This is a genomic window from Novipirellula galeiformis (genome assembly GCF_007860095.1).
GTDB classification, from domain to species: Bacteria; Planctomycetota; Planctomycetia; order Pirellulales; family Pirellulaceae; genus Novipirellula; species Novipirellula galeiformis.
Window position 1 is genome coordinate 1 of record NZ_SJPT01000003.1, and the last position, 115343, is coordinate 115343.

Sequence of the window (115343 nt, forward strand, 5' to 3'; positions counted from 1 at the left end):
GCCTGTTTTGCACGGTTGCGGGTCGACCCGAGCGTGTCGATTCGATGCGTAGTCATCGGACGCACCGCCGCTACCATCTCCGGCGGCGGGCGCGTGAGCTGTTGACGAGTGCTTCGTAGCTAGCACGCGTCCTTCTTCTTTTGGGTTCGAGAGAGCAGCTGCCCACGTCGGTGGGTTGCAGCTGTATTTTGCCATTGCCCATTGCCCATTGCCCATTGCCCATTGCCCATTGGCGCTTCGCACGAGCCGCGAGCGGTGGGGCACTCATCGCTCCATCTTGGCGTCCGCAACCGTCTGAAGATGCGGATCCTCAGCGTCCAATCGACCGAGCTAGAGCCACGCACCCCGGCCAAATGCTCTGTCCCCTCTTGGAGGTTCTCACTGAGGGACAGAGCGCTTTTGCGGGGGGATGGCTATCGAGGTTCGCTTGCCGCCAGCAAAGTGCTCTGTCCCTTTGCTTTGCTCTGTCCCTTTGCTTTGGGGGGGGGGCTGCTGGCTGGGAATCTGGCGTTCATGGCGAAGTTGCCCCTCTGTGGAGCTGTTTCGCCAGGGTAACCTGAGAGAATGGGTTGCGGGCGTTGTGTTTGCCGGTTGCACAGAACGGGGTGACTGCGCATTATTGTAGGCCTGGGGGACCGGAAGAGTCCCCTTTTATCCCCATGAGTTACCACTAGAGGAACGAAACTGATGAAACGAGTCTTGATCGCCGTTTGTGCCCTGTCCATCGCAAGCATGCTTGCACCAAGCGTTGCTGAAGCTGGCCTTCTCGGCTGCAAGAAAAAAGACAACTGCTGCGTTGTTGAAACAGCCTGTGAGCCTGCATGTGCACCAGCACCTGTTTGCGAGCCAGCGCCTGTTTGTGCCCCCGCACCTGTTTGTGCACCTGCACCCGCATGCGAGCCAGCTCCAGCGCCTGTTTGCTGTAAACCAGCTCCAGTTTGCTGCCCAGCTCCCCCAGTCAAAGTGACTTGGTGCGTGATTAACCCTCGCACTTGCTGCCCAATCGAAGTGAGCGCTTGCGTTCCCGCTGAATGTGCTGGCCAAGTTCCATGCCTCGTTGGCACTCGCAAGGGCCATTTCGGTCGCTGTGTTTTGACCTACAAGTTCGAGTGCTGCAACCACTGCGTTGACGTTGTCATCACCAAGCACGGCCGCACTATCGTCCGTAACTAATCGCGGAAACCGGCTCAACGGTCTGATGTCAATTCGATTGACATCGGGCGATGAGCCATCCCCTTTCCGTCATGATAAAGCGAAAGAGGCGAACTACGGTTCGTCTCTTTTTTTTATAGGTTCACAGCGAGGTGAGTGCCGTGCAGCGAGCATTCTTGTCTAATCGTGGCTAATTCAGCATCGCTTTGACGTCTGCCAAGATTGCATCGAGGTCGATCTCGTCTGTCGCGAAGGCTCGAGACGAAACCACTTGGCTATCGTTTGCGACCACCACGGTGACGGGGGCGTCGATCGCGAGGCGGTAATTCAACGGTCCTGTTTTTGATTCCTTGGCGACGACGAAAGGGATCTGCTTTGCCGATGTCTTCTTGGCCAGCTCAATCGCCGATGTCTTCAGTTTTCCGGTATCCTCGCCGAGTAGCGAAACAAATGCGCTCAGGCGTGCGTCCTGGTTCTCCGTCACTGCGGAATCAAGCTGCTTGACAAGTTCTGTGACTTTCCCGTCGGTTTGGCGAGCGAACACCATCACCATCGGTCGCGAGCCGTAGCGGCATCGGTAGCAGATCTCTTGCTCTGTATCGACTCCGTCGTCCTCGGCACCGGCGATTTTGGTGACATAGAACACGCCGATTGGGTCCCCTTGCTTCAGCCCCGTTTGGGTGGTGGCGTCCGCAGCGTTTGTGTCAGAGGCAGCAAGAGCGAGCAAAAGCATTGAGCAAAAAAGCAAGCGTGACATCAAGTTTTCTCCAATGAAGAAGAGTTCAGGTGGGATGAGCAAGCCAGGTGAGTTCGCACGTGGCTATGGATGAGGCGGCAGATTCTCAGCAGGCGTTAAAGTACGAGGCGCCCGCTTTGCAAATGGCCGGCGGAAGGGGGCGACCGCCAAGCTTTCCCTGTGCCCCCTCGAACGAGCAGGTCGACAGCATCTGCTGGCCCCTATTATTGCTACGTCCGATCGCTGGCACACCCCTAACTAGGCGTGAACCATGGTTTCCGCTCGACATTCCTCTCAATTCGGCAATCCCTGCCGCCAATTCGGATTGATCTCTAGTGGCCTAGCGAGTGGATTTATAGATTAAGGGGCATGGACCCAACCATGCCTGACCCAGTCGCCTCCGAATTAAGTGAAACGCCGTTGCCGCGAATCCCCAGAGTAAGCGCCGGCCCCCGGCGGTCTGCGATTCTGTGTTGCGTCGATGGCGAGAGTGGAATTGCCTGCGAAATGTATGAGGATGAGTTTTCGATCGCGCAAGCGGCGAGCTCGATCCATTTGAAGCGGCAAGTTCAGGTTCAGGTGGGTGTATTGTCGTGCCGTCGTGTCGCTTGCAAAGTCTACAGACGCTTCCTGGCTGAGCTTTTGGTTGGACGCGAGCCAAGCTTTTTCCCGCCACTCCCCAGGTAAGCTGATGAGTACGTCCACTGCGCAAGATCGCGAAGGCCCGCAGGAATCACGGCCGCACCATTCCCGCTCGCCACGCTCTCAATGTCTGATTAGCTTCGGTAGTAATCTTGGTGACCGCGACGCCGTGATCGCGGAAGCCGCTCGCAAGGTCGTCGCCTCGCCGATGGTGGAATGTTTCGCGGCGAGTCGTTTGTTTGAAACGCCATCGGTCGGGGGGCCTGCGGGTCAGGAGCCTTTCTTGAACGCGGTCGGTGCGTTTGAGACCACCTGTTCGGCGCGTGATATCCTGGGTTTTTTGCAATCGATCGAAAATGAGCTGGGGCGCCAGCGGCGGCGGCGATGGGACGCCCGGTCAATCGACCTGGATGTTGTGCTTCACGGTAATCTTGTCGGGGGAGGTGCGGCGCTGATCGTGCCTCACCCCCGCTACACCGCACGCCAGTTTGTGCTTCAGCCCGCCTGTGACGTTGCTGCGCACTACCGTGACCCTCGCTTTGGGTGGACCTTGGGCGAATTGAGCTCGCATTTATCGGCAGGCAACGCATCGTTAGCCCTGGTAGGTGGCGACGTCGCAATTCGGCAATTGTTGTGCGAGCGACTCAGCGCCGAGCATGGCATTCGCACGTTTGCGGCAGCTCAGCCAGTTCAATCGGGTGTCGCCTTGGACGCGGCGATGTCGGGGCGATGGATGCGAAGGCCGAGTGCCGCGGCCGCCTCGGGGGATCCCGTTGCCTCGTCAAAGTCGCCCGCATCGAGTCGCGGCGAACCGATCGTGGTCAAGGGCGATGAGCCCTGGGTTTCGGCTTACGTCCCCAAGTTGCCAATCGGCGTGCGAGGCCAGGCCAACGGATACAGCGAGGCATTCAGTTCGGATGTTTCGCTTCCTCGCTTGGTAGCCCGGATGCAGTGGGCGGCGACGGACACGCAATGGCCTGCGCCGCACCAAATGTGGCCTGCCGGAGGTCGTTGGCCTGAGTACCGACTTGAGATCGACAATCTCGACTGGGCTGTCACCGAGATCGCATCGGCGATCGTGTCGATGCGATGCCCGGTTCGCCCGCTCACTCCGGACGGTCAATGGTGGCGATGAGCCGCGGTTGAAGCGTTCGCCGAAGTCGCCACTCTCTGGTTGGGGGCGCTTGTGTTCATTTCAAGATCAAGTTTGCCCGTCGTTGCGGGGAAACCGCTTCGGTTGTTGCATTGGGGGCGCTCAAAGGGTTGGCGGGCCTCACTTGGGCTCGAAAAATTTACATTTTTATTCACGGGCGTTTGGCGAAAAAAGGCCTGCAACGCTTTGGCTAAATAGGAGCTTCGCGCGGATTGGATGAGCCAACCGTGCGACACAATGTCGCTTTGCTGTTGGCTGGCCTTGCCTTGTTGAGGGTTCGCACACGATACTGTTCTCTCTCGCTGCATGATTGCGGCGATTCTCTCGACCACTCGGTGTCCATTTTCTCTCTTTCCCTGCGAATCTGGTCGCGTTTTCGCACGCGGCGACCATCCATTATGCAACGGTTTCTTTTTCCCCGCTGGGTCAATCGGTTTCTTATGGTTCTGGCTGCCGCCGCTGTGGGAGGTGGCATCTACGCCGCCGCCATGGGGGGGCTGATCACCGATCCAAAGACGCTGAATATTGGCTATCAACCTGAACAACCGGTCCCCTTTAGTCACGCGATTCACGCGGGGCAGTTAAAGATGGATTGTCGCTATTGCCACAATACGGTGTTCGACTCGGCTCATGCCGCTGTTCCGCCGACCGCGACCTGTATCAATTGTCATAGCCCCGCGAATGATCAAGGGATCACTGCATTGGCGTCGGTTCGCACCGAGAGCGACAAGCTCAAGCCCATTCAGAAGAGTTGGGAGACGGGGCGCAGTATGGCATGGAAGCGGGTGCACAACCTTCCTGAGTTCGTTTATTTCAACCATGCCGCACACGTCAATGCGGGCGTAAGTTGCAAGAGTTGCCACGGTCGCGTCGACCAGATGGATGTGGTTGTTCAGCATGAAGAGCTTTCGATGGCTTGGTGTATTACCTGTCATCGAAACCCGGGTCCCCATCTTCGTCCCCAAGAGTTTGTGACCAAGCTCGACTGGGAGCCGCCCAAGGATTGGGATCAGGAGGCGTTTGCCAAGAAGGCTCGCGATCCTGATGGCGAGAACATTAACCCGCAGGTTCATTGTGCGGTTTGTCATCGTTAGTTTTGGTTGGCTTTCTCGCACCGCTGGCTGGCCGGCTAGCGTTTGCAGGTGAAGGCCGCTGAAGTTCGTTTTTTACAGCTAATTCGTATCGCCTAATCGCAAATCTTTGCAATGACCTCCATTCACTCACCACGTAAATCTAACCACGGTTCGCGAATGCTTGTTGACTTGCCGCAGGCCGGCGCCGCGGCTGAATCCACCGCGAGCGATTCGGCTAGCAAGGATGCGTTCGGCGATTCGTCTTCGTCTCCACGTACGCGTTACTGGCGAAGTTTGTCCGAGTTGGAGGATAGTCAGGACTTTCAGCAGTTCATTGATCGTGAATTTCCTGTGGCTGCGTCCGAGTACCCGGAGGGTGTTTCGCGTCGCCGGTGGATGCAGTTGATGGGTGCGTCGCTAGCGGTTGCCGGGGTCGGCGGGTGTCGGTACTCCGAAGAAGCGATTGCTCCGTTTGTGATTCGTCCCGAAGGACGTGTGCCAGGCGAGTCGTACAGCCGAGCTACTAACTTTGAGCTCGCGGGTCGCGTTTACAACTTGCTGATTAGTTGTGTCGATGGCCGGCCGTTGAAAATTGAGCCGAATGCCGAGCACCCTTCGGGTAGCGGTACTGATGTGTATTCTCAGGCTTCGATTCTCGGTCTATATGACCCTGATCGCGCTCGCGGCGACGAAGGGTTTTTGTTCCGCAAGGGTGAGAAGCGACGTGAGCAAGCGACATGGGCTGAGTTTGAGCCGTATGGTCAGGGTTTGATTCGTGCGGCCGCGGCCAATAATAAGGGTGCAGGGCTTGCGGTTTTGATGCCGCCGACTGCGTCGCCTTCGCTGGTTCGTCTGTTGTCTGAGTTGAAGAAGAAATGCCCTTCGGCAACGATCGCTCGCTATGACAGTGTGTATGGCGACGCGATGCGTGATGCAACGAAGCAAGTCTTCGGTAAGCCGGCAAAGCAGGTGCTCGATCTTAGTGACGCGAAGGTGATTGTCACGCTGCAGGCCGACATTCTTGGTGCCGACACAGGCATGATTGCCAATGCTCGCTCGTTTGCTAAGCATCGTGACCCTATCGAAGGCGAAATGAGTCGCTTGTACGTGGTCGAAGGTGGGTTTACCTCCACCGGTGTGATGGCTGACTCGCGACTTGCGTTGCGTCCAAGTGAAATGCCGGCGTTCTTGAGTGAGCTTGGTCGCCGTGTTGAAAAACTCGCTGCCGGTGAATCGCATGAGCATGGCGAAGAAACCAAGGCGTTTGATGAGTTGACGCATCCCGAGCGATTGGAGCGCTTCCTTGATGTGCTCTCGCATGACGTTGCTGAAGCGGGCGATGGCGCGGTGGTTGTTGTGGGTGATCACTTGGGTGCCGATGCGATCGCCGCAGGGATCGCGTTGAATAAGAAACTGGGCTCGCTTGGCTCGTTGCAGAAGTTTGCTCCCGAAGTCGATGGCGACCTAGGTGAGTTTGCGTCGTTGAGTGGTTTGGCTCAGTCGATCAACCGTGGCGAAGTCGAATCGCTGTTGATCTTGGGGGGCAACCCTGTATCGACCGCGCCTGGCGATGTTGATTTTTTGGCGGCAATTGCACGCGTTGAAAACACGGTTTACCTCGGTGAGTACGACGACGAGACAGGCGTTGCGTGTCGATGGTCATTGCCATTGGCTCACCCGTTGGAATCATGGGGCGATGTTGTTAACGGCGACGGGTTTTATGGCGTTTGTCAGCCCCAGATCTTGCCGCTCTTAGGTGGCCGCGCCGCTATCGAAGTGATTGCATCGATGTTGGGTGAGAAGGAGGTCGAGGGGGCTGAGATTGTGCGTCGCACCGCGGATGCCCTTTCGGGTTCTGCGTTGAGTGCCCGCCAGTGGCGTCAGTTGTTGCACGACGGTTTCTCAGATGACGTTAAGTACGGTGAATCGCTGGAGGTTTCCGGTGAGGCGAAGGCGTTGACGGCCAAGTCGCCTGTCGCGATCACTCCTGAAGAGCTCGACGCCGACAATTTTGAAGTGATTTTTGTTCCGGCGGACGGGCTGTATGACGGTCGCTTTGCGAACAACGGTTGGCTACAAGAGTTGCCTCAAGCACTTACCAAGTTGACTTGGGATAACGCGGCATTGTTAAGTCCTTCGACCGCCAAAAAGCTTGGTGTTCACCACGGTTTGGTGGTGGCGCTGACTCAAGGCGATGCGACGGTTGAAATGCCAGTCTACGAGTTGCCTGGTTGTGCACCGGGCGTTGTGACTGTTGCGATTGGCTACGGTCGTAAACGCGCCGGCATGGTCGGCGGTTACACCGAAGAGGATGTTGATGCGGTTGGAACGGATGTTTCTCCGTTGCGGTCGAGCGACCAGATGCTTGTGTCCTACAATGTGGTGGCCCGCCCTCGTTTTAGTGAATACGAGTTGGCGACAACCCAAGATCACTGGGCCATCGATGAGCGAGGGCGTGACGAAACCGAGCGTCGTAGTTTCTCGTTGATTCGTGAAGGCACCGTTCAGTTGCTCGATAAAGTGCCTGAGTTCGCTGAGGTTCGCGGCCCTCACGTTCCCAAGGTGGGTAAGGAAGGTAGCGGCTCGATGTGGCAAGAGCCGATTCAGAAAATCGAAATGGAAAAACCGTTCCTGCCTCAGTGGGGGATGGCGATTGACTTGTCCAAGTGCACTGGCTGTAACGCCTGTGTGATCGCATGCCAGAGTGAAAATAACGTCCCGATTGTGGGCAAAGAACAGGTCAGCCGAAGTCGTGAAATGCACTGGCTGCGAGTGGACCGTTACTTCCAAGGCGACGAAGAAAACGCGGACGTGGTTCAGCAACCCGTAGCGTGTATGCATTGCGAAACGGCACCCTGTGAGCAAGTTTGTCCGGTTGCCGCGACGGTGCACACCGACGAAGGTCTCAATGCGATGGCTTACAACCGTTGTATCGGTACGCGGTACTGTGCCAACAACTGTCCCTTCAAGGTTCGTCGTTTCAATTACTTCAACTACAACGAAGAAGTCGGCGTCGGCTATGGCGTCAAGGCGTTCCCCGGAACGATCGAATCGGCTAACCGCCAACTGCAAGCGTTGGTGATGAACCCCGAGGTTACCGTTCGTGGTCGTGGTGTCATGGAAAAATGCACCTACTGTGTCCAACGCATCGAAGGGGCCAAGATCAATGCCCGCAAAGATGGCGGTCGTCCCGTTGCAGATGGAGAGATTGTGACCGCGTGTCAATCGGCATGTCCGACACGTGCAATCGAGTTCGGCAACGTTGCTGATCCCGAATCGAAGGTCTCCAAAAAGCACGCCGACGTTCGCAGTTATGGAATGCTAGGCCAGTTGAATATCAAGCCACGTACCGAGTACTTGGCACGCGTCCGCAATCCGCACGTCCGATTGATGACGACCAACCAAATCAAAGACTTGGCGGACATGAAGTCGCCTCATCACGGTCACGGTGATCACAGCCATGATGATGGTGATCACGGTCATGGTGAGCACGCGGCGGATGCAAAGCACGATGCCCACCACGATGGCGAAGCCAAAGCCAAGTAACCCTGGTGATGCAGACGTCTCTGCTCGGGCTGAATGAAGTTCGAGTCGAGGGGAGCACCACGATAGTCTGTTTTTAATCTCTAATTCCTCACTCCATCCCCATCGCAAACCATGTCCCTTGCCATCCCAAACGGATTGGACAATACCGTCGAACGTCCCGGAGAACGCGCTCCGCTCGTTCTCGGCGATACGACCTATCACGATATTACCGAAACGGTATGCCGAGTTGCTGAGACCAAGCCAAGTAAAGGTTGGGTGATCGGTTTCTTGGTAGCGTTTGCGCTGTTTCAGTGGCTCGGAATTTGTATCGCCTACCTGATTTACACCGGTGTTGGTGTATGGGGAAACCAGTCGCCCGTTTTCTGGGGTTGGCCGATCGTCAACTTCGTTTTCTGGGTCGGGATTGGTCACGCAGGAACGCTGATTAGTGCGATTTTGTTCCTGTTCCGTCAAGAGTGGCGAACCAGTATCAACCGCGCGGCCGAGGCGATGACCATTTTCGCGGTCGTCTGTGCCGGGACCTTCCCGGGGATTCACATCGGGCGTGCTTGGTTGGCGTTCTGGTTGGCTCCCTATCCGAGTTTGAACCTATGGATGTGGCCGCAATTCCGCAGTCCGCTGCTGTGGGACGTTTTTGCGGTCAGCACGTACGGGACCGTCTCGTTGTTGTTCTGGTACATGGGGATGGTTCCCGATTTGGCAACCTTCCGCGACCGCTCGAAAAACAAATATCGCCGCATGGCCTACGGCATCCTTTCGCTCGGATGGACCGGTTCGTCGCGGCATTGGATGCGATACGAAAAGGCCTATGCGTTGCTTGCTGCATTCGCAGCCCCTTTGGTGCTTTCGGTTCATACGATCGTTTCCTTTGACTTCGCGGTTTCGCAGGTCCCCGGTTGGCATACAACGATCTTCCCCCCTTACTTTGTTGCTGGGGCGATCTTCAGTGGTTTTGCGATGGTGCTCACCTTGATGGTGCCCGCCCGAAGCATGCTTGGGCTGGAGAAGTTGATTACGATTCGCCACTTGGACAACATGTGCAAGATTATTTTGGCGACCGGTTCGATCGTTGGTTTGGCTTACGGCACCGAATTCTTCATTGCTTGGTATGGCCAAGTTCCTGACGAGCAATACGCGTTCATCAACCGTGCCTTCGGGCCTTATTGGTGGGCCTATTGGACGATGGTGACATGTAACGTCATCAGCCCCCAGTTGTTCTGGGTGAAGAAGTTCCGCACGACTCCTTGGATCATTGTGCTGATTACGATCTTCGTGAATATCGGGATGTGGTTTGAGCGATTTGTGATCGTGATCACGAGCCTCTCTCGCGACTATCTACCGAGTGCATGGGCGTACTTCACGCCGACTTGGGTCGACTTTTCCATGTTGATCGGATCGTTCGGATTGTTCTTCACGTTGTTCTTGCTGTTTTGCAAGTTGATGCCGGTCATCAACATGGCGGAGACCAAGTCCACGTTGGCAAAACAGTACCACATGGCTCACGCCAGCGGCGACCAGTCCGCTCACGAAGAGAAGCACTAAACCAGTTAGCGTCTCGCAGGCGGTACGCTTGCGAAAGAACACAGATTTCATTCAATCATCGATAGCGAATGTCAGACGATTAGTATGTCAGACGATAAAAACGAAAAGAAGATTCACGGAATGGTCGCCGAGTTCACATCGGTCGATACATTGCTGCCCGCGTGCCGGCGAGTTCGTGATGCCGGTTACACAAAAACCGACGCCTACGCTCCCTTCGCGGTTCATGGGATTGACGAAGCGCTTGGGATCAAGCCGACGGTTTTGCCGTGGCTTGCTCTGGGTGGCGGGTTGGCCGGGACTTGTACCGCGCTTGCCATGCAGGTCTGGATGAACGGGATCGATTATCCTTACATCATCTCCGGCAAGCCGTACGTGTTGTCGTTGCCCGCTTTCATTCCTGTGGCCTTCGAGCTGACGATCCTGTTTGCTTCGTTCTGTACGTTCTTTGGAATGTGGGCTCTCAACGGTCTGCCGCGGTTCAGTAATCCGATCTTTACCGATCCGCGATTCGATCGTGTAACCGATGACCGCTTCTTTTTGTACATCGATTCGAAGGACAAGAACTTCGACGTCAAAGGGGTGGAAAAGTTGTTGGCCGATACCGGCAGCGACTACATCAACACGGTTGTCGAGGACGATACGCCAACCAAGATCCCCAAGTTTTTGATAATTGGATTGTGCATCTTGATTGGTGCCTCAATCATCCCCGCACTGATCGTCGCCAAGATGCGGGTGACCAACAGCGATAAACCTCGCTTCCATATCTTCCCGGACATGGACTACTCGCCTGCACGTGATGCTCAGCAAACGACGACCTTGTTTGCCGATAACCGCGCCATGCGTCCTGATGTGCCTGGAACGGTTGCACGGGGTCAAATGCCAGTCGATCTGGACTTTTTGACCGGGATCGACATGGAAACATTCTCGCAACTCGATTCGGATCGCGCCGAACGTTTGGTCGCCACCAAGTTGACGGCAATCGCTGCCGAGGGAGACGCACCGGCGGCGAGCGAAGCGCCTGCGAAAAGTGTGATGGATACGACGCCTTGGCTCGATCGCAATCCGCTAGAGATCACCGAGGCCGTGGTGCGCCAAGGGCAAACTCAATTCAATATCTACTGCTCGGTGTGTCACGGCATGGATGGCCGCGGAAACGGTCTCGTTAACCAACGCGCCCAAAAGATCATGGCGACCGCTTGGATTCCGCCATCCTCCGTGCATCAGGAAGCGTTGTACAGCGATCAGTACCCCGACGGGAAATTGTTCAACACGATCAGTAACGGGATCCGCAAGATGCCGGGTTACTCGGCTCAGATCAAGGTCCAAGATCGTTGGGCGATTGTGGCCTACGTTCGCGCTCTGCAGCAGAGCCAAAACGCATCGATTGACTTGGTTCCTTCGAGCCAGCTTGCCAAGGTAGAGCGACAGAAGAACAAAGTGGATAAGCAACTCAAGGAAGCGGCCGAAGCCGAACGCAAGAAAGAAGAAGAGCGAGCCGCGAAGGCCGCAGAAAAGTAGCAACGCGAATTCGACTCGCGAACCCGTGGTGGCCCAACGGCCCGCCGCACGAACCTTTTTAAACTCATTTCAATCCTACTGCTGAACTACAGATGTCCAAGCACGCACCGGCCATCAAACCGGCTGACGACCCAGCCTTCAAATTGCCCGCCTCCCTATCGGCTCTGAGCTTGCCGCTTTGCCTCGGGGGTGTGGTGGTGTTGATCGTGGGTTGGTTGATCGCAACGTACGCCGTCGACGAACCCAAGTTCGGTATGTCGGCCTACCTCACAGCGTTCATGTATTGCCTAACGCTCGTGCTCGGCTCGCTGTTTTTCGTGATGATCCAGCACCTTGTGCGTGCGGGATGGAGCACGGTAGTGCGGCGGATCGCGGAGCTTGTGATGGTGATGGTCATCCCAATGGCCGTGCTGTTTCTGCCGATCTTGGTTACGCTTTGGACAAGCGATGGTGCCCTCTATCGCTGGGATAACCCTAGCTTCGCCCAGGACAACCACCTCAGTGAAACCATGTGGGCAAATAAGACCATGTGGCTCTCCCAGGACTGGTTCACCGTTCGGGCGTGCATCTACTTTGCAATCTGGATCGGATTGGCGGCTTACTTCTTCCGCGGCAGTGTGACGCAGGATGAGACCGGGGAACGCGCTGCGACCGATCGCATGCAGTATTGGAGCGGACCCGCAGTCATGCTTTATTGCGGAAGTATGACGTTCGCCATGTTCGATTGGGTCATGAGTTTGGCTCCGATGTGGTTCTCGACGATGTTCGGGGTCTATCTGTTCGCGGGGTCGATCTTGACCGCTCACTGCATCTTGGCGGTGGCCGCTTATCTGTTGCAGAAAGCGGGAGCGATGCGAGATGAAGTGACCGTCGAACACTACCACGATCTGGGCAAATTGATCTTCGGATTCATCACTTTTTGGGCCTACATCTCGTTCAGCCAATACCTGCTGATTTGGTATGCGAACATCCCCGAAGAGACCGAGTGGTTTTACCATCGCCAACTCGGGACCTGGGGCACCTTGTCGCTAGTCTTGGTTTTTTTGCACTGGGCGCTGCCTTTTCTCGGTACGATGAGTCGGCACGCACGTCGTCGCCCGACCGTGGTTTTCTTTTGGGCCGTGTACATCCTGGTGATGCATTACATCGATATCTATTGGATGATCATGCCAGAAGCCCACGCAGGTGAGCCAGGTGCCCATGCGGTTGCCGGCGGGTTCGTTGGGGTCGCAGCCAGCTTGTTGTGTGTGTTGGGAATGCTAGGTCTGATCACAGGATTGGTGCTTCGGGTTGCCAGCCAAACTCGAGTGGTCGCGGTGCGTGACCCCCGACTTGGTGAATCGATCGCCTTCGAGAATATGTAGTTGCTGGGAGATGGACGTCACTGTCCCCCGCTCCTCAGCCCCCGTTTATTTCCATGCTTTGAACGCTTGATACAGATATAGAATAGTTATGGCGCAATACGATGACTTGAATGTGAGCCGCATTTTTACCGTCGGGGTATTGGCGGTTGTCGTTACTTCGGTAACCGCGCTCGCAGTCCAGGTGTTCTACTTTTCGCTCACCCAGTGGCATCTGGAAGCGAAGAATGCGAACAGCACTTATCACCGCCAGAACCTCGTCCTGAGTGAACAAGCCGACCGGATTTCGGTTTACGGTGTAGACGGCGAAACCGGAAATATCACCATCCCTATCGACAAAGCAATTGAGCTTGTCGTGGCGGAAAGCAAAGAAACCGAAAAGAAAGACGCGGAGAAAAAAGCAGCGAATGTCAATGCACAGCCTAACGAAGCGTAGCGTGCTCGGCAGCCGATCGGCGGTCCGGTGCAACTCCCTTTGTGTAGTGATCCTTTGCGGTTTCACTGCTCTTTTGGGCAGCGGCGCTATGGGACCCAGTGCGGCGGCGCAAGACACGGTGCGTGATAGCGCGAAGGTCGAAGGTAACTTCCTGCCGCGAGAAGCGCAGGGGATTACGGTCGAGCAGAAGTTGGGGGGCATGATTCCCTTGAACCTTCCGCTAGTCGATTCGTTGGGGCGAAAGGTAAAGACGGGACACTATCTCGATAGCAAACGACCCACCATTATCACGCTGAACTACAGCAATTGCCCGATGCTTTGCAATGTGCAGTTGAACCGATTGGCGGATTCGCTCAATAAGCTCGACCTACAGGTCGGCACTGACTTTCAAATCTTAACCGTTAGCATTGACCCCAAGGAGTCGACCGAACGGGCCCGAGAGACAAAGCAAAAATACATTGAACAATTGACGAACCATCCCAGTGCATCCGATGGCTGGGCTTTTTGCACCGCGAAACAACCGGTGATTACAAAGCTCGCCGACGTGCTCGGATTTCGTTACCGATATGATGCCAGAACGAAGGAATACAACCACGCCGCGATGTTGGCGTTCATTTCGCCCGAAGGGGTCATTTCACGCTACTCTTTGGCCATCGACTTTCCCACCGATCAATTGCGGTTGGCACTGATCGAAGCGGGCGAAGGGACGGTGGGCTCGCCGGTCGATCAATTTATTCAGTGGTGTTACAGCTACGACCCCGATTCGAATAGTTACACATGGCATGCATGGCGCCTCATGCGACTTGGTGGCGTCGCGACAATCGGATTGGTGCTTGCTTGCTTGGCACCGTATTGGCTTGGCCGCAAGGGAGTTCCTACGGTGAACGGCGAGTCGCATTTGACCGAACAAGAGTAGTCTGGATCGACTGAGACGAGACCGGACTGAATACAAATTTTATTTTGCAACTGACTAACAAATAAACGATGGCTATGTTACCTGCGGCATTTTCCTTACTGAGCGATTACACCAAAGACTATGCATGGTTTCCGGACGCCGCGTCGAGTTTCGCGGCCGAATCGGATTGGTTGTACTACGCCATCACGTGGGTCTGCGTCCTCTTTTTCGTGCCGATTTCGATCTGCTTGTTCTACTTTGCTGCACGGTACCGCAAGGCCAAGGGCGCCAAGGCCGAAAGTCAAATTTCGCATAACACGCCAATCGAGCTGATTTGGTCGATCGGCCCTTCGATCTTCATGGTCGGTATGTTCGTGATGGGGGCCCGAGTTTACTTGGACATGCGAACGATCCCCGAGGGGGCGAATGAACTCGGTATCCAATCTTCCAAATGGAGTTGGTCGGTCGATTACGGACGTGGCACCTACCATCCCGAATTGCACTTGCTCGTCGATGAACCGGTCAAGTTGACCATGCAGAGCAGCGATGTGATTCACAGCTTATTTATCCCGGCTTTCCGCGCTAAAAAGGACATCGTCCCGGGTCGCTACAATTACATGTGGTTCCATCCCACCAAGGTGACCGAGCGGGTCAGTGACGAAGAATTGGCCAAGGCGCAACAGTGGACCAAGGAAAGTGCCACCGAATGGGACTACGACAAATGGCAGTTCACCCCAGACGGTTATAAGTTTTACGATTTGTACTGTGCCGAGTATTGCGGCCAAGACCACTCGGAAATGCAAACGGTCGTGGTCGTTCACGAAACGCGAGAAGACCTCGATGCGTGGATCAAACAGTACAGCAGTCGTGGCAACGACACGCTCGAAGGCTACGGCGAAAAGCTTTATGCCCGTCGAGGATGTGCCGGTTGTCACACCGTGGACGGCACCAGCGCGACTGGCCCCACCTACAAAGACTCCTTTGGCAATGAGCGTGAGCTCGTCAACGGCGAAAAGGTCCAAGTGGACGAAAACTACATCCGTGAGTCGATTTTGAATCCGAAGGCAAAAGTGGCTGCTGGGTTCCAACCCGTGATGCCAAGCTATAAGGGGCAATTGAGCGATGACGACTTGGACTCGTTGATTGCCTACATCAAGTCGCTATCGTCTAAGGGCGAGGTGGCAGCCGAGGTTGCTCCCGCAGCCGATTCGGAAACGAAGTCCGAGTAAGAATCAAGCCTGGCATCGTAGGTCGCAACCAAACGCAATGGGTTGCGACCCCACGATATGATTCGAACATTTACGCTGTGACAAGAAACAAATTGAGATAACGACCGACGCCTGTCGGTTCAACGATAAAAGACTGACGCACTTCCTGCGTTCGACGAGGTATTTGAGATGTCTGCTGGAACCGTTCGCGACCCTGGGTTTCCCACCGAGCGAGAAAACTACCTGACGAATTCCAAGGGGATTCTTAGCTGGATCTTTACGCTAGATCACAAGCGCATCGGCGTGATGTACCTGATCGGTGTCACGGTCGCGTTTGCGTTCGGAGGACTGTTGGCGTTGGCCATTCGGTTGCACTTAATGGCTCCCGAAGGTTGGATGTTCACCAGTGCGAACGCTAACAATGTCTACAACCAAGTGTTCACGCTGCACGGCGCGATCATGGTGTTCCTGTTCATTATCCCAAGTGTTCCAGCGGCGCTCGGCAACTTCCTTGTCCCGGTGATGTTAGGGGCGAAGGATGTTGCCTTTCCCCGCTTGAACTTGAGCAGTTTCTACCTTTGGGTTTTCGGTGCGGTCTTCTTTGTGATGGCACTCTTTTCGAGCGGACTCGATACCGGTTGGACGTTTTACACACCGTACAGCACGACGACCGACACCTCGGTCATCATGGCGACCCTGGGCGCCTTTATCCTCGGCTTTAGTTCGATCTTTACCGGTTTGAACTTTATTGTGACCATCAATACGATGCGACCACCGGGCATGACTTGGTTCCGCATGCCGCTGTTTTTGTGGGCGACGTACGCGACCAGCATTATCCAAGTGTTGGCAACCCCCGTTCTTGGCATCACGTTGTTGTTGTTGGTTGCCGAACGGACTATGCAGATCGGGATTTTTAATCCTGAGTTCAATGGTGACCCGGTGACATACCAGCACTTTTTCTGGTTCTACAGTCACCCTGCGGTATACATCATGATTTTGCCGGCGTTCGGTGTGATCAGCGAATTGGTCAGCGTTCACAGCCACAAGCATATCTTCGGTTATCGCTTCATCGCTTACTCGTCGATTGCGATTGCTCTGTTGGGCTTCCTGGTTTGGGGACACCATATGTTCACCGCCGGCATGAGTTCACTAACCACGATCGTCTTTAGTGCGTTGACCTTTACGGTATCGATCCCATCGGCGATCAAGGTGTTTAACTGGTTGGCGACGATGTACAAAGGCTCGATCAGCTTGACGACGCCAATGTGTTACGCGATCGGCTTCATTTTCATGTTCACGATTGGCGGTTTGACTGGGTTGCACCTTGGAACCTTGGCGACCGACCAACACTTGCACGACACCTACTTCGTGGTCGCTCACTTTCACTATGTGATGGTGGGGGGAACCTTGGTTGCCTTCCTTGGCGGTGTGTTCCACTGGTGGCCAAAGATGTTCGGTAAAATGTTCAACGAATCAGCGGGACGACTCTCCGCAGTCTTGGTCTTCCTTGGTTTCAACTTGACCTTCTTGCCTCAGTTCGTACTCGGTAGCCGTGGGATGCCACGACGTTACGCGACTTACGACCCTGAGTTTGCGTTCCTCCACCAAATGAGCACGTATGGTGCGTTGTTGTTGGGGATCGGTATCTTGGTGGCGTTCATCACATTGATGGTTTCGCTGTTCCGCGGCAAGCGTGCTCCGGCCAACCCTTGGGGTGGTGCAACGTTAGAGTGGAATTGCACCAGCCCGCCGCCGTTCTACAACTTCGAGCGAGCTCCCGTCGTAGGCGACCCTTATGATTTCCACGACATTGAGTGGGAAGAGTCGCACGAGCGTTACGTTACGGTTCAACCCGAACGCAAATTGGTGCCCGCGTCGGATCCGACAAAATCGCCTGCTCACGCTAGTGACAAGCACTAAGGTCGCACGCCGATGTTTGAACGCGGCCGCTCCCGGCCGCTGCTTTCCCTGACACTTCCAACCTTTTTCTCGCTTCCTATCTTCATGTCCACTCTCGAAGCTGATACCGCGACTGACGCTCACGACGCACATGGTCACGATCACGATCACCCGTCGTTCTTGGCGCATCATTTTGACACTCCCGAACAACAGTTCGACAGTGGAAAGCTTGGCATTTGGATCTTCCTTGTTACCGAAGTGCTGTTCTTCGGTGGCATGTTTTGTGCCTACGCGATCTTTCGCATGTTGCACCCCGAAGTTTTCGAAGGTTGTAGCCAGTTCCTCAATACAAAACTCGGCGCGATCAATACCGGCGTTCTGCTGTTTAGCTCGCTGACGATGGCTTGGGCCGTCCGTTGCTCGCAAACGGAGAACCACAAGGGTTTGACCGCACTGTTAGCAACCACGCTCTCCTGTGCGATGGTCTTCTTGGGTGTCAAAGCGATCGAGTACTCGCACAAGTTCCATATGGGATTATTGCCAGCGGGCTTTTTCAGCTACGACCCCGCCCATCCGCATCATGAAGGAGGCCCGAACTACTTGCTGTGGATCTGTCTTCCCTTCATCATCGCGCAGATTGGCGTGCTGCTCTGGTACGCGATTTCCGTCTTGCGAGGCAACAAGTTTCAAACCGCTGTGGCATTGCCGTTGATTGTGGTTTGTGCATCGTTCTTTGGCGGTGTCGTGCTGGGGACCGTGCTTGAGAGTGGAGACTCCACCGAGGCTCACGCTACTGAGTCCAGCGAACATGCTGCCGAAGGAGACGTGGCTCACGCTGCAACAACCAACGCTGCGGAGTCCATCGCGACGATCGAAAATGCGGGCCCAGGCACGGAATACGGAGTCCAAGAACGATTGGCGGGTGATTCCACCAACACCGGACTGCAAAACGAATTGACCGCCATGGAAAAGCAATCCGCAATGGCGAGTGGTTCGGCAGTGACGGGACAATACGAGATTGATGCCACCATCGACTCGGTGCCTGATGAGTTTCTGACGCCAAGTCGCGCTGGGGTGTTCTTTAGCATCTACTATTGCATGACCGGCATTCACGCGATTCACATTCTAGGCGGCATTGGAGTGTTGGTTTGGTTGTTGGTTCGTTCGGTTCGTAAAGAATTCAACCGCCAGTATTTTGGCCCTGTCGATTATGTCGGCTTGTATTGGCACTTGGTCGACTTGATTTGGATCTATCTGTTCCCGCTGTTGTACCTCATTCGCTAACGCCGCAGCTGTTTGTGTGGCCGTTCGGTGTCGCGATTCGCGGACGCTCGGCTATTGCCGGACAACCTTAACTCACTCCATTTATAACTATGTCTGCTCACGATCATTCTACTGCTGACCATGCCGCTGATGACCATCGCGAAGGCTACGATTTTGCTCACCCGTTGCCATTGCCGATTTTGTTCGGCGTCTTTGCGGCGCTCGTTTTCTTGACGATCGTTACGGTGGCTCAGGCGAGTTTCGATCTTGGTAGCTACGACATTCTGATTGTTATGGCGATCGCCACGATCAAGGCATCCTTGGTTGTGCTCTTTTTCATGCACGTCTTGTATGACAAACCCTTTAACGCGGTTGTGTTCATCTCGGCGTTTGTGTTTCTCGCGATTTTCATAATCTTCACGTTGAACGACAGTCTGCTCACATCGGGCGACACCATTCCCGTGGACGATGGCATCGTCACGATGAGCAGCGATTCCTGATCGGTGCGTTTGGTGGGCGTGACGCAGCGTCGTGGGCCGGACCAAGCATTGCTTTCTCGTCCGCCCATCCAATACCCAAGCCGTACTTGATGGGTTGCAGAGTCAGCCTCAGTGGCTTCGAAGCATTTGCCTCGGTCGTCCACTCACGGTTGCGTCGTCGGCTCAGTACATCATGCTCGGCTTGGAAGTCCGAATAGGTAGTTCGTTCGCTTGACGCGTTCGCGGGTGAAGGTAACCCGGATCCGATCTGCTTAGATTGGCTGCAATGCGTCGCTGTAGGCACCGCCGATACTCATCGCGATACGCAAGATCAAGAAGATCAGTACGCCCATTGTGCCGAGCCAGACGGTTCCGGTCGCTAGTCCCGCCAATGTTCCGACCGCGCGTTTTGCTTTCTCGTCATACTCTTGAGCAAGCATGTCGATCGATTCCGCGTCGGTTCCCGATAGCTCCGAGATCTCCACTCGGGTGATGAATTCGTCGGGAAACAGTTGGGTTGTCTTCAGTGCCCCCGAAAGGGAATCGCCACCCAAGATCGCTACTTCGGCTTCCTTGCCGACACTCTTGTAATAGTCACTGTCGGTGCTTTCGAGTGCCAAATAGATCGATCGAATCGGGTCGAGTCCCGCATCGAGACTGAGCGATAGCGTCCAACAGAACCGCGAAAGTGTAATCGTCTGCAACGCGGGGCCAAAGACAGGAATCATGTAAAGCAGCGGGATCAGATTCTGGACGCCGCCGATGTTTCGCATCATGGCCCAAACGGCGCCGCCGGCCAGCAAGGCAAAGAAAAACAGATAGCCCCAAAATTTCAGCACGCCCGTGGTACCGGTTAGGCCGAAGCCGAGCATGTCGGCCATATTGAATTGGCCCATCAACCAAATGAACAGCGAGATGACCAACACGGCCAGTAGCAATTGAATGGCGGGCCAAGCGAGCGAGCTGATGAATTTCTGACGCAGTGCCAGGCGGTGTTTGTAGTGCTCGGCCAGTGACAATAGGGTGCGTTCAAGTCGCCCGGTGGCTTCGCCCACCCGAATCATCGAGATCAACAGCGGCGGAAAGAACGGTTCCGCCCGTTTCATCGATTCGCTGAGCAACTCGCCTTGCTTGGCCGCCTCGCGAATCGACATCATTTCCGCCCGTTGACGTGGCGAGCCATAGCCGGCTTCGCTTTGCAGCATCGCTAGCAAATCCGCCCCCGCCTTAAGACCGGTCCCCAATCGATAGCAAAAGCCAGAGGCAGCGGACAGCTTCATTCGGCGAGAAAACACAGGCAATGGCCTCAAAATCGCAGCGAGTCAACAGGAACAGTTCATGAGTGCCTATTGTGTCGTGTCGGGAGCCCCAAAAGTAGCCAGCGACAAGATTTTGGCGGCGCGCAGCGGAAAAAGGCTCGTTTTGTTGGGGGGAATCGACTGGAAAGCGATCCAGCGATCAGGCGGCCGGGTTCATCGATGCGCGTGATTGCCGCAGGCGTTGTTGGTACTCGTTGATCGATTCTTCGAGTTGGCGAAGTTGTTCAGCTGCGGTTTGGGCAAGGTCGATGAAGATCGTTTTCCGTTTACCGATCATGCACCATGAAGGTTCTTGGCCATCGAGCAATTCGGTCCGCACGTGAAACCCAAGGTCGCGTGCTTGTTGGGTACGTCGACGTAGGCGTTGCACTACGTTTTCTTCGGTGGTTTTAGAATCACTTGCTTGATTCAGCATCGATCGGTCCGTCACACGAGCAGAAAAAGCGAACGAGGCGACACAGTTTACCCAGAGCGAACGGCTTTCGGAGCGACTTGGTCAGAGTGGCAAACTATGCAGGTACGATAATACGATGTGTAGCGGATCGAGGGGCGTCGACGATAGATCATTCACAGCAGCAATGAGATCAGCGATACCGGATCTTCTCCTTGCTCTGTGATGACGAACCGGCCGAACTCGCTTGCATGAAACCGAATCACTATGCCTTTACCTCATCCGCCATCCAGCAATGACGCCCAAGCTGAAATCGAGTACCTACGCGCGGAGATGCGGAAGCTGCAAAGCCTCGCTTCGCTTGGGGAATTGATGAGTACGGCAACGCACGAATTCAACAATGTTTTGATGACGGTGATCAACTATTCGAAACTGGGGATTCGCAACCGTGACGACGCCAGTCGCGACAAGGCGCTCACCAAGATCCTGGAGGCTTCCGAGCGCGCCGCCAAGATCACCAACACCATATTGGCCCAGGCACGCAATCGCAGCGAATCGATGGAGCCGACTCACTTGGGCAGCATCATCAACGATTCCTTGGTCTTGCTCGAGCGAGAGATGCGAAAGTACCGCATCAGCATTGAAACCGAACTCGATGAATCGGCTCCTCCGGCGTTTGCCAGTGGAAACCAGATCCAACGGGTCCTGCTAAACTTGTTGATTAACGCGCGTCAAGCGATGCCCGAAGGGGGGACGATTCTGATCAAGCTTGCTCGTTCGAGCGATGAGCAATGGGTCGAATTGACGATACGCGACAGCGGTAGCGGGATCCCCAAAGCTGAATTGCCTCACATCTTTGACTCTTTCTTTACGACGAAATCGGGACCCGATGAGTCAGGCAAAGGTGGGACGGGGCTTGGGTTGGCTGCGTGCAAAGAGATCATTGACGCCCACGACGGTCGCATCCGCGTGCAAAGCACCGTGGGACGCGGGACCGCGTTTGTGATTCGCTTGCCGATCGCCAATGGACAACAAGCTGCCGCATAAAACGATTGGCTCCGATGATTCCAGCAGGATTGGTTACCGACATTACCGTGGGCGAGTCGCAATTGCGCCGCTGGCGTTGTGCCCGAATCGTGATGCAGGGAGGACGTTTTGTCAAAGTCCAGCGTCGTTGGATGGCGGGCAGCGTCTCGGTCGCTCAGGTTTGGTGGCAAGCCAAATATGGGCGGATGAACGATGACGTTTGCTGGCTCGATTATCACCAACCCTTTGGGATGCCCGGGTTTTTGACGCTTGACTATATTCGCTCGGGGCAGCGGGCGGGCTACAAAACCTTCATTGGGGCGATTCGAGTGCTCGAAGAAATCGCTCGCATTCGAAACTCCGTTGCGATTGTAGCGCACGTCACCAACGGCGGTATCAGCGACCGGTTGCTCGAACGCAACGGTTGGCAACGGCATCTAGAGGAGTGGTCGGGGCGACATTGGATTCGCCGCTTCTACGACGGGTATCCCGAATCAACCGTCGAGCGTTACACGCAGACGTCGATTGGACGACCTGCGTGTGAATGAAAATACGCATTGCAAATCAACGCGGTTCAAATCTCGGTTCAACGCTCAAGCGTTGAACCGAGATTGCTTGGGGTGTCGGTTACGCTTCGTCGTCGTTGAGCTTGGCGAGAACCGTGAAATCTTCAAGCGTCGAGGTATCGCCGCCGATCTCCTTGCCCGAGGCGACATCCCTTAGCAAGCGACGCATGATTTTGCCACTGCGCGTCTTCGGCAACGACGCCGCGAAACGCAGATCGTCAGGCTGAGCGAGAGCTCCAATTTGTTTGCGCACGTGGAGTTTCAGCTCGGCACGCAAAGCCTCGTCAGGTTCACGATCACGGATGGTGACAAACGCGGCGATCGCTTGTCCCTTGATATCATCGGGGCGTCCAACCACCGCCGCTTCACAAACCGCTTCGTGGCTGCAGAGCGCACTTTCCACTTCGATCGTGCTTAACCGATGCCCCGAGACGTTGATCACATCGTCGATCCGGCCCATGATCCAGTAGTATCCATCTTTATCCTTGCGAGCGTTGTCACCCGTCAGATACTTTCCTGGAACCATCGACCAATATTGTTCTGCATATCGTGCTTCATCACCCCAGATGCCGCGTAGCATCCCCGGCCATGGTTTTGAAATGCACAGCATGCCGCCGTGATGATCGTCGACCTCTTTTCCCGTTTCGTCCACGATTGCGGGAACCACGCCCGGCAAGGGCCGGGTGCATGAACCTGGCTTCGTCGCCGTGATTCCTGGCAACGGGCTCATCATGATGCCGCCGGTTTCAGTTTGCCACCACGTATCGACGATCGGGCAACGCTCGCCGCCAATCTTGGTGTGGTACCACATCCACGCTTCGGGATTGATCCCCTCGCCGACGCTGCCGAGCAATCGCAAGCTGGAAAGATCATGCTTATCGACATGTTGGTCGCCCCATTTGATGAAGGCGCGGATTGCCGTCGGTGCGGTGTACAAAATGGTCACTTTGTACTTCTCGACGAGATCCCAAAAGCGATCTTCTTCGGGGAAGTTCGGAGCCCCTTCGTACATCAGACAGGTCGCCCCTGCGGACAACGGCCCGTAGACGATATAGCTGTGACCGGTGATCCAACCGCAATCGGCGGTACACCAATAAACATCGTCCTCACGATGATCGAACACCCATTCGAACGTTCGCTTGGCCCACAAATTGTATCCGGCGGTGGTGTGGCGAATTCCCTTGGGTTTCCCAGTGCTGCCCGAGGTATAAAGGATGAACAGGTTTGCTTCGCTGTCCAACGGTTCGGCAGGCAGTTCCCCTGCTTGGGTGTCGACAACCTCATGCCACCATACGTCGCGCCCTGCGGTCATCGGCACGTCGTCTTGTCCGCTACGTTTTAGCACCAAGCAATGCTGTACCGTCGGTGATTTTTCGAGTGCTTCGTCGACCGTTTTCTTGAGCGGTAAAACCTTGCCGCGGCGGTACAGTCCGTCCGCAGTGATCATCAACTTTGCACCTGCATCGTTGTTTCGGTCGACGATCGATTCGGCGCTGAATCCTGCAAAAATGACCGAATGGACCGCACCGATACGAGCACATGCCAACATCGCGATGGTCAATTCGGGAGTCATCGGCATGTAGATGCTGACGACATCACCAATACCGATACCGAGTTGTTTCATGGCTTCCGCACATTTACAAACTTCGGTCCGCAGTTCGGAGTAGGTCAAAACGCGGGTATCGCCCGGTTCGCCTTCCCAGATGATCGCCTTGCGATCGCCGCGCCCGGCGTTAATGTGACGGTCCAGACAATTGTAGCTGGCATTCGTCTTGCCCCCGACAAACCACTCCACATTGGGCGCGTCCCACTTGCACACTTCGCCAAAAGGCTCGAACCAGTGCATGTGCTCGAGAGCCTCTTCACGCCAAAATTCATCAGGCGATTCCGCTGCACGATTGTACATTTCCTCGTATTGAGCCGTGGTCGAAAAGACCGCTTTTTTCGCGAATTCGGCGGGAGGGGGAAACAATCGGTCTTCGATCAGAACGTGGTCAATTTGCCCTGAGGGAGAGTTTGTCATGGAGGGGTTCAGTCCGGAGAAATAGGAAATCTATTGAACACAGGAGTTCAATTTGATGTTAATGCCTACATAGTGTAATGGAATTCATACTTTATTTTTACCATGCAACGGACATTTCTCTTCGCCTTGAGGCTTTCTTGCGACACCGACCCTGTCCCTCCTTTCCTATCCGTCAGGTTTTGAAAGCGATTCGCTGCTAATGCAGCTCCGCGGAGAGCTTCATGCCCTTCGAAGGAACGGGGGCGAAGCCTCGAAGGAGGGGGTTCGGGTGGGCATCAAGCTGGTGGCGTAAAATCGATGCGGCGAATAACGGTGCCCACAATCAGTGATTGGAACGATACAATGTGACCAGATGGATGCTTGGATCGAGTCCAAAATGCCATTCCCACCCCCGATTCCAGCGTAGGAGCATTCGAGTGAAATTAACTGCCATTTTCCCCATCCTTCTGGTTGGATGCTTTGCCGGATGCGAAATGACCGGTTCGCTCCCCCAAAACGACTCCGCCAGCAATGAATCGGCCACCGCGCCGGAAACCGCTGCCATGCTCGTCTCGGCTCCAGCCGACCCGGTCAGTGAAACGAGCGACGATGCTCCCGCCAACGCCGAAAAGGAGGCTTCGGGCGATGCCGAAGGGGCGAAGGATGCTCCCTTTGCCTTCAATCCGCTCAACAAGCGTGAGGCTTGGGTGATTCTGCACAAAGGAACCGAACGAGCCGGAACCGGTGAATACACCAACCTCAAGGACCCGGGCACCTATATTTGCCGCCAATGTAACGCGCCGCTCTACACATCGGATAGCAAGTTCGAGAGCCATTGCGGTTGGCCCAGCTTTGATGATGAAATCAAAGGTGCGGTCGATAGGCACCGCGATGCCGACGGCCATCGGATTGAAATTGTCTGCAGCAATTGTGGAGGCCATCTCGGTCACGTTTTCAAAGGTGAGCGATTCACCGAAAAGAACACACGCCACTGCGTGAACTCGATTTCGATGAGGTTCGTGCCCCAAGGCAAAAAGGCTCCGCCAGTGATCAAGGCGCCCTCGGCGGCCAAAGAGGCACCGACAACCAAGGACCCCAAGGTGGATGAGTCAAAGTAGCTCTCCGGAAACGGCATGGTTGCGTGGCAGATCGAGGCCACGGGCCGTTGCGAAAAAGGTACCGCACCCCAACGAACCGTGTTCCATGATCGTTGGATGCGGTGACCGCTCGACGACGCTAACTCGGTCGAGCTGCGTTTTGAGATGATTTTGGAAGGAATCGCGAAGAGATTGTCCCCTACAGTCTCTTAAGCCTAAGACACGATTTCTTTCTTACCGGTCATCCAGGGCGGCAACCATGCGAACGTTCATTCTGATTACCTTGTTGCTACTAACCCTCGGATCGAATCGAGGGGAATCGCAACCACCGACCTCGGCGATCTCGAGTGAAGATTCGCAGCGCGTCGCCCCGTCCGAGTCGATTGAAAAACCAAGAGAGCAGGAATCGCTAGAAACCGTGGCCGGCACCAACCCTTTCTCGTTGCTCAATAAGACCGCGGGGGGAACCCAGTGCTGGACGGACCATTGCTGGGTCGAGGGTTACCGCATTCAACAGAACTCGTTGACGGGCCATTGGCGGTTACTTTCCAAAGACAATACGCGGCTCACTTGGGGGACACGCTCCCATTGTGAAGCATGCCTCTCCGAACGGATTGCCGAAGCACCCTCCAGCCCCCATCCCGAACGCGTCATCGTGTTGGTGCACGGTTTAATGCGAAGCCATCATTCGATGGCTCGATTAGAGCGTGATTTGAAGCAGCGTGACGATGCATTGATCATTCGTTTCTCGTATGCCAGCACACGGTGTTCGATTCGAGACCATGCTGCGGCCCTGCGTGAACTGCTCGAGCGGTTACCGGAGGAGACCAAGATTAGTTTCGTCGGACATAGCATGGGGAACATTGTCACACGGCATTTGATCGGAGATTTGCAACGTCATGGAGATGCAAAAAATCTGTTAACGCGTTGCGAATCGATGGTCATGCTTGGTCCCCCCAACCAAGGCGCCGCAATCGCTCGCCGTCTCAACTCGGCTGGCATCTTCGACGTGGTGACGGGAAAGAGTTGTCGTGAACTGGGGGCCGACTGGGATGGTTTGGCCGATCATTTGGCGACGCCGCCGTTTCCGTTTGCCATCGTTGCTGGCGATTTGTCGTCCCATCCGATTCAAAATCCGCTTGTCGAGGGTGCCAGTGATTATGTCGTTAGTCTGGAGGAGGCCAAGCTCGACGGCGCTGAAGCGTTCTACACCGTGCCTGTGCTTCACAGTTTTTTGATGAAGAACGAACTGGCACGCAGCTTCACGATCGATTTTTTGATTTCTCACCGCAGTTAAAGTCAAACAACGTGCCTGATTTAATCGCGCAAGGTCCCCAGGAACATCAACGTTGGCGACGGGCGCTTCCGGAAGCCGCCGGCGGTCGAGAAATTCTGCTTGGACGTGTTAACAGCGATTGGAATGTGCCCTGGGACGCGATGATTTCCCGCCGCCATGCCCGGATTAAAGTGCATTTGGAAAGTCAAATTGAAATTTTCCAAAACGAGTCTGCACGCAATCCGGTTTTCTATCGGGGGCGACAATCGCCACACTTCAAACTCACCGTGGGCGAACATTTTGTGATCGGTGAAACCACATTCACGGTGGTGAATCGCCCTGGGGCTTCCGAGTTCACGTCCAACCAAAACGTCACCCAACGGGCCTACGATCACACCGCGTTACGACGACGTCATTTTCGTGACGCTAGCTCCCGGATCGAAGTGTTGAGCCGATTGCCCGATTTGATCACCAGCAGTGAGACCGATGAAGAGTTGTTGGTGCGGATGACCAATGTGTTGTTGCAATCGACGCCTTCGGCGACTGCCGTTGCGATCGTCGCCTTGGATGAACCGGCGACTTTGCATGACAATCGGCCGGCATCGGCATCACCGAACTCGGATGCCGAACAGGATATCAGCCATCGAAGCTCGGTGGAAATCCTCCATTATGATAGCCGCACGTTGGAGAATGATTCCGCTCAGGTGAGTGCGAGATTGGCACGCTCGGCGATCGAAAATCGTGAAAGCATGCTGCAGATTTGGTCATTGCAAGACGCATCTCAAAGTGGCTTTACGACGAATGAGGGGGTGGATTGGGCGTTTTGTGTCCCGTTGCGCAGCGAGGCTTGTCGCGGATGGGCGATCTACGTCGCCGGCCAATCCGAAGTGGGATTCACCACGGATGCTCGTTTTGATTCGTATGATCCCGCTGCGATCACGTCCGACGCACTTCAAGATGATTTGAAATTTGCGGAACTCGTCGGATCAATGGCTGCGAATCTGCGGCAAAGCCGTCGTCTTGAACGGCGTCAGGCATCGATGCGACAATTCTTTGCACCCCTCGTGATGGATGCCTTGGCTAATCGAGATTCCGCTGAGGTGCTGCGGCCACGCGAGGCGAATCTTTCGGTGATGTTTTGCGACTTGCGTGGGTTTACGCAGCGGAGTGAACAGCACGCCGACAAATTGCTTGAGCTTTTGAACCAAGTCAGTGAATCCTTGGGCGTGATGACCCGCGCGATCTTGGATAGCGGTGGCGTGATCGGCGATTTTCACGGTGATGCTGCGATGGGATTCTGGGGCTGGCCTATCGCTCAATCGGATACCGATAACGCCATTCGAGCTGCCCACGCCGCGGTGCAAATTCGGCGACTCCTATCGCCCGCTCAGGCACCGGACACGCCGTTGTCGCATGGCATTGGGATCGCCACCGGCAATGCGGTCGCGGGCCAAATCGGTACCGTGGACCAGGTAAAAGTCACTGCGTTTGGCCCCGTGGTGAACCTTGCCAGTCGATTGGAAGGGCTGGCCAAGCAATTTGGGGTGCAAACGATCATCGACGAAGCTACCGCGGCCGCGATCACGACGACCCGTTCGAGCGTCGACGTAGCGGGCATGGCCGCCGCTTCGAGCAACCCCCCTGCTCCGCTAAGTACGCTTGTGACGCGACGACTTGCCTTGGTTCGCCCCGCGGGATTTACCCAAGCGGTGACGATCTTTGAATTGAATGATGCCGAGGAAAGTCTCAGCGCCCCCGATCTAGCGACGTACCAAAACGGCTTGCAAGCGTTTATCGAGGGAGATTGGACACAGGCACGCGAAGCGTTCGCGGGCCTTGCCGACCGCGATCGCCCTAGCCAAAAACTGATTCAGCGGATGGAACGCTCCCGGCGAGTCCCACCGCCGGGATGGCAGGGAGTGCTCGATCTGGGAAAGAGCTAGGTTTTGTCGGGGGTACCCTCTCACCCTGACGGTGCCGGGGGCATACAATAGGACTTAAATCCTCCCTAAAACCCCTAGACTAACCGTGGTGCGCAATGGGATTGCAACAGCTTAACTCACGTCGATACATCGTCCAAACCGCGTTTTTTGTCGTACTGATTGGCATCCAGACGCATTATTCGAGTGAATCGACAGCCCAGTTGTCCGACGCTGATCGGGCGCGTTTAGTGGCGCAAATTCGCGTCGACGAAAGCCAGATCACGCCGGATCAATTTCCCGATTTGGAAGCGGCGAAGCGAGCGGTTTCAGAGCAGATTGATTCGGTTGAGCGTTTTATGCTCGCTCAACAATCGCTCAGCAACGGGCAAGCGTGGCTCGAATACCTTGCACTCGATCCATTGAGCGAGGCGTTGCAGTCAGATTCCTTAGCCGACGTAGCCCAAACCGCGATGGACGCACGTTTTCGCTTGATCGGCAATATCGATGGGTTGGAGTTGGATGTATTGACGCGTTTGCGAAGTTCGATCGAATCGTTGCTTTCGGCGATCCGCTTTCGCGATGGTGAAAAATCGGCCGAACAACTACGCAAGCAACTCGACTCGCTGGCTAAGCGGATCGAGGCGATGGATTCCATTCCCTCAGCCGAAGACGCAGCGGCGCTCTCCGCATTGGTGGGACTGTTAGAAGAATCTCAACAATCGCGAGCAGCGGTCTCCGCAATCCGGGATGTTTTTGGGCGTCCGAACCTAGCCGTCTTTGTGGGTGAGCAAGCGGTTCAACTCGCCGTTAACCGTCAAGTCGACCGATCACGCCCGATTCGCGATTGCATCCTCGGGACTCGCATCATCGGCGATGCCCACACCTCTGGGTTCGTCACTGCGACGCTGCTGCCTTCGGTCGGTGCGGCAAGGATCCAGGTTTCGTTGGACGGAAATGTTTCAACAAAAAGCACTGGATTCAACGGCCCCGTTCGACTTCGCACCTTGGGGAATGCTCAAATCTCGGCGACGCGGACGCTGAACCTCAATGAATCCGGGGTGACGATGGACCCCGCGTACGCCACCGTCTCATTGAACACAGAAATCACCGCGATCGAACACAAACTGAAACTGGTTCGCCGCATTGCGAGCAAGAGAGCGGCCGAGCAAAAACCGAAAGCTGATCGGATCGCCGTCTCTCGAATGCAGAAACAGGTGGGTCAAGAATTTGCCCAACAAACGAGCGAGGCCGGCGGCCTTGAGCCTCCTAACATTTCCGAGAGAATCGCTCCGACACTTCGCCGACTCTCCCTCGTGGACCCCGCTCGATTGTGGGGATCGACTGAGGAGACGATTTATATTGATTCCACCCTCCGCCGCAACGACCAAATTTCAACAACGGTGGCTCGTCCTGCCATTTCGAGCTCCTACGAAGCGGCGATTCAAATCCAAGAATCGGTTGTCGATAACGCGCTGGGGCCTTTCCTAGCCGGCCGAACCGTCAACGAAGCGATGATCAACGACTTGTTGGCCGAATCAGGTCGACCGGTTGAAAAGAAAGAGGGCGAGGACGCCGAGCCGCCGTTTGAAATCGATTTTGCTCGGCTGCAGCCAATTGTCTTTGAGGCCCGCGAGGGAGCGATCCGACTTGGGATTCGTGGAACTCGCTTTGCACAAGGCGAACGCGAATTGAAGGTGCCAATGGAAATCACCGCCACCTACCGACCTGCGAAGACGCCTGAAGGACACGCCATTTTGATCCGTGATGCCGATGTGAATGTTGACTTCCCAGGACGTAAACGGCTGAGCGTTTCTCAAGCAGGATTGAAACGCACGATTCAAAATCGTTTCGACGAAGTCTTTCCTGATTCACTTTTGCATCGCGCAATCGAAGTGCCGGCGACCGTTGAAATCGAAGCGATTCGTGGCCGAGAATATCACGCGCATCACATCGATTCACGCGATGGATGGCTCACCATCGCAGTTCGCTAAGGACCGCCGGACTATTGGATTAGCGGTACCAGCGTCATTGATCGATATGCCGCGTTACCCGGTGCCTTACGAGAGAGCCCGGTTTAGGAGAATCCTAACCCGAAGCGTGAGCGAGCGACTCCGATCGGATTGCATCTCGTCACCGAAAGTCCCTTGCTCACGCGCCGGGTTGTGATGATGATTGCTCCGCGTCCCCAAGAATAACGACGCATTCTAAGTCAGTCGCTAAACCCACGGCTTGCAAAAAAAAACGCCGCTTGAGTGATCAAGCGGCGTTTTTCGTTTCCAATCGGTCTCCGTTGGTTTAGAAACGAGTTTGAAACTGTGTGTAGACAAACTGGGCATCGTCGTTAGACATCACGCCTGGAGTTTCGTCGTAGTAATCGCCGGCAAAGAAATGCGAGTAGCCGAATAGCAGGCTGCTACGCGGATTCAAATTGACGTTCAGTGCGACGTCGATCTCATGTCCCAATTCCTTGTCTTCGGCCAATGCGGTCGTGTTATACGGTTGCATCGTCACGCCGTAGGGCGTTGTTGCTGTATCCAATAGGAAGTAGTGGTACCAAACCAACAAATTGACGTTGGGGCCAAGTACCGGAGTGATGAACTGCATGTTGATGTCGTGAAGGTTACGACGGCCAAACAAGTCCATGAAACCGTTGTATTTGTGGGCCAGCGGGAACTGGTGATCGAACGCGTCATCACCACGAGCGACGAAGTCCCCATCGCCACCGGAGGCATAGTCGTACCAGAACCAAACGGTAGGCTTCCAATCGGCGACTTTCAGTTTGCGTCCGAGACCTCCGGTAAAGAAGCCGGCGTCGTGGCTGCTGCCGTTGCTGTTGGAACCGAATTGCACACCGCCCTCCACTTCGTAAAGCAGATCGCCATTGCTGCCGGCGACGCGTGAACCCAGCGTGTGATAGTCAAAGTCGTTGACACTGTCATCCAGCCCGAGGTAGTACATATCCAAGGTGCCGATGTCCAACCCTTTGCGGGTCAGGTAGGTGCCAAAGAAATCGACACTCTCGTTAGCATCATCAATTTTGCTTTCGTTCGCGGCATTGCGATTCACCGGATGAACGAAGAATCCGTCCACGTTCCAATCTTCGTTGGAATACAGCAAACGTCCACCCTCGAACGTGCGACGGGTGTTGGCCCAATCAAGTGGCGAGATCAACCGCTGGGCACCAAGCAATAGTTCCTGGCGACCGACACGTGCGGTCAACTTGTTGCTTCCGTCTGAGTACAAGTTCACATCGGCGAACAGGTTCTGGATTTCACCACGATTTTCTTCGATCGGGCGGTTGTTGAAGAATTCGCCTCCCGAATCGGCGTACAAGTACTCGCCGTACAAACGAATGTAATCGTTCATGCGATAGTCCGAGAACAATCGCAAACGGGTCAACCAAAAATCGTCGTCCTGTCCGGTCAACCCAAGTCCACGCATCCCTTTTTCGTCGTGATAGCGAACACGAACTTCACCCCCAAGATCAAGCTTGCCATCGGCGAGACCTTTGAGTGAATCACCCAAAAATGAAGGGCCGGTGTAGCACGGATCGTTCAAGTAACTGAAATCGTTCGCATCGAACACGCCACCGTAGGCGTTTTTCATCTTCTCGGTCGCAGCGTCCGATTGCTTCTTTGTGCAACAGGTGCCGGTACAGCATCCGCATGTCGCCGACGCATCGCTAGCGGAGACTGGCATCGCTTCGGGATAGACTGCGGTCTCCGACAAAGGGGCCACTGCGTCGAGCGCAACTTCGTCCCCCCCTTCGTAAACCGCCTCACTGGCCATACGTACCGCTGACTCGACGTAGACCGTTTCCGTTGCGGATTCCGACGGACGGAGATTGTGGTACTCATCCGCCTGGGCCGCACTATGTGAAAACAGGGTCGAGAGGGCCACTAGAAGGGCTGCGCGTGACCGGCGTCGTTTTGAGAGGGCCATAGTGATGAGGTTCCTTCCTCAATGGATGTTTCTTTGCAAAGACCAGACTAAGGTTCCACGGTTTTGCATCCTGCGTTCCCACGCATTCATCAATGCGTTCTGCATGAGCAAGAACATCACTTGAGGTAAGAATTTCTCATTCCCGCCGGAGCCCTGCAGTCTCAGTGATTGAGACCTTTCTTCGCATCGGCTTCGCCAAGGAATCGGGGCTGCAAGAAATTGCTGGCACCTAAAAATGAAATCGATTGTGAAAAACCAAACGACCGGTCTCAATCGTTACGTTCGATACAAGAGCCTGAGTGCGGCGGTCACAATCGTCTTGCATGCCGTCGATGACGGCCGGCGTGCTTAACAAATCAGCAACTGCCGACATTCTAAGCGGGGCGAGCCAAGGAACGCATGGCTCGGAATTCCTCCTTTCTAAAAATCTTTGTTTGCTAGAGGGTGATTCGGCGCCTTTGCTGGGGGGTCTGTGTGCGGCGGAGTGCCTTAGTGGCGTGTTCCCCCAAAGTGGCTGTCTGCTTGGCCCATTTGTTGCCTAAGGCTTTGAACCATTACGAGGCACCCCGCCAGGACTTGCTCTTGCGTACTTGTATCCATGTTTGCGGGTGTCCCCTTTTCTCTGGTCCCCCATTTTTTCGACGGCGCAATGCCCACGTCTGAACGTATGACTTCCGCAACCCTTTATCGATCTTTCAAAAGCTTCGCTCGGTGCGGGTCATTGTTTTCTCTGGCTGCTTTGTCGTTGCTAACGATCGCGGGCTGCGGCAGTTCGAAAATCACGTTAGAGGACTTGGAAGCGGCAGTCGCGAAGTTGCCACAAGACAATACACCGGTGTTTGTGGCGGATAATGAAAATGATGCTGTCACCGACATGTTGGACATCGAAAAGCCATCGCTGAAGTTTGGCTTTATTAAGCTGACCGACTGTGCACCGCTCGTGATTGCGAAAGAAAAAGGATTCTTCCAGGACGAAGGACTGAATGTCGAAATCGAGGCTCAGTCGAATTGGAAAGTGCTGCTGGACCGCGTCATTGATGGGCAACTCGACGGCGCTCACATGTTAGCCGGCCAACCCATCGGAGCGACGATCGGATTTGGTACCAAAGCTCACATCATCACCGCATACAGTTTGGACTACAACGGAAACGGCATCACGGTCAGCAACGACATCTGGACTCAGATGCAAGAGAACGACGAGAGCCTAAAGTCACCAACACCGCCGCATCCGATCTCGGCAAAATCGCTCAAACCGATTGTCGATAGCTACAAGCAAGAGGGCAAAGATTTCAACATGGGGATGGTGTTCCCCGTCAGCACGCACAACTACGAAATCCGTTACTGGTTAGCCGCCGCTGGTATTCATCCTGGTTTCTACAATAAAGACAACATCACCGGCATGGTTGACGCGGACGTGTTGTTGTCGGTCACGCCACCACCGCAAATGCCGTCGACGCTCGAAGCGGGCACGATCCTTGGTTACTGCGTCGGCGAACCTTGGAACCAACAAGCGGTTGCCAAGGGAATTGGCGTCCCGGTAACGACCAACTATGACATTTGGAAGAACAACCCAGAAAAGGTGTTCGGGGTTTCCGCCGAGTGGAACGAGAAGTACCCGAACACTCACGTCGCAGTCGTCAAAGCGCTAATTCGAGCAGGCAAATGGCTTGATGAAACCGATGCCGATGGCAAACTGACCCATCGCGAAGAAGCGGCCAAGATCTTGAGTGGTAAAGATTACGTCGGAGCCGATGAAGATCTGATCAAACAGAGCATGACGGGCACCTTTGTGTTTCAAAAGACCGATGTTCGCCCGCTGCCCGATTTCAATGTGTTCTTCAAACATTACGCCAGCTACCCGCATTACAGCGACTGCATTTGGTTCCTGACCCAAATGCGTCGCTGGGGGCAGATCACCGAAAGCAAACCGGCCGAGTGGTACGAAGAAACCGCAAAAGAAGTTTACAAGCCTGGAATTTACCGCAAGGCCGCAGCGATGCTGGTCGCGGAAGGAAAAGTCACGACGGCAGAAATTCCTGAGGGCGAATATGACGGCTATCGACCGGCAACCAACGAATTCATCGACGGCAATACCTACGATGCTCGTGACCCCATCGGCTATATCAACAGCTTCGTGATTGGCAACAAAGACAGCGACGAAATTCGCTGATCATTCTGCGAAACAAAACAAACACCTGGCGTAGTGGATCTTGCTAAAGATCCCAAGCAACGGATTTTTAGCAAAATCCACTACGGCAGGCACGAATGCAAGGTCGCCAAGCGGTCAGCGACATTGACTTCAAACACCTTACCGCAATCGAGAGATCAAGAATGAATTGGCGTGGAACCGCTTTAAGACTTTGCAACGTCGCTGGGATGCCGATTTTCGAGCCGTTCGTTCGCCTTGCCGCTGGCGAAGATCCCAAAGAACAATTCAAAGGGATTGCAAAGTTCGTTTTATTGCCGATTGTGGCGATCGCATTGTTTGTCGGTGCATGGTCCTTGGCCGCGAAGACGGTCGTTACCGAAAGCATGCAATTGCCAAGTCCGTCGGCGACCTGGCAAGCCGGCGCGGATTTGTTCGCAATGCATTTTGCACAACGCGCCGAAGATCGCGTCAAGAAAGATGAAATGCTCTCCGAAGCGATTGTCTTCATGGTGCAAGCGAAGTCGTTGGAAAATCAAGCCATCGCCGCGTCGTCTAGCGATAAAGAAACCTTGCTTGCCAACGCATTGATCTACAAAAAGAAAGCCGTTCAAGCGGCGAACTATGTCCCCTCGAGTGCGCCGACCTTTATCGACCAAATCTTTACCAGTCTGAAGACCGTTTTCTTTGGCTTTGCGATCGCAACCTTGATCGCGGTTCCACTGGGAGTGCTTTGTGGCATGAGTCCATGGTTCAACGCCGCGTTGACGCCCGCGATTCAAATGTTCAAACCGGTCAGCCCGTTGGCTTGGTTGCCACTTGCCAGCCTCGTGATCATTTGGGCTTACAGCAACTCACAGCCAGGTGAAACGTTTTTTGAAAAGGCGTTTTTGATTTCGGCCGTAACCGTATCGCTCTGCTCGCTTTGGCCGACGCTAGTGAATACCACTCTCGGCGTCGCGAGCGTGGACAAGGATTACTTGAATGTCGCTCGCGTACTGAAACTGACTTGGTCACAAAAGCTGTTCAAGATCATTTTGCCCGCCAGCTTGCCGCTGATGTTCGCGGGCTTGCGAATCAGTCTTGGTGTTGGATGGATGGTGTTGATCGCAGCGGACATGTTGGCTCAGAACCCTGGGCTTGGGAAATTTGTTTGGGATGAATTCCAAAACGGCAGCAGTACCACCTACGCCCGAATCGCCTTCAGTGTTTTGATCATTGGTCTGATCGGTCTGGTGCTTGATCGCATCATGATCTGTTTACGCAACATGGTTAGTTTCGGAAACCCGGTCGCGGGCTAGGGCATCGCTGTCCCATTCCCGCTTTCCGGAAAACCCTCACGAACGAACGAGAGAAACGATGAGCGTAGCCGTCCTTCCTAATCCAACGATTGAAACACGACTCGATCATTTGCCACCCAACCCGATTCTGACGATGCGTAACGTGTCGAAGGGGTACGGCAGTGGTGTGACTCGCAATGAAGTTCTTCAGAACATCAACTTGAATATTCGCGAAGGCGAATTTTTAGCAGTGGTTGGTTTTTCCGGTAGCGGAAAGACCACCTTCACTCAATTATTGGCTGGCTTGATCCAACCCGACAGTGGCGAAATTTTGATGGAAGGCGAACCGATCACGGGCCCCGGTCCCGATCGTGGTTTGGTGTTTCAAAACTATTCGCTCCTGCCTTGGCTAACCGTTCGCGGCAACATTGCGTTGTCGGTCGATAGTGTGTTCCGCACGTGGGGCAAAGGAGAACGCCGCGACCATGTTGAAAAGTTCATCGAGATGGTCGGTCTCAGTCACGCCGCCCATCGTCATCCTCACGAATTGTCCGGTGGCATGCGGCAACGCACCTCGTTGGCTCGTACTTTGGCAATGAAACCGAAGGTCCTGCTGCTGGACGAACCCCTTTCCGCGCTGGACGCGTTAACTCGCAGCGGGTTGCAGGAAGAGATCCTGAAGATTTGGGAAGAGGAGCGTCAAACTTGTTTAATGATCACCAACGACGTCGATGAAGCGATCTTGGTCGCCGATCGCATCGTCGCCTTAAACCCAGGCCCGTGTGCTTCGCTAGGTCCGATGTTCACCGTCGAACTCGATCGACCGCGTGAAAAGTCATCGCTGAACCACAATGAACGCTTCAAGGGTTTACGCAACGCGGTCACCAATTACTTGGTTGCTGTACGCCAAAAATCACGCTCTGACGAGGCCGCTGTTTCGACGGCACCCAAGTTTGAACTACCCGATATCGAGCCCATTAGTTTGACGAAGCCTCATCGCTTGATTGTCAATTCACCGGCTTAGAGCCTATTGGAAATTGATGTGAGATGTAGGGCCGGTTCCCACCGGCCAATCACAAGCTGGCCGGTAAGAACCGGCCCTACGACCTATCTAGAAATGCTCTAGTAACAACGAATCGGAAAAGCAGATGGCTGGCTACGTAGAAATGTTTCGTCTCGGCAAGACCTATGACACGCTCAGTGGTCCTGCGGTCATCGTCGAAGACTTCAACTTGAACATGAAGCAAGGTGAATACGCCAGTTTGCTGGGGCATTCCGGTTGCGGCAAAAGCACCGTGCTAATGATGGTTGCGGGGCTCTGCGAGATCACTGATGGGGGCGTCGTCGTCGCAAACCACGAAATCGATGGCCCCGGTCCCGATCGTGGAATCGTTTTCCAGTCCCCATGCCTGATGCCGTGGATGACGGCGATGGAAAACGTGCTCTTAGGCGTCGACCAAGTTTATCCCCATGTCACTAAGAAACAGCGTCACGATTTGTCCGCGTATTACTTGTCGCTCGTCGGGCTCGGCAACCAATTGCGCACACGTGCGTCGGATCTAAGCCAAGGCATGCAACAACGCGTCGGCATTGCCCGCGCCTTTGCGTTGAAACCCAAAATGCTTTTGCTTGATGAGCCGTTTGGAATGCTCGACTCGCTAACACGAATGGAACTGCAAGAAATCCTGCTTGAGATTCTGATGCGAGACAAAGTGACCACGATGATGATCACCCACGATGTGGACGAGGCTTTGTTTATGAGCGACCGCGTCGTGATGATGACTAACGGTCCGTGTGCTACCGTGGGTGCAATTTTCGACATTCCGTTTAACCGTCCACGTGTTCGCACCGAAGTGCTCGAGCATCCGGAGTACTACGATTACCGAGAAAAACTGCTTTGTTTCTTAGCGGACCAAGACCACAAAAAGTTGAAGCAAGACGTTGCCCAGCACGAGGCAAAGAAGGCTGAAGGTATCAACGAGGAGGACAGCGTATGTGCCTAGTGCTTCCGAGTCGGATCTCCAACGCATTCCTGTGTGACGTTCGAGCCTACGACGTCAACGACAATCGCTGTGTCAACAATGAAGGGGAATCCGCACTCGATCGTTTGGCAATCGAGTGCCTCGAAAGTGGCACGGCATGTGTTAGCACTTTCCACGAAGCCCCAGTTAAAGCGGCAGTCGCCTTTCCGATTTTTCGCAGTGAAATCATCGTTTCGATTGTCGTCTTGGCCACCAAGGCCGACGATCAATCGCCCGGCGTGTTTGAAGTCTGGTCGCCTGTGGGGATCCACGAAGAAGTGGCGTTAACCTCGGGGTTTTACGGCAATCTAACTCGTTTTCAAAACGTTTCGTCGTTCGTTCGCTTTGAAAAAGGCTCGGGACTACCGGGGCAAGTCTGGAATTCGTTGCGAGCGATCATCCACGAGGACCTCGCCAGCCACAGCGGTTTCCTGCGTGCAGCGGGTGCCAGTGCGGGCAGTTTGCAAACCGCCATTGGGATTCCCGTCGCAGGCGAGAACTATGTCGCCTCGGTGCTACTGCTCAGCAGCGAGGTCTCGCCGATGGCACGCGGTTTTGAAGTTTGGCGAGCGGATGCGGATGGTGGCTACACCCTCGAATCGGCAAGTTACGCGGATCCCACGATCGAGCTTGCCATTGGGACTGCGATGCCAGCAACCTCAGGCATTCCGGCGTTGGCTTGCGAGCACGGTGGCGCGACCGTGTCTGAAAACCCAACGATTTTGCGATCCGGTCGACTATTCGACGAGGATGCGACTCCGATCCAAGGTTGTCTTGCGATCCCGTTTTATGAATCCGACGCCATTACGAGCGTCACAGTGTTGTTGTTTTAAATCATGTCCATCGCACTCCCTATCGTTCAGTCGTCACCTGACTTGGTCGAGCAATTGCTGACCGAGCAGCAGGCGCTTTCGGCCGTCGAACAATTCAGTTCGGCTCATGACAGCGAAGCGGGTGTGGCTCCAGCGCAAGCACGTTACTACCGCAGTCTGATGCCCGTTTCGCCTCCAGGCCTCGGGCAACAATATTCGTTTGACGTCGACCTCGATCAATGCAGTGGCTGCAAAGCCTGTGTCGTCGCCTGCCATACCATGAACGGACTGGATGAAGATGAAAGCTGGCGGCGTGTGGGTACGCTGACGATCGGCGAGCCCGAAGCACCGCGGATCCAACACGTCACGACTGCCTGTCATCACTGCGAAGACCCGGGATGTTTGAGCGGATGCCCGGTCAAAGCCTACGAAAAGGATTCTGATACAGGGATCGTCCGTCACTTGGATGATCAATGCATCGGCTGCAAATACTGCACGATGATGTGCCCCTACGAGGTGCCTCAATACAGCGAACGTCTCGGTATCGTACGCAAGTGCGACATGTGTCACCAACGCTTGTCCGCCGGTGAAGCTCCTGCGTGTGTGCAAGCGTGTCCGAACGAGGCGATCTCGATCACCGTGGTCGACACCGCAGATACCAGGTTTGCCGACGACGACCGCATCGCACCGGGGGCCCCCTTATCCACGATCACGAAACCGACAACCAACTATCGCACTGAACACGGTGATGTTGCCGATAACGCGGTACCCCAAGACATCGGGGTGGACCAGGTCGCCGAAAGCCACTGGCCTTTGGCGGTGATGTTGGTTGCCACCCAAGTTTCGGTAGGGATGATTTTCATCGAGCGTTTGGCGGCGCCATTGGCTTGGGTTTCGGGGCACGATCACTCGGTCGTCGCCACTCGATCCATTTTGCTTACCGCCCTGCTGATTGGCGGCATTGGACTGAACATCGCTTCGTTGCACCTCGGTCAACCGCTGCGAGCCTGGCGAGTCTTTTTGGGGTTAAAGACCAGCTGGCTCAGCCGCGAAGCCGTTGTGCTGGGCAAGTACATGGGACTGCTAACCGCCGCGACCGCACTGTACTGGTTGCCTGTGTTTAGCGAGTACGTTCCGCAATCGATTCAACGGTGGATCCCCGACTGGGCAGCAAGTTTGACACTCGTGATGGCGATTTTAGTGGGTGCTGCGGGACTGTTTAGCAGTGCCATGATTTACATCGCGACACGTCGGCAAATTTGGCGAAGCTCACGAACCCTGATTCGCTTTATGGGAACTGGCGTTGTTGCCGGAGCGACAAGTGTGCTGCCCATTTTGATCCTTAGTGGTGAAAGTCGTTTCATTTCCGTGGCGATCACGATGATCGCGATGATCACATTGGCCGGTAAAGCAGCCTGGGAATGGAACGTGCATTTGAATCCAAGCGGACGTGGCGATGCCTATGATCGCCGCTCGCGTCGGTTGGTTCGCCAATCGCTATCGGGTCTGGCTAAGTCACGGATGTTGGCGGCCCTAGTCGGCTTGGGCTTGCTGTGCGTTGCCGCGGCGACAACGTTCGTTTCGCCTTGGACCGCAGCGGGATTTTCGATCGCAGCGAGCGTGATTGTGATCGGCGGCGAGATCGCGGAACGATTGCTGTATTTCATGAGTGTTGTTTACGACCGGATGCCAGGAACTTTCCGATGATTCAGCCCAGGACGAAATTTCGCGGAAATCTGACACGCAATTTATTGCCTCAGCTGTTGCGACAGCACGACGGCAAGATGACGCGTGAGCTGTTGCTGCACCCGGGGGACCATGGGCTCGGGATGACCCACGAGTCGATGCAAGCCGATGCCACCACGACGGCGGTTTGCGGATATTGTTCGACCGGCTGTGGATTGCGATTGCATCTTCGCGATGACGAAGCAGTCGGTCTGACACCCGAAACCTCCTACCCCGTCAACCTCGGTATGGCTTGCCCAAAGGGCTGGGAAGCATTGCGGGTGCTCGATTCGGAGGACCGTGCGACCGACCCAATGATTCGCACGTCCGATGGCAAATTCGCCCCTGTGTCGTGGGATCATGCCCTGCGTCTGTTCACAACCCGGATGAAAGGGATCCAGCGTCAACACGGACCTGATTCGGTTGCATTTTTGAGCACCGGGCAAATCGCGTGCGAGGAGATGGCATTCCTTGGTGCGTTGGCAAAATTCGGCATGGGAATCAAACATGGGGACGGTAATACGCGTCAATGTATGGCCACCGCCGCGACGGCATACAAAGAAGCCTTCGGGTTCGACTCGCCGCCGTTCACCTACGACGATTTTGAGCAAAGCGATTGCATGGTCTTCATCGGTGCCAATCCTTGCATCGGCCATCCGATCATGTGGGAACGGGTGCTGCGAAACCATCACGCTCCGGAAATCATTGTCATCGACCCTCGTTGCACCGAGACCGCGATGGCAGCAACTCAGCACTTACAAATTCGCCCCAAAAGCGACCTTGCGTTGCTGTACGCGATCACCAATCACTTGATCGCTTGCGAATGTGTCGATCGTAAATTCATCGACAAGCACACCGAAGGTTTTGAAAAGCTTTCCGAGCACGTCAGCCGGTTTACTCCTGACGCTGTCGCTCCGATGACGGGAATTTCAGCTGATGCGATTCGTCAAACAGCCGAAACGATCGGGCGAAGAAAGGCGGTGTCGCTGTGGTGGACGATGGGAGTCAACCAAAGTTACGAAGGCACGCGAACGGCACAAGCGATCATCAATATCGCCTTGATCACCGGCAACATCGGTCGACCGGGAACGGGCGCCAACAGCATTACCGGTCAATGCAATGCGATGGGTTCACGATTGTGGAGCAACACCACCAATCTATTCGGCCATCACGATTTCAAGGACTCAGCGGATCGCGAGAAGGTCGCCACCAGTTTGGGGATCGACGCGGACTTGATTCCGACCGAGCCAAGTTGGAGCTACGACGGGATCATGGACGGGATTCGTCGCGGCGACATTCGTGGATTGTGGGTGATCGCGACCAACCCGGCTCACAGCTGGATTCACCAGAGCGAAGCTCGCAACCTGCTCGACCGGCTCGATTTCCTTGTTGTTCAAGACATGTATCACACCACCGAAACGGCTCGGCATGCGGATTTGATTCTTCCGGCCGCCGGCTGGGGTGAAAAGTCGGGCACGTTCATCAATAGCGAACGTCGCTACGGCGTACTGAAAAAAGTACGTCGTGCACCTGGCAAAGCACTGGCGGATTTCCATATCTTTCGTGCCCTCGCGGCGTACTGGGGCGTGGAAGACATGTTCGCCGAGTGGACGGATCCCGAAGCGGTGTTTCGCATCATGCAACGGGCGAGCGAAGATCAGCCCTGCGATATGACCGGCATTGATGGCTATGAACAAATTGATCGCTGTGGCGGCATCCAATGGCCATGGACCGAAGCGGATGCCGAAGGCGATTTTCAACCCGAACAACAACGTCGTTTATTCGCTGATGGTCGTTTCTATCACCACGATGGTCGCGCTCGCTTGATTGTCGACGATCTGACTCCGATGCCCGAAGCCCCAGACGAGGACTTTCCGACTTTGTTGATGACCGGTCGGGGCACGGTCAGCCAATGGCATACGCAAACACGCACAAACAAAAGCCCGGTGCTGCGCAAACTGTATCCCAACGAAGCTTACATCGAGATCAATCCTGAGGACGCTGCTGCGATTGCCGTCGAAAACGGCGACCAAGTTCGTGCTCAATCACGTCGCGGCAGCTTGCTCGCAACGGCGATGGTGACCCCCACTGTGAAACCGGGCCACGCATTTATGCCAATGCATTACGAAGCCACCAACCAATTGACCCTGAGCCACTTTGACCCCCACAGCCGTCAACCCAGCTACAAAGATTGTGCGGTAAGGATCGAACGAGCATGAGTGAGAAACCGTTTAGCGAAGAGCAACAACAATACATCGCCGGATTCGCATTCGGTGCCGACGTGGCACGCGCGGTGAACCGATTGCCGATGGTCAGCAATTGTGTATCAGGACCTTCGGGGAACGCGGTTACCATCGGTGGTGGCGCCGCAACGGTCGATGGCAAATCGTTGCCGGTCGGTCCCGAACGGATCGCGTTGCAAGCACAAGCCGACTGCATCGCCGCTGGAAAAAAACTGTGCAAAGAAGAAAAGGCTAAACAGGCGAAGAACCCGTTGGACATGTGGGACGAGATCCAAGCTCGTTCCGATGCCAATGAATTTCCCAAAGGCGACGACGTCTTCCTGACCAAATTTCATGGGCTGTTCTTCGTCGCTCCGGCTCAAAAGAGCTTTATGTGCCGCATGCGGTTGCCGGGCGGCCTATTGCATTCGTGGCAACTGCGCGGATTGGCGGATTTGTCCGACAAATCGGCGGGCGGATTTATCGACGTGACGACGCGTGCGAACCTGCAACTTCGCGAAATTCCCGCCGATCACGCGATGAACATCCTGTATGGACTTCGCGAGCTCGACATCATCAGCCTCGGATCCGGGGGGGATAACATTCGCAATTGCACCGCCAGTGCGCTGTCGGGGATCGATCCCATGGAATTGATCGAAACGATTCCTTATGCGAAACGAATGCATCATTACATCGTCAATCACCGCGAAATGTATGGATTGCCGCGAAAGTTCAACATCGCTTTTGATGGTGGAGGCAGCATCAGTGCGCTCGACGACACCAATGACATTGGCTTCCACGCAGTGCAAGTAACCGAAGCCACCGCCAGCGAATCGTTGCCAGCGGGTGTTTATTTTCAACTGACGCTCGGCGGTATCACCGGTCACAAAGATTTCGCTCGCGACACCGGCGTCTTGCTGCGTCCGGAAGAGTGCGTGGAAGTCGCCGGAGCGATCGTTCGCGTTTTTGTCAGATCTGGGGACCGTACCGACCGTAAGAAAGCTCGGCTGAAATACGTGCTCGACGACTGGGGATTTAAAAAATTCATCCAAGCAGTCGAAACAGAGATGGGGCATGAGTTGCGAAAAGTCAGCTCGGATCTTGTCGTGATCCCTGACAACGAAAACCGTCACGCGCATGTCGGCGTGCACCCGCAAAAACAAAACGGACGCCAATACGTTGGCGTGGTGTTGCCCGTCGGCCGCATCACCAGCGACCAAGCACGCGGGCTCAGCGACATCGCTGAAACCTACGGTAACGGTGAGATACGTTGTACCGTTTGGCAAAACGTCTTGATTCCGCATATTCGTGACGAAGACGTCGAGGAAGTAAAAGCGAAGCTAGATTTCATTGGGCTCAGTTGCGACGCCAGCTCGTTTCGTGCCGGACTTGTCGCTTGTACTGGAAGTGCCGGTTGCAAGTTTGCCGGGGCCGATACCAAAAAGCATGCGATGATCATCGCCGAGACGCTTGAATCGCAATTCAAACTCGATCAACCCATCAACATTCATGTCACCGGATGCCACCACAGTTGTGCCCAGCACTACATCGGCGACATCGGCTTGCAGGCTTGTCAAGTCGAACAAGGCGATGACATGGTCGACGGATACCACGTCAACGTGGGAGGCGGCTGGGGCACCCGCAAAGGGATCGCCCGGCTGATGTTTGAATCGGTGGCGTTCACGGACATCCCCGCTCTGATCACTGCGATTGTCGGTGGCTATTTGCAACAGCGACATGAAAACGAATCGTTCGTCGAGTTCGCTCAACGGACCAGCGATGAAGACCTCAAAGCGTTAACCCTAAGTTGTGTTTGAATTTGAGTGACCACCGTCACTTTTGAAAAGAAACTCCTAATCCTTCCTGAACCGAACCATGAGTAGCTTGATTCCTGATACCGCGCCATTTTCCCAAGAACAACGCGCTTGGCTAAACGGTTTTTTCTCTGGCATGATGGGCATTCAGTCCAATACGCAGCAGGGCGAAGCCCTCGCCGCGATGGGGTTCTCGAGTGAAACCATCGCCACACCAAGTGAACCAGCGGAGGAAGAGGATTTTCCTTGGCACGATGAATCGCTGCCGATCCTGGACCGCATGAGTCTGGCGGAGGATAAGCCGCTGGATCGCAAATTGATGGCCGCGATGGCTCAACTTGATTGCGGATCGTGCGGCTATTTGTGCCAAACGTACAGCGAAGCAATTGCATCGGGAACCGAATCGAATCTGTCGCTGTGCAGCCCCGGTGGCAAAGAAACCAAGCAGATGATCAAAAAGCTGCTGAAGGACAGCGGCGGCGCTGAAGCCAGTGGAGCTGCGGCCGCACCGCTCGCAGGCGATGCCCCTGGGGCTTCGCGGTCCGCTCCCTACACCGCCAAACTGCTCGCGTCACGCTGTTTAAACAAAGAAGGCTCGGCCAAGGCGGTCCATCATGTCGAAATCGATTTGTCGGGATCAGGGATCAAATACGAAGTCGGCGACGCGCTCGGTGTTTGCCCGTCCAATTGCAGCGAACTGGTTAGCGAGATCCTGCAGCGAATCGAGTCCGATCCAAACGCCGAAGTGACCACGCCGCTGGGGAACACCAAGCCATTTAAGCTAGGACTGCAAGAAGATTGCTGCCTAAAGGATCCGAGTGACGAATTGCTTGAATCATTGATCAGCCGCACTGCGGATGCGACCAGCAAACAAGCACTCGCCAAGATGCTCGAAGACGGCGTGCCCGACGGCGTTGACGTGCTTGATACATTGAGTCTCGCGAGCGACGTCAAGTTAACGGCGTCCGAGTTAATGGAGACCCTCGAGCCGCTCAATCCGCGACTGTACTCGATCGCCAGCAGCATGAAGGCGGTCGGCGAGCAGGTTCACTTGACCGTTGGCAAGGTCCTCTACGAGCGTGAAGGACGCGTTCGTAAGGGGGTCGCCAGCACAATGTTAACGGATCGCTTGGAGTCGGGTTCGTCACTGCGGATCTTTACGCATGCGAACCACACCGGATTCACGGTCCCGACCGATTTGAATGTGCCAATCATCATGGTCGGTCCGGGAACGGGTATCGCTCCGTTTGTGGCGTTCTTGCAAGAACGTGTTGCCACAAAGTCGAGCGGAAAAAATTGGTTACTGTTCGGAGACCAGCACGAAGCGTATGACTTTTTGTACGAGGAACAACTGCAGGCCTATGTCGAAGCGGGATGCTTACAACGACTCGATACCGCGTTCAGTCGCGACGGGGACAAAAAGGTCTACGTCCAAGACCGGATGCGAGAAAACGGAGCTGAGTTGTTCCAGTGGCTCACCGAGGGTGCTCACTTCTACGTGTGTGGCGACGCGTCTCGAATGGCGGCCGATGTTGATCGAACACTAAAGGCCATCGTCGCCGAGCATGGCAACATGAGTGAGGAACAGGCCGATCAATACGTGGCCAGTTTGTCGAAAACAAAACGCTACGTCCGCGACGTCTACTGATCGGCCGTGCGACTCGGATTCGCATCGGCGAGCACGGTACAGGGGGCGGCTTCCAACTATCCGATCTGATTGGATTCGTCGGTCGCGTGTCGTTGGTTCAGCACGATCACTTTACCTTGATCGACGCCGTTTTCCACCCGTCGATGTGCCGCAGCCGCTTGCGCCATCTCAAAACAGCTATCGATCGTGATCATCAATTTGCCTTGTTCGTACAGCGTGATCAATTCACGCAGATCGTCACCGGAGGGTTTGGCCAACATCACCGTTCCGGACTTGGACAATGGCCAAGTGACGAGCGTCATCAGCATCCCTTTCACGTCGGGTTCGGTCGACACGTAGCGTCCTTTCGGATGGAGCACGTCGCGTGATTCGAAATAGCCTGACGTGCCCGCCGCATCAAAGATCAAATCCCATCGTTCTCTCGATTCGGTGAAGTCTTTCTTTTTATAGTCATAAAAATGATCGGCTCCGAGAGACCTACAGAAAGCTTCGTGAGCACCGCTGGCGACGGCATCGACGTGGCATCCATAGGCCTTGGCAATCTGGACGGCAAACATTCCGACGCCACCGCTGGCTCCGTTAATCAAGACATGCATGCCCGCTGCGATTTTTCCATGGTCGCGCAGCGATTGCAGCGCGGTGGTACCGGCCAGCGGGATCGCAGCGGCTTCTTCGATCGACATCGACTCGGGAATTTTTGCAGCAACGTCGATGGCACAGACGGCATAGTCGGCGCAGGCACCGCCGCGTGCATGATCGAGAAACGCGATGACGCGATCACCAAGCGAAAACGGCGCATCGTCGGCACAGTCGGCCACAACGCCTGCGACATCGTAACCGGGCACGCGTGGGAAACCGCCCAGCAGCAACGCTTTCATTTCTCCGCTGCGAATCCGATAGTCGATTGGGTTGACGCTCGACGCCTCTACTTCGATCAACAATTGACCGGGCAGGCGCCGGGGCAAAGGAAGATTGGTCAAGTGCAGCACGTCGGCATCGCCGTAATCGTCGTAGACCACCGCGCGCATCATGTCCTGGGGTTCACGGGAATTCAAAGCAGTCGGCTCCAACAATGTGGTTTGTCGTAGCAAATCAGCGTCTCAAGAGGGACGCGATTCACAACTCGAGTGAAAGCGAGTCTTCAAGCCGATTTCAGTGTGCAATTTGCGTACCTCCAACGCTCGATGCGAAAACTCCGCTTCGAAATGGAGTTTGTACCCCAGTTTAGACGTGTGCCCTTCGAGCAATATCGGCAGCGCCTCAGGCGCGACGAGGATCCGCGTCGCTTGGAAAGAGGCTCAGCGTCGTGTGGGAACGCTAGCGTGCGTACAACAAGATGGTCAAATCGTCCGGTTTGCCAGGCAACTGCTCCTCGTTGCCGCTCATCCGTTGGCTGGCGATTTGAACCAGTTTCTGCATGCATCCAATTGGCTTGCCGCTCTTCATCGCGGCGACGACTTCGGAGAGATGCAGGTTGTCGAACAAACCATCGCTGGCCAAGATCACACGGTCGCGCGCCGCCAATTGGCGTGAGGGCCCGACTTCGATGTGCATCGTTTTTGATCCGACCAAATTCGAGACGACATGGCGATCGTCGTGCGTCATCGCGGCGGCCTCGTCTAACATGCCCGATTCGATGGCATAGCCGACGGGCGAATGCGATGTCGATTTCCACTTCAGCGATCCACGTTGACCCACAATCATCGTCATCGAATCGCCCACGGTGTACGCGCGAACGCGACCTTCGACAATCTCGACCACCGACAACGTGGTCGCTGCACCGACGCCGAGATCCAAGATTTCGGTGTTGGCCTTTTCGATCCCGTCCAGGATTGCAGGGCGCAGGTCCGCATCGGGATCCGAGGCTCCGACCATCTCCGCGATACAGTGCACCGCGATCGCCGACGCTTTGTAGCCGAGCGGACAACCGCCAACTCCATCAGCCACCGCCATTACGATCGCACCGCTAGAGGTTCGAATCACCATCGAGCTGTCGTCGTTGGGTTCGATCTTCCCAGGACAACGCCGCGAAATTGAAACCACCGACCCCAACGGCATCGGATGCAAGCGTGGATCACGCATGTCACTTTCGATGCAAAAGTCGAGAGACGTTTCAGTGATGGTTGACAACATGATGGGCTGAATCATTACCCACCCGCAGGTGGAGGAGAGATGAAAGTGGAGTCTCCTTAATTCTAGCCCGAGACTCGGTTGCGACGAGAGAAGCGGATCGCTTTCAGTCGAGTTTGTTCAAAGACCGATAGCATTTGAGGCGCATCCCGATAACGATGGCGGGGGTTAACTTCGAGCGATTTACGGATTACAGCGATTAAATCGCCATGGGCGCGTCGACGCAGCTGCGCAGCCCCCTCTAGTGGCCACTCAAAAGGATATTCGGGCCATTTACCGGAAAATATCCGATAAGCGAGCAAACCGATCGAAAAGACGTCCGAACGCATCGAAGGTTTGCCCATCGCTTGTTCCGGCGCCATGTAGCCGACCGTTCCGGTCCCCGAGCCGCTGATCGTAGCTTGGGCAGCCTTGGCGATCCCGAAATCACCCAACCGAATCACGTTGTCCTCGAACAACAAGATGTTTTCCGGTTTGATGTCGCAGTGAATCACCCCTTGCTCGTGCGCGTAGGCGACCCCTTCGAGCAACTGCGTGACGTAATCAAACGCGAGTTCGAAACCAATCCGCTTTTGGATTCGATCGGCCAGCGTCCGTTCACCCATCGGCGAGACGATGACGAAGTGGCCTTCGATAAAGGCGGCATCGCGAATCGGCAAAATATTGGGATGGTCCAATTGGATCGTCAATCGCGCTTCGCGGCGGAACTCTTCGAGCAATTGGGGCGAAACCAATTCAGGGGACGGAATCTTTAACGCCACCTTGATTCCCAACAGCGTGTCGAAGGCGGCGTAGACCGTCGCAAACCCACCCGTTCCAAGTCGTCTTTCAATCCGATACTTTCCAAGTCGCGTACCAACGCGGACAGGAGACTTGGGCTTCGTGTGCATGAAAAACGTATTGCCGGTTCGATGAAGTGGGAAACGTAGGAGCGAGGAGAGACGTCACCGGAAGATGCCCGTCGCTTCGATTATCATTAGCGACGAACAACTCGGAAAGGCGTTTCGATAAGATTTCTCGATCAATCAAATAATATCAGCGGGCGACATCGACGTCTTGTGCACGCCGGACGCGTCGTGACAATTCGCACGAAGACGAGAGCATCTCGGTCAACGCGGCGTCGAGCGTTTCAGGCTCCATCTCCGTCTCCCCCAAAGGGCTCGATTGCGGAGAGTTGGCGGGTTGAGCGAGCGCATAGTAGTAATCCAATTGGGATGCCGAGGCGAGGGCAAAGTAGCAATTGGAGGTTTCATTCATGGCATCACGGATCTCCAAGACGCGTCCACCGGTCGCCATCATCAGCATGTGGGTCAGGCCGGCTCCGTGGTTGGAAACCAGGTATTTGGCGGCCGCCGCGACTTGAATTTGGACGCGCCAATCGTGCTGTTCGGCGGTAAAGATGCTGAATCCATGCTTGCGTAGCACCGGTAGGATGGCGGCTTCGTTGGCGATCCGCCGCCGCGTTGCCCCGCTGCGGCTGATATAGACGCGCTGACCAAATTCATTTGCAACGCGGTCGCAATGGCGACAGGGGGTTTCCGCCAAATAGCTCCTAAACCGTTGATGCATCTGTTGGATGATCGGTTGGTTGTAGTTTCCTGGGACCGCCACGTGCGATGGCAAAATCAAGTTCTGGCAATAAACGCGTTCGAAACGCTTTAAAAAGCGAATTTCGCCAAGCCCGTACGGTTTCAAACTCGGTTGTATGTACGCATGCTGGCGATATTGGTACGGCAACAGCAGTGTCAGTTCGCCCAGATCGTGCGACCGCGACGCCATCTCCAAACGAGACAACGCACCACTGATCCAGTGGTAATAGCCGCAGCTGCCATTGTCGGTGATCCAAATGGTAGGCGCTTCGATGACCGAGCGAGACTGGATCCAACGCTCCGCTGCGGCACGCAAATGACCCCGTTCACGCCGCCATGCTTCGGCATGCGCTGGTGTCACAAAACTCTCTTGCAGGTAGCGTCCTTCATGACGCAGTGGGCCGCGGCCAAACGCCTCGACCCCACGCAATCGCTCAATCGAGGCAGGGGAGATCTCTTGATGATGGCTCGAAGCAAAGATGTCGTGGTCGCGACTGCGTAGATTCTTGGGAGGTTTGCGAACGCTGGTGTGCAGCGGCAGGGTGATTTCGAGCATGCCCATCCGTAGTTTCCAACAAGATGCGAGGGTGTCCATCAAGGATCACAACTCAGAGCCAGCCTCTGGTGTTTTCAACACCCTGGGGTAACAAAATCGCTGCCGTAACGTCAATGTGAAATTGCGACTGCGGTCGCGGTGTTGGGGCCGCCGACCGAGTGGATTGCATGCTTAGCGGTGGTCGGCGGTGGCTGCGGTCGCCGTCCGCGGTTGGCGTGACGCTTGAACCAGCTCATGTTGGCGGCGGTTGACATGCTTGATGACCTCGACGAACTGCTGCTGCGTTTCTCGCGGGACTTGTGGCAAACGATTGGCCAGATCAATCATCGATTGAGGATTACGCCGCGAGGCTTCGGAAATTTGGCTCACGAAACGCGCGGTTTCGATGAAGTTATTGTCGGCCGATCGACCGATAAATCCGCTCAACGTGCGGGCGATCAGGTCGGCTCCCAGACTGTCGAGCTGAACGAAGCAATCTAGCGTCCCGGTGACCGTGGTTTCACCGCTGGCCGAGGTCGCGTAGCTGCTGCGGAATACGAAAACACCACGTCCGTCGATCGACTTGGGGACAAGTTTTCCGTCGTAATAACCATCGGCAACGTAGATGTGTAGTTGCGGATCGCCGTAGACCAAATCGACTCGGCAATGGGTACCGCTGCCATCGGATGCATCGAGTTGATAGGGAGCGACACGTTGTGTTTGAACCTGGGTGACTCCCATCAAGTCCCACATGCCAACGAGCACCTCGGGATTGCGAGCGATGAACAGGAACATCTCTCGATCACAGCTGATTGCCTGGGTCGGCAATTGGCGAAAGATGGTGGGCGAACTGGCAATCGCCATTATTCGCTGTTGGGCGTCTGGGGTGAGTCGCTTCATCGGCAGACTCGCCAATACTTGATCGCGACGTTCCACCGAAGCGGTTCCTGTGTCCGCGTCATTGGACGTTCCAATGATGCTGAAGCGGTCCCGCAGACCTTGCGCCGACGCGGTACGAGCCGAGATCACCGATGCGAACATCAGCGCCATCGCCAGCGCGCATCTCACGCCTACGATTCGTTGAATCGATTCCTCAGGCACCGCCGTCCCCCACCGTGTTTTGCCACAGTCCACCAACCGCAGCGCGCTTCGCGACCCGCTGAGTGCGGATCGCAGTGCTTGTGATGAAGTTTCGGCCTAAAGGGGCTGCGAAGTTGAGGAAAACTGAGAGTCGTGATGGAGTTAATCAACGTGTCGTCAATGCAACAACACGTTCATTGGAAACGCAATGGCAGGCGACTCAAGCACGTTTTCGCCATAAACGCACGTCATTTGGCCCACAAAACTGGAGCATCAGCGCACCGCGACAAGCATAGCGATCGAACACACGCTCATGAAAATCATCCTCCCCCGGCCAGGGATACGAATAGACGATCGCAAAGTCATCCAACTCTAAACCCAGCGTTTCGTACGCACACCGAACCGGATGCCCCAAACTCGGTAGCGTCGGATCGTCGGCAAGTTCATCACTATCGGGGGGCAAAAAGTTGCCGCAAACCAGTTCGACATTCGTATTCCACTCGGCAACCAACCGCTGGCCTTGATCGAGCAGTTCCCCTTCCGCTTCGATGCCGATCACGTCCAAGTCAAGTGTCGAGGCGAGCGCGCTGACGACGGCAAATCCACAACCCCACTCGAGAAATCGTCTGCCGATCAGCAATTGAGACTCCAACGTCCAAGCGAGCGATTGATAAACCAACTCGTAATCGGCGGCGACAAATTGTTCGATTTGCGGCTGGTCCCAGCGATCTTGGAAGGCTTCGATCCGGTTGCGAGCATCGGAAATCCATAAGCGTATCTCCGCGGGTAGCAAAAGCTGGTCTACCGACGAGGGGATGACAATTCGTTCTAACAAGGACGTTCTTTCGGTGAAGTTGCGCTAGGGCTGCGTGACCGCTAGGAATTAGGCTCAGACGAAGTGGACGAGGCGACGGGGCCATCGCAAAAAACGAAAAAATCGGGACCCGTCGCCTCGTCCACGACCCGAACAGCCGGTTTTCGGAAGGCATGCGAGTCCGCGTGGGCTCAATCGGGCTAGTTTGAATCGGGCTGGCTTGAATCGGGCAACCCATCGAGCTCGGGATGAGAGCATCCGCCCCAACCGAGTATGTCAATCTCCTCTGCCGAAGCCCAGTGACCTTGCTCGCCCCAAAGGGGTTCAAGGCAGACGGGGCAGCGAGCGTCGCAGCCGTTGGGGTATTGGTGCCGAGTCGTGAGGTCTGGCTCGAGCCAGATCGCCTCGCACTCGTCACAAACGACCAGCCCATGAGGGAGGGGACGATTTTTGACGTTTGTTAGCTTCCCAGTCTGGGAGGGTGTTTCCGTTTCGGCAGGGAAGCCGCAGATGCGAACCCCACATAAGCCACCGCCACAAATCGGACATTCGCCAACTGAGTGTTTTGGACTCACGATAGTTTGATCTCCGAAAAGCGAACGAATAAAGCGGAAAGGGATGATAAAGCGAAAAGGAATAAACGCGGAAAAGAATAAAGCGGCAAGCAGAAAGGGTGATTGAGAATACAGATTTCGCGAGTCATTCCATCGGGTACGCCGTAATCACCCCGGTGTCCTCCAAGACTATCCGAACACGACGGGCGAGTGGATTTTGTCGCCGCCCTCCGCTGATGCCCCCCACGTAGCCGACTCGAGTACCTAGATCGACCGTGTAGATCGTTCGCCCGTCATCGACTCGCACGGTCGTTCGATCTCCCGATTTCGCTTTTGCATAAGCCCGATCGATCGTTCGCAGCATTCCCTCCATCTCGCCATCGAATACCCCGTGACTTCCTGGCCGAGAGGGATCGTCTCGGGTGTGCCGACGCAAATGTTCCAGCCGATGCCCTTCGGCGCTTCCTGGGTTGTACAACAGACCCTCTTGAGAGATGTAGCGATTTTCGGCGACCTCCCTCAATACGCCATAGAGCAAATCGGCTTGAGCGGTGGTGGTCGGTGACGCCGGGATCGTGTCTGGGTTGCGCTCCTCCGCGACCTCGTTCGTGGCGGGAGCGCCCAGCTTCGGCAGATTCAAACCCCATCTTGCTTCCAGCATCGGTTGGAGCAGCGAGTACACCCCCACAAGGACGACCGTCGCGATCGCTCCTAGAGAGGATTTGCCTACGCTTAGGTGTTTTTTTCTCGATGAGTCCGATTTATCCATCTCTCCTGCCTCCTTCAGTAACCTAGATTAGTAGACTTGGCGCTGATTCCTGTCATGATAGTGTGCCTTGCAATCTCCCGCCTTCGCAAGAAAATTGGAAGCGATCTCGCTTGCATGTCACGATGCGATCGCATCGGAATTTAGAAGACCAGTCCCAGACAAAAGAAATTGAGGAAAAACAGCGTGAAGACCGTTCTACTTGCCTTGTTGATGTTCGCACTCCTACTGGTGACGTTTGATTCCCCGGCGAACGCAACGGAACCAGGCTGGTCTCCGATCATTATCCCTACCGGATCCTACCGCGACGAGATTAAGTCGATGCCGATTGAACAGCGTCCTTATCGTCCTGGACATTTCTATGGCAATACCGTTCGTCGGATGCATTACCACGGCGAGATCTTACCACGCCCGCTAGATCGTCCGGCAACGCAAAGCCGCGTCCCAACCGTTTTTGGCCCCACCAATCCGATTCCATCGCTGGCTCCGTCCGCGTCGGGACGCGATACCCGCAACGCGTACGGGATCCGTCGAATCTTGACAAATGGTCGTTTTGGTTCTTAACGATTGGGAGGAATAGAGGATGCGTTTGTCGGAATCCGTCTGAGCCACTAATTTGGGGCGCACCGTCGTTGCATCGTTCGGGGGAGAGACGGCTGGGGTTGAGTCGTTTTCGTGGCCGCGAAAACTGGTGCATCGATGGCGCCGTGCCGAGCGACCACAAGCAGCGAGACGACCGCCTGATTGACGCGTCCACTTTCCCCGCTCCGCAATCTTGACTGAATCGAAACCTTCTCCGCCCCTCCCATCCATCGCGTTGGTCCCGCCAGCGTGAAGCAAGACGCAGAGCCATTTGATATGCCCTCTCTCGCCCCCTCCACCGCGACCACCTTGCCGCAGTGGATCGGTATTCGCGCCGAGAAACATGGCGCTCGACCTGCAGTAACGTTTGTTGACGATGACGGGGTTTCCCGCTCGTGGAGTTATCGAGAGTTGTGGGGGCGCGTTTGCCAGTTTGCCAACCAGATGCCTAAGGTTGCCGAGCGTGATCCTCGCGCCTTGCTGTTGTTTCCCCCTGGATTGGAATTCATCGCAGGCTTCTTGGGCGCTCACGTCGCCGGTTGGATTCCGGTTCCCACTTGTTACCCCAAGCCGGGGCGGGTGATGGAGCGTCTCGATTCGGCCGCGCGTGATTGCCAACCCTCGGCGTTGATTAGCGACGCGGCGACGTTGGCGGGAATCGATCGCAATAAGTTGTGCGAAGCCGCGCGTGGGATTCCACAGATCGCCACCGATGCTTCGATCGAGGCGAGCTCGGCGAACGACCCTTCGCATTGGATCGATCCTCACTCGTTGTCGATTGATCCCGATTCGATCGCGCTGCTGCAATACACCAGCGGAAGCACGAGCGAGCCTAAGGGAGTGATGGTTCGTCATCGCAATGTGATGGCAAACCTGGCCGCGATTAAGCATGGATTTAAGTTGCCTTGGCAAGACGACGAGGGGAGCGAAGCGGAGACGGCCGTTTTTTGGTTGCCGTTCTTTCACGACATGGGGTTGATCGGCGGATTGCTCGCGCCGCTATATTCGGGGTATTCGATTGTCTTGATGAGCCCGCGTGCGTTTTTGCAGCGACCGATTCGATGGCTCCAATTGATCAGCGATTACAAGGCGACGGTGAGTGGCGCCCCCAACTTTGCCTATCAATTGTGCATCGACCGTATCTCCCCCGAGCAAACCGACTCGCTCGATCTTTCCCATTGGACGACGGCATTTTGTGGTGCGGAACCCATTGTGCCACGCACGTTGACTGATTTTGCTCACCGTTTTTCCAGCAGCAAATTTAGCCTCTCCGCCTTTTATCCCTGCTATGGCTTGGCCGAAGCGACCTTGCTTGCTGCTGGTGGTGACGGCCCCGCGGAACCTCGTTTACTAACCGTCGCCCGCGATGCACTCCGTGACGGACGCGTGGACGTCCAACCCGATGGACGTGGTAAAGCCTTTCAGAAGCTTGTCGCCTGCGGTTCGGCAGCCCAGGAAACGGAGTTGTTGATCGTGGATCCGCAGACACGCGAAGTTTGTGCGGAGCGAAGGATTGGCGAAATTTGGCTCAGGGGCGCTAGTGTCACGGCGGGTTACTGGAACCGAGACGAAGAGAATCAGCAGCGGTTTGCGGCGCGCACCTCAGATGACCGTGAAGGATTTTTTCGTAGTGGAGACCTTGGTTTCTTTGACGCGGGTCAATTGTACGTGACCGGACGGATCAAAGATGTCGTCATCCTGCGCGGCCGCAATTTGTATCCCCAAGACATTGAAGCCACGGTGCGAGAATCCCTCGGCAGCAATGGCGGACCATGTGCCGCGTTTGCCGTGGAAGGGGGACGTGGCGAAGGATTGGCCATCATCGCGGAAATCCAACGGCATTGCGATGAGTCGTTGCTACCCGAGATGATTCGTTCGATTCGACGCAGCGTGATCGACATTCACGAAGTCGACCCTCGCAATATTTTATTGGTGCGGCCAGCAACCGTTCCACTGACTAGCAGCGGCAAGATCCAGCGCCATCGATGTCGCGAGTTGTTTGCCGCCGATGAGATCCGTTGCAAGTATCGCTACGATCGTAAGTTCATGTCCGAGCAAACGCCGCTGGCAATCCCGCGACTTCCACCGAATCCGACCGCGACAGATCGCGAGCCCTTGTGCCGGATGATCGAAGCGTGGCTCGCCGAATGGCTTGTCGTTCGCGCTGGCGTGCAACCCGATCGTGTCGAGTTGGATAAACCGTTTGCGGACTACGGACTCGATTCGATGACGAGCGTCGAATTGAGTGGTGAAACCGAAGATTGGTCCGGAATCGAATTGACCCCCGTGGTTGCTTGGAGCCATCCGACAATCACGCAATTGAGTTTGTTCATCGCAAACGAATTGATCGGGGATAATGTGAGCGAGGAAATCTCACCGGCGGACGCAACGCAGGACATGTCGCCGTAGGATCCGGACCCCATGCTTGGTGGACTGGAACAACGCTCCGACACCGAGATCGATACGGTCCTGACCGATAAAAAAAGGGTCTGGACCGATGAAAACAAACCCTCGCCGATGATGATGGCAAACGATGCCCGCGTCGTCATGGATGCCAATGGGCATCAAATGCCCTCGTCCGTTCCTGCTGCAGCGGTCCCGTCGGTCTTCCCCTCGCTCCACCGCACGAGTGCTCAACTTCGATCCGTTGAGCCGACCGTTCGGTAAGCCGACGCACCACGCGTTACTTCGCTTCCTTCAATTTCTTTGCCTCGGCTTCGAGCGCAGCGACTTCATCTTCGAGTTGCTTTAGCTCCTGCAGGTCATCGGTTTGTTCGCGGGAACCAGCCAAGCGTGGTCGCAGCGTTTGTAGTTTCTTGTTGATCACATCGAGACGCTTCTTCGCTTTTTTATCCATTGTTTCGTTTTATTCCGGGAGGGGATCGAGCAAGCAAAACGCCATTGTACTTGATATCCAGCCCAAGCCGAGACTGCTGGAAATCGGAATCAGACGCAACAACGATGGCGATCATGTGTGCACCGCATCGTGGTGTGAGCGTACCGACGTTGCGTGAATGCACTGACTTCCACAAAGCACCGGCGCGAAGCGGGAGTCTATGACTTGGAAACAAGTACTTGCACCTGTCGTGCTCGTTTTAATCGGTACATTCGACATGACGCGATGGCGCAGCGCGTTAAAGTTTGCCAAAGATCGACGCCTTCGGGGGGGCAGGGAGCTACACCTTTGACAGACACGTCGTCGATTGCGCGGCTGCGGCCTACCCGGCCGAGACGTCGTGGTTGGCTTCGCAACCCATTCCGAGTGAACTTATCCGTATCATGTTTGCCGTTTCTTCCCAACGCGAGTTCGCTTCGGCCCCACGACGCACGAAGACGCGAACCTGCAATCGCGTTGGAGCCGTTAGTGTCGAGTTTTCGTTAGTCGCCATCCCGATGTTCCTGATCCTGTTTGCCGCCATCGAGCTGGGCCGGGGAATGATGACCGTCCAAGCGTTGGAGGAAGCGGCTCGTTCGGGATGCCGCATCGCGGTGCTAAAAGGCTCGACGACGGCGGATATCGACAGCGAGATCCATCAATTGTTAAGCGCGATGGGGAGCTTCCATTTTACCACGCAAACCATTCCTGCTGCGCTCGACACCGTCCCACAATGGGACCCGGTAACGGTGCGAGTCTCCGCGGACTTTGCGGACATGACTTGGTTGCCGGTTCCTCGATTTCTAGCGGGGATGAGCTACACCGCATCATGTGTTTTACCCCGTGAAGCGGAAATCGTTAAATAATCTTTGCTCCGCTGTCCTTTTGGGTTTGCGTTGCGATTGAAGTTTTTCACTCTCACCCTACAGGTGTCGATGATGCCCCGAATCGCTTTCTCTCCCATTTGCCAACGTCGTGGTGGCACGATCGTCTTGTTCGCAGCGATGATGGTCGTGATCATCGGCATGGTGGCGTTTGCCGTCGATATCGGTCGCATGCAATTGGTGCGAAGCCAGTTGCAAACCGCGGTTGACGCTGGCGCAATCGCCGGAGGTTTGCATCTCAAAAACAATCCCAACGACATTAAAGGCGCCAAGGCAGTGGCGGAATCGTTCATTGCCAAAAACCAAGTGGGGTTACTGGTCGATGTGCCTCCCGGCACGCTCGCCTTGGAAACAGGAAATTGGGACGCCAGTACGGGCACGTTTACGAAGTCGGCGAAATCGGCGAGCTCGATCCGTGTGTATGCGGTCCAAGTCAACGAACCGTTTTTTTTCGCAGGGATCTTTGGCCAATCCTCCTTCGCGATCCCGCGTCAATCGATTGCCTCCGCACCGGGAATTCCCTTGGACATCATGATCGTGCTCGATCTCTCCGGTTCGATGAGTTCCGATGGTCGCATTGAAGCGCTGCAACAAGCATCGCCCAGCTTTGTCGATACGATCGCGCAAGCGGGGAAAGAGGACCGCATCGGCGTCATGTGCTACGGCGTGCAAAACGGCAAATACTCTCCACAGAAAGAAGGGCACACGGGAACGCTGTATACCGCTTCACCCGCCGATTTATTCCCCGACCCTAGTCAAGCCTCGAGCGACTGGATCGGTGTTCTCGAGTCTCCCATGACAGATGATTTCAAGGAATTGACAAGCAATGTATTGACAAGCACCACCTTGATCGCCGGCAAGTATGGAGGCGGAACACCGATTGGCGCCGCCATCCGTGATGGGGCTCATTATCTCGCTGCCAACCATCGAGAACACGACAGCCAAGGCAACGATGTCAAAATGTTGATGGTGCTGATGAGCGACGGTTACGCCAATGAACCCAGTAGCGCCCCAGATGATTACGCGATCTCCATGGCCCAATATGCCGCGAAGCTCGGCATCGAAGTTCACACGATTAGCCTGGGCGATTCCGTCGACGTTTCGCTGATGAACGCTATCGCCCATGCCGCGGGTGGTCAGCAGTTTAGAGTGGAGGGCAGCGGCAGCGATCTAACCACAAAGCTGAAGGAAGCGTATCGCAATATTGCCGGTACAATCAACCGAACCCTGTTGGTGCAATAGTCCTATGATGTCAATGTCACTACAAGCGTCCATTGGGGGGCACGGTCCGGTGTCACGTGGTTCACGAACGCAATCCACCGCAAGACAAAAGTCTTGCGGCATCGCTGCGGTCGAATTTGCGGTTGTCTTACCGCCGCTGCTTTTGTTGGTCCTCGTTTCCGTCGAGATGGCTCGCGCGATCACCGTTCAACATTCGCTCCAAGAAGCGTCCATGAACGGATGCCGAATCTATGCGCTCCGAGACACGACGCAGCAGAAAGCAAGCAAGATGATCGAGTTGTCGTTGAACGAGGCAGGGATCAGCGGACATTCGATCCAATTTAGTCCCGCAACGAAGGGTGAAATCACCAAGGAGATGCAACCGGTCACCGTCGCCATTTCGGTGCCGTACAACCAAGTGGGCGTTGGCGTTCAATGGTTCCTCGCTGGATCCACGGTCACGGCGCGCACGACGTTGCCGGCTGAGTCTCCCTGACGTTCTGTGCATCGCGTGGACCTGGTGAACGCTTGCCGCCGCTTGGTTTGCACGGCCGGCGTCCTCAGCTCCTGCCCTAAGCAGGTGCGGTCTTTGTTTCCCCCGCTGCGGAGTGGCTGCGGTCGGCGAGTCATGAGAATCGATTCGTCGGGATGGCTTGCCAGGCATTACAGTCATCGCCGATGCGACGCTCTTTACCCGAATCTTCCACAAACCAAGTCGATTGCGGAGCACTTCTTGCTACAATTCGAAATTGGCTCGCGAACACCCATCGGAGCCCTATTCGCCTTCATTTTACCCGGTTTCGTAGCGGGCCCCCTTCGCTGCCGGTTCCTGGAAACGAGCCAAGCCCGCATCGATTGCAGGCGAATTGACGCCAAGACGAAAACCAGACAACGCGACTAAAGCCGACGATGAGCAAGAAGAAAAAGAAAAATACTCGAATTCCACACAAGTTTCTTCCCTGGATTGATGTCCGCAAGAAGTACCGGTTGTCGCACGCTCATATCCAAATGGCTCGCGAGTTAGGGATGTCCCCGAAACGGTTCGACCGCCTCGCCAATACCGAACACAAACCTTGGAAAGTCCCACTCCCCGACTTTATCCAGTCGCTCTACGAAAAGAAGTTCGAGAAGAGCGAACCTGATCATGTGCAATCGATCGAAGAAATGGCGGCCGAACACATGGCTCGACGCGAAGCTCGCAAAGCCGCAAGGGCTGCGGAAGAAGCCGCCGAACAGGCTGATGACGGTGGCGACGCTGTTGCCGATGACGCTGTTGCCGAGGGAGCTGTTGCCGATGACGCTGCGACTGCAGCCGTGAACGATCACGAAACGGATGCCGTCGAGGCAAGCAAACCCAGCGTCTCGATCGAGACAGACGCGACCGAGACAGACGCGACCGAGACAGACGCGAACGAGACAGACGCGAACGAAGCCGTCGAGGCTGCTAAAACGCCGTCCAACGACCTTCGCTAGTGGAATTCAATACTGGATTGTCCAGGCGGCTTTCGTTTGCATGCCACCGGGGCGGTTGCCGATAAGTCGGAACAACGCTTCCGCACCGGACTTCTCCGACGCGTTTTTTAACGCCGGTTAAAACTTCAAACTGGCTTCGAGGAACAGGGCGTCATCGAGATCGATCTCGATATCGTTACGTTCATATTCGATCGTCCGATTGAAGGCGTAACCGGCTTCGAAATAGAGGCCTCGGTTGCCAGTCCGCACCCACTCCCATCCGCCAAACAACCGTAGGTCGCTGAGGGTGAGTTCGTCCGTTTCGCCACTGTCTCGCGTGACCGCCCAGGTGTTACCGCCGAGTGTGCCGCCAAGATAGGCCCATGTTTCGGCATTGCCGCCGTCCTTCCAAAGCCGCCGTGCGATTCGAGGACGCGGCAACATGGCATCGACTTTCCATTGCGGCGTGGGCGTCCACGTCGCGCCCAAGGCGGGCAAGAGTGGCAAGTCGGCGCGGCCGAGATAGACGGCGCCAAAGGACAAACTTAGATCCGATCGGTACTGCCAATGGATCAAGCCGAGTCCAAACAGCCGAAACGCGTTGTCGCGCGTCGTAAAGTCGCTGCGAACCGAAGGGGTCACCACCAACGTGGTTGAAATCAGCGGCGACCACTCTTTGCGGTTAAAAAACGTGACCCCGGTATTGTAGAGCGTGCCGGGGACGTCGACCGTATGGGGGCCATTGAAATGGTCGGCACGAAAGTAGGGACGCAGGACGAGGATGTTTTCGAGAGAGCCCAGCGGCACCGCGAACCCCGCCCGCGCTTCCTCAAACGTCACGTCCAATCCGCCAGCCGCATCCCCGGTATCCAACAAGTGGCCTCCAAGCAATTCCGCGCCCTGATAAAAACTCTTGCGGAACCGCTCCACGGGAGTTTCACGCAGGGCAAAGAATGCGGGATCGTACAACTCGATTCGCGGCGACATCCCGAACTCAGGCGCGTCCGTGAAACTGGGGATTAACTCTTGCCCGAGCAAGCCAGACGTCGCCAACGTCCCAATCAGGGCGATGGCAGGCGAAAGAAGGAATTGGCGTAAGCGTCGCAACATCCTGGCTCCGTCGAAGTCGAGAACCACCAGGATTAGCAAACCGATGCGGGTGGAGGAAAGAGCGAAGCGTTTAGACGATCTTTGTTTTGCCGCCGGGGATTGGGACCGGGTAGCGTCCTTGGGCGTCCGGAATCACGGGGGCGGCGTCCGCGAGCGAATGCATCGCCGCAGTATTGGCTAATTCGATCTCGCTACCGATGGCATCGTCCCAGCGGATGACCTTGCCACTATATGTCGCCATCCGCCCCATGATTGCGGTCATCGTGCTGTGGGCACCATATTCGCCTTCGTGGATCGTTTCGCCGCGGCGGAGTGCCGTGAACAAATCGGTATGCTCTTGGGCATAGCCGTTGGTGTCACGCCGATCCGCATCACTTTGCCAAATCACGTTGCCTCGCGAATCACGCAATATCGCGTTGGCGAGATCCGCCGAACCTTGGGTGCCATGAGCGAACTCGCCGATACTCGTCCGGCAACCTTGCATGTGTCGACATTGGCTCAACATTCGAGCGCCACCGGCATAGGTGTATTCGACCATATGGTGATCGAAAATTTGGCCATGGTCGATTCCGTCCCTCACTTCGCGGCCGCCTTGACCTTGGGCTTCAATCGGATGCGATTTCATCAACCAATTGATCACGTCCAAATTATGAACGTGTTGTTCCACGATATGATCGCCGCTTAGCCAATTGAAGTAATACCAATTGCGCAGTTGGTACTCCAGTTCGGTTTGATCTTGAGTTCGCGGTCGTACCCACACGCCGGCACCATTCCAATAGGCCCGTGCAAACATGATCTCACCAATCGCTCCGTCCTGGATACGCTCGATGCATTGACGATAACGAACTTCGTGACGTCGTTGCAAACCGACGGCGACGGACAATCCTTGCTCGATCGCGATTTGGTTGGCCGCCAGCACGCGGCGAACGCCGACCGCATCCGTCGCAACCGGCTTTTCCATAAAGACATGCTTGCCCGCCTGGACGGCCGCCTCGAACTGCAGTGGGCGAAAGCCAGGGGGGGTCGCCAAAATCACCACATCGACGTCACTGGCCATCACTTGTTTGTAGGCGTCCAGGCCGACGAAACGACGGTCGTGAAGATCGACCTGGGATGGATGCTTTCCCTTGAGGGATCGATAGGCGGATTGGAGATTGTTTTCAAACACGTCGGCCAACGCCACCAACTTCACCTCGCCACCGTGGGTGCGGAGGGCATCGAGCGCCGCTTCGGTTCCCCGTTTGCCACATCCGACCAAGCCGATCTTGATCGAATCGCTTCCGAAGGGGTGAGCCGCTCGAGCGACCCCGAGTTCGGCGCCCGCGATCGCCCCCCCGGCCAAGATGATCCCGCCCCCCTTCAGAAATCCGCGACGCGACGGCGCCTGAGGCGGCTGACTGGAGGGCGTGTGTGTTTTAGGAGGGGGTGTTGGCATCTCGGCGGATTAACCTTCGGGAATACGAATGTCGGAGCTAAAGTGCAGCCGCAATTGCGTCGTCAAGGTCCTTCAGAATACCCCGCAACGAGCATTCCGGCAATCAAAACGCCGTTGTCTGGCAAGAATCGCCTTGGTCTGGCAAGAAACAATGGACCGGTTGCTCAAATGCCCCCGGTTTCTTTTCGGCGTTTGAACCATAGCGGATGCCAAACGATCAAGTCGAGGTCGAGAACGATCAGGTCGAGGGCGAGGGAAACGAGCAATTGGCAGCTCGATACCACCGCATATTCCTCGTTTGGTCCTCACTCCCACGCGTGGTTTCTCGTGTTCGGATTGCCACATTTCGCTTTGTCCGTTTGTCAGTAAGATGGTGTTGATGAATGCAAAACCAAGCAGTCCGAAGCTGACGTCCGAACCGCTACCCCCCTCGACCGCTCGGGAAACGAGGACGCGAGCAAAACCGACTCCGACGCTGGAACCGGCAACCCCGGCGACTCCCTGCCTTGATGCCGCGATGCGGATCGATCGATTTCGCTTGCGCCGTGACAAGAAGCGATTGAGTCCCGAAGCGTACGCAAAACGTCTGGCCGAATCGGTCAAACAATGTGATGCACGCAAGGCTGCGACGCCTCGGATCGAGTACTCCGATGAACTGCCAATCTCGGCGCATCGCGACGAGCTGATCCAACTGATCCGCGATCGCCAAGTCATTGTCGTTTGTGGTGAAACGGGCAGTGGCAAGAGTACCCAATTGCCCAAAATCTGTCTCGAAGCCGGACTCGGTCGCGAGGCGATGATCGGACACACCCAGCCGCGTCGTTTGGCGGCTCGTAGTATCGCGACGCGCTTGGCCGAGGAACTCGAGACCACGCTCGGCAAAACCGTGGGCTACCACGTTCGCTTCGGGGATCAAACGGGGCCCGAAACGTTGATCAAACTGATGACCGACGGGATCCTGTTGGCGGAAACTCAATCCGATCGCTTCCTCGATGCTTACGATGCGATCATCATCGACGAAGCTCACGAGCGATCGCTGAATATCGATTTTTTGTTGGGCTACCTGCGGCGGTTGCAATCGAAACGGCCCGATTTGAAAATCATCATTACCTCGGCAACGATCGATGCGGAGCGGTTTGCCGAGCACTTTGCTGATGAATCCGGCCCCGCTCCGATCGTCAACGTCGAAGGCCGCGGCTATCCGGTTGAACTCCGCTACCTGCCCTGGGAAGACGTCGTCAACGATGAAGATCGCGGCTACGATTTAGCTCGCCACGTGATCGCTGGAATCGAGTCGTTGTCGCGGGGTGGCGGCGGCGGTGACACGTTGGTCTTTTTGCCCACCGAACGCGATATCCGCGAAGTCACCCATCGTGTCGCCGGGCACTACAAGCGATTGGGGATGCCCAATCGAGTGGATCTATTGCCGCTGTATGCGCGCTTGCCACAAAAAGAACAGCAGCGGATCTTTCATCACGACGCCGGCAAGCGTCGGATCATCTTCGCCACCAACGTGGCGGAAAGCTCGTTGACGGTTCCCGGAATTCACTCGGTGATCGATACCGGGACCGCTCGGATCAGCCGCTACAGTCCGCGCAGCAAACTGCAACGATTGCCGATCGAGTCGGTCAGCCGCGCGAGTGCGAATCAACGCGCCGGTCGTTGTGGGCGTATTGGTCCCGGCATTTGTGTGCGTTTGTACTCACTCGATGATTATGAATCGCGTGACGCGTTCACGACGCCCGAAATTCGGCGAACCAATTTGGCTTCGGTCATTTTGCAAACCAAGACGCTACGACTTGGTCGCTTGGAAGAGTTCCCGCTCCTCGATCCGCCGCGTCCCGAATCGATCCGCGAAGGGATTCGTACGTTGATGGAATTGCGGGCGATCGATGATAAACATGAATTGACCGAAATCGGTCAAAAACTAGGCCGATTGCCCGTCGATCCTCGCGTGGGAAGGATGATCCTGGCTGCGGACGAGTTCGGCGTGTTGCCTGAAATCTTGCCCATCGCGGCGGCGCTCGAAATCCAAGATCCCCGAGATCGCCCGCAAGAAAAACAGCAAGCGGCCGATGAAGCGCACGCGATGTTCAAGGATCCCAATAGTGATTTCCTGTCCTATTTGAAGTTGTGGCGGCATTATGAAGAGGCTCGTGAGAAACATTCACGCAATAAGTTGACACGCGTCCTGCGTCAACAATTTTTGTCGCCCAATCGCATGCGTGAGTGGTCCGACGTCTATCGTCAACTCAAAGAAATGGTCGCGACGTCACTGGGCGAACGCAAAGGAGCCCGCAAGAAAATTGGTGCGATTCGCTTTGCCGATGATCCCGAGCGATTGCTTGACGCCAACTTAGACGACGCGTTGCACCAAGCTTTGTTGACCGGATTGTTGTCGAGCGTCGCGACGGTCAAAGAAAAGGGGGAGTACACCGGGGCCGGTGGATTGAGGCTTTACTTGTGGCCCGGAAGTGGTGTGGCGGCAAGCAAGCCGAAGTGGATTGTGGCTGCCGAGCTTGTTGAAACCGCCAAGCAATACGCACGCACGGTGGCGCGAATCAAACCTGAGTGGATCGAAACCATCGGTGCCCATCTGCTCAAACGATCGCACAGTGATCCGCACTGGAGTTCCAAGTCAAGTGGTGCCTTTTGTTATGAACGTATCTCGTTGTTTGGGATGCCCGTGGTGGTTCACCGCCGCGTGCCCTTGCCGCCCATTGATGCTTCGACCGCTCGCGATTTATTGATCGAACACGGCTTGGTCGAGCAGCAAATGAAGACGACCGCACGCTTCGTGCGATTCAACCAAAACTTACAAGAATCGATCGCGTCGTTGGCCGCCAAGACACGCCGACGTGATTTGGTGGTCGATCCCTACGCGGTGGAACGTTTCTATCAATCGCACTTGCCCGAAGACGTTTGCGATCGTGGCCGGTTGGAGAAATTCGATCGCGCGCTCGAAGCCCCCGCTTGGACCAAACAGCTTCGCGACGCCGCGGATTTGTCGGCTTGGCTGCAATCGCCGCCTAAGCTTGATGAAAACGCAACGCCGTACATGCAGCCCGATGATTTAATCGAAGCCGCCAGCGAAGCGATCACCAAGGAAGCTTTTCCCGACGAACTGCAAATTGGCAGTTCGCGATTGCCGCTTGAGTATCGCTTTGAACCGGGGGCGGAAGCCGACGGGATCCAATTGAAAATCCATCAAGCCGCGTTGCCGCAAGTCAGCGACGAGCGATTGGGGTGGTTGGTTCCCGGATTGTTGCAAACCAAGCTCGTCGCGATGATCAAATCGTTGCCCAAGCGAATCCGGCGAAACCTTGTGCCCGCAGCGGACATTGCTGCAAAAGTCAGCCAGGAATTGGCTGCGGATTATGGCCAAGTGCCGTTCATGCCATCGGTATGTGCCGCGTTTTCGCGGCACGCTGAAATGCCAGTGACCCCCGATGATTTTCAGTCCGAGAAACTCGACGATTATCTGCAATTCCTCGTTACGGTGGTCGACGATGACGGCAAAACAATCGCCAGTGGACGCGAAGTTCAACCGCTGAAGGAAAAACTAGGTTCGGCAAAGGACCAGCCCGAGACTGCCGAAGCGGATCTTTCCGATGAATCGTGGTCTCGCGAGTCGATGGTCACGTTCGATATTGAGTTGCTACCCAAAGAGGTTGTGCGGACGCGAGGCGGGGTGAAGGTCGCACAATACCCGGCGTTCTTTGACAAGGGGGACGGCGTTGCCACGCGTTTGGTCTCGGACTTGCAAACCGCCGACGCGATCACACGTCAAGGCTTGACGCGATTGTTTGCCTTGGCTGAAAAGAAAGAATTGCGGACTCAGGTGCGATGGCTGCCTTCGCTTGAGCAAGCCAAGGTGAAGCTTAGCGGGGTGGTTTCCGCCGCGTCGATGGAATCGCAATTGATCGACTTGTTGGCTCGTATCGCGTTTGTCGAAAACGAACCCGTCATTCGAAGCAAAGAGGCGTTCGATCAACGCCGCAGCGAACGGGCACGGCGGATCGCCGAAGCGACTCAAGAGGTCGCAGTATGGTTGTCCGCGATGGCTGACGCCTACTTTTCCGCTCGACGCCAAATCGAATCGACGACTGGAAATCGTTTCGATCAAGCGATGCGGGATGTCCGTACACAGATGGAATGGTTGATTCACGACCAATTTCTTGCGGCCACACCTTGGGCCTGGCTCAAGCATTATCCTCGCTATTTCACCGCCATCGCGTACCGTTTGGAGAAGCTGACCAGCGGCTCGGCCCCTCGGGATCGCGAAGGGACCGAAACGGTGGAGAGTATTCGCCAGCGATGGATGTCAACGCTACCCGAGAGCGAGCGAAATCCGCGCGACCAATCAGCGATCGAAGTGCGTTGGATGATCGAAGAGCTACGAGTCAGTTTGTTTGCTCAACCGCTTGGCACGTCGATCAAAATCTCACCACAGCGATGCGAAAAAGCGATCAAGTAGCGAAAATACAACAAGCATTGCGGCACCCCCACACTCAGCCACCCGTGCGGTGGTTAGGGTTTTGCCTGTTAAGCGGCTCGGGGTAATGAATCGCGTTTTGGGGTGCCGTCGCGCTCAGGTAAAGGCGTGTATCTTTCACAAAGGTAAAGCGAATACGCAGGAGTTTGGATCACGTCGGCAATTACACTGGATGGGCGACACGGTGGAAGGTGGCGAGTGAACGGTCGTCGGTCTCGCGTCGAACCGATCCGACAGACGCCTGATCGGACAGACGCCCGTTCCGCCTATTGGACCGCGCGCCTGTCGGACCGGGCGCAGCAATGGCTCCCCCAACTCGTATGCCCGCGCTGAGATTAACCGCGCAAACGCCATCCGCATTGGGGGCGTTTTTTATCATCTTTACCCCGCACGAATTCTCGCATGAGCCGATTCAATTTTTTTCGCTCGTCCATTCGTACTTCCGCCAGCGGCCATCCCAAGGCGCACATGACGTGGGCGTCACGCAGCATGGCAAACAGCGTGATCCGGACACGCACGTTTTTGCGCAAACAATTGTGGGTCTGGCCCATTGTTGCGGTCTTGGTTTTAAGTCTGGTTGGCTACTTCACCAATAATTTGGTCGAAACCACGATCAAAGGAAATTTAAGTTCGGGGCTGAAATCGTTCGTGGGCATTGAAACGGAGATGCTCGAGAAGTGGTTTCGTGTGCAGAAGTCGAATGCCCAGACGCTGGCAAATTCATTGCCCGTGCGCAGTGTGGTTTACAAGATGATCGCCGAGCAAACCGAGGCTGCTGCGTCAGAACCGGCAACGACGTCGCTCGACGACGAGTTGCAAACGCACTTAGCTCCCGCGATGTCGTCTCACGATTACATCGGTTACTTTGTTGCCGATCGCTCTCATCGCATTCTCTCGGCATCGCAACACGCCTTGGTAGGGCAGGATGATATCCCTGAGTATCATTCGTTTCTTGCCGAGTGCCTCGAGGGAAAAACGGTCGTCTCTCCTCCCTTTGCGAGCGTTGTGATGCTGCCCGATGAGACGGGACGATTGCGAGTCGGCCAGCCGACGATGTATGCCTGTGCCCCGCTGCGCGATGAATCGTTCCAGGTCGTCGGAGTGTTGGCATTGCAGATTCGGCCCGAACGTGAGTTCACGGGAATCTTGCAATTAGGGACGGTGGGTGTCTCGGGAGAAACGTACGCCTTCAACGAAGAGGGCATGATGGTTTCCAATAGTCGTTTCGATGAAGAGTTGATGCTGTTGGGGATTTTGCCTGACCGCGAAAACTCACGTTCGATTTTGAACGTCTCGCTTCGCGATCCTGGAGGCAATATGCTCGACGGATATCGACCGCAAACGCGTCGCTCGAAACTGCCGCTGACCCGTATGACCGCAGATGCGATTGCTGGTAACGCGGCAGTCGACGTGGAGGGCTATCGCGACTTTCGCGGCGTTCCTGTTGTCGGGGCTTGGCGCTGGATGCCGGAGTACAAGATCGGCGTCGTCACGGAGATCAGTGTTGCCCAGGCGTATCGGCCGCTCGTGATTTTGAGGACAACGTTCTTGGCGCTGTTCGGCATGTTAATCCTTAGCTCGATTGCCATCTTTGCGTTCACGGTGTTGGTATCCCGATTGCATCGCGATGCTCAAAAGGCTGCGTTGAAAGCACAACAACTCGGGCAATATACCTTGGAGGAGCAAATCGGACGGGGCGCCATGGGGGTCGTTTACCGTGGCCACCATGCCATGCTCCGCCGTCCCGCAGCGATCAAGATGTTGGATATCGAAAAAATGAATGAGGAGACACTCGCACGCTTCGAACGCGAGGTGCAAATCACCTGCCAACTGAACCATCCCAACACGATTGCGATTTACGATTACGGTCGCACCCCCGAGGAACTGTTCTACTACGCGATGGAGTTCATCGAGGGAATTGATCTGCAATCGTTAGTAACCCAGTACGGACCGCAGCCCGAAGCACGCGTGATTCATATCCTGCGGCAAATGTGCGGTTCCTTGTACGAAGCTCATTCGCAAGGGTTGGTACACCGCGACATCAAACCGGCCAATACGATGATTGCCGTACGGGGCTGCGTACCCGATGTGGTCAAAGTGCTTGATTTTGGGTTGGTCAAATCGATCAACGATACGACCGACAAGCATCCCCAAAATGGCTTGACGGGAACTCCGCTCTACATGTCGCCCGAAGCGATTCAGTCGCCGCTCACGGTCGACGCCTGTAGCGATCTTTACGCAGTCGGTGCGGTCGGCTACTTCTTGATCACGGGCCGTCCAGTGTTTCAAGCCGAGACCATCGCAGAGTTGTGCCACAAACATTTGGACGATGACCCCGTCTCGCCCTCGCAATTGGTCTCTGGGGCTATCTCGCCTGAGTTGGAGCACGCGATTTTGTCGTGTTTAGAAAAACGTCGTGCCAAGCGTCCTCAAACGGCACGCGACTTGGCAAAACTACTTGAGAAATGTCCGTTGGCTCACGATTGGACCACCGAAGATGGGGGCCAGTGGTGGAGTCGACATGATCGAGGCAAGAAACGCCCCAGCGGTGTCGCAGCCAAAGCACCCGTGGATGCAGGTCCCGTGACGGACCAAACGATGGATCAAACCATCGACCAAGCCGGCACATGATTGGGCCGCATGCGATTGGGCGTGTTCGGAGTTAGGTGGAGGGCACCGCCGAGGGCGAAGCGAAGCGCCGAGACGCGACGTAAACGCCTCAAGCGGTGGATCATGCAATTCCATCGGCTATGAGGATGACGTGGGATTCACCCGAAGCGACGATGTGATTTTCGAATCACTCCTAGGCGGCGTCATTGAATCCTAGGCGGCGTCATTGAACAGCCGGCCACCGCCACGCTGTTTGTTTTCGCCTTTGCTGGATCGATCGTAAGTGCTCGGCGTGTCGATACCGGCCAGTAATCGCAGGACGTCCTGAGAGTAGTTGGCCAAGTGGTACTGGCACACGAACAACGAGACCGCTGCGGTGTGAGTCGAAGCGATCGTCGCGGCGATCGCGCGGCTGCGATTGACGAGTTCGACTTCGTCAAGGGAATCGAGTTTTTCGATTAGGGTCGTGCCCGTCGGCGGCGCATGCTCATCGCTCAGCAACCGTTCGCGGTTTTCCACCATGCTTTCTAGCTGCGTCACGGCGCCGAGCAATTCCGCTGCGGAATCGCCGACCTCGTTGGCGCTACCGACTTTAGTTTTCAGACGCGTGTCGGCAATCATCTTCTGGACCGTATCGACAGCGATCTCAAGGTCGTCGAGATACTCAACGACGCGGGCGGGCCAAGTTGGAATTTGCATGGTTCTACGAGCTGCGGTTCATTTGGAATAATTGGAACATCGGATCGGCAATGGCACCGGCCGATGCCTCGGTGAGATCCTCGACAATCAACTGGTCCATTTGCTGCTGGAAAACTTCCTCGGTTCGTCCCCCATGCATGTAAGCGGGTTTGCCGACCGATTTGCGCATCGAATCGAGCATGCTACCAAACAGAGTCTGGCCGACAAAATCAGTAAACGCTTCCTGGGTTTCGTTTGCAGGTTGTTGGGGCGATTGGGATACCGAGTGTTGATCCAGTGTCGAGGAAGCCGATCCGAACGGGGACGAGGAGGAAATGTTCATGCGAGTAACCGTTTTGAGGGAGGGAGCGGTCTACTGGAATACGACTTCGCCATACAAGTCGCCTTTGGCTTTCAGCGTTTTGATGATTGCGATCAAGTCGGATGTGGGGACGTCTAATGCATTGAGTGCATCGGCCAAGTTTTTTAGCTTTGCGGTTTCGCGAGGATCCGACGGGTCGCCGACACCGACCAATCCGCCTGCGCCGCCCGCTTCGATACGAAGGTTGCGATGCGTCACCAGCACGGGAGCGATTTCCACGTCCTTGCCAATCACCACAATCCCCTCGCGTTCGTTGATCACGACACGCGATGAATGGCTGGCAATTTGGATCGGTAGATTCAGCAACAGCGAAATGAACTTGATCGGGTTTTCTTGATAGAGCTTTGGTATCTGGACTTGAACGTGCAATTGGTCAATGGCTTGGGCGCGTGGGCGATCGGTACCCGAGAGCGATCCGCCTCGTGATCGACCGGAGTCACCGAGCGTCAGTGCAGACAAACTATTGACTTCATCTTCGATGCGTTGGGTATTATCAAAGCTGGCGAAGTCGCGTTCGAGAATCAACGTGATCATGCCATCTTTTTGAAAGGATGCCGCAACGGTGGTTTCCATCTTGGCTCCGCCTTGAACCGTGCCTGTCGTCGCAGGTCCGTCGACAGAAACTTTGACGCGGCCCTGAGCAATCGCATACACGGTTGGGTTATCCGCTCGCGGTCCCAGCAGGGGCGTTAGCATCAAGTAACCACCTTCGAGACTTTTCGCGTTGATGGCGTTGACGGTGATGTCGATTTGGTCGCCGTTTTGCGAACCCACGGCCGGAATTTTCGCGGTCACAAAAACCATGGCAACGTTCTTTGCGTCGGCAACATCTTTCAAATCGAGTTGGCCGAGGGTATCGACCGCCATCGATCCGCCCATCAATTGCATCATGCGGGCAAGCGCACGCGCGGTCGGTGCCGCATCACTATCACCTGTGCCGCGCAGTCCGACGACTAAGCCGAGTCCTTGCAGCGTGTTGATCTCTTGCCCTTTCAAACGGCACATGTCGCCAAGTCGAAGCGTGGCTGCATCCGCTTGGTTTACCAAGACGCAGAGTGCCAGCGTGATGACGATTAGACGTGTAGGATTCATCCGATGCCTAGGGCGTTGTGTGAGCTTGGTTAGAGGCGATTCGCGATTGGGGTGAGGCTCGTGCTGCATTGCCATTTTATGCCAAGTCGCGCGGTGGTTCGGGACACCGAGATTGATCACGGCGGCCCATGCCATGTTGTGCTCGTTAAAAGGGTTGGACGCGGTCGAGCCAACGGCTAAACCAACCTCGTTTGTAGCCATCTCGCAAATGTCCCTGATCTTCCTTGCGAATTTCAAGATCAATCAGGTCGCGGCTCAGGATCACATTGTCCGGCGCGATGTCTTGCGCTCGGCAAATGCCCGATAACGATGTTTCCCAGAGGTTGTCGTTGATGCGAATCGTTTTGCGAGCTTCGACCACCAGGTTTCCGTTGGGGCGAATGTCAACCACGGTCGCGGCAATGTTGAACGTCATCGATTCACGCGATTTCAGCGATGCTTGACTACGGAATTGTGACTCCGACTCGGTCGCAACCGTGGGGTCCCCATTGTCTTGGGGGTCAGGGCGCAAGCGGAAATCGGTTAAACGAATCCAATCCGAAAGAATCGCTTCATACAGGGTTTTCTTGCGAGTTTCAGCGGCACCGGTCGCAGTCACACTGGTGATTTCATCGACGCGAATCGTGAGGATGTCGTTTTTTTGAAACGTCCTTAAACGCGGGGCGGGTTGATACGTCCAACTCACATTGCTCAGCATCGCGGGGGCGCCCTGCGCCGCGGTTCGTGGGACCGGCGGCGATGCAGGCGGTTGCTGGGGTTGGTGTGGCATCGGCAACGGCTGCAGCATCGCTCCCGGTGCCTGCGATTGCATTGGGGGGCCCGGTTGACGCAACAGCGAGCTCTCTTGAGCCTGAGTGTGCGGGATCCCAATACCGATCATCCCGATCAAAATCGAAATCGCGTGAGCGAAACTCACGGGAGGAGCGAGGGACAGGAATCGGATTGTCATGTCGTTCATTATTGGGTGCGAGGCGCTCGTGTGACGATTTCAACTAAACCGCTTGAAACAACACGTGCGACCAATCGTTTGCGTGGTTGGAGTGTTTCGATTTCGATGAGCTCGGATTCCGCACCCTCGCCTAATGCTTTTGCATTGGTGGTCACACTAATCGAGCCATTGAGCACGCGTACTTCGACAAGGTCGTTGCGACGCACGAGCATCGGCATGCCTACCAAATGACGTGAAATGGGCTGATTGCTCCGCAGATTGCCGCGTGTTTCCATGCCAATCAATTCGGCTGGATCGGTGCAATACGTGTCATCCCAAGTGTCTTGGGGGATCGGACGGGAGGTCAGGTCGGCAGGGCCCAGTCGATGGCCGGAACGGAAACTTTGAGTTGGAACGACGGCGATGGGGTGCGCCCGAAGGGTCGCGGCAAGGTCCACTTCGATCGTGCCATCGAGTCCACGCGAAACGACTCGCAGCGCGCATTCGCCCTCCTCCACGCCGTGAAGAAAGTCGGCTCGTTCGATGCCGCGTGCCAGTTCAAGATGCTGCATCGCCGGTTGTTGGCGATCGATGCTTAATTCGTAATGCTCTAACAATGTTGGTTCCGCTCGCTGGATCGCAGTCTCGATCCACTGAATCAAACGATCGGCAAACGAAGGGTCGAGATTCGCCCTCGGTAGCGTCGTTGCCGCGGGCTGCGCCGGATCGATTCGGTGGGACGATTGGCGGAGGTCGGCCTGTTGAACGTAGCTCGCTTGTTGAATGGTTGTTGCCGAAGGCGGAGCGGGCGACGCCGGTTGGGGCGTTGTGTCGTAGACGATTTCGGTTACGTCCGGACCGACCCAGTAAACGCGGCGAGGGGTCGCGTCCGCGTTCAAAATGACATCGGTCAATCGATCACGGTCGACTCGCATTGCCTTCCCATTGAGCGGCACCAGCCCGACCGCCGAGCGACTCAGGCGTGACCACCCTGGCGTATTGGGATCCAACGGAACCACCACATCGCCCAGACGAACAATCGGAGAGTGGACCACCGATTGGCCCTTCATGCGAAACGTCCACGAAGTGGATTGATCGATGGAGGTCGTTTGGGAAGCCGCTGCGGAAGCGGATTTGCGAACGGGAACGAGTGCGCCGGTTTGTGCATGCAGCTCCGAACCACCCCATACCAAGGCGAGGGTGTAGAGGACGATTCGGACGTAGAAGGCCGCATTCATGTTCAAACCAAAGAGACCGTGTATTGCTTTGACCGCGTCGTGACGGATCCGTTTCAGAGAAGGGCGGATCCGTTTCAAAGAAGAGCAGGAGTGTTGGGAACCGATGACACGAAACTAGAACCGACGTAGGTTCGAGATGTTCTGCATGACTTGGTCACCGGCCTGGATGGCTTGGCTATTGAGTTCGAATGCACGCTGGGTGGTGATCAAATCAATCAGCTCTTGTACCGGTTCAACGTTCGAGGCTTCGAGGTTCCCTTGCACGAGTCCTCCAAGCCCTTCTTCACCGGGGTTGCCTGCTTGTTCGGGGCCCGACGCATCGGTTTGTTGGTACATGTTTTCGCCCAATTTCAGCAATCCATCGGGGTTGATGAATTGCGCCATTTGGATTTGTCCGACGTTGGCGAGTTCCACTTGACCGGGTTGTCGCACCATCACTTCACCGTTCTGGTTGATTACCATCGCGGTGGCGTCGTTGGGAATCGTGATCGGTGGGTCGAGCAAGCGGCCCATTTGCGCGGAGCCCATGACGAGTTGGCCGTTGGCGTTGACGTCGAGGTTGCCGGCCCGCGTGAACATGGTTTCTTGAGTCGACGGATCGACCACCCGGAGGAAGCCACGGCCTCGAATGGCCACGTCCAAGTCACGCCCGGTTTGTTGCAGCGTGCCTTGTCGCTGGTCCGTTTGCGTGCTGGTGATCCGCACGCCAAGCCCGACCTGGGTCCCGACCGCCGCTGGATTCTGTGTTGCATCTTTCACGCCGGGGTAAACTTCGGTGCGATAGAGCAAGTCTTCAAAATTGGCTCGGTCTTTTTTGAATCCCGTGGTATTGATGTTCGCTAAATTATTCGCGATCACATCCAGCTTGGTTTCCATCGCTCCCATGCCGGTGGCAGCGGTGTATAGCGATTGAACGCTCATTAGGAACTCCGTTTCCAAAAATTAGTTGTTTACGATTGCAAGACGCGACTAATCAGTGATCCCATCACGTTGTCTTGGTTTTTAATCATTTGTACGTTCGCCTCGTACATCCGAGAGGTCTCGATCAACTCCATCATGGCCATCGTCGGTTTCACGGACGATTGCTCCAACTGACCCGCTACTACTCTCCGCCCGTTGCCAGGAACAAGATCAAAGTCGGCCAGTGGTTTGAAGAGGTTTCCGCCGAGGTGAGTTAAATCGCCTTGGCTTTTCGGTTTCGCTAACATGATTTCGTAGCGAGTATCGCCTTGTTGAATTCGTCCTTCGGGTGCGACGTGATAGGGCTTCGTGGGGTCGAGTTGAATGTGTTTTCCGTCGCTACCGATGACTTGATCGCCCGCGGGATTGATCATGCGTCCGTGGTGGTCGAAGGTGAATTCGCCCGCCCGCGTCAGTAAACGCTCCTCACCGCGTTGAACGACAAAGAACGACTCGTCATCGTTGATTGCAAAGTCCGTTTCACCGCCGGTGTTCTTCATCGGGCCTTGATCGAATTGTGTCTGCGATCGCTGGATCGTCACGCCGCCACCGATATCGTCGGCGCCACCCAGGCCAGGCGAAACCTCGCCTTGTTCGATCAATTCGGCAAAGCGAGCCTGTAAAATCGTTTGTTGCGGCTTGTACCCAGGCGTTTGAACATTCGCCAAGTTGTTACTAAGCACCTCTAATCGATGGCTTTGCGCATTCGCGCCAGCCGCAGATAAATAGACACCGTAGGGCATACGTCACCAAACTTTCAAAGTCTTTTGAGAACATCTCCTTTGCGATAACACTTGGCGAATCGGTGATGCAAGCCCAACTCATCGGCTAGAGGGGCAAAACTTGAGTCAAACTGCGCAATAGGCCAAAAATATCGGCCGAGGATCCGGCGGTGCTTGGATGGCATCTTGATGCAGCCGAAACACGCCAGAAAATCCTATCCCGACGCGTCAGCGAGGGGCCGCACCAAGATCGATTCCCTCTCGCATACGTATTCGGTTCTGAAAAATCGATGCGAGATCGAGGGGGCTCGTCGATTTTTGACAACGTGCGTAGACTTAAATGAATTCGGTCACTGACCATTTCCATTCTCGACTCGCCACTACCAGAGCACTATGTCGCCGAGCGAACACGATATTTACGAAGAACACGTCCTGGATCACTACGAAGATCCGTACCACCGCGGGCTGCTTGAGCAAGCGACCCACTCGGACGAGGGGAAGAACCCTCTGTGCGGAGACGTCATCCATATCGATTTGAAGTTGTCCGAGGACGGCAAGATCGTCGAGGCTTGGTTTGACGGCGAGGGCTGTGTCATCAGCCAAGCATCCGCCTCGATGCTGGTCGAGCAAATGGAGGGAAAAACGCTGGAAGAGTTGAAAGAATTCTCCGCAGACGAGATGCTGGCGTTGTTTGGCCCCAAGTTGACCCCTAACCGGCAAAAATGCTGTTTGCTTTCGTGGCGAATCCTGCAGAGTGCCGTTCATTCACCTGTCAACGATAGTGGCGATGGGGATCCCGACGACGATGGCCCCCAATTTGGTGGTCCCAGCTTAAGCGAAGAATCTTGATGAACAATCCGAGTGAGTCCGTGCGCAGCCTGAATGGGTCCCAGCGCAGCCCGAATGAGTCCTTGCGCCGCGTTTCGCTTGACGCGAATCGCTACCGCCCCGATTTTCCCATTCTCGATCGAGTCACCTCCAGCGGCGCTCCGCTGGCGTTTCTTGACAACGCGGCCAGCAGCCAGCGTCCCAACGCCGTGATCGATGCGATGACGCAATGCTATCGCCAGTACTATGCGAACGTCCATCGCGGCATCCATACGCTGAGCGAAGAGTCGACCGACCGCTACGAACAAGCGCGACGTGGAATTGCCAAGTTTGTGGGAGCGGCGGAAACGCATGAAGTCATTTTTGCAGCCGGGACGACCGCAGCGATCAACACTGTCGCTCGCTCTTGGGGTGACGCAAATCTAAGCACAGGCGACACGATCCTGTTAACGATTGCCGAGCACCATGCAAACATTGTTCCTTGGCACCAGCTTGCCGAGCGGACCGGATGCAAGGTCGAGTTCCTGCCCTTGGATGAAAATTTCACCATCACCGACGACGTGGTGGTCGACGCGCTAGAGCGTTTCCAACCCAAGTTGTTTGCCTTTACGGCATCGAGCAATACGCTTGGCGTAGAGTTTCCGGTCCAGCGTTGGACGTCGCTCGCTCACCAAGCGGGCTGCACCGTGCTCGTCGACGCGGCCCAGGCGGCGCCGCATCAAGCGATCGATGTGCAAGCGTTGGATGTCGATTTCTTGGTTTTCAGCGGACACAAGGTTTGCGGCCCGACCGGCATTGGCGTGCTCTACGGTAAAGCCGCGTTGCTTGACGCGATGCCGCCGTTCTTGAGCGGCGGTGGCATGATCAATGAAGTCACCACGAGCGGATTCAGTTGTGCCGCGCTGCCCGATAAGTTCGAAGCGGGAACGCCGCCGATCGCCGAAGCAATCGGTTTGCACGCGGCGACTGAGTATTTGACCTCGGTGGGGCTGGATGCGATTCACGCTTACGAGAAAGAGCTGGGCGGTTACGCCGATCAAGCGTTACGCGAGATTGACGGGGTGCGGATCATCGGGCCAACACCGGAGCTGAAAGCGGGCATTGTCAGCTTCGTCGTCGACGGCGTTCACGCTCATGATATGTCGCAAACGCTTGATACTTATGGGATCGCGGTGCGAGCGGGACATCATTGCACGATGCCTTTGCACAAATCGCTGGGGTTGTCTGCGACGACGCGAGCGAGTTTTTACTTCTACAACACGTTCGAAGAAGCGGATCGGTTGATCCAAGCGGTTCGCGAGATCCGCACGCGATTCGCCCCGAGTGGACGAAAGCGTCGTCGACGCTCGTAATGGACGAGGCGACGACGCTGTGGGGGGCGTTCGTGTTCAGCCGCTCGATCGTCCCAGTCGTTTGGGCGTTGGAAATTCAAGGACGAATTTGGTTCCGCGGCCGACGTCACTTTGCACACTAATTCGCCCGCCGTGGGCTTCGATGATCTTGCGGGCGGTCGGTAACCCCAGCCCCGATCCCGATTCCTTGGTGCTGTAAAAGGGTTCGAACATGTGCAGCACCGTGTTGTCGTCGACGCCTCTGCCGGTATCAATCAAATCGAGTGCGACGCCGGTGCGAGTGGGGTAGGTGCGGGCCCAGAGCTGGCCACCATCTTCCATCGCTTCGAGTGCATTTTTCACGAGATTCATCAGTGCCGCTTGCAACGAATCGCTGTGCATCATGATCGAGGGCAGATCGGGATCCAAGTACTTTTCAATATCGATCCCCTCGGAGTCCGCCTGCGCTTGGTACGCTCGCAACACGGTTTCGATTTGGTCGTTTAGGTTTCCCGAGACGAGGTCGATGTCGCGAAGTCGAGCGTAGCGGAGGAAGTCACGCAGCAAACCTTCCATCCGTTCGCACTGTTGGCGAACGATATCGACGCGATCGACCGATCGGCGACTGATCGGTGAGTCGATTTCCGAAAGGTCCTCGCTCAACAAATCGATGTTCATGTGGATCACCGACAACGGGTTTTTGATCTCGTGCGCCAACGATCCGGCAAGTTCGGCGAGCTCTTCGTACTGAGTGCGGATCGAATGGATTTGAGCGGCGTGTTCTTGTGCTGTTGTGAATTCTTGAGACGCCATGGGGGTGATCATTTGAAGGGAGAGATCGGTGGGTGGCTCGAAGCCAACGTTTTGAAAGCCAACGTTTTGAAGTCAGCGAGATTTTCATAACCCGACGCGTTAGCGAAGGACGATCGCACTTGATTCGGTGCCTCGTTAACGCTTCGGATTATGATTTGCTGGTAAAAACTGCAATAGCGCAACTTCAAAACGAACGCGTCGGGCAGTGATTTGCTGGGCAAACAGGATTAGCGTCCCTTCAAAAACACAGAGCGAGGTCACCTGTTTCGAGTGAGGACGCACCCGAGTGTGGCGTTGGGGAATGAATCTCGGTTAGGATGTTATTCTAACGCGAACCTCCGCTGAAAACGATGACGGCAAGACAAAGATGACAACGCCGCAGCCTCCCCTGAACCCTTACGCCGCGACGATCGTCGATGACGACGCTGTGGCGTCTGACGAGGCGGTGGCAATCGAGAAGACGTGTTCAACCGTCAAGGTTTGCGTCGATACGACCGCCATGATTTCGCTCTCCGGAGGATTCTTTGCCGCGCTGGTGATCCTATTTTCGATGTTCTCGGCGTGGCCTGTGGCAAACCTTCAAACCGTCATCACCGCGATTGGATCGCTGTTGCTCGGTGGCGTGATCAGTTTTTTGATCGGAGCGATTCTGGCGTTGCTCGCCGCGATCCCCGTGGTCACGCTCGGCGGTTGGTTGATTTCGATTCAGCCCAACGCGCGAGAACCCTGGACCCCTTCAGGCATTCGTGTCTTTGGCAGCATCACCGGAGCGCTCAGCGGGTTTAGTTGTTTGGGCGTTCCCTTGCTACTTGCCGGGGCGTTCCAAGGCTTGTTTGTCGCGATCATGCCCGCAGCGTTTGCTGCGGGCACGGTGCCGCTTTTATTGTTTCGTACGGTCCGGCATTGCCGCAACACGGTTCGGCACTACCACGACGATCGAAGCGGGGGCGGTGAGTCGCAAAATTTCGACTTCCCTCCTGCGCCCTCGCCACTACCCCCTGTCGATTTTGTCTCGAGAAAATTACCCTAAAGCATCGTTCGGGAATGCCACAGCGAGTCACCGTTTGGTGCTGATGGCCGTCTCGGGAGCTCGATTGCCACTAGCCCTCTTCGAAACCGATCCGTATGTCGACTGCCTCTTCAGATAAAAATACTGCTGACCCCTATTTCCAATCGCTCTTTGCAGATCGCATCGGCGGTGCGAACTATGGGAAAGACACTGAAATTTACAAGTTCGAGAAGATCAAGCGGGCCAAACGCAAGGCGCTTGCAGATCATCCCGATCGAGCATTGTTGGACTTCGGAATCGGCGAAAACGATTCGATGGCCGATGCGTCGGTGCGTAAGGTGATGAACGAGGAGGTGAACAAGCCTGAGAATCGTGGGTATTCCGACAATGGGATCGGGGAATACAAGGAAGCCGCTGCTCGCTTTATGCAGCGGCAATTCGGTGTTACGCTCGACCCCGCCACCCAGATCAACCACTGTATCGGAAGCAAGCCCGCCTACGCGATGCTGCCGGCGTGTTTCATCAATCCCGGCGACATCACGATGATGACCGTGCCTGGTTACCCGGTCGCGGGCACCCACACGCGTTACTACGGTGGCGAAGTTTTCAAATTGCCACTGCTTGCCGAAAATGGTTTCTTACCCGATTTGGATGCCGTTCCTGATGATGTTTATCGGCGTACCAAATTGATGGTGCTGAACTATCCCAACTCGCCAACCGGTCGTACCACGACGCCTGAGTTTTATGAAAAGGTCGTCGCGCTCGCCAAAGAAAAAGAGTTTGTCGTCGTTCAAGACGCCGCTCACATCCTGTTGACCTTTGACGGAAAGCCGTTGAGCTTTTTGCAAACGCCCGGTGCGATGGATGTCGGAGTCGAGGTTCACTCGATGAGCAAGGGTTACGACATGATCGGATGGCGTATGGGATTCGTGTGCGGACACCCTCGCATCGTTTCCGCGTTCGCAGACGTGAAAGACAACAGCGACAGCGGCCAATTCATGGCGACCCAGAAAGCGGCCGCAGCGGCATTGGACGATGATTCCATTCCGCAACGGATCAACGCCAAGTACCGTCGCCGGTTAGAAAAACTCGTCGCGACCTTGAATGAGTGCGGTTTCGAGTGCGAGATGCCGGGCGGGACCTATTTTCTGTACACCAAGTCGCCCAGTGGAACGAAGTCGGGCGTAACGTTTGCCAAGGCGGAAGACGCTACCCGTTACTTGATCGAGCAGTTTGGTATCGTGACGGTTCCCTGGGACGATGCGGGATCGTTTTTGCGGTTCAGTGTTACCTACGTCGCGGCAACCGAAGCCGACGAAGATGCGTTGATGCAAGAAACCAAGAAGCGACTCGGGGATGCTGGGCTCGTTTGGAACGCATGAGCGCTGGGTCGATGACCTAGGCACCCTGATTGAGTCCATTTATGAAAAAAGCCACCGACATTCAATGTTGGTGGCTTTTTTTCTTGAATTTTTTAAACGCTGCTTCGTGAATCACTCGGCAACGATCTGCTTCGAAGGGGTTACGCCTTCGCGCCAGCAGCTTTAACGAGCTTGCTCAGACGGCTTTTGGTGCGGGCCGCAGCATTGCGATGGATCACGTTCTTGCTGGCTGCGCGGTCCAGCTTTTTGACTGCCAAACGGAATGCAGCTTGTGCCTTCTCGCCGTCACCGGTGGCTGCAGCTTCGCGGACACTACGGATCGTTGAGCGCATGTTGCTCTTGAGGGAACGGTTTAACAGACGTTGTTTGACGTTCTGACGAAGCCGTTTTTTTGCACTTTCGGTATTTGGCATCTTCGGTTTATCGCGCTCTGGTAGGCGTCCATCATCGGAAAAAGGAAATTGAAGGTTCGATAGTATGCCACCCTGTCTGCCGTCTGTCCAGAGTGAACTTTTAAGGTGAAAATCAAACCATGAACAGCATGGTCTATTTAATCGGTGCCGGCCCAGGGGATCCTGGGCTTTTGACGCTTCGCGGGGCAGAGCTTTTGCGGAGGAGTGATGTCGTTTTGTACGACGGGCTAAGCAATGCCGAATTGCTCAAACACGCCCCTCGGGCAGAGCACATTTGCGTCGGAAAGCATGGCCAGCAAAGGATTTGGCGTCAGGAAGAGATCATCGAGGAAATGCTCAAGCATGCTCGAAATGGCCGAGTGGTCGCCCGTCTAAAGGGGGGGGATCCGGCGGTCTTTGCTCGCACCGCCGAAGAGGTCGACGCCTTGTCGAAGGCAGGCATCCGCTACGAGATCGTGCCTGGAATTACGGCGGCTTTAGCGGCAGGTTCTTATGCGGGAATTCCCATCACGCACCGAAAATTGGCCTCCGCGGTCGCTTTGGTCACCGGTCACGAGGAGCCGGGGAAGCCAGAATCGGCGCTGGATTGGCAGGCGTTGGCCCGATTTCCAGGGACGTTGGTGATCTACATGGGGGTCACAACGGCCGAAACTTGGACGCGCTCGCTGATCGAAAACGGCAAACCGGCCGACACGCCGGTGGCCATTGTCCGCCGCTGTAGCCACCATGACCAACAAACGTTTCGCTGTCGGTTGGACGAGGTTGCCGATCGTTTGAGTCCGGCCAACAAAATTCGCCCCCCTGTGATCGTCATTATCGGACCGGTCGCCGAGTTGACCGAAACGCGAAATTGGCTCGAACAGCGACCGTTATTTGGACAAACCGTTCTCGTCACCCGGCCGATCGAGCAAGCCGAAGAGCTCGCCTCGCCGTTGCGTGATCTCGGGGCGACCGTTTTAATCCAACCGGCAATCCAAATCGGACCGCCCGGCGATTGGGACGAGGTTGATGCCGCAATCGAGTCGCTTGCCCAACAAGATATTGTCATCTTTTTTAGCCGCAACGGAGTTCAGTACTTTCTTCAACGCGTGCTCGAAACGGGGCGTGACATGCGCGCCTTTGCCAATTGCAAGTTAACGTGTGTTGGAAAGCAGACCGCTGCGGCACTCGCCGACTTTCATTTGCACGCCGACATTGTGCCCCCTGACTTCACCGCTGAATCGCTTGTGGAAGAATTGAGGGGGCAGGTCGAGGGTAAACGGATCACCATTGTTCGCGCGAGCCGCGGTCGCGACCTGCTTTATGAATCGCTACAACAGGCCGGGGCCGACGTAACCCAAGTGGTCGCGTATGCGCACACCGATGTGACCACTCCTGATCCCCAAGTCCTGCAATGGGCCAAACAGGGGCAAATCGATTGGATCACGTTGACCAGTAGCGCGACGGCGGAAAGTTTGCACCAAATGCTCGGTGAGTCGATGCAGCAAGCGAAGCTGGCGACCTTGAGTCCGATCACTTCCGCGGCGGTGCGTAAACTCGGTTACACGGTCGCATGTGAAGCAGACCCGTACACGATCGAGTCGTTGATCCAAGCGCTTGTGAAATCCAATCTTACTTAGAAAGGAAGTCGTTTCGATGATTCCAAAATCGTATAAACAGATGCACAAAAGTTATCCCGAATACATGCAAGCGTATGAATCGTTTGGCGAGGAGGCGCGTAAAGCCGGCCCCCTTTCGCCGCGTGAAGTCGCCTTGGTCAAGCTGGCCATCTCCTTGGGCGCAGGTCTCGAAGGCGCAGCCCATTCCCACACGCGAAAAGCGCTCGAGGCCGGTTGCACTGCGGATGAACTGCGGCATGTTGCAGTCGTTTCCGCGCCCACGATCGGGTTTCCGACGATGATGCGTGCACGATCCTGGGTCGAAGATGTCCTCGAAAAACAAGCCAAGTGAGCGAGGCGCGACCGTGAACCTGTCGGCCACGTCGCTCGATGATGCTGGCAAGCAACGCTTACTCGGGGTCGTGTTGTGCGGTGGAAAATCCTCGCGAATGGGCCGCGACAAAGCAGCGTTGGCACACCCCAGTGGACAAACCTTTTTGAGCCACGCGATCAAGCGACTTGCTAATGTTTGTGACGCGGTCGTCGTCAGTGGGGATTCTACGGTGGCTCACGCAGTTCCCACGATTGTGGATCCCGTCGCACATCGCGGTCCGGCGACGGGAATCGCGGCGGCACTTGATTATGCAATCCGTCACGGTTTTGACGCTTGCTTTGTCACGCCCGTGGACATGCCGATGTTGAGCGGGAAAGATTTGGAATCGCTGAAAGAGGACTGGCACGCCCGGGATCAAATCACCGTTGCTGAGTCCGATGGACTAGAACCTTTAGTCGGAATTTACCCGATTCGTTTTGCGGGCCCGCTTCGACAATTGGCTGAATCCGAAAGCCGTAGTTTGTTTCGCTGGCTCGGATCCCATGATCACCACCGCGTGACGTTATCAGCGGCTTGTTGCCACAACATTAACACTCCTGAAGATTTAACGGATGTCAGCTAAAAAGTTTGCCTTTTGTAGCCCCGAGGAAGCGATCACCGCACTGGCGGCACGACTGAGTATCGTCGAGGTCGAAGACGCGGTGCAGGCGTGTCTTGGCCGGGTGCTCGCCGAAGACGTGATTGCCGATCGCGACAGTCCCGCTGCGGATGTTTCGGCGATGGACGGTTACGCCATCCGGCGGAGTGACTTGCGTCTGGGCGAATCGATTCCTGTCGCGGGGGAAAGCGTTCCCGGAGCCCCGCCGCCGCCGATGAAGGCGGGATCCATCATGCGTATCTTCACCGGGGCGCTGGTGCCCGATGGAGCCGACGCGGTGGTGAAACGTGAAGATACCGAAGAGTTGGAAAACGCGATTCGGTTTTTAGAGGTGGCGATGTCGACTCCGACGGGCGAGAACATTCGCCGCGCTGGTGAGAATGCAAAATCGGGTAGTCGTGTTCTCGCCGCAGGGGTTCAAATCAATGCGGCTCATCGCGCTACGATGGCAAATTTCGGCTGTTATCAAGCAACGGTTTACTCGCCGGTTCGCGTTACCCTGATCACGACGGGGGATGAAGTGGGTGTTTTCGACAAGGAAGCACCGAAGCCTTGGCAGCTTCGTAACAGCAACCAAATTGCGTTGGCCTCGTTGTTTGAGTCAAAGCCTTGGATCACGATCAACGCGGTTCATCATGCATGCGACGATCGTGAAACGCTCACCGCTTTGTTATCCGGTCTGCTGCCGCAAACCGATGCGGTCATCATGACGGGTGGCGTGTCGATGGGCGATTACGACTATGTGCCCGATGGAGTACGCGATGTTGGCGGCGAGGTGGTCTTTCATGGGCTGCCGATTCGGCCCGGGAAACCCATTCTCGGTGCCGCCACCGAAGAGGGGAAGTTGATTCTCGGCTTGCCCGGCAATCCCGTCAGCGCGGTGATCGGGGGACTTCGGTTTGCGTTGCCGCTATTAGCAAAGCAAAGTGGTCAAGTGAACTGGCGTCCGCGGTGCACGCAGGTTCGACTGGAAAACCCTGGCGAAAAAACGTTGCCGCTGTGGTGGTTGCGACTTGTCACGATGACGGCGCACGGGACGGCGGAACCGGTGCATAGCCAAGGCTCGGGAGACCTTGTTTCGTTGGGACAAAGCTCAGGCGTTGTCGAAATCCCCGCAGGGGAATCAGGCGAGGGACTATGGCCGTACTACGCATGGTAGGAAAGCCGACCGTTTCAGACACCCGACCTTGGACCGCTGGGATGACACGATGACCGATGGTATTAATCCTTACCAGCCGGTGGTGATCCACTCGGAGGCTTCCGTTAGCAGCGGCGATGAAGATGTTTGGTTTTCGGCAACGAGGGCGCAATTCAAGTTTGCCGAATCGCAGTTTCTGTTGCGCCGGTATTCCTATCGATTGTTCTTTGGTTCACTTGTGATGATCCTCTGTAGTGTGGCCGCGATTGTCATCACGCTTGCCCGGTTCGATAGTCCATTAGGTTTTGTCGCGGCGTTGTTGGGATCGATGGGGATATCGACATGCCTTTACCTCGCCATGGTGCACCGTGCCAAAGCCCGGATTCGCCAACGGCTGCTCGACCATGGTCTGCAACACGATGTGCAGTGCTCGCTCCGCTTGGATTCCGGCCGACTCGAGTTGTCAACGCCGTTGGGAGTCTATGCGTGGGATACGGCCACCCTCAAAGCGTATCGAACTCGAAAGGGATTGCTGGTCTGTCCTGAGCCTTTTCTGTACGCGTTCATTCCCAAGCGGAGTGATTTTCGGGATGGAGACTACAACGCGTTTTGCGCTCGATTGTTTGGCCGGTGAAGGCTAGTCGAGCGTGCAGGGATCGCTGCAGGGATCGCGGAATCCGCTAAGCGATGATGGCGTTGGCCACGTTGCCATGCACGTCGGTCAAACGGAAGTCGCGACCGGCATAGCGATAGGTCAATTGTTCGTGATCCAAGCCGAGCAGATTCAGGATCGTGGCGTGCCAATCATGGATATGGCACTTGTCTTGGACCGCCGCGTAGCCGTGTTCGTCGGTCGCCCCGTAGCTGAACCCGCCCTTGACGCCTCCGCCTGCCATCCAGGTCGTGTAACCCTTGTTGTTGTGATCGCGTCCGTCGCCGTTTTGAGCTGCCGGGGTGCGCCCAAATTCGCCTCCCCAAATTACCAACGTGTCTTTGAGCATGTCGCGTTGTTTCAAGTCGTTGAGTAAACCTGCGATCGGTTTGTCAATTTCGTTGCAGCGATTGGGTAGGTCGGTCGAGAGGTTGGTGTGATGATCCCAACCGCCATGGTTGATTTCCACGAAACGTACTCCCGACTCGACAAACCGACGGGCCAGCAGACATTGACGACCGAAACGTTGAGTGTCACCACCGTCGGCACCATACATGCGAAGCGTCGCCTCGGATTCGCCCGACAAGTCCATCAACTCGGGCATCGTGTCTTGCATTCGAAACGCAAGCTCGTACGATTCGATGATCCCTTCGACGCCAGGTTGGTGTTCCTCGCGACGAAGTTTTTCTTGATTGAGCGATTGGATCAAATCTAATTGTTGGCGTTGTTGTTTGGGGGTGAATCGCGGGTTTGCGATATCGGGGACGACCGATCCGCCACCCATCCGCCCTCCCCCGCCGCGACGAGCCACCGCGTTGATGGGAGTGCCGCCGTAGATCGCGGGCAAAAATGCACTGCCGTACGATTGAGATTGACCGGCCGCTGCACTGAGCGAAATGAACCCCGGCATGCTGTCGTTCTCGGTCCCTAATCCGTACAACGTCCACGCACCGATCGAAGGGCGGACGAACTGGGACGTTCCCGTGTGCATCTGGGTTTGTGCCGCGGGGTGGACGGGTTGGTCACAATGCATCGACCGGATTAAACACAACTCGTCCGCGTGCGCCGACACACTTGGAAACAGATCTGAGATCCACAGCCCGCTTTCGCCGCGCTGTTTGAAATCCCATTGCGAACCCAACAGCTTGCCACCGTATTGGCCGCTTTTGCCATGATCCGTTGTGAGTTGAGGCTTGTAATCAAACGTGTCCACATGCGACGGAGCCCCGGTCATGCAGAGAAAGATGACCCGCTTTGCCGATGCCGGAAAATGGGGCGTCTTGGGCGACAGTGGGTGCTCGTTGGATTGCGGGGGCTTCGCATTCGCCATACTCGAGAGCCCGGCAAAGGCGAGGTAACCAAAACCAGCCGAAACGCTTTGCAGTGCGGTACGCCGCGAGAGTCGAATTGTCATGGTGAGACCTTGTTCCGTCGTGTCGAGGGCAGCAGGGAGATAGGTAATGGGTGATGGTTTGGATCGAGCGGGCCGATCCGTTGGTTTTGAAGTTGTGCTGTTACCGTTTTTCCCGGCACATCACTACCCGAAGCATCAGCGAGGGACCAAGTCGAGATCGAGATTCCCTCGCGGACGCTTCGGGTTGTGAAAAACTCGCAACTTCAAAATCCGTTGGCAATGACTCACACGTCAATCCAAATAACGAAATTCGGCAGACGCCAGCAACGATTGGCAAATCGCCGAAAGCGTTTTGGTGGCTCGCACCGATTCATGACCAGCGACCTGGAATTGCTCTGCAAACGACTCGATCGCAGCCACTTCGGATGGATAAGGATCACGGCTGTAGAGCGTTCGAAACAACATCTTGATTTGTTCATCACGATGTGGGCTCGACAACAAGACACGTTTCGCCAAGGCATCGGATTGGTTCAGCACAAACGAATTGTTCATCATGAACAACGATTGATTGGGAGTGCTAGACGATTCGCGTGCTCCGACAATCATGCTCGGTTCAGCAAAGTCGAACACCTTCAATGCTCGCGGTTCTTGTCCTCGTACGATCGGCATGTAAATGCTGCGGAAGGTCGCGGCGGTCATGTCGAGTCGATCGCCACCGCTGCGTCGGTTCGCCAAAGCTTGCTCCATCATGGGACGCAGCATCCCCGGTCGCCCCATCATCGGCCCATTATTCATTGGCCCATCATTCATCACTCCAGCGGTGCCGATTCGGTTCATCCCGATCGCATCTCGGCCCACACCCTGCGCGGTCAAAAGCGAAGCGGGGTTAAACAGATTGCCGTCGCGGACTCGCATGTAGCCCACCTTGGCGACTTCGGATCCACGGGGACGTTGGAGGTCGAGATTTCCAGAAGCAAAAAGCATCGCATCGCGAAGCGCCTCGGCGTCGAGTCGCCGGGGAGTGGCTCGCCAGTATTGCTCGTTATCGGGATCTTGTTCGAAGTGGGCTTGGTCAAACCGGGTGCTGATCCGATAGACTCGCGAGGTTGCAACGAGACGCACCATCGACTTGACGGACCATCCTGAATCCATGAATTCGATTGCCAAGGTATCGAGCAATTCGGGATGCGTCGGCGGTTGTCCCGTCGCTCCAAAATTCTCGGGCGAGCGAACGATCCCGTGGCCGATTAAATGTTGCCAGATTCGGTTCACCATCACCCGGGCGGTTAGCGGGTTGTCGCGGCTGGCAATCCACTGGGCGAGTTCGAGGCGTCCACTGGATTGAGCGGGGATCGCGGGGGCTTGCTCGCTCAGCACGCGGGGAAAACCTCGCGGCACGATTTGCGCCGGTTGAGCGACTTCGCCACGCACCAGGACGCGCACATCACGAGGCTGCTCGACCGCTTGGACGCCCATGCAATACGAGTTCGGATTGCCCGCCTTGTCGACGCCACCGAGGATCGAGGACAACGCTTCGGCCTTGCTTTGCAGACGGACGAAGTTTTGCACCGAGACGTTATTGGACGCAGCGTTTTGGCGACGATTTCGGCGATATTCGACTAACGCCTCGATCGTTTCCTCAAGCTCGGCATTCAGTGTGGCGAGCTCCTTCGTCGAGAAGCGGCGGTCGAATTCGTTGGGGTCTTCCACCGGCAAACGCAACAGGTTGCTGGAATGGCGATTTTGGGCGCCGCGGATGTTCCCATACTTCGACGCCGGGGTTCCGTAATAGGCGATTGTATTGTGGAAAATGCCAGCTAATGCGTAGTAGTCGGTTTGCGGGATCGGATCAAATTTATGGTCGTGGCACCGCGCACATGCTACCGAAGTGCCCAGCATCGCACGGGTGGTCGTGTCGATTTGTTCGTCGATCAGGTCGGCAGTGAATTGAGTCTGATTTTGTTCCGCCAAACTCTTCGGACCGATCGCTAAAAAGCCGGTCGCGATCAAGTTCTCGGCCCATTGGGCATCCGAATCGGCGGGTAACAAATCGCCCGCGAGTTGCTCTTTTAAAAATCGATCGTAGGGTTTGTCTTCGTTGAACGCGTCGATGACATAGTCGCGGTAACGCCACGCATGGGGAAAGGTCATGTTGACTTCGCGGCCATTGGATTCGGCATAGCGAACCACGTCTAACCAGTGACGTCCCCAGCGTTCACCAAATTGTGGCTTTTCGAGCAATCGATCGACAACGTACGCGATCGCGTTGTCGGGATCGTCGTGGTAGTGCTTTTCGAAATACTCGAGCTGTTCCAGACTTGGTGGCAAGCCGATCAGGTCAAAGCACAAGCGACGCAGGATTTGCTGTGGCTCGGCATCGGCGGCGGGCTTCATCCCCGACGCTTCGAGCTTGGCAAGGATGAAGGGATCGACCACGGTGCGAGACCATTGGGCATGTTGAACCGCCGGAGCCGCCGATTTCTGTGGCAGCTTGTAAGCCCAGAACTCCGCTTTGGCTTGCTCGATGTCTTCGTCACTGATTTGGGTTTTCAGCACTGAAGGGGCCGTGATGCGAGGATCCGGTGCTCCCATTTCGATCCAAGTGCGAAAGTCGGCGATCACATTTTCGGAAAGCTTTCGCTTCGGTGGCATCACGAAATCTTGATGGGTGATCGCGTTGTACAGCAGGCTTTCGTCGAGATCTCCCGGAACGATGGCTGCCCCACTATTGCCTCCCATTTCGGCGAGCTCTTTGGTGTCGAGTCGTAAGCCCCCTTTGGCGTTGCCCGTTTGAGTGGAGTGGCATCCATAGCACTCTTTGACAAGCACTGGCCGGATCTTTGCTTCAAAGAAATCACGCTGGGATTGCGTCAGCGTTTCGGTCGCCCCGAGATTGGCTGAGCCATCGGGCCAGCAAACTAGGAACCAGCAAAGTAGGGTCAAGGACGCACACGTGGCCGATCGAAACATGATGGATGCCCGAGTGGAAGATAAGAAGAGATCTTCGAAGCCAATGTAATGATAACGCATCACACCGCTGCTTTTCTTCAAACCCCACTGTGTAGAAAACAGACCGCCCAATCGACCGTTAACCTGGAAATTTCATAACCCATCGCGTCAGCGAGGAAATTTCACGCTTGATGGGGCCCTCGCCGACGCGATTTGACGTTGCGTTTTTGTATTGAGGGCATTTTGAAAAAGGACGTGGGATGCATGCTGTAGCTGTGTTTACAAGAACGCGGTCCACCGCGAACGCGACGGTCACTACATCAAACGAAAAACGCCGCATGTGGCTGCCACATGCGGCGTTTTCATTTTTGACGGAATCGTAAAGCGAAGCTTGTTACTTGATTTCGCGAAGCTGAATGTTTTTGAATTCAGTCCACATCGGTGCCCCGGCGTGGATTTGCAACGCAATCACTCCCTCGTGGAGGGCGAGTTTGGGATGTTCGTCGGTGAAATCCAAGACGAGTTTGCCATTGAGGAAGTGTTGAATGTGGTTTCCTTTGGCGATGATGACGACGTCATTCCAGTCGTCGATGTTCATCAATTCCTTAAAGGCTGCGGCGTCGATGAGCGAGTTGTCGAGCACTTTTTTGCCCTCGGAAGTCCAAACCGCTTTTTCGCCTACCAAGCAAATTCGACCACGCGAGCCACGCTCGTCATAGATGAACGAGGGAACGTTGGGGAATTTGTTTTCGTTGCGCAGCTCGTGTTGGTAGCCTTTGACAACCCAATCGTTGCCGATGCCTTTGCCGCTGACGCGTGTCGATCGGTACTGGATTCCCGAGTTGTTCGTCGCAGTACAACGGAAGGAGAGTCGGAGCTCAAAGTCCTGTGGCTTTCCGCCGGTCCAGATCAGGAATGTATTGCCTTTGGGAGTCAGTTCTTTGGTCGATTCGCCATGGATCACGCCATCTTTGACCGACCAAAAACGCGGGTCACCATCCCAACCGTCAAGATCTGTGCCATTAAACAACGTGACAAATTCAGACGCGTTTTTGGCGGGTTCGTCGGCAAACGCGGTCAGCGTCACCAAACTGAGGCAAACAGAGAGAAGGGAAAGGGGCAGGCGGGGCATCCAGGAATCTCCAAGGGGGATCGATAGGGGAAAGCTCAAAGTTGATGTTTCGGATTATGACTCGGTTGCATTCAAAGCTCAAACCATCCGCAGGAGGGATTGGCAAAGTTTTATCATAATCCCATGCGATTTCATCGCGTGACGGGCACCTCATCGCGTGAGAGGGACGTCTTACCACGCGTGATGGACGCGCCCGCCCGTGCGATTCCCCAAAGCCCCGACGGGGTCGTTTTTTCAATCGAAGCGGGGGGCGTGTATGATTGTTTACCGCGAGCGCAGATTTGGCCCGCTGCCGTTTGCCACTTTTGGAGCTTGTTGCCGGATGTTTTGTAAACTCAAATCGCTTGTACGGTGCGGGAGCTTGGGGGTGGTCGGGCTGGCTTGGATCGGCTTGGTCGATGTCGCAATCGTGCTGGCTCAGGAGTCGGCTCAGGAACCCGCTGCGGTGACGGTTCCGACGCGTCCCAATGTGTTGTTTCTGATCTCGGATGACCTCAATAACGCCGTCGGATGTTATCGTCATCCATTGGTGAAAACGCCTCATCTCGATCGTCTTGCTCGTCGCGGGGTTCGCTTCGAGCGAGCTTATTGTCAATATCCGCTGTGCGGACCAAGTCGGAATTCGATGCTGACCGGATTGTATCCCAACAGTACGGGGATCCATCAAAACAGTCAAATCTTTCGGCAAACGATTCCATCGCATCTCGCTTTGCCACAAGCGTTTCGGTTGGACGGCTATTTCGCCGCTCGGATTGGAAAACTATATCACTACAATGTTCCCAAAAGTGTCGGCACCAACGGGCACGACGATCCGGGGTCCTGGGAACTCGAGCTGAATCCGGCGGGATGCGATCGGTTGCTAGAAGAGCCCGATATCTTTTCGCTTCGCAAAAATGCATTCGGCGGAACGTTGTCTTGGTATGCGTCCCCGCGGGGCGATCGGTTGCACACTGATGGGATGTTGGCCGACGACGCGTGTTGGGTGCTCGAGCGATGTGCAAAACGCAACGACCGTCCCTTCTTTTTAGCGGTCGGTTTTTATCGCCCCCACACTCCGTATGTGGCTCCAAAGCCTTACTTTGAACAATACGATCGCACTCAAATGCCGTTGGTCGCGAATGTCCAAGACGATGTCAAGGATCTTCCCAAGGCGGCGCTGGGCAGTCACAAAAAAGAGCATGAACGGCTAACCGATCCACTCCGACGCGAAGCGATTCAAGCGTACTTTGCCAGTATCACGTTCATGGATGCTCAAGTCGGCCGGGTGTTGGACCGTCTGGAGTCGTTGGGGCTCGCCGAAAATACAATCGTCGTGTTTACAAGCGATCATGGTTACCATCTGGGCGAACATGGTTTGTGGCAAAAGATGAGCTTGTTTGAAGAGAGTGCTCGGGTGCCGATGATCATCGCCGCACCTGGGGCCGCAGAGAACAAAGTCGCCCCGTCTCCGGTCGGATTGATCGATTTGTACCCTACGCTGACGGAGCTGTGTGGTGTCAAATCGCCCGGCAATTTGCAAGGTCAATCACTGGTCCCGATCCTGAAAGATCCAGCACAGAAAGGTCGTGGATGGACGCTCACGCAAGTCGCACGCGGTGGCGGGAAGAACCGATTCTTTGGCTACAGCCTGCGTACGCCTCAGTGGCGGTACACCGAATGGGACGAAGGCAAAGCGGGACGAGAGCTGTACGATCACGACGCGGACCCGACCGAGCAAAATAATCTTGCCGATGCTGAGTCGCATGCCGCGACGGTCAAGGAATTGTCGGCGATGCTTCATCAAGCGTTGCCAAGCACGTTCCCGGAGGATGGGGAGATACCGGCGTTGTCAGCGACGGTTTGGGCACCGAATTTGACGAACCCTTGAATTTGACGAATCCCTGAAACACACTCCGCTGTAAATCTGTTGCTGCAATGATCACTCATTGCCGTGTCTTTCTCAGCCCTGAATCGAAGCAGCGGGAATCGAAACAGGTCTAGAAGCGGAGTCGACGGTCCTCGAAGCTTGCCAAGCCCGTCGCGACCAGGATCATCGTCCCGGATCAATCGCTTCGCGATTCAAGATCGGCAATTCGCTTTTCGGTTTCGCATCGCCCGCGGATTGATCGGGGTCTTGGTACTTGCTGGCATCGAAATGCCGGCTGTAGGTTCCGAAGTCGTTAAAGGCGTACTTCTTGGCCCAGCGATAGACGAAGCTGCGTTCGGGGATTTCATCGCCCGGTTGGTATTGGCTGCGACGTGGCGAGACGGCGTTGAGTTCGTCGATCACCTTGGTGCGAGCCGTCGTATCGCGAGCACCATGCTTTTCCGCAAGTTGGACCAACAAGTCGGGCCGCTCCATGATCACACAGCCGCGTGTGTGTTGAGCGGTCAGTTCACGAAAGTCTCGCAAAAACTCAGACTGATTGAACGTGTCTTTGAGCGATCGATCATCGTGGATCGATTCGGTGGCAAGTTGGATCACCGGACACGGTTCGATATCACCCCACGGACCGACATGATGGGTGAACCCGGTGGCAGCCGGGCAAAGGGCATTGCCGGCGTCGTCGTGATAGGCATCGATCACGACGATCGGCTTGGTCGCTCGCGTGTCGACTACAAATTGCCGCACCCGGCGTTGCTCTTCGCTCGACAAGGCAAGGTCGGGGTTGGACTCGGGACCCACCGGGCGATAGATGTGATACCAGCAATACATGACCCCCATCTCGATCAAGCGGTCCACCCAAGCGTTGCTGACCAGATCGTCGATATTCGATTTGCAAACACTCGTGCAAACACCGACGAGCAACCGATGGCGAAGGGCGGTCTCGAGTCCTTGCATCGTCTGGTTCAACACGCCCTCGCGGCCGCGCCGAGTATCGCTGACGATTTCGGAGCCTTCGACGCTGATCAGGGGGGTGACATTGCCGAGGCGGCGCAGTTCTGCGGCGACTTCATCGGTGATGAAATGGCCGTTGGTGAAAACTTGGAAGTAGACGTCGCGATTTGCAGCAAAGATCTTGAGCAAATCTTTGTGCATGAAAGGTTCGCCACCCAGAATGCCGAAGAAACGATTGCCCATCGCTTTGGCTTCGGCAATCACTTTGTTGGCGGCCTCGAATTCAATCCGATGTTGTTTGGCAGCCACGTCGACCCAGCAACCTTGGCAGCGTAGGTTGCAGCTGTTGATCACCGACAGATATAAAAACGGTGGGAAAAAGTCTCCGCGTTTCAATCGTTGCTTGTGTTTGTGAACACTCCACAAACCGCGAACCCCCAAGGTCCACGCCGCTTTTGCGAGCAGACGCTTGTCGGGTTCGAGAAGTAATCGACTGGCGAGACGAAAGTACATAAAACGAAAATCTCAAATTGAGTAACGGTCGGATTGAGGATCAGTCCGATTTCGTAACCACCCGCGTCGATGTCTGCGGAAGCCGACATCGTACATCCACCCCAGCTTAGTCAAAGCCAGCATGAGCAACCAGACGTTCGCCCCCGGACCGACCGAAAACACCGTCCGTGATTCGGAAGGCAAAACCCACACCCCGCCCGCCCATTGGGCTCTATTGCCCCCGGGAGACGCCGCGCTGACACGTCGTGTGAAAGCGGCAGGTGAGCACTGGATCGTTCAAGAGAAAAAGGGACGCCGAATGTTTTCCAAGGGAATTTGGGCTCCCGCAACCACCATTGAGAAAATAAAGGCGGTGCTCGAGGTCGAGCGTTCAAGCGAAAGCTACGCCAAACGCAAGGTTGCCGATAAACAACGACGCGATCGAACCCAAGCGGCTTACGTCGATGAATTTTTCGACTCGGTCGTCTCCTATCTCGATTTTCATCCCCTACATGACGCGATTGCTCGCAAGATGGCGCGAGCGATTACTGATCACGCCACGCCGGTCGGTAGCGGAACGGTCGCTCGTACCAAACGGATCTCGGTCGAACAACGCGCCGAGGCCGCCGTGATCGCCTGGATGCGGCACCAAACGACCGCCTACGATTCGATGGTGATCCCACGCGTCAAAGGAAAGCGACGCGAAGTGCGACGCATGCTAGCGGGACGCTCCAAAGAGCTGCTGCATCAATACCGGCAAAACCAAGTCAGCTCGCTGGATTGTCCCCTAATCAAAGCATTAACCGCTCCAGCGAATGGATAGGGAGCATTTGCGAGCAAGCCGATGCAGCGTCGTGTTTGATTCGTAAAACTCGTAAGCTTCCCAGAGTGAAAACGACGGCGTTGATGCGGGGTGAAATAAATGATTGCATTGTGAATCGACGCTTTCATGGCACCCATTCACACGGTCGCTACTTTAAGAAAATTCACTCATTCTTGGGCCAATAAACCCTCGATTGGACTTTGCGCTGAGGTGCGGTTTGCGTACCCCTCGAAAGATCTTCCGCCGTCGAGGGAGTTGCTTGTGATCTAAGTAAACTCGCAACAGAGAACTTCCGATAGCACACTCTAGGTTTACCCGCGTTCTGGAGTCCTTTGTGCAAAAAATGAAACGTTATCCTCGATCGCGGACTTCACTGAGTTGTTTGCTAGCTTTGTCGTGCTCGCAATTCGCGATTGGGGGCGACGAGGTCGTGTTGGCTCCCGCGTTGGAAACTGCCGCGGAGGCTCAGATTGCCCGGCGTCCATGGTTGCTTGATGTTTTGAGCAAGAAGCCCGAGTCCAAGCAGGACGCAGGGGCGAGCATGCTGCCGACGCCACCACCGAATCGGCCTCGTGTTTCCGACCCGCCATCGATGAAGGACTCGCTCGCAAATGTTCCGCTGAGTCGCGATGAGCAGAGTGACGCGACGCCTCTCGATATCGGCACTGTCGATGCGGCCCCGGTCGATGTTTACGCGCACAAGGGCGCGTCGGTGTTGCAGCACGATGAGCGCGACGATGACAACTGGGTGCCACGATCGCTGGGCCGCGCCCTCAGGGCTCAAGGGCAATCGAGACCAACGCTCGCTCCTGCATCGCCACGCAAGACGACGTCGGAGGTTACGCCCGAGCTCATGCCTGAGCCTGAGGTTGCTCGTGAGCCCGAGCTCACGCCTGAGCCTGAGGTCACGCCCAAGCCCGAGGTCGCTGCCAAGCCCGAGGTTACTGCCAAGTCGTTCAACCGTGGCGTGGAGGTGCGTCCAAAGTTGGTGCCCCTCTCCGATCCAACGGTGAATGAGTCACATCGGTCGGTGAAGGATTCGCAGGCTGAAAACTCGACGAATTGGGAAGATTCCGAGCGTAGCTCGCCTCCATCGAACTCAAGCGACGAGACGATGGAAGTTCAGGAGCGATTTGACATCGAAGATTCGGAGATCGCCGACGCACCGCATGAGGACGCTGAACTCGATTCAAGCTTTGCCGAGCATCTGCGAAACGCAAAACCGGTTCAGCGAAAATTGCGTTCCGTGACCATTGATCCGGCGTCACCGGGTGGCTTCCGTCTCGAGCCTGCTCCGAGGCAGCGAGAGGCCAGCGAGGCTGCGGACGCGTCATTGCCGCGTCGTCGCTCCAACTCGGTGGGAGATCAATTCGCGGGTGAACCGCCGGCTGACGAGTCGTTGGGTGATCGTGAACCGGTTTCCCTTGACTACGTTGGCATGCCAACCGGACCGTTGAAGCTTTCCGCTTCGGTTGCCAAGATGAAGCCGGTGATGCAGCGGTGCTTGGTCAACTACTACCGAAATCCCGAGATCGCCAACCAGCGAAGCAACTGGGGAATGTTGCATTCGATCATGGTCTACGGCGTCGATACCAAGATCGTTGCCGAACGGCAACATTTCAACGCCATCGCTTGGATTGCGGGCAACAACGCTTGTCGTGGACAACGCTTGATCGAGACGGATCGCGATGGCATCCATGTCAGAAGTGGAGTGGGGTTACAGGGTCATCAAGCTCAGATGCTGTGTGTGTTCTCGTTGTGCGATGTACCGATTGAATATCCGTTGTACGTGGGGACCACCAAGTACTCGGTGCGTGATGTCGTCAAACGCGAGATGGCGGATTGTAAAAGTGGCGCCGAATTGACCTTCACCTTGATTGGACTTTCCCACTATCTCGATACCGACGCGAGTTGGCTTGCCTCGGACGGAAGTCGCTGGGATTTCGAGCGATTGATTCGCGAAGAGTTGTCCCAGCCGATTGTGGGTGCCGCGTGTGGAGGAACGCACCGCTTGATGGGATTCTCCCATGCATTGCGAAAGCGTCGCGCCGAGGGGCGGCCGATTACGGGGCAATGGGCTCGGGCCGAAGTCTTTACCAACGATTTCATCGAATATGCCTTCTCGCTGCAGAATCGCGATGGATCGATGAGCACGAATTGGTTCGAAGGGCGTGAAGACAATGGGAAAATGGACCGCAAGGTGCAAACGACGGGGCACATGGTCGAGTGGATGTTGACGACGTTGCCGGATTCGCAGTTGCAAGATCCGCGGTTGGTGCGTGCGGTCCGCTATCTGTTGGCCTCGATGTACAACGAGCCGAAACACGATTGGCAGATCGGTCCCAAGGGACATGCACTGCGAGCACTGGCGATGTACTACCAACGGACCTATCGCAGCGGACCGGCGTGGCAAACCCCGGCCATCGCCAGCGGAGCCCGAACGCTGCAGCGATAGTGCGGTTCGGGCATAAAACGCAGATTTAGCGGCTGATCTGGTTGCCGGTTTCCGCCGCTTCGCTAATACTTTGATTCTCTTTGTCATATTACCCAGTTTGAATCACCCTCACCCTGTCGAGTGCGCCCTGCAATGGCGACACAACGTCTGACGAAACATAACGCGGCCATGATTCGCGCGGCGATCGATCTTTTTCGTGATCGAGGCGCCGATGCGTTGCTGCTGCTTTTAGATGGATCGACCGACTGGAAACGTATCTCCGAGATGGCTCAGCCGCTCGACAAACCCTTTATTGTCGCGGTGGATTCAGCGCATGATCTCGAGGGAGCCTCCGAAGCGGGGCTCAAACCGCTGGCCCTCAACAAAGAAAAGGCTCCGCTGCTCGAGCGTCTTCAACACGCCTTGCTCGAAGCGGCCGCCGATGAGTTGATTCGCACCAATGGCGAGGTGGTGGCCCTGTATAGCGGTTTTCAGCACGGACGACTCGACTCGATCAGCCATCTACAACTCGACGAGCGAATGCGGCAATTGACCAGCCGCGATCTGCAGATGCTCGAGAGCCGAGTCCCGTTGAAGACGATCAAGGCGGTGATCGATTTGGCGGCACAGATCGGCCGCGAAGGCCGCGAAGGAAAGCCGGTGGGCACGCTGTTTGTCGTCGGCGACACTCGCAAAGTGATCGAGCATGCGAATGACAGCGGGGTCGATCCCTTCCGTGGTTACAACCGCAAACAACGTAATTTGCTCGACCGCAAGGTCCAAGAAGATGCCAAGGAAGTCGCTCAGCTCGACGGCGCGTTTATCATCGCCAGTGATGGGGTGATCGAAAAGAGTCGGCAAATGCTCGAGGTCTCGCACGAAGACCTCACGATGAGCAAAGGGTTGGGGGCCCGGCACTGGGCCGCCGCAGCGATTTCACGCAAGACCAAAGCGATCGCGGTCGTCGTCAGCCAATCCACCGGTACCGTCCGCTTGTACCAAGACGGTCATCTCGTGATGCGGATTGAGCCGATGGACAAGGCCGTGAAGTGGCAAGAGTTCAACTTTGAACCGCCTTCGTCGTCACCGCCTGATAATTAGGGAGCGGGTCACGAGCGTCCTTTGAGATCCACGCTCGTTATTAGGCCCGTTCGTTATTAGGCCCGTTCGTTATCAGGCCCGTTCGTTATCAGGTCCGTGGCTCGTGGGGGTGTAGCCGCGTGCTAGGCTCGCAATGCGTGCTACAGCAGCGGTAATTCGTCATCGCGACGAACCGACATGCCGTCCTTGAAGTGTTGCCGGCACACCGACACGTAACGCTCGTTGCCGCCGATTTGGATTTGCCGACCATCTTTGACGGGTTGGCCTTTGGCATCCATGCGAAGCACCATCGTCGCTTTACGTCCACAGTGGCAAATCGTCCTGATCTCGGACAATGTATCGGACCAGGCCAAGAGGTGCTCGCTGCCTTCGAACAAGTGGCCTTGAAAGTCGGTTCTCAAGCCATAGGTCATCACGGGAATGTCGAGCGTGTCGCACACATCGCTCAATTGACGCACTTGTAATTGGGTCAAAAATTGGGCTTCGTCCACAAACACGGCGTGAATCGATTTGGCGTCATGCTCCTTGTGGACGACGGAAAACAGATTGTCGGATTGATTGAACGTGATGGCCTCCGAGCTGAGGCCGATACGGGAGGTGACTTTGCCGGCTGCGAAACGAGTATCCATTTCGGGCAGCAGGATCATCGTATTCATCCCACGCTCGCGATAGTTGTAGCTTGCTTGCAGCAGGACAGTCGATTTCCCAGCATTCATCGCGGAAAAATAAAAGTAGAGCTTTGCCATCGAACGCGTGCTGCCTTTCTCGTCGCGGTCTACGAGAGGGATTGGAGTTGTTTTGTCGTGAGTTCTCGGATGCCTTGCTTGGCCAATCGCAACAGATCGGCGAGTTGATCATCGTCAAACGTCGCCTCTTCGCCTGTGCCTTGGATCTCGACAAACTTGCCCGAACCGGTCATGACGACGTTCATGTCGACATCCGCAGCGGAATCCAATTGGTAATCGAGGTCCAAGTGGGCGACGTCGTTGACGATTCCGGCGCTGATTGCGGCGATACTATCACGAATCGGGCCGTCACCGATGCGGCTTCCCGGAACGGCGATCTGGATCGCTTTGGCCAGTGCGATGAATCCGCCGGTGATCGCGGCGGTGCGCGTTCCTCCGTCGGCCTGCAACACGTCACAGTCCACGGTGATCGAGCGTTCGCCAAGTTTGACCAAATCGACGACCGCACGCAGACTGCGTCCGATCAAACGCTGGATCTCGGTGGTTCGGCCGTCGATTTTGCCGCCACGGTCACGCGGTTTCCGTGGCGTGGTGCTGCCCGGCAGCATGTTGTACTCGGCCGTGACCCAGCCTTTGCCCTTGCCGGCAAGCCAGGGGGGAACCGAGGCTGCGAGCGATGCGGTGCACAACACGATCGTGCCTTCGCATCGATACAAGACGCTCGCAGGGTTCGACGGAATGTAGCCCAGTTCGATTTGGACGTTGCGAAGTTGGTCTGCGGGGCGAGGGGTGGCGGGCATCGAGAGTTACCGTGGATTCGGTGGAAGTAAAAAAAGAATGATGGCCGAGTCGTTTGCACCCTCCTCCCCTCGTCCAACGCATTGTCGTTACCGATGGGGGCGTTACCGATGGGGGCGTTACCGATGGGGGCGTTACCGATGGGGCGAGCGGATCAGGGTGAACGATAAATCGCGTCGGCCGCTTAGAGGCTTTGGTCCACTTGGACATGGTCGTCGATCCACTTGCGATTGAGCAGCCAAACGAGCAGCCCTTTCTGGGCATGCATCCGGTTGCCGGCTTGGCGGATGACGTCACTTTGTTTGCTGTCGATGACCGCGTCGGTGATCTCTTCGCCTCGCACGGCAGGCAAACAGTGCAGCACGCGGGCGTGGCTCGGGGCGCTGGCCATCAATTGTTCGTTGACTTGGAAATTGGCAAACGCAGCGCGGCGGGCCGCCATTTCCGCTTCCTGACCCATGCTCGTCCAAACATCGGTATAGATCGCGTCGGCATCGGCCACCGCCCGATGCGGGTCGGTTGCGGATTCGATGATGGCTTTGGGGTAGCGGTCGGCAATGCGGCGCAGCCAATCGGAGTCCATCTCGTAACCAGGCGGACACACCAAGGTGAAACGCATGTCGAGCATTGCCGTGCACAGCGCGACGGACTGGGCCACGTTATTGCCGTCGCCAACAAAGACGATGTGTTTGTCCTTGTAGCCGCCCAACGATTCACGCACGGTCAAGACATCGGCCATCGCTTGGCAAGGATGACATAGATCGGTCAAGCCGTTGATCACGGGCATCGCATTGAAACCCGCTAACAGTTCAACGTGTTCATGTTTCTTGGCACGGCAAACCACGGCATCCACAAATTGGCCAAGCACTTTGGTAAAGTCGACCGGAGATTCGCGTTTTCCCCAGCCGACTTCTTCACCCAGAAACAGGCTGGTGCCGCCCAGTTGTGCCATACCCGTTTCGAAGCTGACACGCGTGCGTAGACTCGGTTTCTGAAACAGCAATGCGATCACACGACGTTCCAATATCGGTGGACGTTCACCCGCAGCCAACCGTTGTTTCAACGACAAGGATGCCGCGAGAATGCGTTGTAATTCGTGAACTTCGATATCGAATAGACTTCGTAGGTGTTGCATGGCAACGGCCTCATCGTTGTGTTAGTTTTCGTAGCGGATGATTTTATAAACGGAAACGCGGTGGATCGTGACGTTAAACGGCTAAATCCTTGGAACGCTGCTCAATCGCATTCATGGTTTCCAGCAGAAGGCTGAGTAGTGATTCTCGGTCTTCGGGACTTAGGTTGAGCGAAGGTTGTAGTAGGATCGCGGCTTCGCCGGAGGCTTCGATGCGTAGACCGTTCGTTGCCGCGACGCTGACGATCTCGGCGGCTGCCAAATCCGTCTCGATGCCAAGGGTCATGCCGGTGACATGAATGTCGCGAATGAACTCAAAGCCAGCGATTGCCTCGGCAACCGCGACGGCAAATTCTTGACCCAACTCGCTCGCGGCACCAGGCAATTCAAGTCGTCCAAGGGCTTGCAGCATCGCAGTCACGACGTTGGACTGGATCGGATAGTCCGTGGATTGATGGATCGGCCGCCCGGTCAAGCGTTCCGAGGCAATCAACATCCCGCCTGGCAAGCCGGCGAACAATCCGCCCGCCACCACGATGCCATCGACAGCTACATCTGCGAGCGAAGCGAAGGTAAAACACGAACCGGTGGCACCGAAACACAAGCGAGCTTCGTCCATCAACAACACGAGATCGTGTTGGTCGCAAAGCTGGCGAACGCCACGGAGATAGTCGCCATCGATCGAGCGAGCTCCATTGGCGAGGTTGACGGGCGAGAGCAAAACCGATGCGGTGGAATCATCGATTGCCGCTTCGAGTGCTTTCAAGTCGTTTGGCTTGACGTGATCAAAACCTGCGACCATCGGTCCAAAGCCGGAATGCAAATGCGGTTGACCGCTGGCGGAGCGACACAATGCGGTGCGGCCATGATCGCTGCCGGCGATTGCAATCGTTCGATAACTCGCTTCAGAATTGCGTTTTCGAGCGAATGCAATCATCGCTTCGATTGCCAGATCGGCCGCAGGGAACAATAGCAGCGAATCGGCAGCGATCGAATCGCTGTTACCGGACGATTCCAACAACGACGCTAACGCACTCGCCAACTCGGTTGGTTCATCGTCGGCCGCTTTGTTGTCGGCCACCTGATTGTCGGCAATGTCCAGCGCCGCCGAGGCGTCCCCCAGATACACATGGGCGGACTGTGAGATGGCGTCGATCACTGTGGGGCAACTGAAACCGACCGCGCTTGCCCGCCCCGCCAAGGCATCCACCCACGGATGCCCCAACGCATCGACGCGCCGAATGCCATCGATTGGCGCCTGTCCATTGGACTTGGAGGGTTCGCTCATGGGATGCCTTGAAGAAGAATAAATGAAAAGAGAAAGCAACGGCCAACCCCTGTCATCGTTTGTCAGGGACGCCGTTGCTGTGCTTTATTAAAGCGTTCGTGCGGTGTTGCGGAGTCTCGGTCGGCTTCTTGAAAACGGAGGGGTTGGATTGCTGCACGTTCGTTTTGTGCCTGAGACCGAATCGCAATCACTCTCAATCGGACGACGCTTAGAGATGGATTTCGGTTCCCACACCTTGAGTGGTGAAGATTTCCAGTAGCAGCGAATGGCGTAGTTTACCATCAATGATGTGCACTTTGCCGACGCCTCGCCCAAGGGTTTCCAAACACGCTTCGACTTTGGGGATCATGCCAGCATCGATCACACCGCTCTCAATCAATTCTCTCGCTTCGGCCGAAGAGAGCGAATGAATAATGGTGTCGGGATCTTCTTTATCGCGTCGAACACCGTTGACGTCTGACAAAAAGACTAATTTTTCTGCTCCCAGCGATTGGGCTACTGCCATCGCCGCGGTATCGGCGTTCACGTTGTAGTGTTGGCCATCGTCGCCTTCGCACATCGACGGGATCACGGGGACTTGATCGGTGTACGACAAGCCTTCGATCACGTTGCGATCGACACGCGTCACTTCGCCGACGAACCCGAGGTCTTCATCGGGGCGCTCGGCAAGCTTTTGCCCGAACAGCACGTTGGTGGTTAGGAACGAGAGGTTCATCGCCCGCCCTCCCAAACGCTCCATCTCTTCGGTCAAGAAGACGTTCAGATCGCCAGCCAATACTTTTTCGACGACGTTGAGTGTCGCTTGGTCCGTCACGCGGCGTCCGCGAACGAAATGGGGTTGGATCCCCGCTTCGGCCAATTCCCGATTGATCGCTTTCCCGCCGCCATGCACCAACACCGGGTTCATGCCGACCGACTCCATGAAAATGACATCCAACAAGATGTGCATCAATGCTTGGGTATCGTCCAGAATGCTGCCGCCCAACTTGATCACCGTCGTTTTTCCACGGAATTGACGAATCCACCCCATGGCTTCGATCAGGGTGTTCGCTTTTGCGATCGCTTCTTCCAAGGTAAAGTCTCCGATATTTTCGGCGCGTTGGGTAATAGGGGACACGTCCGCTCGCTTAATGTCGTGTGGAATCGATTTTAGGCTAATTTTGGTGGTCTTTCCGCGATCGGAAAAACCGATCAATTTAGATGCGGCCACCCAGAGGGTCAATTGAGATGGCAGGCAAACAGCCAAACAGTGGGTCTACTTAGGAGAAATAATGGACAATCAGCGTATCACCGTCATCGGTGGCGGCCAAATGGGGCGAGCTCTCGTGGGCGGCATGCTCGACAATAAAGTGGTCCTCGATGCGAATGTCACCATCGTCGATCACAATGCAACGAGTCGCCAATGGTGGCAAGAAAATCGACCGAATGTATTGATATCACAGGACTTAGAATCGTCAGTCCAAGGTGCGGATCTGGTTGTTTTGGCCGTCAAACCCAAGGTCTTGGGCAACGTCGCTAAGCAAGCGGAGCACTTCTGGGACGGGAAATTGGTCGTTTCGATTGCCGCCGGGGTGATGCTGGAGACGCTTTGCGGGTGGATTGGACATCGACGTGTCGTCCGTGTGATGCCAAATACCCCCTGTCTGGTTGGTCAAGGAGCATGCGCGTACTGCGTTGCCGATGAGGTTTCCAGTGACGACGAAGCCCAGATTATGACCGTATTGAGCAGCGTGGGGATGGCGTTTGCCGTCTCCGAATCCCAAATGGATGGGGTGACGGGGCTCAGCGGATCGGGGCCCGCCTATGTTTGTTTGATCATCGAAGCGCTCGCCGATGGCGGCGTTTTCGCCGGATTGCCCCGACCGTTGGCGATGAAATTGGCGACTCAAACGGTCTTGGGGACCGCACAAATGATCGCGGAAACAGGCCGCCACCCTGGCGAGTTGAAGGATTCGGTTGCCAGCCCCGCTGGTACAACGATTGCCGCGATCCGAGTCCTCGAGCAAAATGGGTTGCGAGCAACGATGATCGACGCCGTCGCGGCATCAGCACAGCGGAGTCGCGAACTTGCCAAAGATTGAGCAAGGATCAAACCACGTCTCAAAATGAAGTGCCGCTGCGGATGTTGCGAAATCAGCGTTCATGACCACGTTCACACAGTGAATGTCGGTCATCAAGAAGGCGGCGTCTGTTGAAAATACCTATGCCTTAAGAAGAATCAGTACGATGGAATCACCGATTATCAAAATTGACGACAAACATGTCCCTCTGTATCGCATCGTTTGGGTTAGCGAGATCCCTCACTTTTGTGGGGAACCGGACTGCATGCACGAGGGAGACTATGAAGTACGACTCGATGTTGACGATTCGTTGTGGACCAGTGCCGCCGAACGCGACGCCACCGTCGCTGCGCTAGCAAAATGGTGCGGCGATCCTCGCAGCGATGAAAATCCCGAGTGGTAATCGAGCCGCTGCGGCCGAAAAGCGTCACCGCGGATGCCCCGCTCGAGGTAATCGCGAGTGGTTTTCAGCGCGCTGGAAAATCTTGAGCGCGGCGGAAGAAGACGCGAGCCCTGCTCGGACGTGTGCCACTATCTCATTTTTGCTGGCAAAACAATTGCTTCGTCGACCACCATGCACACGATCCCGTCCCGAATGGGATAGATCAAGTCGCCGGTGGTGGTAACCAACCCCAGGTCAATGGCTTCGGTGATTCGTTGGTCTTGCCGGTCGCGGAGCTCCCCGCGCGAGATCGCCGCGTTGATTTTCTCGACCATGGAAGCTTGGGCAACTTGAAGTGTCCCGCCGCTGAGGGGACAGCGAAGCAGGGACACTAAATTTGGGTCAATCATTTGATTTGGCTCAGCATTGAAGTGTTGAGTTTCCGAAACTAAGGGAGAGCTTGACTGATTCAGCAGGATGCTGAACATGTGTTGATCAAAGGATCTTTGATCTTCCCTTTCAGGCTGGCTTAACGAATTTCGTTCTTTTCTTGATTCTGACTACGGCGGAGGATTGCCATGAAGTCGCGAGCTCGCTCGCGATTCGTCCAACCGGTTGCTCACTTTTGTGCAACGTTTTCGACGATCGCAGTTTTCAGTTGTACCAGCTCGTCTGTGCTTTTGGCGCAGTCTACGGGTGTGGCACAATCGTCTCCAGGCTACTACACCGATCCTCAGACTGGCATCGTCTATCGCCAAGTCACCAAAACCATCGAACGCCCGGTCGTTGAAACCAAAACCGAGCAACGCGAACAAACGATCTACCGTCCGCAAACGGTAACCGAAACCAAACCGGAAGCGCGAACCGTTTACACGCCCATCGTGCAATACGAGTGGCAACCCCGTTTGGAAGGCCGTTGGAATCCGTTTCGCCAGCCCACCGTCGCTTATCATTCCGTTCCGCAAACACGCTGGGAAAGCCGCAACGAAGTCGTGCATCGTACGAACACCCGCACCGAGTGGATCGCCGAAAAGCGAACCGTAGAGGTTCCACAGCGATTGGTGCGGATGGAACGCGAACAAAAAGTGGACTACGAAGTGGTCGGCCGTGTCGCTCCGCAACAGACTCCTGCGACTAGCAACGCGGAGGCGATCGCGTCGCGTTTGCGTCCGCTCGATTCGAACACTCGCGTCGAAGCATTCAAGGCACCGGTAATCCCGGCACCAGCGACCCAAATCGCTCAGGGGCCTGCGGTCTACGCTCCACCGCGAATCGCGGCGTCGTCACTCGGGCGGATGACAAGTGACCCGCCACGTCGCTCGACGAGTCAAGTGGGGCTGCGGACGAACGAGTTGTATCCAGCCCCGAATGGAGGTTACAGCGGAGCATTGCCTCCGGCCACAACGGGCGTGGCCGCTTTGCCCGCGCTGCCGCTGTGGCGATAATTTCGGGGTAGCCACCATTGCCGCGAGTACCACAATTAACGCCATGCGGCTAACGTTGCCGAATGGCTGTGTGTTTACTTGTACTCGATGATTTGGGGAGACGTGCGTGTGAGTTGTCGCCACACGTACTGGCTCGCCCCGATGCATTCGGGCAACTTGGATCCGACGCAACTCGCGGCGTAGATCATCGATAGAGACGTGGGTCTGCCGCGTCGGCGGATCGCACGGGTCGCTTTGAGCCACAACAGCGCGTACGCCAAGGCAAGCACACCCAGGCTGATGAAGTGAGTGGGCCAGCAGAGGACGATTGCCAACAGCGGCAGGATGCCTCCCCAAAAAACGACGCTGCGCAGCGGTTTAGCAAAGTGCCGTTCCGGGGCACGGCCGTGCATTGCAAAGCCCTCTGCGAAGGCGTGACCACAGCGCACGGCACGCTTCCACCACTGAGATAATTTATGCATGTTGACGTCGTGCATCGTCATCTCGTGGTCGAGCCGTTGCAGCTTCCAACCCCGCTGTCGAATTCGCACGCAAATTTCATAATCTTCACCTGCAATGACATCGTCCTTGTAGCCGCCGACATCATGAACGACGTCGCAGCGAAACATTGCATCCCCACCACACACACGTGTTTCGCCGATGGGCGTATCCCATTCGATATCGCATATCTGGTTGAATATACTGGCTTCGGGATACCGTTCACGTCGCCGTCCACAAACCGCTGCGGTTTGAGGATTGGAAAGGAGAGCCGCACGAGCTTGTTGCAGCCAACCCTCCGCAATTTCGCAATCGCCGTCGACAAACTGGACAAACCGCAACTCTGGAGTGATTTGCATTAGCCGTTGAAAGCCGGCGTTGCGACCGCGAGCCGCCGAAAAGGGGCGGGACCGATCGAGGGAGACGACATCGGCGCCAAGCTCGATCGCCATTGATACACTGTCGTCGGTCGAGCCCGAATCGACGTAGACGAGATGAGCGGAATCATGCAACGCGGATTTTAAACACGCCTTTAAACGCGGGCCTTCGTTGCGCCCGATCGCGACAACGCCAAGATCAGAAAACAATCGATCCACCTCCATGGATGTAAATGGTGCAGCAGAGTTGCGATGCGCGGAACCGGAAACCGATGCTAGGAAGAAAGATATTCCCATCGCCTATTCCATGCGTCGGCGACGCGAATGGTCAATAAGCCCCCTTGCCGCTAATGACCACGGGGATGGTTCTGAAAATCAAAGTGATGTCGAGCCAGAAACTTCGCCGGCGGATGTATTCCAAATCCATCATGATCTGTTGATCAAAGGGGACGTCGCCGCGTCCGGAGACTTGCCAGATACACGTCAGACCGGGAAGCACATCGAAGCGGCTGTAATCCAATGGGCTGTAGCGATCGACTTCTTCGGGCAGGGTTGGGCGAGGGCCGACAACGCTCATGTCGCCCCGCAACACATTCCAAAATTGGGGTAGTTCATCAATGCTGTAGCGGCGAATCCAGCGGCCTAGCCAAGTGATTCGTGGATCGTGTTGTAACTTAAACGTGCGCTCGTCGGCATGCTTGTTTAACTTGCGGATATCATTCTTTTGCATTTCAGCGTTCACGACCATTGAGCGAAACTTCAAACATTCAAAACAACGACCGCCTCGTCCGACACGTTGGGACCAATAGAAAACGTTGCCGCCATCTTCCCACTTAATCGCCAACGCAACCAATAGAAAGAGGGGCCAACTGAAAAACAACGCGGTCCCGGCAATCAAAAAATCGAGTGCGCGCTTGGCATGCTGATAAAAATCGATGCCTTCGACCGACGTCATTCCGGTTGTGAAAAAGAAATCGTAGTTGACAGGATTCGATCTAGTCATCGCTGTAACCGGCAAACGGGGAAATCAAAGGGCGTTTGGTTTTAAACGAACTTCACGATGGGACTCGCTGCATGCTGCTTTGTGTTAGCGTGGATATTTCATAACCCGGCGTGTAAGTGAGGGAATGTCTGTCGTGTACTCGGTCCCTCGCTGACGCTTCGGGTTATGATTTGGTGGTGAAAACGGCTGTAACGCAACTTTAAAACGGACGCCTCGGGGTATGGTTTTGACTTGCGTACATCACTCAATCGCCGTAGCGAGTTGTTGAGTAAGCGGTTGAAATGTTTTGGAGTGTTCGGATGCAATGATCGGCTTAGCGCGAGGCTGCGCCTTGATCGACTTAACTTGGCGAAGCGAACACCACTTCATCCTTGTCAACGTTCGTAACCGTAGGTGTCGGGATTCGGTTGTCATCGTTCGTCGTCGCTGCGTGATGCGTATTCGCGGTGAGCTGAAGGAATAAATTCGATAGTTTTTTGGCTTCGTGGTGAGCGTCATGGCGTTTTCGCACCCGCGCCGCCCCCGTCGCTCCTAGCCGGACGAGTTGGTCCAGCGGAGCGTCGATGGCCTTTTTCATCGCCCGGCTTAAAGCTGCTGCGGATCCGGCGGGAATCAGCCAGCCGCTCACGCCGCTGCGAATCAATTCGGGAACCCCCGCAATCGAGGTCGCAATGACGGGACGCCCCAAGGCGAGTGATTCCATGCACGCCACCGGCAAGCCTTCGGCGAAACTAGGCATCACCAACACCCGGCTGGCCAGTAGATGCGATTGAACCTGCACGCCCGTTCTCCAGCCGACGAGGGTGACTTTCGATTGAAGCTGATGCTCGGCAATCAACGTTTCGAGTACCGGTCGCAATGAGCCATCGCCGACAATCGTCAATTGGAATTCAACCCCTTCGCGATCAAGTTTCGCAGCGGCTTGAATCAATAGCGGCATTCCTTTTTGCTCATGGAGTCGCCCAATTGCTAACAAACGCGGTTCCTCGGGAGGCGGCGAGAGGGGACAATGGAAGTAGCTTTCATCGAGACCACAACGGACGACTTTGACTTTGGACCAATCCGCGTAGCCGACCCACCGCAACAATTGGCTGCGTCCAAAATGACTGACTCCGACGACAAATTCAGCGTGTGAAATCTTTTGACCCAGCCCCAGTTGGAGCGGTCGATCAAACTCCTCGGGGCCGTGAACGGTAAAGCTAAATTTGGGCCCACCCAAGACACGGCAAAGCGTTGCGACGGTCGCCGAGTTGGTGCCGAAATGAGCGTGAAGATGCGAGATGTTGTCGCGATCGGTCCATTGCCGGATCACGGTCGCTTCGACGAGATAGATCATCTGACGAAAAAAGGAACCGCCACAGCGATAAAAGGAGAACGCCAATCGAAATGCCCTGAGGAAACGCAGCGGATTTCGCAGCCCGACCCAAACCAACGATGCGACGAGTGCGAAGTGCGATAAATCGAGGACGTAGTTCGATAGCGTTTCCTCGCGTTGGTCGATCGGGTCGACCACCGCCACGGTGGGACGGCGCAGCCCATAGCGAAACACGCGATGCCCAAGTTTCTCTAAGGCATGAATCTCGCGGCGAATAAACGTGCCGCTGATCGCCGGGTATTGGTTGACCAAGTACGCAATCCGCACCGCTTGGCATTGCTCTTGGGTCGCATCGGTCATCGGCTTAACCCACGAACAAAGACGCTGTTGCATAGAAAGTCTCTCCACAGCTTGGGAGGATCTTCCACCGGTTTACGCTGGAGGGTTGCGCGAACGATCCAGCATGCGCGTCCGCTCAGCCAGACGGCGTCCGCGATCCCCGTTCGTAGGGAACCATGTTTGGAAAAGAAATAACGGCGTCGAGAATCAAACCAATATCGGGGGCGTTGCCTGAGGATCGCTTGCTCGCCCGTGACGCCCGAAGATTGTCCAACAAGGTGAATGACTCGGCTTTCCGGTTGGCACCACGTCGTGAACCCTGCTTGCTTGGCGCGGTGACAAAAGTCAACCTCCTCGTAGTACATGAAATAGCCATCGTCGAGCATGCCGATCTGTTCAAAAACCTCGCTGCGAATTAAGAAGCTTGCTCCGGAAACCCAGTCGACTTCACAGGCGTGAGAGCACGGTTTCAACGCCACTTCATGGTCCTTTAACATCCGGTTAACGATGGAAAAACGCCACGCGTCAATCAATTCACTGCGGATGTGGGGGAAACGGAATGCCGAGGATTGTAATTCGCCATCGCGACACTGCAGTCGGCTGCCCACGATTCCCGCCGACGGATGGGATTGAAGCGTTTCCAGCAAAGGGGTGAGGGCACCCGGAAGCACGATCGTGTCGGGATTTAACAACCACACCGCGTCGGGACGCTGCGGGCGTGACAAGGCAGCGGCAATCCCCACATTATTCGCAGCCGCAAATCCTCGGTTCTCGGACAACGCCGTCAAGCGAACCCAGGATTGCCAACCACGCTGTTGGATCGCGTTGGCGAGCACACAAACGGAGTCGTCACCCGAGTCGGCGTCGAGCAACTCTACCGAAAAATGATGAGACTCACATGCGATCGGCGCAAGCGATTCGAGACAGTTAACGGCTAAGGTTGCCGTTTGGTAATTGACGATGATGGTGACGATGTTCATCGGGAAGACATTGATTCAAGGGTGCGGTCAAATCGCCAGCGGAAAGGCTGGCACTCGCAGTTTCATGGAGTCGCTCAAATTCTTGGTCCGCTGATGGCACCGATGGTGGGATGCCCCGGGGGGACCGATGTCGTTCGCGGTGCCGCGTCGGACGATGGCGTTCGCAGTCGAGGGCGAGAGATTGCATGGAACGTCCATTCGGCACGCTGCGCGTACCAGCTCTCTAAGCTGTATTTGGAGGCAGCACGGCGAGCATTCAATGAAATTTCAACCAATTGACCACGTTGCAATTCCAGTTCCGCGAGCCGTCGTCCCGATCGTTCGAGATCGTTTTTAGGCAAAATCACTCCCGTTTGATCCTCCGCTAATCGACTCTGGATACTGGCTTGGTCGAAACCGAGAATGGGCAGCCCAGATGAGTAGCAAGACAAAAACGGTTGAATGTTGCAATTCACAATGGGGGTCAATAAAACGGCATCGTATTGAAATGGGCGTGGCACGGATTCAACATGATCCGATCTTGAATCTTGGAATTGAACCACATTGGTTAATCCGAGCTTGGCAATCTGATATTGGAGTTCGGATCGTTGCACGCCTCGGCCATAGAGGTCCAAACGGATATTCGCACCGAGGTTACGTGCATAACGAATAATCGCAATGCTGAAATTGACGCCGTATTTAGGCTCGAGTGGCGCGTAACAAACGAGTCGGAGCGGTTGCTCAGGCCGATCGCCTTGGAGGCGTTTTAAAAGCTCGGCTTCGCTGATCACGTCCGCATTGCACAGCGTAGGCTCGTAGAAAAATCGAGGGTTGTGGGCGAACTTGGAATACTGACGCAGTGAATCTTCGCTGCTAAATAGGCTTAGCTCCGCATGCTTTGCGAGTCGTTCACAGCGGCGACGGAATTGACGTCGCTCGAAGGGATGAGGAGCAACGTGAGGACAGGCCACCGGTTTTCGAGTCTCGATTGATTGCCTCCAGGACGATTTGTCGGGACCCCAAGACGATTCATCGGAATGAACCAAGACGATCGGCGTCGCTATTCCCTTTGCTTGAAGTGTTTCATTGGCGATCACGGAATCCGATGTCGCATGAATTTCAGCTTGCAACACGCAACCTCTCTGCGTGTAGGTTCGCAATGCCGTTCGCCAATCCGCGTGATGATCCGTGTTCGCGAGATGTGGCATATTCTGATGCGTAAAGGCAGGCTCAATGCGAATGTTTTCCGCGCTGGGATCAAAGCGGTTCCAGCCTCCTTCGTCGCGATCCAACGTGGAGTTGAGATTGTTTTCGCCGGTCGAGACGATGGTCGGAGCCAGCAAGGTTAATTGCCCAAAATGATCATCCAGTGCATTGCGTAGCAGACGCAAACTTCGCGTCCTGTTCGATGGCAGAAAAATCGCATCATTGCAAGTAACGAATGGTTGGTTGGTTAAGATGACGTACATCGTATTGTCAAGTTGGAAGTCGAGTTGATCAGCCGGGGGCACCACTCAGCGGAACCGACCCTGCGGTTCGTGACTACTTTTATTTAACTGCCTTCATTTACGTTCCTCCTTTGCATTGGTTATCCACCTCGATCCGTGCGAATCCACGCCCGTTCCGGGCGGAGTAGAAAGCGAACATACAGCGGGACTTTTCGAACTACATACAAGGGAATTGCAAGTATCGTGCGCAGCTTGGCGTGTGCCGGTCGGTAGCGACACCATGCGGCCCCCATGCCTGTGCCCGCGATGCCCGTGATCGCCATCCATCCCAGTAAAGGGGCAACCGAGTGGCCCTTTATCGCAGCGATAAGAACGACGATGCCGATCGCTAGAGAGGTCATCAGCAGTAGTGACAATGGTAGGATCAGCAAATCAAGTACGGCCAACGCGCTGTACCATGTGGGTTGGCGTAACCAACCTCGAATCAACCGCGGGATTTGGCTGCAGACGAGTTGTAGATGGCCATGTTCCCAACGTCGGCGTTGTGATTGAGTGGCCCTAGAGGTCGTCGGAAAGGTGGCGGAGCATTTCGCGTCAGGGCAAAACCGTACGGGATGCCCCGCCAGGATCATGTCAAACGTCCAACGCATGTCCTCAACCAAGTGTCCGCTTGGAACGCTCAATTGGGGTAACAACGGGCGCGGAAACGCCATCCCCGAACCCGATAGCGTGCAAGCCCCGCCGATCCTCGCTAAACCGAGGGGACGAACATGGTTCTTGATCGTGAATGCGAATTCCGACAACAAGCTTCCGGCGGTCATCGGGATCGATTCCGGTTGATGCATCAAGTAACTCGCCTGAGCGGGTTGCTGTGTTCGAGCGACCTGGGTCGCCAACAAATCGATGGCATCCGCTTCGATGCGACAATCCGAGTCGACAATGACCACGACACGATCGATTTCGCCGGGCTCTCTCAGAAAATCAAAGGCAAACTGCAATGCATAATCTTTGCCGCGACGTTCATCGTCAAACCGCTCGAGAACCTCCATCGTGGCGAAGCCGTTTTTCCGTTTGGACAATTCCGCTGCATACCGATTTGCGATCGTCGCGGTATCGTCGCTGCAGTTGTCGGCGACCAAGATAATGCGGTCAGTTGAACGCAGTGATGCGATCACCGAATCGAGTGCGAGGGCGAGTCCCCGTTGTTCATTGTGAGCGGGCATGATCACGTCCACCGCAGGGCGTGGCAATGCATGACTCGCTCGTTGCGGTTCACCCTCTTGTCGTGGGTGGTGGCTCGTGGTCCTTGCTGTTGTGCCAAGTAGGCATTCGCACCCGAGCAATAGCAGCGGAGCGGTGATGGTGATCACAGCCGTCCAAAGCGTGAGGTTGATCAGGTCGTGAGCAAGGATCATGAAAGAGATCTTTCACCGCTTGGATTGAATGATCGGTCACCTGTGCCGGCCTAGCCAAAAAAACTTAAGCCGTGCCGTATGTCAGGATGGGGAAGTCAGGATGCGATGACGGCCCCCAATAGTGGAGCATCGAAATCGATCAGGTCATTGATGAGGTCGGTCGCAGCGGGCGAGGCGCCATCGCGTTCAAGGGAGCACACAATCACGGCGTCGGCACCACTGGCAACCAAGGTTGCGGTCGTCGAGTCGCTCGCGCTTAGGCCTCCGACCAAGACGTATCGATATGCTCGGATGTTGGCCGCCAATTCGTCCCAAGTGTTGCGGCTCATCAAGTCGTAGAGTAACGCGGGATCCTTGATCAATAACCGATCCACTTTCTCGATTTGATTGATCTGCATTTGTTGCTCTTGAATGATTTCCACGGTGTGCTCCCATGGAAAGGGAACGATTTTGGCAGCGTGGATCATCTCGACAATGAGGACGCGATCGGCGCCCCGTGCTAAATGAGTTGCCGCGCCAAACAAAATGCCGGCCGGACATGCTTTGCGCCCCGTTGCGACCAGCGCAACCGAGGCGCCAATCGGTAAGTTCAGCAACTCGATGCGTGACGCCAAGATGCGGGACGTTGTTCCGCCCGTGAAGCGCTTTCTCGAATCACTCGTGTGCCGACTCAGGATCGGCAAACCGTGCTTGCTGGCAAGCCGTTCGTGTTGGTT

General features: G+C 55.7%; 95 protein-coding genes (1 of these 95 running past the window's edge). 53 read left to right on the top strand and 42 right to left on the bottom strand.

Annotated elements, in window-relative coordinates:
* Positions 1-1342: 1342 nt before the first annotated feature.
* Complete coding sequence (locus Pla52o_RS08225; RefSeq protein ID WP_146594154.1) at positions 1343-1909, bottom strand: hypothetical protein; 567 nt, start codon at positions 1907-1909, stop codon at positions 1343-1345.
* A gap of 670 nt (positions 1910-2579) precedes the next feature.
* On the opposite strand from Pla52o_RS08225, the gene folK reads away from it, so the two are divergent.
* From folK to Pla52o_RS08285, 12 genes are all read left to right on the top strand, one after another.
* Complete coding sequence (gene folK / locus Pla52o_RS08230; protein ID WP_146594155.1) at positions 2580-3665, top strand: 2-amino-4-hydroxy-6-hydroxymethyldihydropteridine diphosphokinase; 1086 nt, start codon at positions 2580-2582, stop codon at positions 3663-3665.
* A 416-nt stretch (positions 3666-4081) separates the two neighbouring features.
* A complete protein-coding gene (locus Pla52o_RS08235) occupies positions 4082-4777 on the top strand; it encodes a cytochrome c3 family protein (protein ID WP_146594156.1) in 696 nt (231 codons plus the stop codon).
* Between the two features lie 156 nt (positions 4778-4933).
* Entirely contained in the window at positions 4934-8302 is a 3369-nt protein-coding gene (locus Pla52o_RS08240) for a TAT-variant-translocated molybdopterin oxidoreductase (RefSeq protein ID WP_146594619.1), read from the top strand.
* 111 nt (positions 8303-8413) lie between these two features.
* The gene (nrfD, locus tag Pla52o_RS08245) at positions 8414-9844 is read left to right on the top strand and encodes an NrfD/PsrC family molybdoenzyme membrane anchor subunit (protein WP_146594157.1); all 1431 of its coding nucleotides are present in this window, start codon (positions 8414-8416) and stop codon (positions 9842-9844) included.
* 84 nt (positions 9845-9928) lie between these two features.
* Complete coding sequence (locus Pla52o_RS08250) at positions 9929-11362, top strand: quinol:electron acceptor oxidoreductase subunit ActD (RefSeq protein ID WP_231612184.1); 1434 nt, start codon at positions 9929-9931, stop codon at positions 11360-11362.
* 92 nt (positions 11363-11454) lie between these two features.
* The gene (locus Pla52o_RS08255) at positions 11455-12726 is read left to right on the top strand and encodes a hypothetical protein (protein WP_146594159.1); all 1272 of its coding nucleotides are present in this window, start codon (positions 11455-11457) and stop codon (positions 12724-12726) included.
* A gap of 88 nt (positions 12727-12814) precedes the next feature.
* Positions 12815-13159 carry a hypothetical protein gene (locus Pla52o_RS08260; RefSeq protein WP_231612185.1) on the top strand — a complete coding sequence of 115 codons (345 nt, stop codon included), beginning with the start codon at positions 12815-12817 and terminating at the stop codon, positions 13157-13159.
* Between the two features lie 88 nt (positions 13160-13247).
* The gene (locus Pla52o_RS08265) at positions 13248-14075 is read left to right on the top strand and encodes an SCO family protein (RefSeq protein WP_231612186.1); all 828 of its coding nucleotides are present in this window, start codon (positions 13248-13250) and stop codon (positions 14073-14075) included.
* Positions 14076-14143: 68 nt separating this feature from the next.
* Positions 14144-15283, top strand: a complete 1140-nt coding sequence (locus Pla52o_RS08270) for a cytochrome c oxidase subunit II (RefSeq protein WP_231612187.1) — start codon at positions 14144-14146, stop codon at positions 15281-15283.
* 168 nt (positions 15284-15451) lie between these two features.
* Positions 15452-17182 (top strand): cytochrome c oxidase subunit I, encoded by a 1731-nt coding sequence (locus Pla52o_RS08275; protein ID WP_146594161.1) that lies wholly within the window; start codon positions 15452-15454, stop codon positions 17180-17182.
* Between the two features lie 84 nt (positions 17183-17266).
* Positions 17267-18445, top strand: a complete 1179-nt coding sequence (locus Pla52o_RS08280; protein ID WP_146594162.1) for a cytochrome c oxidase subunit 3 — start codon at positions 17267-17269, stop codon at positions 18443-18445.
* Between the two features lie 89 nt (positions 18446-18534).
* The gene (locus Pla52o_RS08285) at positions 18535-18924 is read left to right on the top strand and encodes a cytochrome C oxidase subunit IV family protein (protein ID WP_146594163.1); all 390 of its coding nucleotides are present in this window, start codon (positions 18535-18537) and stop codon (positions 18922-18924) included.
* Between the two features lie 251 nt (positions 18925-19175).
* Here the strand turns inward: Pla52o_RS08285 and Pla52o_RS08290 are convergent, their stop codons facing one another.
* Both Pla52o_RS08290 and Pla52o_RS08295 read right to left on the bottom strand, forming a co-directional pair.
* A complete protein-coding gene (locus tag Pla52o_RS08290) occupies positions 19176-20198 on the bottom strand; it encodes a type II secretion system F family protein (RefSeq protein WP_390620843.1) in 1023 nt (340 codons plus the stop codon).
* 163 nt (positions 20199-20361) lie between these two features.
* Positions 20362-20592: a hypothetical protein gene (locus Pla52o_RS08295; RefSeq protein ID WP_146594164.1), complete on the bottom strand. Its 231-nt coding sequence runs from the start codon at positions 20590-20592 to the stop codon at positions 20362-20364.
* A 288-nt stretch (positions 20593-20880) separates the two neighbouring features.
* Between Pla52o_RS08295 and Pla52o_RS08300 the strand changes: the two genes are divergently transcribed.
* Both Pla52o_RS08300 and Pla52o_RS08305 read left to right on the top strand, forming a co-directional pair.
* A complete protein-coding gene (locus tag Pla52o_RS08300; protein ID WP_146594165.1) occupies positions 20881-21660 on the top strand; it encodes a sensor histidine kinase in 780 nt (259 codons plus the stop codon).
* A gap of 14 nt (positions 21661-21674) precedes the next feature.
* Positions 21675-22187, top strand: coding sequence for a hypothetical protein (locus Pla52o_RS08305; RefSeq protein ID WP_146594166.1), 513 nt, complete (start codon positions 21675-21677; stop codon positions 22185-22187).
* 79 nt (positions 22188-22266) lie between these two features.
* On the opposite strand, the gene acs is transcribed toward Pla52o_RS08305, so the two are convergent.
* Positions 22267-24228, bottom strand: coding sequence for an acetate--CoA ligase (acs, locus tag Pla52o_RS08310; RefSeq protein WP_146594167.1), 1962 nt, complete (start codon positions 24226-24228; stop codon positions 22267-22269).
* A gap of 416 nt (positions 24229-24644) precedes the next feature.
* On the opposite strand from acs, the gene Pla52o_RS08315 reads away from it, so the two are divergent.
* The 4 genes from Pla52o_RS08315 (at position 24645) to Pla52o_RS08330 (ending at position 30493) form a co-directional block, all read left to right on the top strand.
* On the top strand, positions 24645-25325 hold the full coding sequence (locus tag Pla52o_RS08315) for a methionine-R-sulfoxide reductase (RefSeq protein ID WP_231612188.1): 681 nt from the start codon (positions 24645-24647) through the stop codon (positions 25323-25325).
* 238 nt (positions 25326-25563) lie between these two features.
* A complete protein-coding gene (locus Pla52o_RS08320) occupies positions 25564-26601 on the top strand; it encodes an esterase/lipase family protein (RefSeq protein WP_146594168.1) in 1038 nt (345 codons plus the stop codon).
* A gap of 11 nt (positions 26602-26612) precedes the next feature.
* Positions 26613-28523: an adenylate/guanylate cyclase domain-containing protein gene (locus tag Pla52o_RS08325; protein WP_146594169.1), complete on the top strand. Its 1911-nt coding sequence runs from the start codon at positions 26613-26615 to the stop codon at positions 28521-28523.
* Between the two features lie 95 nt (positions 28524-28618).
* Complete coding sequence (locus Pla52o_RS08330) at positions 28619-30493, top strand: hypothetical protein (protein WP_146594170.1); 1875 nt, start codon at positions 28619-28621, stop codon at positions 30491-30493.
* A 304-nt stretch (positions 30494-30797) separates the two neighbouring features.
* Here the strand turns inward: Pla52o_RS08330 and Pla52o_RS08335 are convergent, their stop codons facing one another.
* Positions 30798-32444: an alginate export family protein gene (locus Pla52o_RS08335; RefSeq protein ID WP_197169107.1), complete on the bottom strand. Its 1647-nt coding sequence runs from the start codon at positions 32442-32444 to the stop codon at positions 30798-30800.
* A gap of 721 nt (positions 32445-33165) precedes the next feature.
* Here Pla52o_RS08335 and Pla52o_RS08340 point away from each other — a divergent pair.
* The 9 genes from Pla52o_RS08340 to Pla52o_RS08380 all read left to right on the top strand — a co-directional run bounded on the left by Pla52o_RS08340 (position 33166) and on the right by Pla52o_RS08380 (position 46112).
* Positions 33166-34614 (top strand): CmpA/NrtA family ABC transporter substrate-binding protein, encoded by a 1449-nt coding sequence (locus tag Pla52o_RS08340; RefSeq protein WP_231612189.1) that lies wholly within the window; start codon positions 33166-33168, stop codon positions 34612-34614.
* A gap of 161 nt (positions 34615-34775) precedes the next feature.
* The gene (locus Pla52o_RS08345; RefSeq protein ID WP_146594171.1) at positions 34776-35891 is read left to right on the top strand and encodes an ABC transporter permease; all 1116 of its coding nucleotides are present in this window, start codon (positions 34776-34778) and stop codon (positions 35889-35891) included.
* A 58-nt stretch (positions 35892-35949) separates the two neighbouring features.
* Positions 35950-36894, top strand: a complete 945-nt coding sequence (locus Pla52o_RS08350; RefSeq protein ID WP_146594172.1) for an ABC transporter ATP-binding protein — start codon at positions 35950-35952, stop codon at positions 36892-36894.
* A 124-nt stretch (positions 36895-37018) separates the two neighbouring features.
* Entirely contained in the window at positions 37019-37873 is an 855-nt protein-coding gene (locus tag Pla52o_RS08355; RefSeq protein WP_146594173.1) for an ABC transporter ATP-binding protein, read from the top strand.
* Positions 37864-38724, top strand: a complete 861-nt coding sequence (locus Pla52o_RS08360) for a GAF domain-containing protein (protein WP_146594174.1) — start codon at positions 37864-37866, stop codon at positions 38722-38724. Before Pla52o_RS08355 ends, Pla52o_RS08360 begins: the two co-directional genes overlap by 10 nt.
* 3 nt (positions 38725-38727) lie before the next feature.
* Complete coding sequence (locus tag Pla52o_RS08365; RefSeq protein WP_146594175.1) at positions 38728-40410, top strand: DmsC/YnfH family molybdoenzyme membrane anchor subunit; 1683 nt, start codon at positions 38728-38730, stop codon at positions 40408-40410.
* Positions 40407-42647 carry a molybdopterin oxidoreductase family protein gene (locus Pla52o_RS08370; RefSeq protein WP_146594176.1) on the top strand — a complete coding sequence of 747 codons (2241 nt, stop codon included), beginning with the start codon at positions 40407-40409 and terminating at the stop codon, positions 42645-42647. The genes Pla52o_RS08365 and Pla52o_RS08370 overlap by 4 nt, the downstream gene beginning before the upstream one ends.
* Positions 42644-44467 carry a NirA family protein gene (locus tag Pla52o_RS08375; protein WP_146594177.1) on the top strand — a complete coding sequence of 608 codons (1824 nt, stop codon included), beginning with the start codon at positions 42644-42646 and terminating at the stop codon, positions 44465-44467. Before Pla52o_RS08370 ends, Pla52o_RS08375 begins: the two co-directional genes overlap by 4 nt.
* A 58-nt stretch (positions 44468-44525) precedes the next feature.
* The gene (locus Pla52o_RS08380; protein WP_146594178.1) at positions 44526-46112 is read left to right on the top strand and encodes a sulfite reductase subunit alpha; all 1587 of its coding nucleotides are present in this window, start codon (positions 44526-44528) and stop codon (positions 46110-46112) included.
* 56 nt (positions 46113-46168) lie between these two features.
* Here the strand turns inward: Pla52o_RS08380 and Pla52o_RS08385 are convergent, their stop codons facing one another.
* From Pla52o_RS08385 to Pla52o_RS08415, 8 genes are all read right to left on the bottom strand, one after another.
* A complete protein-coding gene (locus tag Pla52o_RS08385; protein ID WP_146594625.1) occupies positions 46169-47140 on the bottom strand; it encodes an NAD(P)-dependent alcohol dehydrogenase in 972 nt (323 codons plus the stop codon).
* 289 nt (positions 47141-47429) lie between these two features.
* Positions 47430-48245 (bottom strand): PP2C family protein-serine/threonine phosphatase, encoded by an 816-nt coding sequence (locus tag Pla52o_RS08390; RefSeq protein WP_231612191.1) that lies wholly within the window; start codon positions 48243-48245, stop codon positions 47430-47432.
* A gap of 62 nt (positions 48246-48307) precedes the next feature.
* Positions 48308-49132, bottom strand: coding sequence for a serine/threonine-protein kinase (locus Pla52o_RS08395; RefSeq protein WP_146594180.1), 825 nt, complete (start codon positions 49130-49132; stop codon positions 48308-48310).
* Positions 49133-49277: 145 nt separating this feature from the next.
* Positions 49278-50393, bottom strand: coding sequence for a glycosyltransferase family 61 protein (locus tag Pla52o_RS08400; protein WP_197169108.1), 1116 nt, complete (start codon positions 50391-50393; stop codon positions 49278-49280).
* 165 nt (positions 50394-50558) lie between these two features.
* On the bottom strand, positions 50559-51434 hold the full coding sequence (locus Pla52o_RS08405) for a hypothetical protein (protein WP_146594182.1): 876 nt from the start codon (positions 51432-51434) through the stop codon (positions 50559-50561).
* A gap of 232 nt (positions 51435-51666) precedes the next feature.
* Positions 51667-52281: a class I SAM-dependent methyltransferase gene (locus tag Pla52o_RS08410; RefSeq protein ID WP_146594183.1), complete on the bottom strand. Its 615-nt coding sequence runs from the start codon at positions 52279-52281 to the stop codon at positions 51667-51669.
* Between the two features lie 179 nt (positions 52282-52460).
* Positions 52461-52835: a hypothetical protein gene (locus Pla52o_RS27380; protein ID WP_231612192.1), complete on the bottom strand. Its 375-nt coding sequence runs from the start codon at positions 52833-52835 to the stop codon at positions 52461-52463.
* A gap of 124 nt (positions 52836-52959) precedes the next feature.
* The gene (locus Pla52o_RS08415; protein WP_146594184.1) at positions 52960-53583 is read right to left on the bottom strand and encodes a hypothetical protein; all 624 of its coding nucleotides are present in this window, start codon (positions 53581-53583) and stop codon (positions 52960-52962) included.
* Between the two features lie 183 nt (positions 53584-53766).
* Between Pla52o_RS08415 and Pla52o_RS08420 the strand changes: the two genes are divergently transcribed.
* The 3 genes from Pla52o_RS08420 to Pla52o_RS08430 all read left to right on the top strand — a co-directional run bounded on the left by Pla52o_RS08420 (position 53767) and on the right by Pla52o_RS08430 (position 56829).
* Positions 53767-54144: a hypothetical protein gene (locus Pla52o_RS08420; RefSeq protein ID WP_146594185.1), complete on the top strand. Its 378-nt coding sequence runs from the start codon at positions 53767-53769 to the stop codon at positions 54142-54144.
* A gap of 294 nt (positions 54145-54438) precedes the next feature.
* On the top strand, positions 54439-56571 hold the full coding sequence (locus Pla52o_RS08425) for an AMP-binding protein (protein ID WP_146594186.1): 2133 nt from the start codon (positions 54439-54441) through the stop codon (positions 56569-56571).
* 12 nt (positions 56572-56583) lie between these two features.
* On the top strand, positions 56584-56829 hold the full coding sequence (locus tag Pla52o_RS08430; RefSeq protein ID WP_146594187.1) for a hypothetical protein: 246 nt from the start codon (positions 56584-56586) through the stop codon (positions 56827-56829).
* 16 nt (positions 56830-56845) lie between these two features.
* Here the strand turns inward: Pla52o_RS08430 and Pla52o_RS26790 are convergent, their stop codons facing one another.
* Positions 56846-57019 (bottom strand): hypothetical protein, encoded by a 174-nt coding sequence (locus tag Pla52o_RS26790; protein ID WP_197169109.1) that lies wholly within the window; start codon positions 57017-57019, stop codon positions 56846-56848.
* Between the two features lie 422 nt (positions 57020-57441).
* Between Pla52o_RS26790 and Pla52o_RS08435 the strand changes: the two genes are divergently transcribed.
* The 4 genes from Pla52o_RS08435 to Pla52o_RS08450 all read left to right on the top strand — a co-directional run bounded on the left by Pla52o_RS08435 (position 57442) and on the right by Pla52o_RS08450 (position 60615).
* Positions 57442-57903, top strand: coding sequence for a TadE/TadG family type IV pilus assembly protein (locus Pla52o_RS08435; protein WP_146594188.1), 462 nt, complete (start codon positions 57442-57444; stop codon positions 57901-57903).
* 72 nt (positions 57904-57975) lie between these two features.
* Positions 57976-59163 carry a pilus assembly protein TadG-related protein gene (locus tag Pla52o_RS08440; protein ID WP_231612193.1) on the top strand — a complete coding sequence of 396 codons (1188 nt, stop codon included), beginning with the start codon at positions 57976-57978 and terminating at the stop codon, positions 59161-59163.
* Between the two features lie 4 nt (positions 59164-59167).
* Positions 59168-59638 (top strand): TadE/TadG family type IV pilus assembly protein, encoded by a 471-nt coding sequence (locus Pla52o_RS08445; protein WP_146594190.1) that lies wholly within the window; start codon positions 59168-59170, stop codon positions 59636-59638.
* Positions 59639-60051: 413 nt separating this feature from the next.
* Positions 60052-60615 (top strand): hypothetical protein, encoded by a 564-nt coding sequence (locus Pla52o_RS08450; RefSeq protein ID WP_197169110.1) that lies wholly within the window; start codon positions 60052-60054, stop codon positions 60613-60615.
* Between the two features lie 117 nt (positions 60616-60732).
* On the opposite strand, the gene Pla52o_RS08455 is transcribed toward Pla52o_RS08450, so the two are convergent.
* Together Pla52o_RS08455 and Pla52o_RS08460 are read right to left on the bottom strand one after the other, a co-directional pair.
* The gene (locus Pla52o_RS08455) at positions 60733-61704 is read right to left on the bottom strand and encodes a hypothetical protein (protein WP_231612194.1); all 972 of its coding nucleotides are present in this window, start codon (positions 61702-61704) and stop codon (positions 60733-60735) included.
* Positions 61705-61774: 70 nt separating this feature from the next.
* Positions 61775-63139 (bottom strand): Gfo/Idh/MocA family protein, encoded by a 1365-nt coding sequence (locus Pla52o_RS08460; protein WP_146594192.1) that lies wholly within the window; start codon positions 63137-63139, stop codon positions 61775-61777.
* Between the two features lie 379 nt (positions 63140-63518).
* Here Pla52o_RS08460 and hrpA point away from each other — a divergent pair, with 379 nt between their 5' ends.
* Together hrpA and Pla52o_RS08470 are read left to right on the top strand one after the other, a co-directional pair.
* The gene (gene hrpA / locus Pla52o_RS08465; RefSeq protein WP_231612195.1) at positions 63519-67616 is read left to right on the top strand and encodes an ATP-dependent RNA helicase HrpA; all 4098 of its coding nucleotides are present in this window, start codon (positions 63519-63521) and stop codon (positions 67614-67616) included.
* A gap of 420 nt (positions 67617-68036) precedes the next feature.
* Positions 68037-70265, top strand: a complete 2229-nt coding sequence (locus tag Pla52o_RS08470) for a serine/threonine protein kinase (protein ID WP_146594193.1) — start codon at positions 68037-68039, stop codon at positions 70263-70265.
* A gap of 192 nt (positions 70266-70457) precedes the next feature.
* On the opposite strand, the gene Pla52o_RS08475 is transcribed toward Pla52o_RS08470, so the two are convergent.
* The 7 genes from Pla52o_RS08475 to Pla52o_RS08505 form a co-directional block, all read right to left on the bottom strand.
* Complete coding sequence (locus Pla52o_RS08475) at positions 70458-70943, bottom strand: hypothetical protein (protein WP_146594194.1); 486 nt, start codon at positions 70941-70943, stop codon at positions 70458-70460.
* A 4-nt stretch (positions 70944-70947) separates the two neighbouring features.
* Entirely contained in the window at positions 70948-71265 is a 318-nt protein-coding gene (locus tag Pla52o_RS08480) for a rod-binding protein (protein WP_146594195.1), read from the bottom strand.
* 30 nt (positions 71266-71295) lie between these two features.
* Positions 71296-72396, bottom strand: coding sequence for a flagellar basal body P-ring protein FlgI (locus Pla52o_RS08485; protein ID WP_146594196.1), 1101 nt, complete (start codon positions 72394-72396; stop codon positions 71296-71298).
* A gap of 145 nt (positions 72397-72541) precedes the next feature.
* Positions 72542-73345 carry a flagellar basal body L-ring protein FlgH gene (locus tag Pla52o_RS08490; RefSeq protein ID WP_231612196.1) on the bottom strand — a complete coding sequence of 268 codons (804 nt, stop codon included), beginning with the start codon at positions 73343-73345 and terminating at the stop codon, positions 72542-72544.
* Positions 73346-73353: 8 nt separating this feature from the next.
* A complete protein-coding gene (gene flgA, locus Pla52o_RS08495; RefSeq protein WP_146594198.1) occupies positions 73354-74562 on the bottom strand; it encodes a flagellar basal body P-ring formation chaperone FlgA in 1209 nt (402 codons plus the stop codon).
* A 114-nt stretch (positions 74563-74676) separates the two neighbouring features.
* A complete protein-coding gene (gene flgG, locus Pla52o_RS08500) occupies positions 74677-75483 on the bottom strand; it encodes a flagellar basal-body rod protein FlgG (RefSeq protein WP_146594199.1) in 807 nt (268 codons plus the stop codon).
* Positions 75484-75512: 29 nt separating this feature from the next.
* Complete coding sequence (locus Pla52o_RS08505) at positions 75513-76265, bottom strand: flagellar hook-basal body protein (RefSeq protein ID WP_146594200.1); 753 nt, start codon at positions 76263-76265, stop codon at positions 75513-75515.
* Between the two features lie 372 nt (positions 76266-76637).
* Between Pla52o_RS08505 and sufU the strand changes: the two genes are divergently transcribed.
* Positions 76638-77093: a Fe-S cluster assembly sulfur transfer protein SufU gene (gene sufU / locus Pla52o_RS08510; RefSeq protein WP_146594201.1), complete on the top strand. Its 456-nt coding sequence runs from the start codon at positions 76638-76640 to the stop codon at positions 77091-77093.
* Positions 77093-78424 carry a SufS family cysteine desulfurase gene (locus Pla52o_RS08515; RefSeq protein ID WP_146594202.1) on the top strand — a complete coding sequence of 444 codons (1332 nt, stop codon included), beginning with the start codon at positions 77093-77095 and terminating at the stop codon, positions 78422-78424. The genes sufU and Pla52o_RS08515 overlap by 1 nt, the downstream gene beginning before the upstream one ends.
* A gap of 36 nt (positions 78425-78460) precedes the next feature.
* On the opposite strand, the gene Pla52o_RS08520 is transcribed toward Pla52o_RS08515, so the two are convergent.
* On the bottom strand, positions 78461-79216 hold the full coding sequence (locus Pla52o_RS08520; protein WP_231612197.1) for a sensor histidine kinase: 756 nt from the start codon (positions 79214-79216) through the stop codon (positions 78461-78463).
* 367 nt (positions 79217-79583) lie between these two features.
* On the opposite strand from Pla52o_RS08520, the gene Pla52o_RS08525 reads away from it, so the two are divergent.
* The gene (locus Pla52o_RS08525; RefSeq protein WP_146594203.1) at positions 79584-80246 is read left to right on the top strand and encodes a hypothetical protein; all 663 of its coding nucleotides are present in this window, start codon (positions 79584-79586) and stop codon (positions 80244-80246) included.
* A 95-nt stretch (positions 80247-80341) separates the two neighbouring features.
* Complete coding sequence (locus Pla52o_RS08530) at positions 80342-81607, top strand: LL-diaminopimelate aminotransferase (RefSeq protein ID WP_146594204.1); 1266 nt, start codon at positions 80342-80344, stop codon at positions 81605-81607.
* 140 nt (positions 81608-81747) lie between these two features.
* On the opposite strand, the gene rpsT is transcribed toward Pla52o_RS08530, so the two are convergent.
* Complete coding sequence (gene rpsT, locus Pla52o_RS08535) at positions 81748-82020, bottom strand: 30S ribosomal protein S20 (RefSeq protein WP_146594205.1); 273 nt, start codon at positions 82018-82020, stop codon at positions 81748-81750.
* A gap of 119 nt (positions 82021-82139) precedes the next feature.
* On the opposite strand from rpsT, the gene cobA reads away from it, so the two are divergent.
* From cobA to Pla52o_RS08560, 5 genes are read left to right on the top strand one after another with little or no spacing between them, the layout of a single operon-like run.
* Positions 82140-83639 carry a uroporphyrinogen-III C-methyltransferase gene (cobA, locus tag Pla52o_RS08540; protein ID WP_146594206.1) on the top strand — a complete coding sequence of 500 codons (1500 nt, stop codon included), beginning with the start codon at positions 82140-82142 and terminating at the stop codon, positions 83637-83639.
* A gap of 16 nt (positions 83640-83655) precedes the next feature.
* Positions 83656-83970 carry a carboxymuconolactone decarboxylase family protein gene (locus Pla52o_RS08545; protein ID WP_197169111.1) on the top strand — a complete coding sequence of 105 codons (315 nt, stop codon included), beginning with the start codon at positions 83656-83658 and terminating at the stop codon, positions 83968-83970.
* A complete protein-coding gene (locus Pla52o_RS08550; protein ID WP_146594207.1) occupies positions 83945-84574 on the top strand; it encodes a molybdenum cofactor guanylyltransferase in 630 nt (209 codons plus the stop codon). The genes Pla52o_RS08545 and Pla52o_RS08550 overlap by 26 nt, the downstream gene beginning before the upstream one ends.
* Positions 84564-85769 (top strand): molybdopterin molybdotransferase MoeA, encoded by a 1206-nt coding sequence (locus tag Pla52o_RS08555; RefSeq protein ID WP_146594208.1) that lies wholly within the window; start codon positions 84564-84566, stop codon positions 85767-85769. The genes Pla52o_RS08550 and Pla52o_RS08555 overlap by 11 nt, the downstream gene beginning before the upstream one ends.
* A gap of 49 nt (positions 85770-85818) precedes the next feature.
* The gene (locus Pla52o_RS08560) at positions 85819-86382 is read left to right on the top strand and encodes a hypothetical protein (protein WP_146594209.1); all 564 of its coding nucleotides are present in this window, start codon (positions 85819-85821) and stop codon (positions 86380-86382) included.
* Positions 86383-86428: 46 nt separating this feature from the next.
* On the opposite strand, the gene Pla52o_RS08565 is transcribed toward Pla52o_RS08560, so the two are convergent.
* The 3 genes from Pla52o_RS08565 to Pla52o_RS08575 all read right to left on the bottom strand — a co-directional run bounded on the left by Pla52o_RS08565 (position 86429) and on the right by Pla52o_RS08575 (position 91835).
* Positions 86429-87814, bottom strand: coding sequence for a DUF1501 domain-containing protein (locus Pla52o_RS08565; protein ID WP_146594210.1), 1386 nt, complete (start codon positions 87812-87814; stop codon positions 86429-86431).
* 231 nt (positions 87815-88045) lie between these two features.
* The gene (locus tag Pla52o_RS08570; RefSeq protein ID WP_146594211.1) at positions 88046-90724 is read right to left on the bottom strand and encodes a PSD1 and planctomycete cytochrome C domain-containing protein; all 2679 of its coding nucleotides are present in this window, start codon (positions 90722-90724) and stop codon (positions 88046-88048) included.
* A gap of 373 nt (positions 90725-91097) precedes the next feature.
* Positions 91098-91835: a 3-keto-disaccharide hydrolase gene (locus Pla52o_RS08575; RefSeq protein ID WP_146594212.1), complete on the bottom strand. Its 738-nt coding sequence runs from the start codon at positions 91833-91835 to the stop codon at positions 91098-91100.
* A gap of 123 nt (positions 91836-91958) precedes the next feature.
* On the opposite strand from Pla52o_RS08575, the gene Pla52o_RS08580 reads away from it, so the two are divergent.
* On the top strand, positions 91959-92168 hold the full coding sequence (locus tag Pla52o_RS08580) for a hypothetical protein (RefSeq protein WP_146594213.1): 210 nt from the start codon (positions 91959-91961) through the stop codon (positions 92166-92168).
* Positions 92158-93702 carry a sulfatase gene (locus tag Pla52o_RS08585; RefSeq protein WP_146594214.1) on the top strand — a complete coding sequence of 515 codons (1545 nt, stop codon included), beginning with the start codon at positions 92158-92160 and terminating at the stop codon, positions 93700-93702. The genes Pla52o_RS08580 and Pla52o_RS08585 overlap by 11 nt, the downstream gene beginning before the upstream one ends.
* Positions 93703-93864: 162 nt before the next feature.
* Here Pla52o_RS08585 and Pla52o_RS08590 read toward each other — a convergent pair whose 3' ends face one another.
* On the bottom strand, positions 93865-95166 hold the full coding sequence (locus Pla52o_RS08590) for a radical SAM protein (RefSeq protein ID WP_146594215.1): 1302 nt from the start codon (positions 95164-95166) through the stop codon (positions 93865-93867).
* 121 nt (positions 95167-95287) lie between these two features.
* Between Pla52o_RS08590 and Pla52o_RS08595 the strand changes: the two genes are divergently transcribed.
* From Pla52o_RS08595 to Pla52o_RS08605, 3 genes are all read left to right on the top strand, one after another.
* Entirely contained in the window at positions 95288-95968 is a 681-nt protein-coding gene (locus tag Pla52o_RS08595; RefSeq protein WP_146594216.1) for a DUF2293 domain-containing protein, read from the top strand.
* Between the two features lie 391 nt (positions 95969-96359).
* A complete protein-coding gene (locus Pla52o_RS08600) occupies positions 96360-98423 on the top strand; it encodes a hypothetical protein (protein ID WP_146594217.1) in 2064 nt (687 codons plus the stop codon).
* A gap of 132 nt (positions 98424-98555) precedes the next feature.
* On the top strand, positions 98556-99503 hold the full coding sequence (locus Pla52o_RS08605) for a DNA integrity scanning protein DisA nucleotide-binding domain protein (protein ID WP_146594218.1): 948 nt from the start codon (positions 98556-98558) through the stop codon (positions 99501-99503).
* A gap of 140 nt (positions 99504-99643) precedes the next feature.
* Here Pla52o_RS08605 and Pla52o_RS08610 read toward each other — a convergent pair whose 3' ends face one another.
* From Pla52o_RS08610 to argB, 5 genes are all read right to left on the bottom strand, one after another.
* Positions 99644-100249, bottom strand: a complete 606-nt coding sequence (locus tag Pla52o_RS08610) for a thymidine kinase (protein ID WP_146594219.1) — start codon at positions 100247-100249, stop codon at positions 99644-99646.
* Positions 100250-100278: 29 nt separating this feature from the next.
* Positions 100279-100989 carry a ribonuclease PH gene (gene rph / locus Pla52o_RS08615; RefSeq protein ID WP_146594220.1) on the bottom strand — a complete coding sequence of 237 codons (711 nt, stop codon included), beginning with the start codon at positions 100987-100989 and terminating at the stop codon, positions 100279-100281.
* A gap of 182 nt (positions 100990-101171) precedes the next feature.
* Entirely contained in the window at positions 101172-102122 is a 951-nt protein-coding gene (gene argF, locus Pla52o_RS08620) for an ornithine carbamoyltransferase (protein ID WP_146594221.1), read from the bottom strand.
* Positions 102123-102195: 73 nt separating this feature from the next.
* The gene (locus Pla52o_RS08625; RefSeq protein ID WP_146594222.1) at positions 102196-103407 is read right to left on the bottom strand and encodes an aminotransferase class III-fold pyridoxal phosphate-dependent enzyme; all 1212 of its coding nucleotides are present in this window, start codon (positions 103405-103407) and stop codon (positions 102196-102198) included.
* 208 nt (positions 103408-103615) lie between these two features.
* Positions 103616-104479, bottom strand: coding sequence for an acetylglutamate kinase (argB, locus tag Pla52o_RS08630; RefSeq protein WP_146594629.1), 864 nt, complete (start codon positions 104477-104479; stop codon positions 103616-103618).
* A gap of 199 nt (positions 104480-104678) precedes the next feature.
* Here argB and proC point away from each other — a divergent pair, with 199 nt between their 5' ends.
* Both proC and Pla52o_RS08640 read left to right on the top strand, forming a co-directional pair.
* Positions 104679-105488, top strand: a complete 810-nt coding sequence (proC, locus tag Pla52o_RS08635; RefSeq protein WP_146594223.1) for a pyrroline-5-carboxylate reductase — start codon at positions 104679-104681, stop codon at positions 105486-105488.
* A 145-nt stretch (positions 105489-105633) separates the two neighbouring features.
* Positions 105634-105870 (top strand): hypothetical protein, encoded by a 237-nt coding sequence (locus Pla52o_RS08640; protein ID WP_146594224.1) that lies wholly within the window; start codon positions 105634-105636, stop codon positions 105868-105870.
* 128 nt (positions 105871-105998) lie between these two features.
* Here Pla52o_RS08640 and Pla52o_RS08645 read toward each other — a convergent pair whose 3' ends face one another.
* The gene (locus tag Pla52o_RS08645; RefSeq protein WP_146594225.1) at positions 105999-106259 is read right to left on the bottom strand and encodes a Trm112 family protein; all 261 of its coding nucleotides are present in this window, start codon (positions 106257-106259) and stop codon (positions 105999-106001) included.
* 288 nt (positions 106260-106547) lie between these two features.
* On the opposite strand from Pla52o_RS08645, the gene Pla52o_RS08650 reads away from it, so the two are divergent.
* Positions 106548-107294: a hypothetical protein gene (locus Pla52o_RS08650; protein WP_231612198.1), complete on the top strand. Its 747-nt coding sequence runs from the start codon at positions 106548-106550 to the stop codon at positions 107292-107294.
* A 74-nt stretch (positions 107295-107368) separates the two neighbouring features.
* Here the strand turns inward: Pla52o_RS08650 and Pla52o_RS08655 are convergent, their stop codons facing one another.
* From Pla52o_RS08655 to Pla52o_RS08685, 7 genes are all read right to left on the bottom strand, one after another.
* Positions 107369-108358, bottom strand: coding sequence for a glycosyltransferase (locus Pla52o_RS08655; protein ID WP_197169112.1), 990 nt, complete (start codon positions 108356-108358; stop codon positions 107369-107371).
* 118 nt (positions 108359-108476) lie between these two features.
* Positions 108477-109151 (bottom strand): sugar transferase, encoded by a 675-nt coding sequence (locus Pla52o_RS08660; RefSeq protein ID WP_146594227.1) that lies wholly within the window; start codon positions 109149-109151, stop codon positions 108477-108479.
* A 340-nt stretch (positions 109152-109491) separates the two neighbouring features.
* Complete coding sequence (locus tag Pla52o_RS08665) at positions 109492-110859, bottom strand: glycosyltransferase (protein WP_197169113.1); 1368 nt, start codon at positions 110857-110859, stop codon at positions 109492-109494.
* Positions 110823-111785, bottom strand: coding sequence for a glycosyltransferase family 2 protein (locus Pla52o_RS08670; protein ID WP_146594228.1), 963 nt, complete (start codon positions 111783-111785; stop codon positions 110823-110825). The genes Pla52o_RS08665 and Pla52o_RS08670 overlap by 37 nt, the downstream gene beginning before the upstream one ends.
* A 74-nt stretch (positions 111786-111859) precedes the next feature.
* Positions 111860-113233, bottom strand: a complete 1374-nt coding sequence (locus tag Pla52o_RS08675) for a glycosyltransferase (RefSeq protein WP_146594229.1) — start codon at positions 113231-113233, stop codon at positions 111860-111862.
* Positions 113234-113352: 119 nt separating this feature from the next.
* On the bottom strand, positions 113353-114627 hold the full coding sequence (locus tag Pla52o_RS08680) for a glycosyltransferase family 2 protein (RefSeq protein WP_146594230.1): 1275 nt from the start codon (positions 114625-114627) through the stop codon (positions 113353-113355).
* A 95-nt stretch (positions 114628-114722) separates the two neighbouring features.
* Positions 114723-115343, bottom strand: partial view of a hypothetical protein gene (locus Pla52o_RS08685; protein WP_146594231.1) — the 3' portion only. 1500 nt of this gene lie beyond the right edge of the window; the window shows 621 of its 2121 coding nt (coding positions 1501-2121); its start codon lies off the right edge, out of view — the gene reads right to left on this strand; its stop codon occupies positions 114723-114725.

Coding starts and splice junctions, on each gene's coding strand:
- Pla52o_RS08225 (WP_146594154.1), bottom strand. CDS start 1,909: ATGTCACGCTTGCTTTTTTGCTCAATGCTTTTGCTCGCTCTTGCTGCC.
- folK (WP_146594155.1), top strand. CDS start 2,580: ATGAGTACGTCCACTGCGCAAGATCGCGAAGGCCCGCAGGAATCACGG.
- Pla52o_RS08235 (WP_146594156.1), top strand. CDS start 4,082: ATGCAACGGTTTCTTTTTCCCCGCTGGGTCAATCGGTTTCTTATGGTT.
- Pla52o_RS08240 (WP_146594619.1), top strand. CDS start 4,934: ATGCTTGTTGACTTGCCGCAGGCCGGCGCCGCGGCTGAATCCACCGCG.
- nrfD (WP_146594157.1), top strand. CDS start 8,414: ATGTCCCTTGCCATCCCAAACGGATTGGACAATACCGTCGAACGTCCC.
- Pla52o_RS08250 (WP_231612184.1), top strand. CDS start 9,929: ATGTCAGACGATAAAAACGAAAAGAAGATTCACGGAATGGTCGCCGAG.
- Pla52o_RS08255 (WP_146594159.1), top strand. CDS start 11,455: ATGTCCAAGCACGCACCGGCCATCAAACCGGCTGACGACCCAGCCTTC.
- Pla52o_RS08260 (WP_231612185.1), top strand. CDS start 12,815: ATGGCGCAATACGATGACTTGAATGTGAGCCGCATTTTTACCGTCGGG.
- Pla52o_RS08265 (WP_231612186.1), top strand. CDS start 13,248: ATGGGACCCAGTGCGGCGGCGCAAGACACGGTGCGTGATAGCGCGAAG.
- Pla52o_RS08270 (WP_231612187.1), top strand. CDS start 14,144: ATGGCTATGTTACCTGCGGCATTTTCCTTACTGAGCGATTACACCAAA.
- Pla52o_RS08275 (WP_146594161.1), top strand. CDS start 15,452: ATGTCTGCTGGAACCGTTCGCGACCCTGGGTTTCCCACCGAGCGAGAA.
- Pla52o_RS08280 (WP_146594162.1), top strand. CDS start 17,267: ATGTCCACTCTCGAAGCTGATACCGCGACTGACGCTCACGACGCACAT.
- Pla52o_RS08285 (WP_146594163.1), top strand. CDS start 18,535: ATGTCTGCTCACGATCATTCTACTGCTGACCATGCCGCTGATGACCAT.
- Pla52o_RS08300 (WP_146594165.1), top strand. CDS start 20,881: ATGCCTTTACCTCATCCGCCATCCAGCAATGACGCCCAAGCTGAAATC.
- Pla52o_RS08305 (WP_146594166.1), top strand. CDS start 21,675: ATGATTCCAGCAGGATTGGTTACCGACATTACCGTGGGCGAGTCGCAA.
- acs (WP_146594167.1), bottom strand. CDS start 24,228: ATGACAAACTCTCCCTCAGGGCAAATTGACCACGTTCTGATCGAAGAC.
- Pla52o_RS08320 (WP_146594168.1), top strand. CDS start 25,564: ATGCGAACGTTCATTCTGATTACCTTGTTGCTACTAACCCTCGGATCG.
- Pla52o_RS08330 (WP_146594170.1), top strand. CDS start 28,619: ATGGGATTGCAACAGCTTAACTCACGTCGATACATCGTCCAAACCGCG.
- Pla52o_RS08335 (WP_197169107.1), bottom strand. CDS start 32,444: ATGGCCCTCTCAAAACGACGCCGGTCACGCGCAGCCCTTCTAGTGGCC.
- Pla52o_RS08345 (WP_146594171.1), top strand. CDS start 34,776: ATGAATTGGCGTGGAACCGCTTTAAGACTTTGCAACGTCGCTGGGATG.
- Pla52o_RS08350 (WP_146594172.1), top strand. CDS start 35,950: ATGAGCGTAGCCGTCCTTCCTAATCCAACGATTGAAACACGACTCGAT.
- Pla52o_RS08355 (WP_146594173.1), top strand. CDS start 37,019: ATGGCTGGCTACGTAGAAATGTTTCGTCTCGGCAAGACCTATGACACG.
- Pla52o_RS08360 (WP_146594174.1), top strand. CDS start 37,864: ATGTGCCTAGTGCTTCCGAGTCGGATCTCCAACGCATTCCTGTGTGAC.
- Pla52o_RS08365 (WP_146594175.1), top strand. CDS start 38,728: ATGTCCATCGCACTCCCTATCGTTCAGTCGTCACCTGACTTGGTCGAG.
- Pla52o_RS08370 (WP_146594176.1), top strand. CDS start 40,407: ATGATTCAGCCCAGGACGAAATTTCGCGGAAATCTGACACGCAATTTA.
- Pla52o_RS08375 (WP_146594177.1), top strand. CDS start 42,644: ATGAGTGAGAAACCGTTTAGCGAAGAGCAACAACAATACATCGCCGGA.
- Pla52o_RS08380 (WP_146594178.1), top strand. CDS start 44,526: ATGAGTAGCTTGATTCCTGATACCGCGCCATTTTCCCAAGAACAACGC.
- Pla52o_RS08385 (WP_146594625.1), bottom strand. CDS start 47,140: ATGCGCGCGGTGGTCTACGACGATTACGGCGATGCCGACGTGCTGCAC.
- Pla52o_RS08390 (WP_231612191.1), bottom strand. CDS start 48,245: ATGTTGTCAACCATCACTGAAACGTCTCTCGACTTTTGCATCGAAAGT.
- Pla52o_RS08395 (WP_146594180.1), bottom strand. CDS start 49,132: ATGCACACGAAGCCCAAGTCTCCTGTCCGCGTTGGTACGCGACTTGGA.
- Pla52o_RS08400 (WP_197169108.1), bottom strand. CDS start 50,393: ATGGGCATGCTCGAAATCACCCTGCCGCTGCACACCAGCGTTCGCAAA.
- Pla52o_RS08415 (WP_146594184.1), bottom strand. CDS start 53,583: ATGGATAAATCGGACTCATCGAGAAAAAAACACCTAAGCGTAGGCAAA.
- Pla52o_RS08425 (WP_146594186.1), top strand. CDS start 54,439: ATGCCCTCTCTCGCCCCCTCCACCGCGACCACCTTGCCGCAGTGGATC.
- Pla52o_RS08430 (WP_146594187.1), top strand. CDS start 56,584: ATGCTTGGTGGACTGGAACAACGCTCCGACACCGAGATCGATACGGTC.
- Pla52o_RS26790 (WP_197169109.1), bottom strand. CDS start 57,019: ATGGATAAAAAAGCGAAGAAGCGTCTCGATGTGATCAACAAGAAACTA.
- Pla52o_RS08435 (WP_146594188.1), top strand. CDS start 57,442: ATGTTTGCCGTTTCTTCCCAACGCGAGTTCGCTTCGGCCCCACGACGC.
- Pla52o_RS08440 (WP_231612193.1), top strand. CDS start 57,976: ATGCCCCGAATCGCTTTCTCTCCCATTTGCCAACGTCGTGGTGGCACG.
- Pla52o_RS08445 (WP_146594190.1), top strand. CDS start 59,168: ATGATGTCAATGTCACTACAAGCGTCCATTGGGGGGCACGGTCCGGTG.
- Pla52o_RS08450 (WP_197169110.1), top strand. CDS start 60,052: ATGAGCAAGAAGAAAAAGAAAAATACTCGAATTCCACACAAGTTTCTT.
- Pla52o_RS08455 (WP_231612194.1), bottom strand. CDS start 61,704: ATGTTGCGACGCTTACGCCAATTCCTTCTTTCGCCTGCCATCGCCCTG.
- Pla52o_RS08460 (WP_146594192.1), bottom strand. CDS start 63,139: ATGCCAACACCCCCTCCTAAAACACACACGCCCTCCAGTCAGCCGCCT.
- hrpA (WP_231612195.1), top strand. CDS start 63,519: ATGAATGCAAAACCAAGCAGTCCGAAGCTGACGTCCGAACCGCTACCC.
- Pla52o_RS08470 (WP_146594193.1), top strand. CDS start 68,037: ATGAGCCGATTCAATTTTTTTCGCTCGTCCATTCGTACTTCCGCCAGC.
- Pla52o_RS08475 (WP_146594194.1), bottom strand. CDS start 70,943: ATGCAAATTCCAACTTGGCCCGCCCGCGTCGTTGAGTATCTCGACGAC.
- Pla52o_RS08480 (WP_146594195.1), bottom strand. CDS start 71,265: ATGAACATTTCCTCCTCGTCCCCGTTCGGATCGGCTTCCTCGACACTG.
- Pla52o_RS08485 (WP_146594196.1), bottom strand. CDS start 72,396: ATGAATCCTACACGTCTAATCGTCATCACGCTGGCACTCTGCGTCTTG.
- Pla52o_RS08490 (WP_231612196.1), bottom strand. CDS start 73,345: ATGACAATCCGATTCCTGTCCCTCGCTCCTCCCGTGAGTTTCGCTCAC.
- flgA (WP_146594198.1), bottom strand. CDS start 74,562: ATGAATGCGGCCTTCTACGTCCGAATCGTCCTCTACACCCTCGCCTTG.
- flgG (WP_146594199.1), bottom strand. CDS start 75,483: ATGAGCGTTCAATCGCTATACACCGCTGCCACCGGCATGGGAGCGATG.
- Pla52o_RS08505 (WP_146594200.1), bottom strand. CDS start 76,265: ATGCCCTACGGTGTCTATTTATCTGCGGCTGGCGCGAATGCGCAAAGC.
- sufU (WP_146594201.1), top strand. CDS start 76,638: ATGTCGCCGAGCGAACACGATATTTACGAAGAACACGTCCTGGATCAC.
- Pla52o_RS08515 (WP_146594202.1), top strand. CDS start 77,093: ATGAACAATCCGAGTGAGTCCGTGCGCAGCCTGAATGGGTCCCAGCGC.
- Pla52o_RS08520 (WP_231612197.1), bottom strand. CDS start 79,216: ATGGCGTCTCAAGAATTCACAACAGCACAAGAACACGCCGCTCAAATC.
- Pla52o_RS08525 (WP_146594203.1), top strand. CDS start 79,584: ATGACAACGCCGCAGCCTCCCCTGAACCCTTACGCCGCGACGATCGTC.
- Pla52o_RS08530 (WP_146594204.1), top strand. CDS start 80,342: ATGTCGACTGCCTCTTCAGATAAAAATACTGCTGACCCCTATTTCCAA.
- rpsT (WP_146594205.1), bottom strand. CDS start 82,020: ATGCCAAATACCGAAAGTGCAAAAAAACGGCTTCGTCAGAACGTCAAA.
- cobA (WP_146594206.1), top strand. CDS start 82,140: ATGAACAGCATGGTCTATTTAATCGGTGCCGGCCCAGGGGATCCTGGG.
- Pla52o_RS08545 (WP_197169111.1), top strand. CDS start 83,656: ATGATTCCAAAATCGTATAAACAGATGCACAAAAGTTATCCCGAATAC.
- Pla52o_RS08550 (WP_146594207.1), top strand. CDS start 83,945: ATGTCCTCGAAAAACAAGCCAAGTGAGCGAGGCGCGACCGTGAACCTG.
- Pla52o_RS08555 (WP_146594208.1), top strand. CDS start 84,564: ATGTCAGCTAAAAAGTTTGCCTTTTGTAGCCCCGAGGAAGCGATCACC.
- Pla52o_RS08560 (WP_146594209.1), top strand. CDS start 85,819: ATGACCGATGGTATTAATCCTTACCAGCCGGTGGTGATCCACTCGGAG.
- Pla52o_RS08565 (WP_146594210.1), bottom strand. CDS start 87,814: ATGACAATTCGACTCTCGCGGCGTACCGCACTGCAAAGCGTTTCGGCT.
- Pla52o_RS08570 (WP_146594211.1), bottom strand. CDS start 90,724: ATGTTTCGATCGGCCACGTGTGCGTCCTTGACCCTACTTTGCTGGTTC.
- Pla52o_RS08575 (WP_146594212.1), bottom strand. CDS start 91,835: ATGCCCCGCCTGCCCCTTTCCCTTCTCTCTGTTTGCCTCAGTTTGGTG.
- Pla52o_RS08580 (WP_146594213.1), top strand. CDS start 91,959: ATGCGATTTCATCGCGTGACGGGCACCTCATCGCGTGAGAGGGACGTC.
- Pla52o_RS08585 (WP_146594214.1), top strand. CDS start 92,158: ATGTTTTGTAAACTCAAATCGCTTGTACGGTGCGGGAGCTTGGGGGTG.
- Pla52o_RS08590 (WP_146594215.1), bottom strand. CDS start 95,166: ATGTACTTTCGTCTCGCCAGTCGATTACTTCTCGAACCCGACAAGCGT.
- Pla52o_RS08595 (WP_146594216.1), top strand. CDS start 95,288: ATGAGCAACCAGACGTTCGCCCCCGGACCGACCGAAAACACCGTCCGT.
- Pla52o_RS08605 (WP_146594218.1), top strand. CDS start 98,556: ATGGCGACACAACGTCTGACGAAACATAACGCGGCCATGATTCGCGCG.
- Pla52o_RS08610 (WP_146594219.1), bottom strand. CDS start 100,249: ATGGCAAAGCTCTACTTTTATTTTTCCGCGATGAATGCTGGGAAATCG.
- rph (WP_146594220.1), bottom strand. CDS start 100,989: ATGCCCGCCACCCCTCGCCCCGCAGACCAACTTCGCAACGTCCAAATC.
- argF (WP_146594221.1), bottom strand. CDS start 102,122: ATGCAACACCTACGAAGTCTATTCGATATCGAAGTTCACGAATTACAA.
- Pla52o_RS08625 (WP_146594222.1), bottom strand. CDS start 103,407: ATGAGCGAACCCTCCAAGTCCAATGGACAGGCGCCAATCGATGGCATT.
- proC (WP_146594223.1), top strand. CDS start 104,679: ATGGACAATCAGCGTATCACCGTCATCGGTGGCGGCCAAATGGGGCGA.
- Pla52o_RS08640 (WP_146594224.1), top strand. CDS start 105,634: ATGGAATCACCGATTATCAAAATTGACGACAAACATGTCCCTCTGTAT.
- Pla52o_RS08645 (WP_146594225.1), bottom strand. CDS start 106,259: ATGATTGACCCAAATTTAGTGTCCCTGCTTCGCTGTCCCCTCAGCGGC.
- Pla52o_RS08660 (WP_146594227.1), bottom strand. CDS start 109,151: ATGACTAGATCGAATCCTGTCAACTACGATTTCTTTTTCACAACCGGA.
- Pla52o_RS08665 (WP_197169113.1), bottom strand. CDS start 110,859: ATGCAACAGCGTCTTTGTTCGTGGGTTAAGCCGATGACCGATGCGACC.
- Pla52o_RS08670 (WP_146594228.1), bottom strand. CDS start 111,785: ATGAACATCGTCACCATCATCGTCAATTACCAAACGGCAACCTTAGCC.
- Pla52o_RS08675 (WP_146594229.1), bottom strand. CDS start 113,233: ATGTACGTCATCTTAACCAACCAACCATTCGTTACTTGCAATGATGCG.
- Pla52o_RS08680 (WP_146594230.1), bottom strand. CDS start 114,627: ATGATCCTTGCTCACGACCTGATCAACCTCACGCTTTGGACGGCTGTG.